The organism is Rathayibacter sp. VKM Ac-2835, assembly GCF_013266705.1.
Lineage (GTDB): Bacteria > Actinomycetota > Actinomycetes > Actinomycetales > Microbacteriaceae > Rathayibacter.
In genome coordinates this window covers 1,471,289-1,584,496 of sequence record NZ_JABSNQ010000001.1, presented here as the reverse complement: position 1 = coordinate 1,584,496, position 113,208 = coordinate 1,471,289, and the positions used below count along the sequence as shown (strand labels likewise).

Below are 113,208 nucleotides of genomic sequence, written 5' to 3'. Positions count from 1 at the left end.
GGGATGGGCATCCTGATCCTGCACTCCGGGCACTACTCGAAGATCTTCCAGGCGCTGATGGGCACGACCTGCTCGCTCAAGTGGCGGAACGACCACGACCGCGAGCTGGTCTGGACGATCGCGCCGACGCATCCGATCGCCGAGGGCGTGCCGAGCCCGATCGTCATCCCCGAGCAGGAGATGTACGGCGAGTACTTCGACATCCCGGTGCCCGAGGAGACGGTGTTCCTCTCGACGTTCTCGGGCGGCGAGGTCTTCCGCTCCGGAGTGACGTACACGCGGGGCCTCGGCAAAGTGTTCTACTTCTCGCCCGGCGACCAGGACTACCCCGTCTACCACCACCCCGACATCAAGCGGGTGCTGGCGAACGCGGTGCAGTGGGCGCGCCCGAAGCGCGAGCGCACCCCGCTGACGGCCGACCACCACCCCCGCGGCTGGTTCGAGTCCTGACCCCTCCCGCGAGATGCCACTTGTGCACGCCTTTCACGGCGCGTCGCGTGCACAAGTGGCATCTCGCGGAGGCGATCAGGCTCGTCGGGCGTGCCAGGCGCGGAGGGCGGCGACGCCGAGGGCGGCGACCACCAGGGCCGTCACGGGGGTTCGGAGCGAGACGGCGGGGAGCATCAGCGCGCTGGTGAAGACGGCCTGCGCGTAGTCGAGCATCTCGAGCGGATGGCGGGCGAGCACCCGCGAGCCGGCGGCGGCCGAGACGGCGGTCACCAGCACCGGCCCGACCCAGAGCACGGCGAGGCTCACGATCCAGGCGATCACCCGGCCGGCGGAGAGGACCCCGCACCAGGCGAGGGCGAGACCGGCCAGGATCCCCGGCAGCCACTGCACCGCGTTCAGCAGCGCGACTCCGGCGGCCGAGCCGTCGCGGCTGAGCGGCGCCACCACTCCGGTCAGCCACCCACCGGCGGCGACCGCAGCGAGCGAGATCGCGACGGCCGCCCCCGCCCTCGGCGCCCGGGCGATCACGAGCAGGAGCAGCGCGCCGACCGCGATCGCGCCGACGGTGCCGCCGACGATCGCCGCGAGGTAGAGGTCGGAGTCGCGGTCCTCCCGCAGCCCGGCGGACACGGTCAGCGCCGACTGCACCAGCGCGACGACCTGCACGCCGACCGCTCCGAGCGCCGCGCCGAGCGGGCCGACGCCGCGGCGCCGACCGACGCGGGCCGCGAGTCCCGCGAGGGCCGACCCGACCACGATCACCGAGACGATCAGCGTCAGGAAGTACTGGCTGAACGGCAGTAGCGCGAGCGGCATCTCCTCGGGCAGGACGTCGGTCGCCCAGAGGTTCTGCAGCGGCAGCCGCAGCCCGGTGAGCAGCCACGGCAGCAGTCCGAGCACGCCCGCTGCGACGCCGACCCCGAGACTCGGGAGCAGGCGCGGGCGAGGGTGGACGGGCGCTGCGGAGGAGGTCACCCGACCATCCTCCCGCGAGTGCTGTCCCGCGGGGGCCCGCTCGTGCGACTGTGAGGAGTCCCCGCTCCACCCCGCATCCACGCCCCACACGAGAGGAGGGCCGCCGTGGCCCTCGACCAGACCGTCCGCTCCTCCGCGGCCGAGCTCGACCGCCTCGACCCGCTCGCCGGCTACCGCTCGCGCTTCGTCGGCGCGGACGACCCGGCGCTGCCCGCCTACGTCGACGGCAACTCGCTCGGCCGTCCGCTGAAGGTCCTGACCGAGCGCTACGCCGCGTTCGTCGAGCAGGAGTGGGGGAACCGCCTCATCCGCGGCTGGGACGACAGCTGGTTCCAGCTGCCGCTGACGCTCGGCGACCGCCTCGGCCGCTCCGTGCTGGGCGCCGCTCCCGGCCAGGTCGTCGTCGGCGACTCCACCACCGTCTCGCTCTACAAGCTGATCCGCACCGCGCTGACCGCCCGGCCCGGCCGCTCCGAGATCGTCATCGACCGCGGCAACTTCCCGACCGACCGCTTCGTGGTCGAGGGCATCGCCGCCGAGACCGGCGCCACGATCCGCTGGATCGAGACCGAGTCCGGCAGCGGGGTCACGCCCGACGACGTCCGCGCGGTCGTCGGGGCCGACACGGCCGTGGTCGTGCTGAGCCAGGTCGCCTACCGCTCCGGCTACGCCGCCGACGTCCCGGCGATCACCGCGATCGTGCACGAGCACGGCGCGCTGGTGCTCTGGGACGTCTGCCACTCCGTCGGCGTGCTGCCGATCGAGCTCGACGCCTGGGGCGTGGACCTGGCGACGGGCTGCACCTACAAGTACCTCAACGGCGGCCCGGGCGCCCCCGCCTTCCTCTACGTGCGCCGCGAGCTGATCGCCGGGGCTCAGCAGCCGATCCAGGGCTGGATGGGCGTCAAGGATTCGTTCCGGATGGGGGACGCCTACGACCCCGCCGACGGCATCCGCCGCTTCCTCAGCGGGACGCCGCCGATCGTCGGGATGCTGGCGATGCAGGCGATGCTCGACCTGATCGAGGAGGCGGGCCTGCCCGCGATCCACACGAAGTCGATCGCGTTGACCGCCTTCGCCGTCGAGCTGTTCGACGAGCACCTCGCCCCGCTCGGCGTCGAGCTGTCGACCACCCGCGAGCCCGCGCGCCGCGGCGGCCACATCACCGTCGACCACCCGGACTTCGCCGCGATGGTGCCCGTGCTCTGGAAGCGCGGGATCATCCCGGACTTCCGCACGCCCAGCGGCATCCGGCTCGGCCTCTCGCCGCTCTCCACCTCCTTCGCGGAGGTCGAGACCGTGGTCCTGGCGGTGCGCGACCTGCTCGTCGAGGGGGCGCGCGAGTCCCGAGAGGTCCACGGCGGAGCGTGAGCGGGGTCCTCGACCTCGTGGCGCGCGAGGCCGACCAGGTGCTCCGCTACGGCGAGGCACCGGAGCAGATCGCCGAGCATTACCGCGGCTCCGGTAAGGGCGTCGTGCTGGTCGTGCACGGCGGCTTCTGGCGCGCGCGCTGGGACCGGAGCCACGCGCGTCCGCTGGCCGCCGCGCTCGCCGACGCCGGCTGGTCGGTGCTGCTGCTCGAGTACCGGCGCGTCGGCGACGAGGGCGGCGGACGGCCGGGCACCTTCGACGACGTCCTCGCGGCCGTCGCGGCGCTCCCGCCTCTGGTCCCCGTCGTGGAGCGCCCGCGCACCGTCCTGGTCGGCCACTCGGCCGGCGGTCACTTGGCCGTGTGGTCGCAGGCCGCGCATCCGTCGCCCCACGTCGACGCCGTCGTCTCGCTGGCAGGAGTGACCGACCTGCGCGCCGCCGCGGACGAACGACTGGGCGACGACGCCGTGGTGGAGCTGCTCGGCCCGGACGGCCCGCTCGACGACCTCGACCCGGCGCGGCTCCCCGCCCCGCCGATGCCGACCGTGCTGCTGCACGGCGCCCTCGACGACGAGGTCCCGATCGCGTACAGCCGCCGCTACTGCGTCGCGCACCCGTCCGCGCGCCTCGTCGAGCTCCCGGACGCCGACCACTACGCCCCGATCGACCCGCGCACCCCCGCGTTCGCCGCCCTCCTGGCCGTCCTCTCAACAGTGCCCCTGCACAACTGAGGCGGGATCTCCCGAATCGATCTGTTCTCCCGCCGATCGGGCTTCCTGGCCATGGTTGTGCACCCGTTCGCGGGTCGACCCTCTCGTCAGAGATCGGGCACGGAGGCGGCGGACATCGCTCGGTGTCTCGGCGAAAGGCAGGGCTCGGCCGTCAGGCGCGCAGTCATGCTGGTCGAGTAGCCCCGCAGGGGCGTATCGAGACCCACCGTCCTCAGTGGGGCGGTCTGCAGACTCGTCCTGCCGGCGGTGGTGGATCTCGATACGCCCGCTTCGCGGGCCACTCGATCAGCATGGACGGGTCCGCGCAAAGGCGGTGAGCGATCCGCGAGGCGGCGGGGGCCGCCGCTACAGGGCGGGCGGGTAGAGGAAGAGGGGGACCTGTGCCGTGGGGAAGGTGCGGGTGACGTAGCTGTGGCGGCCGCCGTAGTTGTACTCCTCGAGGAGGACGGTGCCGTCGTCGTTGACCTGCTGCACGTAGGAGACGTGGTTGTAGGTCCACCAGGCGACGCAGCCGACGATCGGGACGGAGCTCGTGGCCCAGCCCTTCGCGGCCCAGTTGTCCGGCCACTCCCAGGCGCTGCCGCCCATCGGCGTGATGTTGCCCCAGGTGTACGTCCACGGCGCTGCGGTCGCGCCGGCGTCGCGGTTCAGGCGCCAGGCCACGAAGTCGACGCACTCGCGGTAGTAGTAGCCGAGCGGGGAGAGCCCGCCGCCGTTGTCGTCGATCGTCTCGTGCGGCCACGGGTAGTCGTCGCCGACGGCGCGGGTCTGCACGGTGCTGAAGCCGCCGCCGTTCGCGTTCTGCAGGACGGCCGCCTGGCGGCCGGCCTCGTCGAGCTGCGCCTGCGTCGGTGCGGCGAACGCGTCGCGGACGGCGGTCTGGCCGGCCGCCTCCGACGAGACGGTGAGGTTCTGCAGGCCGACCCGGTTCGCGGCTGTGCCGCCCGCGGTGGCCGAGGTGCTGCGGGCGCCGTAGGCGGGGAGCGCGGCGGTGGCGAAGAGGCCGCCGACGATCGAGAAGGTGGCGAAGCCGAGGGTGCGGCGGCTGAGCGAGCCGGTGCGGGCGGGCTGCGGGACCGCGGGAGTGCGCGGGGCGACGGGCGTCCGCGGGGTCGCGGAGGCGGCGGCGGTCCGGACCTCAGCGACGCGGGTCTCAGCGACGCGGGTCTCGACGACGCGGGCCTCGGCGGCCGCCTCGGCGGCGCGGGCCTCTCGGCGGGTGCGATGCACCGGCGCGGAGGGAGAGGTGTCGTGACACTCCAGCGGATCGGGAATGCCAGTGGTCGACACGCGTGCGCTCTCCTCGGGTGGGCGGACGGGGGGTGGTGCAGGAGGGCCTGCGGGGCGGTGCGGGGCGCCGGCAGGGCCCGGCGACTCGTCACTCTAGCCCGCCCCCGCCCGGTAACGGAATGATCACGGGCGAACTCGTCGCGCAGCATCGCCTCCCGGCCGGGCCCCGGTGGGAGGATGGAAGGACCAGGGAAGGAGCCGTCCATGACCGAATCCACCCCCTCCGGACCCGTGCTCGTCGGCGTCGTCGACGGGCAGCGTCCCGAGGTCGTCCGCACCGCCGCGCAGCTCGCCTCCGGGCTCGGCGCCCCGCTGCTGCTGCTCACCGTCGTCGCCGATCCCTACCTCGTCGGCGAGTACGTCGACCCGATGACGGGCGGCATCCCCGTCGGCCTCGTGCCCCGCTCCGGAGCCGCCGACGCCGGTCCGACCGAGCCGCCCGGACTCCGCGCGTCACTCGCGGAGCTCCTCGACGGCACGGGAGTCGCTTGGACGCTGCGCACCGCCCAGGGCGAGCCGGCCCTGGCCCTCACCGACGTGGCCGAGGAGGTCGACGCCCGGATGATCGTGGTCGGCACCCGCGACCCCGGGGTGCTCGCGGGCATCGCCGAGTTCCTCAGCGGCAGCGTCGCGGTGCACCTCGCGCACCGGCAGCAGCGCCCCGTGCTCGTCGTGCCCCGCGCGGGCGCGGACGCCCGGCGCCGCGTCCCCTGGGACACGGGGGAGTGACGCCGCTGCACCTGCGGCCGAGCGCGATCCTCCTGGTCGCGGTCGGCGGCGCCGTCGGCACGGCCGCCCGCTACGGGACGGTGCTCGTCCTGCCCCCGATCGGCGCGGTCCCCGTGGCGACGATCGCGGTCAACCTCGTCGGCGCGTTCCTGCTCGGCCTCCTGCTGGCCGGCCTCGCCCGCCGCGGGCCGGACAGCGGCGGGCGGCGCACCCTCCGCCTGCTGCTCGGCACCGGGGTGCTCGGCGGCTTCACGACCTACAGCACCTTCTCCCTCGACACGGTCGCCCTCCTCGAGGACGGGCGCTGGGCCGAGGTCCTCCTCTACACCGGCGTCACGCTCGTGCTCGGCACCCTCGCGGCGGTGCTCGGCGTCGTGCTCGCGAGCCGGCGGAGCGCGGTGACGGAGTGACGCACGTGCTCCTCTTCCTCGGCGTCGCCCTCGCGGGCGGTGCCGGCGCCGCGGCCCGCCTCGTCCTCGACGGCGTGGCGCGCTCGCTCGTCCCGGTGCGCTGGCCGGTGGGGACGCTCCTGATCAACGTCTCCGGCTCGCTGCTGCTCGGAGTCGTCACCGGCCTGGCGCTCGGCGGCGCTCTGGACGAGTCGTGGCGCCTCGTGCTCGGCACCGGGGTCCTCGGCGGCTTCACCACGTTCAGCACGGCGAGCGTCGAGGCGGCGCGGATGCTGCTGGAGCGGCGCTGGCGCGCGGGACTCGGCTACGGGCTCGGGATGTGGGCGGCGGCGCTCGCCGCGGCGGTCGCCGGGCTGGCGCTCACCGGGGCGCTGCTGCCGCCGGGATGAGACGGGATGTCTCCACGACCGCCCCGCACCTCTCTCCGGGCTCGGAGCGATGCCCCCCTTTGACGGGGTCTGGGCCTCCTGGGCACTCGTGGCGCCGGTCGCGTGCCCGGCGCCGCGTCAAGATATGCGGTGTGACATCGGTGAGCGGTCTGCGGGAGCTGAGGCTCGCCGTCGTCGAGGATCAGCCGCTCTACCGGCAGATGCTCGGCTCGCTACTGCGCTCCGTCCCCGGCGTCCGGAGCGTCGTCGAGGCCTCGTCCGCCGCGGAGGCGCGCGAGCGGCTGCGTCCCGCCGAGCTCGACGTCGCGATCGTCGACATCGAGCTGGGTGACGGCGACGGCATCGAGCTCGGTCGCGAGCTGCGCTCCCGGGACCCCGACCTCGCGATCGTGCTGCTCTCGGCCGTCGACTCGATGCACCGCTTCCTCCGGCTCGGCCGCGCCGAGGTGCGCGGCTGGAGCTACCTCTCGAAGAGCTCGTCCCTCTCGTCCCCCGCGCTGATGACCGCGATCCGGGCGACCCTCGACGGCCGGACCGTGCTCGACCCCGCGCTGGTCGCCGCGCGCACCGCCCGCCGGAGCTCGCCCGTCGACGCCCTCAGCCGCCGCCAGTACGAGGTGCTCACCGCGCTCGCCTCCGGACTCACCAACGCGGCGATCGCGGGGCGGCTGGGCATCGCGGTCCGCTCGGTCGACAACCACGTGAACGCCCTCTACGCGGCGCTCGGTCTGCGCTCCGACGGGTCGCGGAACCCGCGCGTGGAGGCGACGCTGCTGTTCCTGGAGCACACCCGGTGACGCTCCCCGACCACTCCCGCCCGCGACGCGCGGACGACGCGGAGGACAACCGGATCCTGCGCGGGACCGTCGCGATCCTCGGCGGGGTGCTGGCCGTCCTCGCGGCGCTGCAGGCGGTCTTCGCGCTGGGCATGCTGTCGCAGACCGTCCGAGGGGTCGAGGGCGGCCCGGTCGTGGACGTCGTCGTGCGCGTGGTCGTGAACGTCGCGACGATCGGGCTCGCGGTCGCGCTCGTCACCCTGCTCCGCCCCGAGCGCCACCCCCGCGCTCGTCGGCTGCTGGTCACGGTCGGGATCGCGGTCGCCGTCGCGCTCACGCGGGTCGGGCTGCAGCTGATCGTCGGGGTCTACCTGCCGACCGCGCTCGACGCCCTCGTGGTCGAGCTGGTGGTGGGTGCGGTGGTCGTCGGCCTGATCGTCTCATTCGGCTTCCTGCTCGTCGAGGCCACCCGCGGTGTGCGCGAGAAGGAGCGGGAGCGCGCCCGGGTGCTGCTGCAGGCCGTCGACGCCGTGCAGGCGCTCCAGCAGGAGGAGCTGCGGGTGCGCCGCGAGGTCGCACAGGGCCTGCACGGGCGGCTGCAGAACACGCTGGTGGTGCTGGCGGCTGAGCTGCGCGGGCTGGCCGAGGCGTCGTCCTCCGATGCCGCCGACGAGCGCCTGATCGGCATCGCGGCGCGGCTCGACGAGCTGCGCGAGCAGGAGGTCCGCGCGGTCAGCGGGGCGCTCTACCCGGTCGACATCGAGCACGGGCTGGTCGCCGCCGCCCGCGACCTGATCTCGCGACTGCCGCCGGAGATCGCGGTCGACCTCGCCGTCGACGACGACTACCCGGGGATCGAGGAGCACGGGGTCCCGCTCGAGCAGCGCGTGCTGCTGGTGCGCCTGATCGAGGAGGCGCTGACCAATGCGCTCAAGCACGGCGGGGCCCGCGCCGTGCGGCTGCACCTGGACGTCGCCCGCGGCGGGACGGAGCACGCGGTGGTCGTCGGTCTCGACGACGACGGCGGCGGCCTCGCTGCGGCGCCGGTGCTCTCGGGGCTGGAGCGGCTCTCGCGGCAGTTCGCGGTCTACGGCGGATCGATCGAGCTGGCCCCGTCGGCCGCGCTGGGCGGCGCGCGCCTGGCCGGCCGCCTGCCGCTGCGCCCGCCCGCGTGACGCGGAGGAGGGGAGGCGGGACCTGCCCGTCTCCCCTCCGCCGTCACGCGCTCGCCGTCAGCTCTGCGGCGGTGTGTAGTACTGGAGGTCGTTGCCCTCGGAGTCCTTGAAGGGCAGGATGCGACCCCACTCGTGATCGCTGATCTCGCCCTCGATCGACGCGCCGCGGGCCTTCAGCCGCTCCAGCTCGTCCTCGATGCTGCCGTCGGGCTGGAACGAGACGACCGCTCCGCCGCTCTCGGAGACGGAGGCCGATTCGCGGGCGTTCAGCCCGATCATCAGTCCGCCCGCGTCGAGCTCCGACCAGTCGCTCGAGGTGCTCTTCACGTCGAGGCCGAGGGTGTCGCGGTAGAACGCGACCGCCCGCTCCATGTCCTCGACGGGCACCCATACCGTCGCCACTCCTGCTGCTGCCATGATCCGGTCTCCTTCGATCGTCGTTGCCGTCCTCCGACGCTAGGGCGGCGGCCGTGACGAGCGCGGGCGTCCTCACCGTTCGTCCAGCCGGCGACGCGGGAACCGACAGCGGACGACGCGGACATCCACAGCAACGGGGGCGGGAAAGGGGTTGCTTCCCAGGGGTCCTCGACCGCTCACTACGCTGGCGGGAGACCCCGGCGACGCCCGAGGGCCCGCCGCCCGCCGCTCGAAGGGAACCCTGTGACGACGCCCGCACCGACTTCGACCGATCGCCTCCGCGTCGTGGCCGCCACGCCGATCAGCGAGGAGCTGATCGCACGGGTGGTCGAGCTCGAGCCGCGGATCCACTTCGTGGCCGATCAGAGCCTGCTGCCGCCGATGCGGCACCCGGGCGATCACGGCGGCGACCCGGCCTTCGAGCGCACGGCGGAGCAGCAGGCCGCGTTCGAGGAGCTGGTCGACTCCGCCGCGGTGCTCTACGGGATCCCGGGCGAGGACCCGGCGGCGCTCGCGCGGACCGTCGCCGCGAACCCGGCGCTGCGCTGGGTGCAGACGATGCCCGCGGGCGGCGGCGCGCAGGTCAAGAAGGCGGGTCTCGACGAGGAGGCGCTCGCGCGGGTCGCGTTCTCCACCTCCGCGGGCGTGCACTCCGATCCGCTGGCCGAGTTCTCCCTCTTCGGGCTGCTCGCCGGCGCGAAGACGCTGCCGAAGCTGCAGGCACTGCAGGGCGCGCGCGAGTGGGGCTCGCGCTGGACGATGGGGCTGCTGTCGGAGCAGACCGTCCTGATCGTCGGGCTCGGCACCATCGGCCGCGCGACCGCGCAGAAGCTCGCAACGCTCGGTGCCCGGGTGATCGGCACCAGCCGGCACGCCGACGCCGTGGAGCACGTGGACGAGATCGTGCAGCCCTCCGCGATCGCCGAGGTGGCCGGGCGGATCGACGGGGTGGTCGTCACGCTGCCCGGCACGGAGCAGACCGAGAAGCTGGTCGGCGCGGACTTCTTCGCCGCGCTGCGCCCGGGGGCGACGCTGGTCAGCGTCGGCCGCGGCACCGTGATCGACGAGGACGCGCTGCTCGCGGCGCTCGAGGACGGCCGGGTCGGCTTCGCGGCCCTCGACGTGGTCGCGGAGGAGCCGCTCGCCCAGGACAGCCCGCTCTGGAGCCACCCGAGCGTGCTGCTCAGCCCGCACACCGCCGCGCTGAACGCGGCCGAGGACCGCCTCATCGCCGAGCTCTTCGCCCGCAACGCCACCCGCTTCCTCGACGGCGAGGAGCTGATCAACCGGGTCGACACGGTCGAGTTTTACTGAGGCCGGCGCCCGCGAAGCCCCGCGGGAGCCCTCCGAGCCCCCTCCACAGCCGCCGATCCGGGGCGAATGCCCGCTCAGAGGCCGGTTCTGCGCTCGCGCGCGCCTCCGACGGCCTACCGTTGCACTATGGCGTCCACCGATACACCCGAACCCGCCCCCCAGGCCGACGGCGCGACCGCGCCCGCCGCCGACAGCACCGCCCCGGCCGCGCCGGCAGACGAGACCGCCCCCTCGCTGGTCTTCTCGGACCTGGGTCTCAGCGACCCCGTCCTCAAGGCCCTCAAGGAGGTCGGCTACGAGACGCCCTCCGCGATCCAGGCGGCGACGATCCCCTCCCTCCTGTCCGGCCGCGACGTCCTCGGCGTCGCGCAGACCGGCACCGGCAAGACCGCGGCGTTCGCGCTGCCGATCCTCTCCCGCCTCGACGTCTCGCAGAAGACCCCTCAGGCGCTCGTCCTCGCGCCCACGCGCGAGCTCGCGCTGCAGGTCTGCGAGGCGTTCGAGCGCTACGCGTCCGGCCTGCGCGGCGTGCACGTCCTCCCCGTCTACGGCGGTCAGGGCTACGGCACCCAGCTGTCCGCGCTGCGTCGCGGCGTCCACGTCGTCGTCGGCACCCCCGGCCGCATCATGGACCACCTCGAGAAGGGCACGCTCGACCTCACGCACCTGAAGTACCTGGTGCTCGACGAGGCCGACGAGATGCTCAAGATGGGCTTCGCCGAGGACGTCGAGACGATCCTCGCCGACACTCCGGTCGAGAAGCAGATCGCCCTGTTCTCGGCGACCATGCCGTCGCAGATCCGCCGCATCTCGCAGAAGTACCTGAAGGACCCGGAGGAGATCACGGTCAAGGCCAAGACCACGACCTCCGCGAACACCACCCAGCGCTACCTGATGGTGTCGTACCCGCAGAAGGTCGATGCGCTGACCCGCATCCTCGAGGTCGAGAACTTCGAGGGCATGATCGTCTTCGTCCGCACCAAGAGCGAGACCGAGACCCTCGCCGAGAAGCTGCGCGCCCGCGGCTACACGGCCGCCGCGATCAGCGGCGACGTCGCCCAGGCCCAGCGCGAGCGCACCGTCGAGCAGCTGAAGTCGGGCAAGCTCGACATCCTCGTCGCAACCGACGTCGCGGCCCGCGGTCTCGACGTCGACCGGATCAGCCACGTCGTCAACTACGACATCCCGATCGACACCGAGTCGTACGTGCACCGCATCGGCCGCACCGGCCGGGCCGGCCGCAGCGGTGCTGCGATCAGCTTCGTGACCCCGCGCGAGCGCCGCCTGCTCTCCGCCATCGAGAAGGCGACCCGTCAGCCGCTGACCGAGATGCGCCTCCCGAGCGTCGAGGACGTCAACGTCACGCGCCTCTCGCGCTTCGACGACGCCATCACCACGGCGCTGGCCGACCGCGAGCGGCTCGACCGGTTTCGCGACATCATCGGCCACTACGTCGAGCACCACGACGTGGTCGAGTCGGACGTGGCCGCCGCCCTGGCGATCGTCGCCCAGGGCGACGAGCCGCTGCTGCTCTCGCCCGACGACCCCCGCTTCCGCCGCGAGGACAGCCGGGGCGACCGCCCCGAGCGCTCCGACCGGTCCTCGTATGACAACGACCGCGAGCGTCCCGAGCGCCGCCAGCGCTCGTCGAACAGCAACCTCGCGTCGTACCGGATCGAGGTGGGCCGCCGTCAGCGCGTCGAGCCCCGCCAGATCGTCGGCGCGCTCGCGAACGAGGGCGGCCTCAACCGCGGCGACTTCGGGCACATCGACATCCGCCCGGACTTCTCGATCGTGGAGCTGCCGGCCGACCTGCCCCAGGACGTGCTCGACCGCCTCGCCGGAACCCGCATCAGCGGCCAGCTGATCGAGCTCAAGCCCGACCGCCGCCCCAGCCGCGCCGGCGCCGACCGCGGCGGCCGTCCCTCGGGCCCGTCCCGCTCCACCGACCGCCCGGAGCGCAAGCCCCGCTACTGAGCCGTCCTCTCCCCTCCTCCGCGAGATGCCACTTGTGCACGCGACACGCCGTGAAAGGCGTGCACAAGTGGCATCTCGCGGAGGTGGTTAACCGGGGCGCAGAGCGCAGGCGTCAGAGGATGTCGGCGTCGGCCAGGGCCTCGGGGCGCAGGAGCTTCCGCGCACCGAGGATCTCAACGCCGATGAGGTGACCGGCGGCGTCGAAGTCGAGGATGATCTCGCCGAACCCGTGCGGGTCGGCGATGTCGTGCACCTGCTGGACTGACTCGCCGGCCTCGGGCTCACGCCCGACGGGCAGGTAGGCGGCGTTCGCACTCGGGTCGTATCGGATCCTCATGACGCACCACCGTGCCCGCTCTTCCCGCGAGATGCCACTTGTGCACGCGTTCTCCGGCGTGTCGTGTACGCAAGTGGCATCTCGCGGCGGGGGAGGGGCAGGGGGTCAGCGGCGGAGGACGCGGCGGGCCAGGACGTTGCCGAGCAGCTGGACCAGCTGGACGATGACGATGATGACGAGGACGGCCGCCCAGGTGACGACGGGCTCGAACTGGCGGTAGCCGTACTGGATCGCGAAGGTGCCGAGGCCGCCGGCGCCGATGTAGCCGGCGACCGCCGACATGTCGATGATCGCGACGAAGACGAAGGTGTAGCCGAGGATCAGCGGTCCGAGCGCCTCGGGCAGCAGGACCGTGCGCACGATCCGGAAGCGGCTCGCTCCGACCGAGCGCGCGGCCTCGATCACGCCGGGCTGCACGGTCAGCAGGTTCTGCTCGACGATGCGGCCGATGCCGAAGGCGGCGGCGAGCGAGAGCGAGAAGATGATCGCGTCGGTGCCGATGCCGGAGCCGACCACGAGGCGGGCCAGCGGCTGGGCGGCGGCGATGAAGATGATGAACGGGATCGGCCGGAAGATGTTGACGATCACGTTCAGCAGACCGAAGACGACCCGGTTGGCGTAGAGCGCCCCCGCGCGGGTGACGGCCAGGCCGAGCCCGATCAGCAGGCCGCCGAGACCGCCGAAGAGCAGGCTGAACGCCACGATGTAGAGGGTCTGCCCGGTCGCCTCGGCGAGCTTGGGCAGCAGCGGGACGAGCTCGTTCATCGGGGCACCTCCGTGAGGGCGACGCGGGCGCCGAGGCGGGCCAGCAGGGGGTCGACCACGTCGTCGGAGGAGTCGAGCGCGACGGTCAGGTGGCCGAAGGCGCGGCCGCGGACATCGGTGATGCCGCCGTAGACGAGCTCGAGCGGGACGCCGGCCTGCGCGATCTCGGCGAAGACCTCGCCCTGCGAGGCGGAGCCGTCGGAGAAGGACAGCGTGACGAGGCGGCCTGCGTGGCGCGCGCGCAGCACCGCCGCCTCCTCCCGCGAGGGCACCGTGCGCACGACCGTGGAGACGAAGCGGCGGGTGACCGCCTCCTTCGGGGCCGAGAAGACGTCGAAGACGGGGCCGCGCTCGACGATGCGGCCCGCCTCCATCACGGCGACCTTCGTCGCGAGCTGCTGCACCACGTCCATCTCGTGCGTGATGACGACGATGGTGACGCCGAGCTCCTCGTTGATCCGGCGCAGGAGGGCGAGCACCTCGCCGGTGGTGTCCGGGTCGAGGGCGCTGGTGGCCTCGTCGGCGAGGAGGATGCGCGGCGAGGCGGCGAGGGCGCGGGCGATGCCGACGCGCTGCTTCTGGCCGCCGGAGAGCTGCTCCGGGTGGCTGCGGGCCTTGTCCGAGAGTCCGACGAAGCGGAGCATCTCGTCGACTCGGCTGCGCAGCTCGGTCCGCGGCGTGCCGGCGACCTGCAGCGGATAGGCGACGTTCTGCTCGACCGTCTTCGAGCCGAAGAGGTTGAACTGCTGGAAGATCATGCCGATTCCGAGCCGCAGCCGGCGGAGCTCGCGCTCGGGCAGCCCGACGATCTCGCGGCCGTCGATCTCGATGCTGCCGCCGGTGGCGGGCTCGAGCGCGTTGATCAGGCGCGCGAGCGTGCTCTTGCCGGCTCCGGAGTAGCCGATCACGCCGTAGACGTCGCCGGCCTCGATGTCGAGGCTGACGCCGTCCACGGCGGTCAGGGCGGTCGCGCCGCGCGCGAGCGGCGGGTAGACCTTGCTCACGTCGGCGAGGCGGATGAGCGGCACGGCGCTTCCTTCACTGCTGGGATCGGGCACTGCTGGGCCGCGGGATCGCGGCGGGGGCGGGGCGGGTCAGCTCTGGGCGGCGGTGTCGGCCTCGACGGTGGCGAGGGTCGACTGCAGCTCGGCGGCGGGGGTCGTCGCGAAGACGGCCGTGCCGCCCGACTGCTCGGACACTCCGTCGAGCACGTCCTGCGAGGTCTGGTAGACCTCGACGAGCTTCAGGTACGTCTCGTTCTCGGCGTCGTCGGCCCGGGCGGCGAACACGTTGACGTAGGGCACCGCGCTCGGGTCGCTCGGGTCGTCCTGGGCGATCGCGTCGGAGGCCTCGAGGCCCGCGCCCTCGATGTAGTCGTTGTTGATGATCGCCGCGGCGACGTCGGGGAGCGAGGTCGGGACGAGCGCCGCGTCGAGCGCGGTGACGGTCACCTTCGAGGCGCCGGTGTCGATGTCGTCGAGGTCGGAGAAGGCGCTGCCGCCGTCCTTCAGCTCGATCAGGCCGGCCGACTGGAGCACGAGGAGGGCGCGGGCCTGGTTGCTCGTGTCGTTCGGGACGGCGACGCTGTCGCCCTCGGGGATGTCCTCGACGCTGTCGTACTGCGTCGAGTAGAGGCCGAGCGGGTAGATCGCGGTCGCGCCGATCGGCACGAGGTCCGCGTCGGCGGAGGTGTTGTACTGCGCCAGGTAGACCAGGTGCTGGAACTGGTTGAGGTCGATCTCGCCCTCGGTCAGCGCGGGGTTGAGCTGGTTGTAGTCGGTGAAGTCGACGATCTCGACGTCGATGCCGGCGTCCTCCGCGGCCTGCTCGTAGGTCGCCCAGTAGGGGTCGCTCGCGCCGACCACGCCGATGCGGACGGTGTCGTCGCCCTCACCGCCGGCGGCCGAGCAGCCGGCGAGGAAGAGGGCGGAGGCGGTGATCGCGGTGGTCGCGAGGAGCGTGCGGCGCAGGGACATGCGGTGGATCCTTCCGTGGAGAGGATCCGGGCGGCGTCCACGCCGGGCGGTGCTGGTCACCGCCGGCGCTGCGACCGGCCTCCGGTCGCTCGACGCCGCGACTGCGCGGATCCCGGGGACCACCGTACGCAGGGCGACGCCGGGCGCGCGAAACGTGCCCGTAACACGGCGACTTCCGCGCGGGAGGGAGAGCTGGGGAGGAGGGTCAGCCGGCGAGGGCCTGGTCGCCCGACTCCGCCGCCAGGGCCTCGTGCTTGGCCAGGCGCGCGGCGATCGCGTCGCGCTCGGCCCGGAGCGAGGCGATGGTCGGCTGGTCCAGACGCGGGTCGGCCAGATCGGCGAACGGGCTCGAGGTGCCGGTGCGGGCCGAGACGAGCGCCGAGTAGGCCTTCGTCGCGGAGCGGAGCTCGGACGCGGCGCGCGCGACCTTGCTCGGCTTCGCCGACTTGTCGCCGACGAGGGCGGCGTGCTTGTTGAGGGCGGTTACCAGCGCGCGGTGGGCCGCGTCAATCTTCTTGCTCATCCCCGAAGTATGGCGCAGGATCGCCTCACGAGGCGAAACCCCCGGGGCGCCAGGCTGACCCCTCCCGCGAGATGCCTCATGTGCACGGATCCCGCGGCGTGTCGTGCTCATGAGTGGCATCTCGCGGAGCGGGACGGGGCCCGCGGGCGTCAGGGGACCGGGGTGAGGGTCCAGCTGCCGTCGGTGCGGATCGCGACCACGCCGGGCAGGGTGGCGTCGACGACGCGGGCGAAGGCGGTGGTGTCGCCGAAGGTCTGCCGGGTGCCGGCGGTGCCGAGGACGCGGCCGGAGAGCGAGTCCTCGCTGCTCGCCGGGCCGTAGGCGACGTCGAGGCTGTCGACCTCGTCCGAGAAGGCGAGCACCGCGGATCCGCTGCCCGACTGCTCACCGGAGACCTCGGGCAGGTCGTTCCAGCTCCGCAGGGTGAGCGTCCAGTGGCCGGCGGCCTGCACGAGCAGTGACTGGTCGACGGCGTCGGTCGCGACGGTCTCGAGGAGCCACGCCGACTCGGTCCCCGCCGCGGCCTCGCCCACCGGGGTGCTGCGCCCGGGCGCCGACACGGTGACGCTCCCGGAGCAGGCCGAGCAGTCGAGCGCGACGACGACCGCGAAGTCGCCCTGCCGCTGGTAGGAGACGTCGACGGTCCCCGCGGCCGAGACGCTCGCCGCCGTGCCGTCCGCCACCCCGCCGGCACCGACCGCCGCCGGCCCGGACTCGGCCTCGACGCAGCCGCCCAGCAGCAGCGCGACGACCACGACGGCCGCCGCGGAACTCCCTCGCCGGCGCATCGCCCCAGCCTGGCACTCCGTGCGCTGTCGAGGCCCTGCACTCTTCCGGAACCGTCGACACTCTGCTCGCACATCGTGCGAGAGAAGGAAGAGCGCGGAGTATCACTCGATTTCCCAGCAGCCTGCTGGGAAATCTCCTCCGCGGTGGCGGGCGCGGTGCCGCGCGGCGTCAGACCGGGCCGGTGCCGCGCTGGACGGGGGTGGACTCCGAGCGGTTCGCGGCGCTCGTCGAGACGGCGGCGAGGACGCGCTGGACCTCGAGGGCGTCGGCGAAGGTGGGGGTGGCGGGGGTGCCGGCCGCGATCGCCTCGACGAGGTCGACGACCTGGTGGGTGAAGAGGTGCTCGTAGCCGATGCCGTGGCCGGTGGGCCACCAGGCCGACATGTAGGGGTGCGCGGGCTCGGTGACCTGGATGGTGCGGAAGCCCTGGGCGTCCTCGGGGTCGCGGCCGTCGTAGTACTCGAGCTCGTTCATCCGCTCGAAGTCGAAGGCGATGCTGCCGGTCTCGCCGTTGATCTCGATCCGGTTGGCGTTCTTGCGGCCGGTGGCGACGCGGGTCGCCTCGAAGACGCCGAGGGCGCCGCCCGCGAAGGAGGCGGTGAAGGCGGCGGCGTCGTCGACGGTGACCGGTCCGCGCTCGGCGCCCTCCTCCGCGCGACCGCCGAGGCCCGACTGCGAGGAGAGCACGGGGCGCTCGGTGGTGAAGGTGCGCAGGACGGCCGAGACGGAGGTGATCGGCGTGCCGGTCAGCCACTGCGCGCTGTCGATGATGTGCGCGCCGATGTCGCCGAGGGCACCCGAGCCGGCCTTCGCGGCGTCGAGGCGCCAGGTCAGCGGGGCCTCGGAGTCGCTGAGCCAGTCCTGCAGGTACTGGGCCCGGACGTGGCGGATCGCGCCGAGCCGGCCCTCGTCGAGGAAGCGCTTGGCCAGCGCCAGTGCGGGAGTGCGGCGGTAGCTGAAGCCGCACATCGCGACGCGGCCCGACGCGGCGGCCGCGGCGACCATCCGCTCGGCCTCCTCGACGGAGTTGGCGAGCGGCTTCTCGCAGAGCACGTGCTTGCCGGCCTCGAGGGCGGCGATCGCGATCTCGGCGTGGGTGTCGCCGGGGGTGCAGACGTCGACGAGGTCGATGTCGTCGCGGGCGATCACCGCGCGCCAGTCCGCCGACGACTCGCCCCAGCCCAGGGTCTCGGCGCGCTCGGCGGTCCGCTGCGGGTCGGTGCCCACCAGCACGGCCAGCTCGGGCCGCAGCGGCAGCGGGAAGAAGCGGGGGGCGGTGCGCCAGGCGTGCGAGTGGGTGCGGCCCATGAAGGCGGTCCCCACCATCGCGACGCGCAGGGCTCGGTCGTTCGACATCGTCGTCCTTTCGTCGGCGGGTCGACCCTCCCACGCCCGCGCTCGACTTGGCCAGCTCTTTCTGCTGGGCGGGAGGCCGGCCCGAGCGGGTGCGCCGGCCCGGAGGTCACGAGCGGGTCGCGGCCCGACGGCGATTCATAGGCTCGGAGAGCGCTCCATCACGAGACGTCGTGTCCCGAAACCGCCGGAGAAACGCCGCCAGATGTCGCGTAAACCCGCGGATCCCCGGGCTGGCGCGGATGACGGAAGCGTTTCGACGCGCTGGACGAGTGCCCGGATCTCCTTCGAAACGACTCAGAACTTTTGGTTGACCCGCGACTTAAGTCGCTGTAGCTTCGTCCGCATGGTCACCGCAGACCCCGGCAGCATCGCCGCTCAGCCTCTTTCCCGCACTCAGGACACCGCGTCAGAACTGCTTCTGCAGATGCGCGGCATCGTCAAGATCTTCCCCGGAGCACGAGCCCTCGACGGCGTCGACCTCGACGTCCGCCCGGGCGAGGTGCACTGCCTCCTCGGCCAGAACGGGGCCGGCAAGTCGACGCTCATCAAGACGCTCGCCGGCGCCCACCAGCCCACCGAGGGCGAGATCCTCGTGGACGGGAAGGTCGTCACGATCCCGTCGCCGACGGCCGCCCTCGCGCTCGGGATCGCCACGATGTACCAGGAGCTGGACGTCGTCGACGGCCTCTCGGTCGCCGAGAACATCTACCTCGGCCACGAGCTCTCCCGCGGCGGCTTCACCGCCCGCTCCAAGGCCGCGAAGATCACCCGCGAGCTGATGCAGCGCCTCGGCCACCCCGAGATCGCCCCGCACCGCGAGGTCGGCAGCCTCTCCGCCGCCGGCAAGCAGATCGTGCAGATGGCGCGGGCCCTCTCGCACGACGCGCGGGTCATCATCATGGACGAGCCGTCCGCGGTGCTCGACTCGGAGGAGGTGGAGAACCTCTTCCACGTGGTCCGCCAGCTCACCGCCGACGGCGTCGCCATCGTCTACATCTCGCACCGGCTGGAGGAGATCCGCGCCATCGGCGATCGGATCACCGTCATCAAGGACGGCGCGACGGTCGCGAAGAACCTCGCCGTCGCCGACACCCCGACCGCGAAGCTGATCACGCTGATGACCGGCCGCGCCGTGGAGTACGTCTTCCCGGACCGTCCCGAGGTGGCGACCGAGGCCGAGACGCTGCTGAAGGTCGAGAACCTGGGGCTGCGCGGCTCGTTCGCCGACGTCTCCCTCGAGATCCGCGCCGGCGAGGTCGTCGGCCTCGCGGGGCTGGTCGGCTCCGGCCGCTCGGAGATCCTGGAGACCATCTACGGGGCGCGCCGCGCCAGCACCGGCACCGTCAGCGTGGCGGGCACGCGCCTGCGGGCCGGCTCGGTCACCGCGGCGGTCGACGCCGGCATCGGCCTCTGCCCGGAGGAGCGCAAGAGCCAGGGCCTGCTCCTGGACGAGCCGGTCTACCGCAACATCACCCTCTCGACCTTCGACCGCTTCGCCAAGCGCGGCTTCCTCGACGAGCGCTCCGAGCGCGCGGCGGCGGCCGAGCAGGCGGTCGCGCTCGACCTCCGCCCGCACGGCGTCGACCGCGACGCCCGCACCCTCTCCGGCGGCAACCAGCAGAAGGCGCTCCTCGCCCGCTGGCTGGTGCGCGGCTGCCGGGTGCTGCTGCTCGACGAGCCGACCCGCGGGGTCGACGTCGGAGCGCGCGCCGAGATCTACACCCTGATCCGGGACCTCGCGACCAACGGCGCCGCCGTCCTCGTGGTCTCCAGCGAGATCGGCGAGGTCCTCGGGCTCTCGGACCGAGTGCTCGTGATCTCCGACGGCGCCGTGGTCCACGAGGGCCCCGCCGATTCGATCGACGAGCACCGCGTGCTCGATCTCGTCATGGAAGGAAGTGCAGCGTGAGCGGACAGCTCGACACCGCGTCACCGTCGATCGGCGGTCCGCAGGAGGACGCCGGCCGTCACGCCTCGGCCGCGACGGGAGGGCCGAGCGGCGGGACGCCGAAGGACGCCCGCTCCGGGCTCCGCGGGATCATGGGCGGCTCGCTCGGCCGGAACGTCGGTCTGGTGCTCGCGCTGGTCATCCTCTGCATCGTCGGGTTCGCCACCGCGGGGGAGCGCTTCGCCAGCGTCGACAACGTGCTGACGATCCTCCGCCTGGCCGCCGTGATCGGCGTGCTGAGCATCGGCATGACCTTCGTCATCACCTCGGGCGGCATCGACCTCTCGGTCGGCTCGGTGATGGGGCTCGCGACGGTCTGGGCGAGCACTGTGTCGACGCAGTACTACGCGGCGAACACCTCCTGGCTGGTCATCGTGCTCACCGCGGTGCTCGTGGGCCTCGTCTGCGGTCTGATCAACGGGGCGCTGATCGCCTACGGCCGCGTCGTCGCGTTCATGGCGACGCTGGCGATGCTCGTCGCCGCCCGCGGCTTCGCGGAGCTGATCTCGAACCGGCAGACGCAGATCGTCACGGTCACCCCGTTCCTCGACTTCTTCCGCGCCGACGTGCTCGGCATCCCCGTCCTCGTGCTGATCTTCGTGGTCGTCGCGGTGGCCGGCTGGATCCTGCTCAACCGCACCACCTTCGGCCGCCGCACCATCGCGGTCGGCGGCAACCCGGAGGCGGCCCGCCTCGCCGGCATCAAGGTCCGCCGGCACACCATGTACGTCTACGGCCTCGCCGGGCTCACCGCCGGCATCGCCGCGGTGATGATGCTCGCCCGCACCACGGCCGGCACCTCGACCCACGGCCAGCTGTACGAGCTCGACGCCATCGCGGCGGTCGTGGTCGGCGGCACGCTGCTCGCCGGCGGCCGCGGCACCATCGTCGGCACCGTGTTCGGCGTCCTGATCTTCACGACCCTCACCAACGTCTTCACGCAGAACAACATGTCGACCTCGGCCCAGGCCGTCGCGAAGGGCGCGATCATCGTCGCCGCCGTCCTGCTGCAGCAGCGCTTCGCCGCCCGCGGCAAGTCCTGACCCGAGGGGCCGAGAGGCCCCGACCTCTTCCCGGGGCACGCGCCCCCTTTCCCAGCACCGACAGCATCCACCTCGACCACCTCGGTCACCCTCCGCAGGCACCGCTGTGCCCTGCGGCCCCTCATGGATCCATCGAAGGAGATCACTTCCATGTCCGTTCGCCACCCCTCCGGCTCCCGCCTGGACCGCACGACCCGACTGGGCCGCACCGCTCGCCTGGGCACTGCCGGCTTCGCCTTCGGCGCCGTCGCGCTGATGCTCACCGGCTGCATCTCCAACGCCCCCGTCGAGACCGGGAACGCCGCCGGCGGCGGCAGCGCCGCCGCGGTCGCCGCCTCGGACAACGACGCCTCGGGCGACAACGTGGTGATCGGCTTCACCGCCCCCGCCGCCGACCACGGCTGGATGGGCGCGGTCAGCCGCGCCGCGCTCGCCGAGGCGGAGAAGTACGACGACGTCGAGCTCCGCACCGCGGAGGGCACCAACGACGTCAACCTGCAGATCAGCCAGGTCGAGACCTTCATCAACGACGGCGTCGACGCGATCGTGCTGCTGCCGATCGACGGCGCCGCGCTGACCGAGGTCGCGACCCAGGCGATGGAGGCGGGCATCACCGTCATCAATGTCGACCGCGAGTTCTCCAGCCCCTTCGCCGCCCGCTCGACCGTGCTCGGCGACAACTACGGCATGGGCGTCAGCGCCGGCACCTACCTCTGCGAGCAGCTCGGCGACAACCCGGACGCGGTCGTGGCGGAGATCGCCGGCATCGACTCCCTCCCGCTGACGCAGGACCGCAGCCAGGGCTTCGCCGACGCGCTCGAGGGCTGCGGACTCGACGTGGACAACCGCGTCGCCGCCGACTTCACCGTGCAGGGCGGCGAGCAGGCCGCGGCCAACCTCCTCCAGGCCGCGCCCCGGATCGACGCGATCTGGAACCACGACGACGACCAGGGCGTCGGCGTCCTCGCGGCGATCGACAGCGCCGGTCGCGACGAGTTCATCCTCGTCGGCGGCGCCGGCTCGGCGAACATGATGCGCGCGATCGAGGCCGACGACTCCGTCGTCAAGGCCACGGTCGTCTACCCCTCGACCCAGGCCGCGGACGGCATCAAGCTCGCCCGCCTCGTCGAGCAGAACAAGTCGATGAGCGACACCACCTCGCTCGGCGTCCCGCGCCAGATCCAGCTCTTCGCGCCGGTCGTCACCAAGGACAACGTCGCCGAGTACCTGCCCTCGGCCTTCGAGTCCTGAGCCACTGATCTGCCGGCGCGGGGGAGACCCCGCGCCGGCCCGGACCAGCCGGAACCGCTCCCGTATCAAAGGAGCGACCGGCGCCACGACAGCATGCCGCGAGAGGAGGCGACGACGAAGACATCGGCCCACGGGCCGACCAGAGGAGACCGGGTCCGCACGTCGTGCGGACAGAGACGGACCCGGCCTCTGCGATGAACACCTCGTTGAAGGAATCACATCACGCATGAATGGTAAGCGATCCACGAAGAGAAGCATCAGGTCTCTCTTCGCCCTCGGCATCGCCGGGATGGTGACGGTCTCCGGACTCACCGCCCTCGGCCTGCCCGCCTCGGCCCACGACGGAGTGGACCACGGCTCGGAGCCGGGTGCGGAGTCCGCGCTCGACTGGAGCAACTACGAGAAGGTGCTGCTGACGAAGAACGTCGGCGAACCGATCGACCTCGCCGTCCTCCCGGACAAGTCGGTCCTGCACACGGCACGGAACGGCGAGATCCGCCACACCGATCCGCAGACCGGCACCACGCGCGTCGTGGCCACGATCCCCGTCTACCAGAACTCGGAGGACGGACTCCAGGGTGTCGGCGTCGACCCCGACTTCGCCGAGAACCAGTGGGTCTACCTGGTCTACGCGCCCCAGAGCGGCACGCCGACCGGCGCGGCTCCGAACATGCTCCCCGCGGGCGAGGACGAGAGCTACTGGGACCAGTGGAAGGGCGTCAACCGCCTCTCCCGGTTCAAGTGGACCGGCTCCGGACTCGACATGGCGAGCGAGCAGAAGATCATCGAGGTCGAGGCGCAGCGCGGGCAGTGCTGCCACGTGGGCGCCGACTTCGACTGGGACGCCGACGGCAACCTGTACCTCTCGACCGGCGACAACACGCCGGCGAGCGCTCCGGGGGCCGCGGGCTTCGCGCCGAACAACGACGCGCCCGGCATGAACCCAGGCTTCGACTCGCGTCGCGGCGCCGGCAACACGAACGACCTGCGCGGCAAGATCCTCCGGATCACGGTCCAGGAGGACGGCTCGTACACGATCCCCGAGGGCAACCTCTTCCCGGTGGGCACCGAGAAGACCCGTCCCGAGATCTTCGTGATGGGCGTGCGCAACCCGTTCAAGATCGACGTCGACGCCGAGACGAACACCCTCTCCTGGGGCGACTACGGTCCCGACGCGACGAAGGCCGCTGCGGCCGACGGCGTGCGCGGCCCGATGGGTCTCGTGGAGTGGAACGCGACCGGTCTCGACCAGCCGCAGAACTCCGGCTGGCCCTACGTCCACGGCCCGAACCTGCCGTACAACGAGTGGAACTTCGAGACGGCGACGCCCCGCGGCTTCTTCGACCCGCAGAACCTCAAGAACAACTCGCGGTGGAACACCGGCCTCGTCGACATCCCGGCGGCCACGCCGGCGACCGTCTACTACGGCGACAACCCCGGCGACCAGCCGTACGACGAGCTCGTGAACTTCGGGACGAGCTCCGGCCAGGGCCCGATGGGCGGACCGGTCTACCACTTCGACGAGGAGAACCCCTCGACGTCGAAGTTCCCGGCGTACTGGAACGAGAAGACCTTCTTCGGCGAGTTCTCGCAGGACTACATCGCGGCGTTCACGCTCGATGAGGACCGCGCGGTCACGCACATCGAGGACTTCCTGCCCAACACGGCGCTGAGCTCGCGCAACCAGCCGATCCACGACAACCCCATGGACATGGAGTTCGGCCCCGACGGGTCGATGTACGTGCTCGAGTACGGCGACGGCTTCTTCCGCGCCAACCCCGACGCCGGCCTGTACCGGATCGACTACGCCGAGGGCAACAAGGCCCCGCAGGCGCGCTTCACCGCGACGCCGCTGTCCGCCTCCGAGACGCCGCTCGAGGTGACGTTCGACGCCAAGGGATCCTCCGACCCCGAGGGCGACGCGCTCACCTACGACTGGGACTTCGACGGCAACGGGACCTTCGACGCCTCGGGCGTCACCGTGACGAACACCTACACCGAGCTCGGCCAGTTCACGGCCCGCCTGCGCGTCACCGACGCCAAGGGCAAGTTCAGCCTCACCTCCCGGGTGATCTCGGTGGGCAACCAGGCGCCGCAGATCGAGATCACGACGCCCGGCAACGGGTCGTTCTTCGAGTGGGGCGACGCGATCCCCTACCGGGTGACCGGTCGTGACGCGGAGGACGGCGACCAGATCGTCGGCAGCCGCGTGGGCTGGACCTACGGTCTCGGCCACGACGAGCACGCCCACCCCGAGGTCACCGGCACCGGTGCCACGGGAGCGTTCCCGACGTCGAAGGACTCGCCCGAGCACGGCCCCGGCGCGCTGCTCTACGGCACCGTCGTCGTGACCTACACGGACGCCGGCTACAACGGACTGCCGCCGGCCGCGGCCGAGGCGACGCTGCGGCTGAACCCGAAGACGCAGGAGGCGGAGCACGCCGCCCGCGAGGGCGTCCTGCCCTACGCGGACACCGCGGCGAGCGGCGGCAATGCGGTCAGCGGACTCGGTGCGGGATCCTTCCTGCGCTGGGACCCGGTGAACCTCGCGAACCTGACCGGCGTCGTGGTCCGCGCCACCGGTGAGGGCACCGTCGACCTCCGCTGGAACGCCGCCGACGCGGCGCCCTTCGGAACGGCGATCATCCCCGCCGGCGCCGGCTGGCAGGACGTCCTCGTGCCGTTCTCCGGTCAGCCCACCGGTACCGGCTCGCTCTACGTGACCTCGCCCTCCGGTCTGTCGCTCGACTCCCTCACCTTCCAGGGTGCGGGTGCCGGTGACAAGACGGCGCCGACCGTCAGCGCGACCCTCGACCCCGCAGCGCCCACCGGCGTCGGCGGCGTCTACAACCGCGCGGTGAACCTCAACCTGGCGGCGACCGACAACGGCGCGCTCGCCAGCGTGCAGTACTCGGTCGACAACGGGGCGACGTGGACCACGGTCCGCGCCGCGAACGGCGCCTACTCGGTGCCCTTCACCACGAACGGCGCCCGCACGGTGCAGTACCGCGCCACCGACACCGGCGGCAACGTCTCGGCGGTCGGCTCGGTCTCGTTCACCATCGACCTCGCCGCGGGGAACGCGCCGACCGTCGACTCGACCACGACCGTGGCGCTCACCGCGCCCCGCGTGACCTTCGGCGCTCCCGGATCGGCGACGGTCACCGTCTCCGGTCAGGGCGGCACCCCCGGCGGCGAGGTCGTCCTCTACGAGGGCGACACCGAGATCGGCCGCAGCGCCCTCGAGGGCGGGAAGGCGACCATCGCCCTGCCGCAGACCCTCGGGGCCGGGACGCACACCTTCCGCGCGGCGTACGGAGCGGACGGGACCTTCAAGGCCTCGGCCGGCACCGCCCGCCTGATCGTGTCGAAGGCCGACTCCGTGCTCACCGCGACCGTCTCGCCGAACCCGGTCAAGCCGGGCGCCAGCGCGCAGGTCTCGGTCGACGCGACGACGTCGACCGGAGTCGCCGGGACCGGCCAGGTCACCGTGATGGTGAAGAGGAACCTCTCCACCGTCGCGATGCTCACCGGCACCCTCGACGAGAACGGGAAGGTCGTCGTGACCCTGCCGAAGCTCGCGGCGGGCAGCTACAAGCTGACCGTCACCCACACCGCCACGGCGAACACCAACGCCGCGTCGACGCTGCTGAACCTCACCGTCCAGCAGTAGCCGCGGCAGGACCGGCCGGCTCGCGCCGAGAGCACGGGCCGGCCGGTCCTCCCCCCTGATCCATCTGCATGTTCCGTTTCGAAGGAGAGACAATGCACCACCACCACGGATCCATCTCGGCCAAGCCGATGAGCCGACGCGCGCTGATGACGGCGCTCGCCGCCTCGACGGTCGCCGTCGGAGTCGGGGCCGGGGCCCTCGCGTCCCCCGCCCTCGCGGCTCCCGCGCCCTCGTCCGGCGCCAACCGCCTCGTCCCGATCAACCGGATCGGGATCCAGCTCTACAGCGTCCGCGACAAGGTCTCGTCGATCGGCTTCCGCGCCGTCTTCGAGGAGCTGGGCCGCATCGGCTACAGCGAGATCGAGTTCGCCGGCTACACCCAGGGCAACGTCGGCGCGATCACCCCCCAGGAGATCCGCCAGCTGCTCGACGACAACGGCCTGCGGGCCGTCGGCTCGCACGTCGGCACCAACCTGCTCCGCTCGGAGCTGGGGAAGCAGATCGAGATCGCGCAGATCCTCGGCACCCCGCACCTCGGCACCGGCAACGCGCCGACCAACGTCAACACCGTCGCGGGCTACCGCGCGGCCGCCGACGAGTGGAACGCCTGGGGCCAGCAGGTCTCGGCCGCCGGCATGAAGCTCTACCAGCACAACCACGCGGGCGAGTTCGCCTTCGGCTCGGACGACCCGACGACGCGCCTGTACGACGTGTTCTACGACAACACGGACCCGAAGCACGTCTACCTCGAGATGGACGTCTACTGGGCCTACGTGGGCAAGAAGCTCTACCCGGGCTTCGAGCCGCTCGACTACATCAAGCGCAACCCGCGCCGCTACCCGATCCTGCACCTCAAGGACGGCAAGACGAACAACGCCAACACCAACGGCTACGACATCATCGAGTTCGGCGCGGGCAACCTGCCGTACCAGGCGTTCCTGTCGGAGCTGCGCGACCGCGGCCAGCGCTACGGAGTCTGGGAGCAGGACACCGCGCCCACCCAGGCCGTCGCGCCCAACCCGGTGAACTCGCTCGGCAACGCCGCGCGCAGCTACGACGCCATCGAGGCGCTCCGTGGCTGAGTCCTCGCGCCGCGCCGGCGCCTTCCTTCCCCGCACCACCACGCGCACCGGCGCACCGAGGAGAACCCCCATGAAGTGGAAGACGCCCACGGCGGTCCTCGCGGCCGCGTCCCTCGCGATGGTCGCGGCACCGTCGGCCTTCGCGGCGACGACCGAGTGCACGACCGAGCTCGGCAACACGACGATCGCGGGCGACCTGAACGTCGCCGCCGGCGAGACCTGCGTGCTGGGCAACGTCGTCGTGCAGGGCTCGATCACCGTCGGCGACGACGCCTGGCTCGATGCCACCTCGGCGACGATCGAGGGCGACGTCATCGGCACGGACGCCTACGGCATCTCGATCGACGGCACCAGCGTCGGCGGCGACGTCGTGTCGTTCTCCGAGGGCTCGCGCGCCGGCTTCCTCTACCTCCGCGACCTCACCGTCGCGGGCATGGTCGAGGCGGGCGGGATCGACGTCGAGCTCAGCGACGTCTCGGTCGACGGCTCGGTCAGCACCGACGCGGCGAACTACGTCGACGTGGCGCGCACCAGCGTCGGCGGCGACGCGACCTTCGCCGGGAGCGACTTCGGCGTGAGCGTCGGCGGCGCGATCGTCGGCGGCTCGCTCACGGTCAGCGGATCCTCGCGCGGCGTGCTCCTCGGCGCGAACGAGGACGGCTCCGCGGCTGCGCTCGGCAACACCGTCGGCGGGAACCTCGTGCTCTCGGGCAACTCCGGCAACGTCCAGCTCGCGGGCTCGACGGTCGGCGGGCGCATCTCCCTGGCCGAGAACGCTCCGGCGGTGAACTTCGGCGCGGGCAACACCGCGGCCGGGGTCGACGGGGACTTCACCGGCACGGCCGCGGGCGCCGCGGCGGAGGGCGACCAGGCGGTCGCCGTCATCGTGCCGGACGCGCGCGAGGGCGAGCTGACCTGGAGCCTCGAGGGCACCAGCAACCTGGTGAACCTCGGTGTCGCCGAGGAGCAGGGCGACCACTTCGCCGCGTCGGGCGAGCTCGTGCCGGTCCGCGTGACCGACTCGCGCCTGTCCGGACCGGAATGGTCGGTGACCGCTCAGATCAGCGACTTCCGTGCCGGCGACCAGACGGTCTCGGGCAAGTACCTCGGCTGGACCCCGAAGGTCCTGGAGAACGAGGGCGGTGCCGTCGCCGGTGCCCCCGTCGTCTCCGGGTTCGTCTCGGGCGAGGGCCTGTCCACCGCTCGCGTCCTCGGCTCCGCCGCGGCCGGGCACCCGACCGGATCCTCGGTCCTCGGCGCCGACCTCGACCTGCAGCTCCCGCTGTCGGTCGGAACCGGCACCTACACGGCCACGCTGACGCTCACGGCGCTCGGCTAGCCACCCCGGGCGACCGGCCTCCTCGCGGGGGCCGGTCGCCCCCTCCCTCTCTCCTCCTCCGCGAGATGCCACTTGTGCACGCTCTCCACGGCGTGTCGCGTGCACAACTGGCATCTCGCGGAGGCCACCTCCCCTCGAAAGGCTGGACGATGATGTTCCGCTCCACACTCCGCTCGCTCGGTGTCCTGCTCGTCGTCGGGATCGGGGCCGCTGTTCTGCCGGCGCAGGCCCTCGCGGAGACGGCGAGCTCGCCGGTGACCTGGGGGGTGCGGCCCGCCGACACCGAGCAGGGCAGCGACCGGCCGAACTACGCCTACGCGCTCGAGCCGGGCGGGCAGCTGAGCGACGCGCTGATCGTCTCCAACTACGACGACGAGGACCAGACCTTCCGCGTCTACGGCTCCGACGGCTTCCTCACCGAGGCGGGGCAGCTCGACCTGCTGCCGGCCGCCGAGCCGTCCACCCAGCTGGGCAGCTGGATCTCGTTCGAGGCCCCGGACGTCGTCGTCCCCGCGGGTGAGAGCGTGCAGATCCCGTTCCAGCTCGAGGTGCCGGCCGACGCCGTGCCGGGCGACTACGCCGCCGGCGTCGTCTCCTCGATCCTCGTCCAGGGCGAGACCGGGGTCTCGGTCGACCGCCGCCTCGGCTCGCGGATGTACCTCCGCGTCGGCGGCGACCTCGCCCCGCGTCTCTCGGTCGACGGCCTCGCCGTCTCGTACCAGGGCGAGTGGAACCCCTTCGCCCCCGGCACGACCACCATCGACTACACCGTCACCAACGCGGGCAACACCCGCCTCGCCCCGGGAGCCGAGCTCGCGGTCTCCGGCCTCTTCGGTCTCGCCGGCGTCGCCGCGACCGATCCGGAGCCGCTGCCCGAGCTGCTGCCGGGCAGCTCGACCAGCCGGAGCGTCACCGTCGCCGGGGTCTGGCCGCTGTTCGTCGCGACCGCGCGCATCGCCCTGACCGGCTCCGTCGTCACCGCCGACGTCGCGGGCCAGGCCGCCGACCCGGCCGCCGTGCCCGAGGTCGCCGCCGTCTCGTCCGAGGCCTCGACCGCGGCCGTGCCGTGGAGCGCGCTGGTGCTGCTGGCGCTGCTGATCGGGCTGATCGTCCTGGCGGTCGTGCGCCGCCGCCGCCGCGCCGCGGGCGAGCAGCGGCGGATCGACGCCGCCGTCGCCGCCGCAGTGGCGGGCGCCTCGACGACCGGCGCCTCCGAGACTCGGCGAGATGCCACTTCTGACGAGGATGCGCGGCGTGTCGAGCTCACAAGTGGCATCTCGCGGGAAGCGACCGACCCGGCAGCGACGGACCCGTCCGCGACCGACCCGTCCGCGACCGACCGTGCGGGGGTGCGCTCCTGACCTCCGTCGTCGCCGGGGCGTCAGTGCTCGGCGGGGCGTCAGTCGCCGGCGAGGCTCTGCTCGCGGAGCTGCTCGAGGAACGCGTCGACGTTGCTCGGGCCGAGGAGGTGCTGCCGCAGCATCAGCGCCGCGCCGCGGACGCCGCCGCTGCCGCCGAGCTCCGCGGTCACGACGTGCAGGCGCTGTGTCGCCAGCGGGAGGGAGCGCCGGTCGACGACCTCGCGCACCCCGGCCAGGATCTCCGGAGCGGCGAGCGCGACGCTGCCGCCGAGCACGATGACCGACGGGTTCAGCAGGCTCACGCAGGTGGCCAGGACCTCGCCGATCTGGAGGCCCGCGATGCGCGCCGCCTCGATCGCCTCGGGGTCGCGGTCGCGCAGGAGCGCCAGCAGATCGCGGACCGAGTGCACGTCGCGCCCCGCCTCGGCCAGCGCGCGCACCAGGGCGCCGCCGCTCGCCAGTGCTTCGAGGTCGCCGTCGCGGCCGTCCGCCGCCTCCGGAGCGGTGCGCGGCATCTGCACGTGACCGAGATCGCCGGCCGCGCCGAGCGCGCCGCGCTGCAGGACGCCGCCCGAGACGATGCCCGAGCCGATGCCGGTGCTGATCTTCACGAAGATCAGGTCCTGCGCGTGCGGGAAGCGCGAGGCGCGCTCGCCCAGGGCCAGCAGGTTCACGTCGTTGTCGACGAGCACCGTGGTGTCGACGCGGCGGCGGATGTAGCCGGGGATGTCGAAGCCGTCCCAGCCGGGCATGATCGGCGGGCGCACCGGGCGGCCGCTCGCGTGCTCGACGGGTCCGGGGACGCCGAGGCCGAAGCCGGCCAGCGCCTCGGGCGCCAGGTGCGCGTCGGCGAGGATCTCGTCGCAGACGTCGAGCGCGTGGTCGAGCACCCGGATCGGGCCCTGCGCGATGTCGAGCTCCTCGCGCCGCTCGACGACGATGCGGCCGTCGAAGTCGGTCAGCGCGATCGTCGAGTGCGTCGCGCCGAGGTCGATGGTCAGGAACGCGCGGACCGACGGGTCGAAGACCAGCCGTGCCGACGGGCGGCCGCCGGTCGACGGCGCCCGGTCGAGGTGCGTGATCAGCCCGAGCTCGAAGAACAGGTCGAGCCGCGTCATCACGGCCGTGCGGGCGAGGCCCGTCTCCTCGACCAGCTCCGCCCGGGTGCGCGGACGGCCGTCGGCGAAGAGCCGCAGCAGGTCGCCGGTCTGCGAGCCGGCCCGCACGCCCACGCTCAGCGCCCGCCGTCGGTGCACGCGCCGTCCGGGCGACGGCGCGCGGCGGCTCGGGGGGACGGGTCGCGGCTCGGCACACCTGAGGAAAGCAGTCGCCGCGAGGTGACGCAATCTCGACGCGCGAGGAGACCCCGAATGACACACCCACGAACGACCTCCCCACGAACGACACCCACCGACAGGAGAGAACGATGACCTCGTCCGACAGCACCACCGGCACCACCCGCACCACCACCGCCGACCGCGCCCCGCAGCAGGAGCGCATCGGCCTCTGGCTGATCGGAGCCCGCGGCAGCGTCGCCACCACGGCCGCCGTCGGCCTGCACGCGATCGCCTCGGGCGCCGCGCCCAGCAACGGCTGCGCCACCGCGACCCCCGCCTTCGAGGACGTCCCGCTCGCCGGCTTCGACGCGATCGTGATCGGCGGGCACGACGTCTCGTCGACCCCGCTGCTCGAGAAGGCGATGGGCCTGGCGGCCGGCGGGATGTTCCCGACCTCCGTCGTCGCCGAGGTCGCCGACCGGCTCGACGCGACCGACGGCGAGATCCGCCGCTCCTTCGGCGTCGAGGGCGGCTCGCAGCAGGACGAGATCGACCGCCAGGCGGCCGACATCGTCGAGTTCCGCGAGCGGCACGCGCTGGCCCGGGTCGTCGTGATCGACGTCGCCTCGACCGAGGTGCTGCCGAAGGACCGCCCCGAGTTCCACGACCTCGCCGCCCTGCGCGCGGCCCTCGCCCGCCCCGGCGAGACGGTGCTGCCGCCGAGCTCGATCAGCGCGCTCGCCGCGATGACCGCCGGCTCGCCCTACGTCTGCTTCACCCCCTCCACGGCGCTGGCGCTGCCCGCGCTCGAGGAGTGGGCCGCGGAGGCGGGGATCCCGATCGCGGGTCAGGACGGCAAGACCGGGGAGACCCTGCTCCGCAGCGTGCTCGCGCCGATGTTCACGGCGCGCGGGATGCGCGTGCTGTCCTGGGCGGGCGCGAACCTGCTCGGCGGCGGCGACGGCCAGACCCTCGCCGACCCGGAGGCGGTGCGCTCGAAGCTGGTCTCGAAGAACCGGGGCCTCCGGAGCCTGCTCGGCGACGAGGTCGTCACTCCGCTGCACATCGACAACGTGCCGGACCTCGGCGACGTGAAGACGGCGTGGGACCACGTGCACGCCGAGGGCTTCCTCGGCTCGCGGATCACGGTGCAGACCATCTGGTCGGCCTACGACTCGGCGCTCGCCGCGCCGCTGATCCTGGACCTGGCGCGGCTGATGTCGCTCGCCGACGCGGCCGGGATCTCGGGCCCCGTCGCCGAGCTGGGCTTTTTCTTCAAGGACCCGTGGGGGAGCGACGTGCACGGCTTCGCGGAGCAGACCGCCGAGCTGGTCGCCTGGTCGGCGCGCACCGGGGCGGCCGTCGCCCAGCGCTCGCTCGTGGCGGTCGGACCGATCCGCCATGGCTGAGCTGCGCGACTGGCTCGAGCTCGTGCGCGCCAAGGCGGCGCTCTCGGTGCTCGGCGACACGGTGGCCGGAGCGGCGTGGGCGGGCCGGGAGACCGGCGCGCGCACGGTCGCGCTGCCGCTCGCGTCCGCGCTCCTCTACTCCGCGGGCATGGCGCTCAATGACTACGCGGACGCCGAGCTCGACGCGGTGGAGCGGCCGGAGCGGCCGATCCCGTCGGGGCGGATCCGGCGCGGCGCCGCGCTCGGGCTGGCGGCCGGGCTGACCGGGGCGGCGATCGCGGTCGCGGCGCTGGTCGACGGGCGCCGCTCGCTCCTGCTGAGCGTGCCGCTCGCGGCGAGCATCTGGTCGTACGACCTGCTGGCCAAGCCGACTCCGCTCGGGCCCGTCGTGATGGCGGCCTGCCGCGGGCTCGACGTGCTGCTCGGCGCGGGAGCGTCCGGCGTGCGCGCGGCGGCGCCGGCCTCGGCAGCGGTCGCGGCGCACACCCTCGGCGTCACCGTGCTCTCGCGCGGCGAGGTGCACGGCACCCGGCCGGCGATCGCGGGAGCGGCGGCCACCGGCACGGCCGCGCTCGCGCTCGCGCTGGGGGTCGGGGCGGTCCGGGCGAAGGGCGGCCCGGCGATCGGGGCGGTGGTCGGAGTCGCGATCGCCCGCTGGCTCGCGCTCGTGCTGGTGCCGCAGCTGCGGGCCGTGCGGACGCCCGACGCGGCCTCGGCCCGGACGGCCACCCGCTCGGGCATCGCGGGGATGGTCCCGCTGCAGGCGGCGCTCGCCGGGCTGCGGCGGCCGGAGCTCGGCGCGGTCCTGCTCGGTCTGGACGTGCTCGGCGCGGTCGCGCTGCGGCGCCCGAGGGTCTCGGCGGACATCACATGAGCGGGCAGGAGCAGAGCAAGCAGGACAGCACTGGTCCCGTCCTCGGCTACGGCACCAACGGCTTCGCCGACCACACCCTCCACGACGCCCTGACGGTGCTGCACGCCGCCGGCTACCGGGCGGTGGCGCTGACCCTCGGGACCCCGCACCTCGATCCGTTCGCCGACGACGTCCGCGAGCGCACCCTCGCCCTGCGCGCACGGCTCGACGAGCTGGGCTTCCGCGTGGTGATCGAGACCGGGGCGCGCTACCTCCTCGATCCGTTCGCGAAGCACCGGCCGACCCTGGTCGACGAGGAGGCCGGGCCGCGCCTGGCGTTCCTGCACCGCGCGATCGAGATCGCCGCGCTGCTCGGCGCCGACGCCGTCTCGCTCTGGTCGGGGGTGCTGCCCGAGGGCGTCGACCGCGCCCGCGGCTGGCGGCTCCTGGTCGAGCGGATGCGCGGCGTCGTCGCCGAGGCCGAGCGCTGCGGCGTGCGGCTCGGCTTCGAGCCGGAGCCCGGCATGCTCGTCGAGACCGTCGCCGACGCGCTGCTGCTGCGGCGCGAGCTCGGCGACCCGGAGGCGTTCGGCCTCACCGTCGACCTCGGCCACTGCGTGGTGGTCGAGCCGGACGGCGTCGTCGGTGCCCTCCGCAGCGCCGCCGGCCTGCTGGTGAACGTGCAGGTCGACGACATGCTGCCCGAGCGGCACGAGCACCTCGAGCTCGGGACCGGCGTGCTCGATCTCGCGGCCGCCTTCGCGACGCTCGAGGAGATCGGCTACCGCGGGATCGCCGCGGTGGAGCTGCCGCGGCACTCGCACGACGCGCCGCGCCTCGCGGTCGCGAGTCTCGCGGCGATGCGGGCGGCGATCCGGGCGGCGATCCGGACCCGGGGGACAGGGGCGGAGTCGCCGCAGCACCCGTGGACCGCCGACGCCTGCGCCGTCCTGCGCGAGCAGCCGCGGCGCATCGAGCGCTGCTTCCCGGCCGCGGGTCGGGAGGCGGGACGCGCGCCGCTGCGCCCGGACGCGGATCCGCAGGGCCTCGTGCACGGCACCCAGGACGACGCGGCGCGCTCGGCGCTGATCGCGGCCGCCGCCTCCGCGCTCGACGACGAGGACCTGGCCGCCCTGCTGCTCCGCCTCTACCGGCGCGGCGACGACGCGGAGCGCCGCGGCGTGCTGGTCGGGCTGCACGCGCTGACCGCCGCCGGCCGTGCGGGGGAGCCGGTCGCCGCGGCAGGGCGCGAGCTGGTCGCGGACGCCCTGCGCGCCAACGACACCCGCCTGGTCGCCGCGGCGATGGGCCGCTTCACCGAGGAGCATCTCGACGCCCACGCCTGGCGGCACGGCGTGCTCAAGCTCGTCTTCTGCGGCATCCCGCTCGCGGCCGTCTCCGGTCTCGAGCGGCGGAGCGACCCCGAGCTCGCCGCGATGGCCGGCCGCTTCGCCGACGAGCGCCGCGCCGCCGGCCGCGCCGTCCCGGACGATCTGGCGGTGCTCCTGCCGAGCTGAGCCGTCCCGCACCGACCACCACGACCCCTCACGAGAAAGGCGCGACGATGCGCATCTTCGACCCGCACATCCACATGACCTCCCGCACCACCGACGACTACCAGGCGATGCACGACGCCGGGGTCCGCGCCGTGGTCGAGCCGTCGTTCTGGCTCGGCCAGCCGCGCACCAGCGTCGGCTCCTTCACCGACTACTTCGACGCCCTGATCGGCTGGGAGCGCTTCCGCGCCGCGCAGTACGGGATCCGGCACCACTGCACGATCGGGCTGAATCCCAAGGAGGCGAACGACCCGCGCTGCCGCGAGGTGCTGCCCGAGCTCGACCGCTACCTCGCCAAGGACGGCGTCGTCGCGGTCGGCGAGACCGGCTACGACTCGCTCACGGCGGAGGAGGACGCGGTGTTCCGCCACCAGCTGGAGCTCGCGAAGGATCACGGCCTGCCCGTGCTCGTGCACACCCCGCACCGCGACAAGGCGGCGGGCACGCAGCAGACGCTCGACGTCGTCGCCGAGTCCGGGATCGACGCCGGCCTCGTCGTCGTCGACCATCTCAACGAGACCACCGTCGACCTCGTCCTCGGCTCCGGCTGCTGGCTGGGCTTCTCCATCTACCCGGACACCAAGATGGACGAGACCCGCCTGGTGACGCTCGTCGAGCGGATCGGCCTGGACCGCGTGCTGGTCAACTCCGCCGCCGACTGGGGCCGCTCGGATCCGCTGACCACCGCGAAGACCGGGCACCTGCTGCTCGTCGCCGGCTTCAGCGCCGACGAGGTCGACCGGCTGCTCTGGCAGAACCCGATCGACTTCTACGGGCAGAGCGGACGGCTGAACCTCGACCCCATCCCGGGCTTCGACGCGGTCGACGCGATGGGCCGCAGCTTCGAGGGCAACTCGATCCTCCGGGGCGCGCCGCGCGTGGCGGAGGTCGTCTGATGCACCTCTCCTACTGCACCAACGTCCACCCGGCCGAGGACCTCGAGGGTGTCGTCCGCCAGCTCGACGTCTACGCCGGACCGGCCCGCGCCGCCGCGGGGCTCGAGACCGTGGGAGTGGGGCTGTGGATCCCGCGCGATCTCGCCGCCCGGCTCGTCGCCAGCCGCGAGGACTGCGCCGTGCTGCGTGCCGCGCTCGAGCGCAACGGCCTCGAGGTGCGGACGCTGAACGCGTTCCCCTACGCCGCGTTCCACGCCGAGGTGGTCAAGCTCGACGTCTACCGGCCCGACTGGACCACGCCCGAGCGCCTCGCCTACACGATCGACTGCGCGCGGATCCTCGCGGATCTGCTGCCCGCGGGCGCCGACGGCAGCATCTCGACCCTGCCGCTGGGCTGGCGCGAGGGCTGGGGCGCGGAGCAGGACGCGGCCGCGGTCCGGCAGCTCGCGCTGCTGGTCGCCGAGCTGCGCGAGCTGCGCCGCTCGACCGGCCACGCGATCCGCCTGGCGATCGAGCCCGAGCCCGGCTGCATCCTCGACACGGTCGACGACGTCGTGGACTGGCTGCACCCGCGCATCGGTCTCGTCGATCCGGCCTACGTCGGCGTCTGCCTCGACACCTGCCACCTCGCGGTGTCGTTCGCCGACCCCGCCGCGGCGGTCCGGCGGATCCGCGACGCGGGACTGCGCGTGGTCAAGGTCCAGGCCTCGGCCGCGCTGCACGTCGCGGACCCGGCGGACCCGGCCGCCCGCGCCGCCGTCGGGGCCTTCGTGGAGAAGCGCTACCTGCACCAGACCCGCGAGAACGGCGCGGGCGGGGTGCTCCGCGTCGACGACCTGCCCGAGGCGCTCGACACGCTGCCCGGCGCGGGGCCCTGGCGCGTGCACTTCCACGTGCCGCTGCACCATCGGCCGGCCGCGCCGCTGTCGGCGACCACCGCGGTGCTGGCCGAGGCGGTCTCCGCGGTCGACGCCGCCTGGCCGTACGACGAGATCCACCTCGACGTCGAGACCTACACCTGGGCGGTGCTGGCCGACGCGCCGAGCGACCTCTCGGTCGGCATCGGCGCCGAGCTGGCCTGGGCGGCGGAGCACCTGCTGACGCCCGTCGCGCGCGCCGCGGTGCTGGAGGCGGGCGCCGCTCCTGTCGCGGTCGCCGCTGTCCCGGTCGCTGCCCTCCTCGCCGAGGAGGTCGCGCTGTGACGCCGGTGCTGCTGCTCGACGTGGTCGGCCTGACCGCGACGGCGCTCGCCGACATGCCGCGACTGTCCCGGCTCGCCCGGGCCGGCAGGCAGCTGCCGCTCGACACGATCCTCCCGGCCGTCACCTGCAGCGTGCAGTCGTCGATGCTCACCGGCACGCTGCCGGCGCAGCACGGGATCGTCGGCAACGGCTGGTACTTCCGCGACCTCGGCGAGGTGCACCTCTGGCGCCAGCACAACCGCCTGGTGACGGGGGAGAAGGTCTGGGAGACGGCCCGCCGGCTGTCCGACGGCGACCCGTACCGCGCCGCCAACATCGGCTGGTGGTACGCGATGGGGGCGACGACCGACGTCACCGTGACGCCGCGGCCGATCTACCACGCCGACGGCCGCAAGTCGCCGGACGCCTACGTCCGCCCGCCGGCGCTGCACGACGAGCTGGTCGGGAAGCTGGGCGCCTTCCCGCTGTTCCAGTACTGGGGGCCGACCGCGTCGCTGCGCTCCACGCAGTGGATGGTGGACGCGACCCGTCACGTGCTCGCCGGCGACGGCTCCGGCCCGCCGCAGCTCACCACGGCCTACCTGCCGCACCTCGACTACGACCTGCAGCGCTTCGGGCCGGACTCGCCCGAGGCGCGGCGGGCGGCGTCCGAGCTCGACGTGGTGCTCGCGCCGCTGCTCGACGACGCGGAGGCGCTCGGCGCGTCGGTCGTGGTCGTGGCGGAGTACGGGATCGCGGCGGCGGACACCCCCGTCGACGTCAACCGGGCGCTGCGGCGCGCGGGCCTGCTCGAGGTGTACGTGCAGGACGGCCGCGAGCAGCTGGACCCGTGGACCTCGCGCGCCTTCGCGGTCGCGGACCACCAGATCGCGCACGTCTACGTGCCGGATGCGGCGGATCTGCCGCGGGTGCGCGCGCTGCTCGAGGCGCTGGCCGGGGTGGACGAGGTGCTGGACCGGGAGGCGCAGGCCCGGTACGGTCTCGACCACGAGCGCTCGGGCGAGCTGGTGCTGGTGGCGCGGCCGGGGGCGTGGTTCACCTACTACTACTGGCTCGACGACGATCGCGCGCCGGACTTCGCGCGCGGCGTCGACATCCACCGCAAGCCCGGCTACGACCCGGCGGAGCTGTTCTTCGACCCCGCCGACAGGCTGGTGAAGGCGAAGGCGGCCGGCAATCTCGCGAAGAAGGCCCTGGGCCTGCGCTACGCGATGAACCTCGTGCCGCTGGACGCGTCGCTGGTGCGCGGCACGCACGGGCGGTTGCCGGTGTCGGCGGCGGACACCCCGCTGGTGCTGACCTCGGACGCCGACCTGCTGCCGTCCGGCGCCGCGTCGCTGCCGGTGACGGCGGTGCGCGACCTGGTGCTGGCGGCGCACGGCCCGGCGCTGGCGCGCGCGGCAGCGACGGCCCGGGCCTGAGCGGGGCCGGGCTCGGGGCGGCTCCGAGTGGACGCGAAGCGGGCTCAGCCGCGCCGGCAGCGCCCGTCCCGCGTCCACTCGCGCGGCTCGCGCGACGCGAGTGGACGCGCGATGGGATCTGCGGAAGCGACAGGCCCGCTCCGACGCGGGCCCCGTGCTCGGCGATCGCGGCCGTGGCCTCCTCGACGCTCAGCCGCACCGCCGCCGACGGCTCGAGGCCGACGGTGCGCACGAGCTGCGTCATCAGCGAGAGCGGGAGGCCGCCGGACGGGTGAGCCGCGGGGCCACCCCGATCCGGCAGGACGCCGTGCTGCACGCAGGCCCAGAAGACGGGCGACTCGACCCAGAGCTGACTGCGCAGGATCTCGGCCCAGATGCTCGCGCCGTAGGTGGTGCGGTTCACCGGCTTCGAGATCCGGGTCCGGAGGATGCGCCCGTCGTGCAACGGCAGCTCGAAGGTCTTGTGGTGGCGGACGGGCTTTCCGGGCGCGCCGCGCACGAGCGTCAACTCCTCGGTGAGGCAGTAGTCGTCGTGATGCTCGCGCGTCGGCGCGGAATGCCTGCTCACGGTGCCTACTCGTCCGTGCCGAGGAGCCACGCGGTCAGCTGTGCGTCGTCCGACAGCTCCACGAGCTGGACGAGCCCCCAGTTCTCCGCGTGGTTCGGCGCGGTCAGCAGGTGGTCCTGCCAGTCCTCCGCGTACTCGCGGAGGGCGAGCACCATGTCGGCGACGAGTGCCTCGTAGTCCTCGTCCTCCACGGCGATCGCCGGGTCGGCCATGATCATCGCGAAGACGCCGTCCTCCTCGAGCACGCGGACCTCGGCGGCGACCGTCCGGGCGAGGAACCTGCGGTAGCGCGTCGCGTCGACGACGGCCACCGAGTCGCCGTCGCGGCGCACGGAGGAGAGTCATCGTCCGATCATCGAGCGGGCCATCGAGTACGTCGAGTACGCGAGGTACTCGGCGCGGTGTGTCGCGGAGAAGACGCGCGCTGCGCGGTGGGGTGCTCGAGGACATCCGTCGATCTCCGAGGGCCGGGTCTCCCGCCTCAAGAAGACGGCGCTCCGAGGCGGCTTCGGCGTACCGCGGTCAGTCTGCTGGGCCGGGATCGGCGCCGTCGAGGTCCGCGAGGTCGAGGACGAAGCGGTAGCGGACGTCGTTCGCGGCGAGGCGGTCGAGCGCCGTCTGCACCTGCGCGGAGGGCAGCACCTCGACGTCCGCGGTGATGCCGTGCTCGCCGCAGAAGGCGAGGAGCTCGCGGGTGCTGCGGGTGCCGCCGCTGCCGCCGGAGGTCAGGCTCTTGCGGCCGATCAGCAGGTCGGTCGCGTCGACGGTGACCGGCGCGAGCATCCCGAGGACGCTCAGCGCGCCGTCGAGGGCGAGGACGTCCAGGTACGGCGCGAGGTCGTGCGGGGCCGAGACCGTGTCGAGGACGAGGTCGAGGAGCCCGCGCTGCGCGGCCATCGCCTCCTCGTCGCGGGAGACGACGACCCGGGTGGCACCGAGCGCGAGGGCGTCGGCGGTCTTCGACGCGGAGGTCGTGAAGACCGTCACCTCGGCGCCGAGCGCCCGGGCGAGCTTCACCGCGAGGTGACCGAGTCCGCCCAGTCCGACGACGCCGACCCGCGAGCCGGGGCCGACGGAGTGCGCGCGCAGCGGCTCCCAGACGGTGACGCCCGCGCAGAGCAGGGGAGCGACGGCCGCCGGGTCGAGGCCGGCCGGCAGCGGGTGGGCGAAGCGGTCGCGGACGACGTACTCGCGCGAGAACGCGCCGAGCGTGGTGCTGCCGTCCTGCCGGTCCGTGCCGCCGTAGGTCAGGGTCGGGAACTCGCGGCAGAAGTTCTCCTGCTCGGCCGCGCACATGTCGCAGGTGCCGCAGGAATCGACGATGTTCCCGACCGCGACGGGGTCGCCGACCGAGAAGGCCGTGACGGTGGAGCCGACGGCGAGCACCGTGCCGACGAACTCGTGACCCGGGACGAGCGGTCCGGCGGAGTGGGCGGGGTGGGCGGAGTGGGCCCTGAGGGCGTGCAGATCGCTGTGGCAGACGCCGCAGTAGTCGACGCGGACCGAGACGTCGTCGGGGCGGAGGGCGCGTCGCTCGATGACGGCCGGGGCGAGGCCGCCTTCGGCGGTGGCCGCGTAGGCGGGGGTGCTGGTCATCGACTGCTCTTCTCTACTAACCGGTTTGTTTATTCGACGCTAGCACTCGCGGGCGGCGGAGAACAGACCTGTCGGTAGTCTCGAGGCATGGGAGCGACACCGGCCACCGGCAAGGGCGAGGCGACGCGCGCGCGGATCATGACGGCGGCGACCGCCGAGTTCGCCCGCTACGGCATCGCCGGTGCGCGGGTGGACCGCATCGCGGCCGAGGCCCGCAGCAACAAAGCGCAGCTGTACTCCTACTTCACCAGCAAGGAGCTGCTCTTCGACGCGGTCTTCGAGGCGTCGCTCGACCGGATCGTCGACGTCGTGCCCATCGACCCGACCGATCTCGGCGACTGGGCCGTCCGCCTCTACGACGAGTACCTGCGCCGCCCCGACCTCATCCGGCTCGCCACCTGGGCGCGCCTCGAGCGCCGCCCGGCCGGCCACCTCGTCGCCGACGACGAGGCGCGCGTGCGCGAGGAGGGCAAGCTCGAGGCGATCCGGGCCGCTCAGGCCGACGGCACGGTGGGCGTCGCGGCCGACCCGTTCGACGTGATGGCGCTGGTCATCGCGATGTCGATGGCCTGGTCGCCGGTGAGCAACGTCTACGCCGCCTCGGCGGAGGAGGCCGCGTCGGAGCACGAGCGCCGGCGCGCGCTGCTCCGTGAGGCGGTCGGGCGCGCGTTCCCGCCCGCCTGAGCGGCGCGGGCGGCGTCAGACGGTGGCGACGCGCGCGGTGCCGGTGCGACGGGCGGCGGTGAGGCGGAGCAGGAGCGTCGCCACGAGAACGACGGCCGCGGCGATCAGCGCGGCGGTCCCGGCGGGGACGGAGACGAGCTCGCCCGAGAAGCGCCCGACCGCGACCCAGACGAGCCCCCAGCAGAGCGACAGCATCGGAGCGATCCGGCCGCGGCCGGTGACCGCGATCAGCACGCCGATCAGTGCGGCGACGATCAGGACGACGACCGCCCACGGTGCGGCGCCGGGTCCGTCGGCGCTGCCGATGCCGGCACCGACGAGGCCGGCCGTGACGTTGGCGACCGTCGCGACGCAGACCCAGCCGAGGTAGAGGCCGAAGGTGCCGTCGGTGAGGACCGCGTCGACGACGCCGCCGGTGCGGGTGCTGCGCAGGAGCACGAAGATCCGCGCGAGCACGGCGAGCAGCAGGGCGATCACCACGACGCTGAGCGCGAGCAGTCCGGCCTGCACGACCAGGATCCACGCCGCGTTCAGCAGGAGGCTCGCGGCGGCCCAGTAGCCGAGCCGGCGGTGGCGGGTGCGCGTGGTCTGCGAGGGCAGGAACTGCCAGATCGCGTAGCCGATGAGACCGGCGTAGATGACGCTCCAGATCGCGAACGCGGGACCGTCGGGGGCGACCGGCGTCGAGGAGGCGGACAGCGCGCCGCCGGCGGCGTCCTGGATCTGCGTGCCGCCCGCGGCTCCCGAGCCGAGGAAGGAGCCGACGATCGCGAGCACGGCGCTGACGGCGACGACCGACTGCCGGACGCGGTCCGCGCGGGTGGGGGATGTCGTGGCGGTCATGTCGCTCCTCGATTAGTCAGCTGGCTGAGTAATGAGCGTAGCGTGCCGGGCGGTACCGGCGCACGCGGCTTCCGGGCGCCGACCGGGCCGCTCGAGCAGCGCGCGCAGCGACTCCATCGAGCGGAGGGGGCGCCTTCAGCGCCGGCGCAGGGCGGGGAAGAGGCAGACGTCTTCGGGTGGGCGGGTCTCGACACGCCCCGTCGGGGCTGTTCGACCAGCAGGGTCTGCGGGTGTCCCTTCGAAGAGGATCCAGGTTCTGCCGGGGCAGGGTCTCGATACGCGCTGCGCGCTACTCGACCAGCATGGAGGGGCGCACGCCGAGAAGCGCTGCGTGCGCTGCGTGCGCCGCGTGCGCTGCGTGCGCTGCTGGCGCTGCATGCTGATCGAGTAGCCCGCGGAGCGGGCGTATCGAGATCCACCGGTCAGAACGGTGCCGGCGCGTCGACGAAGTGCGGCCGCGGCGGCGGCTCGGGCGGCCGCCCGGGCAGTGGGGGCGGCCGGTTGCTGATCCGCCGGCCGGTGGGGCTCGTCCACACGATCGTCCCGTCGTCGACCTGGTCGTAGGTCCACTGGTCGCCGTGCCGCAGATGGTGGTGCGAGGTGCAGAGCGAGACGAGGTTCTCGAGGGAGGTCTCGCCGCCGTTGCGCCACTCGAAGGTGTGGTCGGCCTCGCTGGTGCTGGCGGGCCGGGTGCAGCCGGCGAAGCGGCAGGTCTGATCCCGAAGCTGCAGGTGCAGGCGCATCTGCGGCGGCGGGACCCGGTGGGTGCGGCCCACGGAGACGACCGCGCCGGTCTCCGGATCGGTGAGGACGCGGGTGAAGGAGGCGGCGGTGCGGATCAGCTCGCGGGCGATCTCGGCGGACACGGGTCCGTAGCCGTCGAGGTCCGCGGGCGCGTCGTCGAGACCGACCGCGGTGGAGGCGGCGAGGGTCAATCGGACCTCGGCGCGGATACCGGGGACGAACGTCGGGTCGGGCCGGTGCTCTTCGTTCGGCGTGGTTCCGGCGATGTCGCCGTCGCAGAGCAGGTCGACGGCGGCGTCGGCGCTGAGCTGCTGGAGGGTGCGGGGGTCGCCGTCGTCGCGGAGCGTGCGCGCGATGCGGCGGAGGCGGTCGTACGCGCCCGTCACCGCCGGCGCGGGAGCGTGGACGCAGAGGGTCGCCATCCCGTCGACGTCCGCGGTGACCCAGACGGCGCGGTCCAGCGCGGCGCGGGCGTGGCGCTCGGCGAGGGGCTGCTCGTGCAGCTCCTCGCGCCAGCGGCTGAGGGCGCGGCGCAGCTGCGTGGTCGTCATCGTGAGCGCGGCGTCGGCGGCGCGCTCGTCGAGTGCCGCGCGGGAGGCTTCCGGGAGGCTGCTCGCGGTTCTGCAGATCGCCTCGCCGACCTCCCAGAGAATCCGTGCGTCCCGCAGCAGGGCGCGCGTGAGGGGTAGGTGCTCCATCAGCATCTGCGCGGTCTCGAGGCGGCGGCAGACGTCTCGCTCGGACACGCCGAGCGTCACCGCGAGCTCGGCGCGGATGGAGCGCTCGACGAGGTCACGGGTCTCGCTCCGGGTCGCACCGCGGGCGAATGATTCCGGAACGGTGAGCGCGACGCGGTAGCCGCGGTGGATGCGTTCCGCGGCTCTCAGGCGCGTCGGGGATGCGGCGCGCTCGTCGGCCGCGGCGTCTGTGAAGCAGTCGCGCACCTCCGCGAGTGCTGCCGCATTGTCATCTTCTGACATACGCGTATTGAAGCAGGGACCACCGACAGCCGGGTCGGAACCATGGGCTGATCGGGGACAACGCCGTCAGATCGCGAGTGTGGAGGAGGCTTGTTCCCGAACCTGTCAGTGATGGTGGGTCTCTATACGCCGCCGGAGGCGGCTACTCGACCAGCATGCATGGGCCGCCGCAGGCGGCTGCTCGACCCGCACGAAGCTCACGACCCGCATCGCGGCTGCGGACGGCGACCCCCTGCTGATCGAGTAGCCCGCGCAGCGGGCGTATCGAGATCCACCCCGTCAGAACGGGAGTCTGCAGACGAGACCCGCTGACGACAGCGGGTCTCGATACGCCGCCGGAGGCGGCTACTCGACCAGCATGGGTGGGCCGCCGGAGGCGGCTACTCGGCCGGCATGGAGGGGCCGCTGCTCGACCGGCGTGAACGCGGCGTGTCGAGCACTCGAGCAGCACCACGCGCCGAGCCTCTAGCGTTGCCGTGTGCCCCTCCGTCCGCTGCCGCGCCCCCGCCCGTGAGCGCGCTCGTCGCGCGGCTCGAGCGGCGGCAGATCGGCGTCTACCTCGGCGCGATCGCCGCCGGCGCGGCGCTCGGGCTGCTGCTGCCCGCCGCGCGGCACCTGGAGGGCGCGATCGAGCCGGTGCTCGGGCTGCTGCTGTTCGCGACGTTCCTCGGCGTGCCCTTCGCGGCGCTCGGCCGCTCGCTGCGCGACGTCCGCTTCCTCGCCGCAGTCGGGGTCCTGAACTTCGTCGTCGTCCCGGTCGTCGCGTACGGCCTGTCGCGCGTCGTCGCCGAGAGCCCGGCGCTGCTCTTCGGCGTGCTGCTGGTGCTGCTGACGCCCTGCATCGACTACGTGATCGTCTTCGCCGGTCTCGCGGGCGGCGCCGCCGACCGGCTGCTCGCCGCGGCGCCGCTGCTGATGCTCGCGCAGCTCCTGCTCCTTCCCCTCTCCTTGCTGCTCTTCCTCGGTCCGGAGGGCGTCGCCGTCGTCGAGATCGCCCCGTTCGCGCGCGCGTTCCTGCTGCTGATCGTCCTGCCGCTCGCCGCCGCCGCGCTCGTGCAGGCGCTCGGCCGCCGGCACCGCGCGGGGCGGGTCGTCGAGTCGACGATGCTCGGACTGATGGTCCCGCTGATGGCGGCGACCCTGCTCGTCGTCGTCGCCTCGCAGATCGGGGCGGTCGGGGCCGCCGCCGGGAGGCTGCTCGTCCTCGTCCCCCTCTACACGGCGTTCCTCGCGCTGATGGTCGCGGCCGGTCTCGGCGTCGCCCGGCTCTTCCGGCTGGACGTCCCCGTGACCCGGGCGCTCGTGTTCAGCGGGGCGACGCGCAACTCCCTCGTGGTGCTGCCGCTCGCGCTCGCGCTCCCCGCGCCGCTCGCGCTCGCGCCCGTCGTCGTCGTGACGCAGACCCTGGTCGAGCTGATCGGCATGGTCGTGCTCGTGCGGCTGCTCCCGCGCCTCGTCCCACCCGCGCCCGCCCCGTGCGCGCCCACGCCTCCCGCGCCCGCGCCGCGCGCGCCCACCCCCGAGTAGGGCCCGGCGCCCGGATCCGCTTCCCCGGGCGCACGGCGCCGAACTACGCTCGGCGGCGCCCCCCTCGAGAGGATCCCGTCGTGCCCGACTCCGCCCCGCCCTGCTCCGCCGCGCCCCTCGCGCGCCGCACCCTCGTCGGAGCGGCGTGGGCCGCTCCGGTCGTCGCGCTCGCCGTCTCCGCACCGACCGCCGCGGCCAGCGGGATGCTGCCGCCGCTCGGCGCCCGCGCCGACGGCCCCGTGGAGTACGCGCCGTCGTCCTCGACCGAGTACCGCGTCTTCGTGACCAACACCGGCTCCACCCCGCTCCCGGGCGGGTCCGTGATCGCCGTCCTCCAGGATCCGGGCGACGGCTACGCGTTCGACGGCTACAACGGTCAGCAGTGGAGCTACGCGTACGGGTTCCCCGAGGGGCGGGTCGCCCTCCGCTACGATCCGGCGCTCGCGCCCGGCGAGGAGTCCGTCGTCCTCTTCCTGCTCATCGCCAACGCCGATCGCACGCAGAGCCCGGTCCCCGTGGCGGACCTGGTCATCACCGCGCCGGGCTTCGACGCCACGGTGCTGCCGCTGACGGTCCCGTACTGATCGGCCGCCGCGCGTCCGCCGGACGGGCGGCGCCCCGCCGCGGCGAGTGCCGTCGATCGCACAAGATCAGGATTCTCCAGTCGGGCCGCTCCGATCAGCAAGGGTCTGGTCTCCTCGCCCGAGCACGGTCAGATCGCGTTCACCGTCCCCGGCATGGCGGGCTGCGTCGAAGGGAACCGGGAGGAGCTCGACGACGCCCGCAGGCCCGGCGTCCGACGCGTCAGCCGGCCGAGCAGATGCTCACGCTCTGCTCGACCGACGCCGAGTTCTTGGATCCGGTGCCGACGGTGCCGTCGATGAGCTCGACCATCGCGGCCAGCCCGTACCGGACGGTGGAGGAGAGCGTGGTGATCAGCGACACGGTCGCGCCCGCGGTCAGCGGGCTGGTGAGAACCGCCACCCGCGCGGTGCCGCTGAGGACCTCGATCGAGGCGATCTCGGGGGTCGCGCGGAAGGTGCCGATGTTCGCGACCCCTCTGCCGGTGATGACGATCCTCGTGCCGGCGGGCAGATCGCCGCTGCCTGCGGTGAGAGTGAAGCCGGGGCCGCGGATGCCGGGGACGGCGCAGCGGCCGGCCAGCACGAAGGCTCCGACATCCCCGGCGGAGGCGGCGGCGGCCGGGGTGCCGACTGCGACTGCGACGACGGGAACGGTCCAGGCCGCGGCGGTGACGGAGCGGCGCGAGAGGCCGCGCGAAGCGGTGACGGGTGCGGAATCGGTGTCGGTCAAGGCGGCCCTCTCGGTCGGTGGCGGGACGGGAGGCGCCGCGTCGATCATCGCAGCGTCCGCGGGCGGAGCGCGGCTCGCCGCTGGCCCCCGAGTAGGGCGAGTGTGCGAGGCTGCCCGGATGGCATCGGAGCAGGACGGCCCCCCGCGGTTCGCCGACCCGCGCCGGCTGGGCGCGGTCGTCGGCCTGGCCGGCGCGGTCGTCTTCGCCTTCTCCTCCTCGCCCGCGGAGCCGGTCGCGCTCATCGCCCGTGTCCTCGTCGCCGCGACCGTCGCTGCCGCGCTCTGGTTCGTCTTCGTCCGGCCGCGCCCGCTCGGGCCCTTCGTGCCGCCGAAGCCCTCGCGGCTCGCCGTCTACGGCGCCTGCGTCGTCGCCGAGTTCGCGCTCATCGCCGTCGGCAGCCGCGCTCTCGAGGCGGCGGGTCGCGGCGAGCTGCGGCCCGCGCTCATCGCGCTCGTCGTCGGGCTCCACTTCCTGCCGTTCGCGTGGGCGTTCTCCGAGCGGATGTTCGCGCTGCTCGGCGGTGCGCTGGTCGTGCTCGGCGGCCTCGGCCTGCTCGTCGGCGGCAACGACGCGGCTGTGCTGGCCGCGGTCGCGTCGGGAGTCGCGATGGCGCTGATCCTGCTCGCGTACGCCCTCGGCGCCTTCGCCCCGAGGCACTGACCGCCGCTCGTCTCCTCACCGTCTGAGATCTCTCTCATAGACTCGAGCGCAGTGCCCGGATGAACGTCTCGCTCCTCCGGTTCGTACCCCCTGCGACGGGCCGCTCGGCCGGTCGGGACAGGAGGCGCCGATGGCACTCGCGGCGCTGACGATGCCGGCGGCCACCAGGCCGGCGGCCACCAGGCGACGAGGGGACCGCACCGCGATGACGCAGCCCGACCCGCGGCCGACGCCCCGGCCCGCCGCCCCGCTCGACCTGGTCGCGGCGTTCGACGAGCACGGGTCCGCCCTGCTCGGCTTCGCCGTCAACGCGCTGCGCGACCGCGGTCTCGCGGAGGACTGCGTGCAGGAGACGTTCCTGCGCGCCTGGCGCTCGCGCGAGCGCTACGCCGCGGAGCGCGCGAGCCCGCGCACCTGGCTGTTCGCGATCGCCCGCAACGTGATCGTCGACGCGCACCGCTCCGTCCAGCGGCTGCCGCGGATCGTGCCGGCCGAGGTGCTCGAGGACGTCGCCGGCGAGGACGTCGATCCGCTCGAGCCGCTGATGATGGTCGAGGCGCTCGCCCGCCTCTCGCCCGAGCACCGCCAGGTGGTCGTCGCGATCCACCTCCGCGGCGAGAGCTACGCCGAGGTGTCCGCGGCGACCGGAGTCGCGGTCGCGACGCTCCGGACCCGCACGTTCTACGCTCTCAAGGCGCTCCGCACGCATCTCGCGGGGCCCGATTCGACCCCGGAGGACCGATCGTGACTGGTGCTGACGGACGCGGTGCTGACGGACGCGGTGCTGACGGACGCGGTGCCGACGGACGCGGTGCCGACGGACGCGGTGCCGACGGCGAGGGCGGGCGCCGCGAGGAGCTGATCGCCGCGGCCCTCGCCGGCGAGCTGTCGGACGGGGAGGCCGCCGAGCTCGACCGGCTGCGGGCGGCGGACCCGAGCGTGGACGAGGAGCTGGCCTCCTTCGGCGCCGTGCTCTCCGGGCTGGGCGGGGTCGGCCGTTGGGAGGAGCCCGAGCCCTCGGCGGACCTGCGCGCGCGGGTGGCGGCGCTCGCCGGACCGGCGCTGGTGGCGGTCCCGAGGGCCCGGGGCGAGGAGCCGCGGAGTGCGCCGGCCCGGCCCGCGCGCGGTCGCCGGATCGCGCTCGGGGTGACGGCGGCCGCCGCCTGCGTCGCGATCGGGGCGTTCGGCGGTCTTGCCCTGCAGTCGCTCGGCGACCGTCCCCCCGAGGGCGGGCCGGGCACGCTCGGCGCCGTCGAGCCGATCGCCTTCGCCGAGGACTCGGCCCTCGAGATCGACGCCGAGCTCGTCGCGCACACCTGGGGCACCGAGACGATCCTGCGCGGCAGCGGCTTCGCCGTCGGCGAGAGCTACGAGGTCGTCCTCGTCACCGAGACCGGCGTGCGGCTGCCCTCCGGCTCGTTCCTCGGGAGCGAGGCCTCCCTCGACTGCGCGATGAACGCGGCCGTGCTGCGCGCCTCCGTCGCCTCGATCGAGATCACCGACGAGAGCGGCGGCGCCGTCGCGGTCGCCGAGCTGCCGGTCGTCGAGAGCTGACGGGCCAGGCGGCGATCGGTCCGCCGGCTCAGCGCCGCGGCGCCGGCACCAGCCGGGTCAGCCGGCCGATCAGCCACTCCACGGGGCCGCGGCCGACGAAGCGCCACCACAGCACCGCGACCGCCCAGACCCCCAGCACCAGGAGGAGGGCGGCGCCGGGGGTGTCGACGACGTAGCCGAGGCCCCGGGCCGCGAAGGCGGCCACGACCGCGACCTGCAGCAGGTACACCGAGAGCGCGAGCGAGCCGACGGCGCGGAACGGCGTGAGCACCGCCGCGATCACCGCGCTCGCCGGCCGCCGCCGGACGGTCGCGAGCAGCACGACGGCGACGTCCGCGGCGAGAACCAGGCCGAGGTCGTGCAGCGTGTCCGGGTAGCTGCCGGACACGGAGTCGAGGCCGACCAGCCGCTCGAGCACCGGCCGCACCGGGTACGCGAGCACGGCGACGACGGCGAGCACTGCGAGCAGGCGGTCGCGCCGGAAGCCGTGCCGCAGCAGCAGCGCGCCGAGCAGGAAGAAGGGGAGCAGATTCGTCAGCCGGTAGTGCGGATCGACGAAGCTCCACTGCAGCACGAGGCCCACCGGCGTCCGCGCGTAGAGGACCGTCGGATCCGCGCCCGCCGCGACCGCCGCGTTCAGCGGGGCGCCCGCCACCAGCACGACGGCCGCGGCGAGCGCGACGAGGCGGCTGCGCAGGAGCAGGATCGGCGTCCCGAGCGCGAGGGTGAGCCCGAGGTGCGGCAGCACGATCGCGATCCAGCTGCCCCAGCCGCCCAGCCAGACGCCGAGCGCGACGAGCACCGCCCCGCGGATCAGGTTCTGCACGACCACGCGCCCACCGGACGCGCCGGGCCGCGCGAGCACCAGCGCGGCGGACATCCCCATCACCAGCGCGAACAGGGGCGACGCGAGGTCGTTGACGTTCGCCGCCGCGAAGCCGATCGCCCCGCCGCGCAGGCTCGGCACGAGCGGCAGCGCGTGCGCGATCAGCATCGCCACGATCGCGATCCCGCGCAGGACGTCGGGCACGAGGACCCGGTCCGGCTGCAGCCGCGGGGCGGTCGGGGCGGCGCGCGAGACGGTCGTGGTCGCATCCATGGGGGAGAGGCTACGGCGTGGCCGCCCGCGCCCGCGCGCCGTCGCGCGCCGGGTCGCCCCCCACCTCGCGCCGCGCGACGCTCGCGGCGCGTCCGTGCCCGCGTCCGTCGCCTCTCCGGCTCGTGGAACGCGGCCGGGCTCGCGGGATCCGGCGGCTTCCGCGTGCCGGGGCGGTTCCTGCGAGCCCGGACCGATCGCGCGCGACGAGCGGGTGCGGGCGGCATGCTGGAGGGATGACCGACGCCATCACGCCCGCCGCGCCGTCCGAGCGCCGCGCCCGCCCGCCCCGCCCGCAGCTCGTCCTGACCGTCCTGCGCACCGAGCGGCTCACCGAGCACTTCGTGCGCGTGCACCTCGGCGGCGAGGGCTTCGACGCCTTCGTCGCGGCGGCGGATCCCGACCGGCTCGCCGCGACCGACCGCTACGTCAAGCTGCTGCTCGCCCCGCCCGGCGTCGCCCTCGAGCCGCCGCACGACCTCGACGCCCTGCGCGCCCGCCTCGCCCCCGAGGAGCTCCCGGTGCGCCGGACCTACACGATCCGCTCCGTCGACCTCGACGCGCGCAGCCTCGCCATCGACTTCGTCCTGCACGGCGACGAGGGAGTGGCCGGACCGTGGGCCGCTTCCGCGCGCCCCGGCGATCGGCTCGAGATGTCGGCGCCCGGCGGCGCCTGGGCGCCTCGCGCCGACGCCGCGAACCTGCTGCTCGGCGACGAGTCGGCGCTGCCGGCGATCGCCGCGGCGCTGGAGTCCATGCCCGCCGGCGCCCGCGGCACCGCCCTGATCGAGGTGCACGGCGCCGAGGACGAGCTGCCGCTGACCGTCCCCGCGGGCGTCGAGGTGCGCTGGCTGCACCGCGGCGACGCGGAGGCCGGGCACACCCTGACGGCGGCGGTCGGCGAGCTGCCCCGCCCGGACGGCGCCGTCGAGGTCTTCGCCCACGGCGAGCGGACCGCGATGAAGCGGCTCCGCGCGATCCTCCAGGACGACTGGGGTGTCGAGCGCGCGGCGCTCTCGCTCTCGGCCTACTGGGCGCTCGGCCGTGCCGAGGACCGCTTCCAGGCCGAGAAGCGCGAGCCGGTCGGCGCGATCTTCGCCGACTGACGGCGGTCGGGAGAACGACGGAGGGCCCCTGCACTGCGCAGGGGCCCTCCGTCGTCCAGGCGGTGATCACTCCGGGCGTCAGACCCGCTTCAGGACGATCGCGGCGCTCGTCGTGGCGTTGCCCGCCGCGTCGACGGCCTTCGCCGTCACCGAGTAGCTGCCCTTCGGGAACACCGCGGTGTTCACCGTGAGGTACCAGTTGCCGTCCGACGCCTGCACGGCGTCGCCCAGCTTCGTGGTGCCGACCCAGTAGGTGACTCCGGTCACGGCGGTGTCGTCGGAGGCGGTCGCCATCAGGCTGACGACTCCGGTGACCGACGAGCCGGAGCCCGGCGAGACGATCGCGACGGTCGGCGCCGTGCGGTCGACCGGCGCCGGCACGGCCGTCGGGGTCGGAGTCGCGGTGGGCGTCGGCGTGGCGGTGGGCGTCGCGGTCGGGATGGCGGTCGGGGTGGCGGTCGGCGTGGGCGTGGCCGTCGGCGTCGCGGTGGCCGTCGGCGTGGCGGTGGGGGTCGCCGTCGGGGTGGCGGTCGGCGTCGGAGTCGCGGTGGGCGTCGCGGTCGGCGTCGCGGTCGGCGACGGAGCGGTCACCGCGCCGAACTGGTCGGCGCCGGCGGTGCGGGAGCCCATCGTCTGGCCGTCGATGTCGGTGCGGGCCGACGTGGTCGACCCCCAGCCGGCGATCTGGGTCCCGGTCGCGGACAGCACGTGCAGGTCGCCGGTGGCCACCGAGGCGAGCGCCGGAGCGCCCTGGACGTTGCCCTGCTGGTTGAGCAGCGACGGCGTCCTGCAGAGCTTGGTGTTCCAGTTCTCGACGATGGTGTTCGTCATCGGGCTGGTGCAGGAGGAGAGGTAGCTGACGATGTTGCGGTCGAAGACCGTGTTCTTCGCCCCGCCGACCCGCAGCGCGCCCGACTCGAAGGTGTTGTTGCGGATGTAGATGCCGTCGGCCGAGGCCTCGCGGAAGTCCGCCGCCGAGCCGCCGCGGCAGTCGGCCGTGATGACGATGCAGCCGGAGACGAAGTTCGACTCCACGGTGATGTCGGTCATGCCGTCGCCCGCACCGGGGGAGAAGATGATGCCCGCGTTGTAGCAGTTCATCAGCGTGTTCGCGCGGAGGGTGACGTGGTTGCTCTCGAACACCTGGATGCAGTCGGCGTGCAGGCCGTTGTCGATGTTCTGGTCGAAGTTCCGGACCAGGTTGTTCTCGATCAGCCCGTTGTCGGTGCCGCCGACCTGGATGCCGTCCATCGACGAGCCGTTCTCGAAGAGCGAGTCGCGGACGACGACGTTCGCGCTGCGCACGAAGATGCCGGCGCCGTCGATGTGCATCCGGTTGACCGTGATGCCCGACCCGTAGGTGTAGAAGGTGCTCTTCGAGAAGATGTCGTTCCACACCGTGTTGGGCGTGTAGACCTTCGTCGAGCCGAGGACCGGCGAGGCGCCGGGGGCCGGCTGGACGACGACGGGAGCGGCGACGGTCGCCTTCCCGCCCTTGAGGGTCGTCGTCGGGTACGTGCCGGAGGTGAGCAGCACGGTGTCGCCGGCGGCGGCGCTCTGGACGGCGGTGGTCAGGGCGCAGGGAGCGGCTGCGGAGCAGACCGTTCCCGTGCCGGCGGGCGAGGCGTAGCGGTTCGCCGCCGCGAAGCTGGGCGCGGCCGCGAAGAACGCGGCGATCACGACCAGCAGGGCGGCGAGAGTCGCGCTGAGCGTTCGAGTCATGGGCGTGGTGTCCAATCGGGGAAGGTGTGAGCGGGGACTCGGGGCTGGGAAAGGGGAGGAGTGAAGTCGAGGGGAGGCCGCACCGGGCCTCGGCGGTGCGCGCCGGGCGAACGGGGGACGACTCCGTACACTGGGCGCGGCGGGAGCGTCCCCGGCGGCCGGGCAGCACCGCTGCCTCTGCCGCCGAGATCCCGCCCGGACGGACGGACGCGGCGACGGGCCGCCTCCGCCATCGATGAGCACGGCTCCGCGACGGGGCCGGGAACGGGATCGCTGTGAGCGGAGCAAGTTCGCGAGTCCGGACGGTGCTGGGCGGGCTGCGCAAGCGCACCGCCCCGCTGCTGAAGAGCCCGGCGGTGCTCTCCCTCGGAGCGCGCGGCGTCTTCCTCGACGCGCCGCGCCTGCGCAGCGCCCGCCGCGGCGGCGGTGCTCAGGGTCGCGCGATCCTCATCGCGCCCCCCGGCGCCGGCAACATCGGCGACGCCGCGCTGGTCGGCGCGTTCCTGGAGAACGTGGCCGGGCCGATCACCGTGATCACCCGCTACAAGGGCGACTTCCGTATCCCGGCCGAGCAGGCCGACCGCGTCGAGATCGTCTCGCTGGGCACCCTGCTCTACGGCGGACTGCCGAGCTTCGTGCGCGACCTGCGCCGCTTCCGGGCCATGCTGCCCGGCGCCGCGTCGGTCTCGATCGTCGGCGCCGACATCATGGACGGCGCCTACAACTTCCGCGCCTCGACCAGCCGCGCGCTCGTCGCCCGCAGCGCCGCGTCGGCGGGCGTGGACACCCGCGTCCTCGGCTTCAGCTGGAACGGCAAGGCGCACCCCGGTGCCCTCGCGCAGCTCCGCGACGCCGACCGCGCCGGCACGACCCTCTTCCTCCGCGACCCGCTCTCGGTCGAGCGCGCCCGCCGCGACGGCCTCGACGCGAAGGCCTCGGCGGACATCGTCTTCTCGGCGCGCTCCGTGGACCAGGGCCGCGCGAGCACCGAGCTCGCCGCGCTGGACACGACCGGCGGGATCGCGATCGTCAACGTCTCGGGTCTGATCGACACCGACCAGACCGGTGCCTACGTGGAGATCATCGGCGGCCTGCGCGCCCGCGGCCTCGCCGTCGTGCTGCTCCCGCACGTGATCAAGCACGGACCGGACGACCTCGCGGCCTGCCGCAAGGTCTTCGCGGCCCTGCCGGACACCGCGGGCGTCGCCTTCGTGGAGGACGTCCTCACTCCGGCGGAGGTGCGCGGCTTCACCGAGCGCGCGACCGTCACCGTCACCGGCCGGATGCACCTGGCGATCATGTCCCTGATGAAGGGCGTCCCCGCGATCACGCTCGCCACCCAGGGCAAGGTCGAGGGCCTGATGGCGATGTTCGAGCTGCCCTACCTCTGCGTCGAGCCGGGCACCGGTCTCGCCGGCCGCGTGGGCGACGCCCTCGAGCGCGTCCTCTCGGACCGCGAGAGCGTCTCGGCCGCCATCCTCGCGAAGCTGCCCGCCGTCCAGGAGCTCAGCGCCGCGAACTTCGCCGGCCTGCCCCGCGCCTGAGCGGCGGGCAGCGGCGGTCGCGGGGGTCGTCGGCACGGGCGTCCTTCCGGGCGTCGAGGTCGGAGGAGCGGCTCCCTCCAGGACCGCGGCACTGCGGGGAGGGGAGTCGCTCAGAGGTCGGCCGGGAGACTCCGGCGCTTCTGCTGCGACCCTAGGCGGGGCGTTCGAACGCCCGTTCGCAATGAACCTTCCTCCGGTGGGGGGTTCCCGTTCAGGGGGCGCCCTCCGGCTCGACGCGCCGCAGGTCCGCCCGATCCCGCCCCGAACGGGTGCCGCGGGCCTCCCGCGCCGTCGGACCCCCGCCCTCAGACCAGGCGCCGGCCGCTGAAGCGGTCGATCGGGGCGTCGTGGCGCATCGCCCGCTCGTACATCCGGCGGAACGGCTCGGTCAGCACGCCGTTGGAGCGGTCGAGCGCGTCCTGCCACGCGACGATCTCGCCGAGCTGCGCCGCCAGGTCGGCCCGCAGCGCCGACTCGTCCACCGTCGTCGATTCGCCGCCGGCGACGACGATCCGGCCGGCCACGATCACGGTGTCGATCGACGAGCCGTTCTCGGAGTAGACCAGCTGGTTCTCCAGGCGCTGGCGCGGCGTGAAGGCGAGCGTCTCCAGGTCGAAGAGCACGAGGTCGGCCTGCTTGCCCACCTCGATGCTGCCGGTGACGTCGCCGAGCACGGCGCTGCGCGCGCCGCCGATCGTGCCCGCCGTGAGCACCTCCGCCACCGTCGGCCAGGACGAGAGCTCCGGATCGGTCACCTTGTGCAGCAGCGCCGCGGCCTTGATCACGTCGAGCATCCGCGGGGAGTCGCTGCTCGAGCAGCCGTCGGTGCCGAGTCCGAGGTTCACACCGGCCTCGTGCAGTGCGCGCCACGGCGCGATGCCCGAGCCGAGCTTGAGGTTCGAGATCGGGTTGTGCGAGACGGAGGTGCCGGCCGCGGCGATCGCCGCCATGTCGGAGTCGGTCAGCCAGATCCCGTGCGCGAAGGTGGTGTTCGCCGAGAGGGCGCCGATCCCGGCCATGTACTCGACCAGGGTCGAGCCGTGGAACTCCTCGCCGGTGACCAGCTGCGTCTTGGTCTCGAGGACGTGGATGTGGCACTCCGCGTCGTGCTCGAGCGCCAGCTCCGTCGCCCCGACCAGCAGATCGGCGCCCACCCGCTGCGGGGCCGACGGCGCGACCATGTAGCGCAGCCGTCCGCCGCCGCGCCCGTGCTGGGTGGCGAAGGCCGTGCGGCTGAAGTCGAGGTAGCCCCCGGTGGTCGGCCGCGCCGCCCCGCGGACCGAGTCGAGCAGCTCGGCCGGCAGGTACTCCTCGAGGAAGGGCATCGTCTCGAAGAACGGCTTGCTGATCACGTGCCCGGAGATGTTCGCGCGGATGCCGATCTCGTCGTAGGCGTCGAACACCGCCGCCAGCTGCGCCGCGTCCTGGTCCGGGTTCTCGAGCACGTCGTCGACGAGCGTCGTGACGCCCGCCTTCAGCGACTCGAGCGCGAACAGCGACGAGCGGAGCCGGATCAGATCCGGGGCGACGCGGCTGTCGCCGAGGATCGGGTACGACAGCAGCATCCACAGCTCGAGCGGGAGATTGTCGTAGCGCCCCTTGTAGAGGTACTCCCACGAGTGGGTGTGCGCGTTGACGAAGCCCGGTGTGACGAGGCGGTCGCGGCCGTCGATCACCTCGTCACCCGGCTCGGGAACCAGTCCCGGGCCGATCGCCGTGATCACGTCGTCGACGATCCGGATGCTCGCCGTGATCGGGACGGCGCCCGAGACGGGGTCCATGGTGATGACGGCGGCGTCGGTGATGAGGAGGGGCATGGCGGTTCCGTTCGTGGTGCGGTGGTGCAGGAGCAGAGGAGCGAGGAGCGCAGCGGAGTGACGGGGCCGGCTACCCGAGGACGGGCTCGGCGGCACGCGCCGCCGGCTCCAGGGACTCGCGCTTCCGCACCCACGCCGCGGCGTCGCCCCGGCCGAGCAGCAGGTAGGCGAGCCCCGCCGAGACGCCGCCGGCGAGCCAGGACACGTCGACCCCGCCGAGCGCGGTCGCGGCCGGGCCCTGCAGCGCGGGCACGGAGCCGTTCATGAACAGCCAGGTCAGGGTCGCGCCGATCGCGAAGGAGAGCAGCGCGCGCCAGCGCACGTCCGGCAGCAGCGGCGAGCCGACCGGCGCGAAGAGGTGCCCGAACGAGCGCACGCGCGGCTCGAACACCGTGTAGTGCACCAGCACGATCGCGCCCCACGGAGCGACCCAGCCGACCAGGCCGACGAGCCAGGCGTCGAGGGTGGTCGCCAGGTCGTCCTGGAAGACGAAGAAGACGGACGCGGCGAAGGCGAGCACGCCGACGATCAGGCTGAGCGCGCGGCGGCCGAGGCGGATGTCCAGGGCCTGGGTCGCCATCCCGAACGAGTAGATGTTGAGCACGTTGGTCGCGATCGGCCCGTGCACCACGAGCAGCAGCACCGGGATCGCGAGGGCACCGAAGTTCTCCACGATCAGCTGGCCGGGGTCGACCGAGCCGTTCTTCGTGGCGAGCGTCGCGCCGAGCACGCCCAGCCAGACGACGGGGACGAACTGGCCGAGCACGCTGGCGAAGTAGAGCTTCTTGCGGGAGGCGCGGGGGCTGACGAAGCGGGAGTAGTCGCCCGCGTAGGCGAGCCAGGTGAGGCCCCAGCCGATGCCGATCGCGGTCATCACGATCGACATGGCCGCGATCCGGTCGCCACCGGTGAGGGCGCCCTCGGGCGGGCCGGCGTAGGACCAGTCGATGTCGAGGAAGAACCAGGCGACGATCGACATCACGGCGAGCACCAGCAGGGTCGGCGGCACGGTCCAGCGCTCGAAGGCGGCGATGGCCTTGTAGCCGAGGAACGAGATCGCGACCTGGATCGCCATGATCACCGCGGCGACCGCGACCTTCCAGCCGATGTTGGCCGCCTCCGGATCGACGAGCCCGACGGAGCCGAGCAGGGCGATGACGAGGTCGAGCACGATCCAGGTGTTGATCGCGCACCAGCCGATCACGACGACGGCCTGGATCACGGCGGGCGCGTAGTTGCCGCGCCGCCCGAAGACGGCCCGGCCGACGAGCATGCCGGTCGCGCCGGTGCGCTGGCCGAGCAGCACGAAGAAGCCGAAGACGGCCATGCCGACGACGTTGCCGAGCACGAGGACGGTGATCGTGTCCCAGAGGCCGAGGCCCATGTTCACGCCCAGCGCGCCGAGGACCCAGTTGATCGGGGCGATGTTCGCGCCTGCCCAGATCCAGAACTGGCCGTCGAGGCGCGCGTTGCGGCGGCTCTCGGGGAGCGGGGTCAGCGCGTCCTCGGTGTCGGTCGTGCCGTGCAGGGTGTCGGAGCTCATGGGTGGATCCTCTCGAAGCGTGAGGTGGAGCGGGGAGTCGGAGCGGGGAACGGTGGACGGCGCCGCAGCCGAGCGGGGTGTGGAGGAGCGGGAGAGACTGGGCTCCACCCTCCCGGCGGACGGTTTCGGCGGCCGCGTCGCCGTGTAAATTCGCCGTGACGCGAGAGGACGTTCTGCATGGTGATCCCGCTGTCCGAGGCGCTCCTCGACCCGCTGCTAGCGGCCGCCGGACCGGTCGTGGTCGCCGGCGGGGAGGCCGCCGCGCGGGTGCCGATCCGCTGGGCGCACGCCAGCGAGCAGCTCGACGTCGCGCCGCTGCTCCTGGGCGGCGAGCTGCTGCTGATGGAGGGCGTGAACCTCTCCTCGGACCAGGATCCCGAGGAGTGCCGCCGCTACGTGGAATCCCTGGTCACGGCGGGGATCGGTGCTCTGGCCGTCGAGCTGTCCGAGCGGCTGCCGAGTGTCCCGGCTCCGCTCGTCGCCGCGGCCGACGACCTCGGGCTCACCGTGCTCGCGCTGCCCCGGCGGGTGCCGTTCGTGCAGGTCTGCGAGAGCATCAACACCCGGCTCACCGAGCAGAAGTTCCGGAGCCTGCGGGTGGCGGACAGAGTGTCCGGTCTTCTCGGCGAGGCGGCGGCCGCGGACGCCGGGATCGACGAGCTGCTGCGGGTCGTCGCGAGCGCGACCGGCGCCTCGGCCGCGCTCGTCTCGCCGGCGGGCGAGGAGATCGTGCGCGCCCACCCCGGCCGCGGCGTCGACACGTCGCGCACCGCCGGTGCCTCCTCCGGCGTGCTGCGCGCCGGTGACTCCCTGCTGGGCACGCTCTACCTCCGCGCCCACGACGAGGCCGACCTGCACGGCGTGGCCGTCGCGCTCGACCGCGCGCCGGACGTGCTCGCGATCGCCCTGCTCCGGCGGCGGCCGCCGACCGCGCGCGAGCGGCTCACCGCCCAGCTCTTCGCGGTCGCGACGGCGCCGTCCGCGCGGCCCGACCCGAGCGCGGAGCTGCAGATCGACGCGCTCCTCGGCCGGCTCGGCGTCGGCGGCCGGGAGTGCTTCCTCGGTGTCTGGGCGGACGTCGGCGACGACGAGCGCACCCTCCGCGCGGTCCGCGCCGCGCTCGACCGCTCGGTGCGGGGGTCCGCGGACTCCGCGAGCGTGATCTGCGTCGCGGGCGGCGAGCTGCTCGCGCTGCTGGCCTTCGCGGACTCCGCCGTGCGGGAGCGGGCGAGGGCGCTGCTGCTCGGCGAGTGGCCGCCCGCTGCCGGGGCGTCCGCGCTGGTCTGCGTCGGCAGCGGCGCCGACGCGGTGGCGCGGGTGCCGCACGAGCTCGCGGAGGTGCGCGGGGTGCGGGAGTGGACCCGCGCCGAGAGCGGCGTCGTCGACGCGCGGCTGCACCGGCTCGAGCGCTTCGCCAGCACGCTCCGCGACGACGCCGAGGCGGATGCTCTGGTGGAGGAGGTGCTCGGCCCGCTGCGCCGCGGCCGGCCGGAGCTGCTCGCGACCCTCGAGACGTTCGCGTCGCACTGGGGGAGCAAGACCGCCACCGCGTCCGCCCTCGGCATCGGCCGGCAGACCCTCTACGACCGCCTCGCCCGCATCGAGTCCCTGATCGGCCCACTCGACGCCTCCCCGGCCCGCACCCGCGTGCTGCTCACCGCCGTCTCCCTGCACCGCGCCCGCGCGGCCCTGCCCCCGGCCGCCCCGCGCTCGACCCGCCCGTTCCCGCCGCCCTCGGACCGCTGACGAAGCGCCCGGTCGAGCCGCTCGCAGAGCCCCAAAGTCGCAGGATCTGGTGATCGAGTAGACCGCCGCATCGGAGTATCGAGAACCGCGGACTCCGTGGGAACATCTCGATGTGCGAACGAGTGCGAGGCCGACGGTGGGGAATAATGACCGCAGCGGAGAAAGGAAAGAGAGACAATGAAGACTCACCTAGTAGATCCTCGCAACGTCGACGGCGAAGTGGATAACCCGGTCTATCGCGTCTACTTCACAGAGGCCGAGACGATCGAGGAGGAGATCCGTATCATCGAAGCGCGAGATGTCCTGGAGGTGATTGAATGGGCGGAGCGAGATGCTCGTGGTCTTCCGTTCCGACTGTACCTCGAGCACCCGAGCGCCTTCAATTCCGGAAAGGCAACACTCGAGCTTCTCTTCTCGCGGTAAGGGTCGCTTCTACTTACTTCTGACGTAGAGAAAAGTCGACTGGCCCGATCCTGAGATCTCTGTACTCGATGGTGGCGCTCCTGCGACCGAATGGCTGGCACGAAAGTAGGCGTCTCCGCTTATCCTTGGTGCTCCTTCGGCGGGGACATACCATGTCCGTGGCTGGCCGAGTGCACCCACCGGGATGTTCTGGACGTAGTTCGACTCGGCGACGATCTGCAGGCTTGCCACGCTGTTCTGGCTGGTCTTGCCAAGAAGCGAGAGGACCCTGACAGCGATGTTGCCGTTGGGTCCGGAGCAGGTGACAACAGTTTTAGCGATAACACCGCCCGTGCCGCGAGACCAGTGTGGATTGTTCGTCTTCCCGACGCAGCTGTATTTCGCTTCATCGGCGATCATGGCGCTCGACAATGCGACGATCGCAGCCATTTTCCTTGCGCTGTAGAACCACATTTCTTACCTCCGTGGGTTTGCTTGTTGCGGATTGTTCTTGACGGAGACTTTTGTAGCCACGTACGTGCTGGCGCAATGCTGACGGCAATCAATATGTGGATCACTGTTTACTGCGAATCGGGAGAGCGCTCCCATTGCTGTAGATCTGCGGAGTGGAGGGGTGCCGAACTCGTGGGCTGTCGTTTGGTGAACGGACGTTGCGCGTTTCAGCCGAACGTCGCGCGCCATCGTTCTACCTTCGGTGGTCACCTCTTCGTGGAGCGCGGCAATCACGTAACGTGTGCCCTGACGCCGCGCTCGACTCGTCGTTCCCGACCATGCGGCCCGTTTACGGGGCGTCCCGACCAGTAGGCGAGGTCTCAGCGCGGCGGCAGCGCGGCGCCCGCGACGGCAGAGCTGCCGAGGTCGCTCTGAGGGAGGGGCTCGCCGGAGGTGAGGGCGTCGGTCCAGGTCTCGGTGTCGGCGACGGCCGCGAAGTTCGAGTTCAGCAGGGCGAGCAGGGTGGTGTGCACCGTCTCGGCGTCGACGGAGCCCGCCGCGTTCGAGATCGCGATGGCACCGGTCGCGTCCGAGAGCACCTCCGCCGTCAGCCCGTGCGTCTCGGCCTCGGCCGCCGAGGCGAGGATGCAGTTGTTGGTCATGTAGCCGACGAGGGTGATCGTGTCGACGTCGCGCTCGCGCAGCCGGGCGAGCAGGTCGGTGCCGGCGAACACTGTGCCGAAGCGCTTGGTGATCGACGTCCAGTCGTCGCTCCGGCGGCGCTCGATCTCGGGGTGCAGCTCGAAGCCGGGGGTGCCCGGTGCGAAGACGGGTGCTCCCTCGCCGCTGCTGTGCTGGACGGCGGCGATCGGCAGACCGGCGGCCGTGGCGGCGTCGAGCGCGGTGGTGATGGCGGGCAGGGACGACGCGTGCGGCGGGTAGCGGATCTCGAGCGGCCCGGCGAAGTACTCCTGCTGGACGTCGACGAGGATCAGGGCGCGGCGGGGTGCGGTCATGGTGTCTCTCCTGGATCGGGGTGGTGCTCACCAGACTGCCGTCTTCCGGGAGTCGAGGGACTCGCGGATCGACGGCGCGGTCGTCGGTCCGGCCCAGGCCCGGCATCACCGCGCAGGCGAAGGCGTAGAAGAAGCCCGCCGCCAGGCCGCTGGTGACGAGCGCGGCGAGCAGGAGCGGCACGAGGAGAGCGTCGGGCACGGCTGCCTTTCCGAAGGGTGGCTCAGGCGGACGGGACATCGGTCCATGCGAGCGCATGCTCACGAGAGGGAGACACCGCGGGCATCCGCTGCCCGGTCGGCGCGCACTGCGTCCATGCTCGCCGAGCAGCCCGCAGCGGGGAATCAATGCTGATCGAGTAGCCCGCGGAGCGGGCGTATCGAGCGGAGGGGGCGCCTCCGGCGCCAGCGCAGGGCGGGGAGGAGACCGACGTCCTTGGGGTGGGCGGGTCTGGATGCGCCCCTGCAGGGCTACTCGACCAGCATGTGTGCGGGCATCTCTTCCAAGTAGATCCCCCACCGTCAGAACGGTGCGGGAGCATCGTCGAAGCGGGGCCCCGGGGGCGGGTCGGGTGGCCGCCCGGGCAGGGGTGGCGGGCGGTTGCTGATCCGTCGGCCGGTCGGGCTCGTCCACTCGATCGTCCCGTGGTCGTCGACCCGGTCGTAGCTCCACTGCTCTCCGTGCCGCACGTGGTGGTGGGACGTGCAGAGCATGACGAGGTTCTCGAGCGAGGTCTCGCCGCCGTTGCGCCACTCGATCGTGTGGTCGGCCTCGCTGGTGGCGGCGGTCCGGGTGCAGCCGGGGAAGCGGCAGGTCTGGTCCCGCAGCTGCAGGTGCAGGCGCATCTGGGGCGGTGGAGTGCGCCAGGTCCGGCCGGCGGAGACGACGGCTCCGGTGTCCGGATCGGTGAGGACGCGGGTGAAGGACGCAGCGGTGCGAATGAGCTCACGGGCGATCGGGGCGGGGACGGGGCCGTAGCCGTCGAGCTCCGCGGGCGCATCGTCGAGACCCACGGCGGTGGACGCCGCGAGCGTGAGCCGCACTTCGGTGCGCACGCCGGGGACGAAGGTCGGGTCGGACCGATGCTCGGCGTTGGGCGTGGTTCCGATGATGTCGCCGTCGCAGAGCAGATCGACCGCCGCATCGGCGCTGAGCTGCTGCAGGCTGCGCGGGTCGCCCTCGTCGCGGAGGGTGCGGGAGATGCGGCGCAGCCGGTCGTACGCGCCCGTCACTGCCGGTGCGGGAGCGTGGACGCAGAGCGTCGCCATCCCGTCGACGTCCGGCGTGACCCAGACCGCGCGGTCCTCCTTCGCGCGCGCGTGGCGCTCGGCGAGTGGCTGCTCGTGCAGCTCCTCCCGCCAGCGTCCGAGGGCGCGGCGCAGCTGCGTGGTGGTCATCCTGACGGCGGCGTCGGCGGCGCGCTCGTCGAGTGCGGAGCGGGAGGTGTCGGGAAGGCTGCTCGCGGTCCTGCAGATCGCCTCGCCCAGCTCCCAGAGGATCAGGCCGCCGCGCAGCAGCGCGCGGGTGAGCGGCAGGTGCTCCATCAGAAGCTGCGCGGTCTCGAGGCGGCGGGAGACCTCCCGCTCGGACACCCCGAACGCCACCGCCAGTTCGGCACGGACGGAGCGCTCGACGAGGTCGCGTGTCTCGCTGCGAGTCGCGCCGCGGGCGAAGGCCTCCGGGACGGTGAGCGCGATCCGGTAGCCGCGGTGCATCCGCTCCGCCGCTCTGAGGCGCGTCGGGGACGCAGCGCGCTCGGCGGCGGCGGAGTCGTCGAAGCAGTCGCGCACCTCCCCGAGTGCTGCCGCATTCTCGTCTTCTGACATACGGGTATTGAATCAGGCACCACCGACACCGGAGTGGGGTGGCGGGCCGATCGGGGACAGTGCTGTCAGATCGGGGGTTGGGGAGGAGGCTCGCTCCCGGATGTCTCGGCGGTGGTGGGTCTCGATGCGCCCTTCGGGCTGCTCGACCAGCATGCAAGGGCCGCCTGCGGCGGCTGCTCGAGAGGCGGGCGGCATCATGCTGATCGAGTAGCCCGCGGAGCGGGCGTATCGAGATCCACCAGCGTCAGAACAGGGGTCTGCAGACCCGCCGAGCTGGTGACGGCGGGTCTCGATACGCCGCCTGCGGGGCTGCTCGACCAGCATGCGCGGGCTGCTCGACCGGCGGCGCTACTCCGTCTCGGTGCGGGTCTCCGTCTCGTCGGAGGAGGTGATCTCGGTGTCGGTCTCGTCGGCGCGGTCGCGCAGCGCATCGGCCATGGCGCCCGCGCCCTCGTCGCCGTGGTCGTGGTCGACCTGCTCGATCAGACCGCTCAGCTTGTCGTCGTTGCTCGCGTCCTCGGCGCCGTCCATGACGGGGCCGTTCTGGGTGTCGCTCATGGCTGCCTCTCCGCGCGGGCGGAGGTCGACCGCGCGCCTCCGACGCTACGGACCGCGCCACTGTAGCGCCCGCCCTTGACGCCGCGACCGCCCCGTGGGAGACGCGAACGGCCCGGCCCCTCCGAGGAGGGAGCCGGGCCGTTCAGGCGGAGCGGGTCAGTTCTTGATCACCAGCGTGATCGACGTGCTGGTACCCACGTTGCCGGCGGCGTCGGTGGCCTTGGCGACCACGACGTAGGTCGCGTTCGGCCAGTTCCTGCTGTTCGCGGTGAGCGCCCAGGTGCCGTCGGTCTGCTTGACGCCGTCGCCGAGCTTGGTCGAGCCCGACCAGAAGGCGACGCCCGTCACGGCGACGTTGTCGCTCGCGTTGGCGACGAGGGTCACGGTGCCGGTCACGGTCGTCTGGCTGGCGGGCGAGACGATCTTGGCCTGCGGCTTCGTGATGTCGGCGCCGGAGGTCGGGGTCGGGGTGGCGGTCGCGGTCGGCGTGGCCGTCGGCGTCGCGGTCGCGGTGGGCGTCGGGGTCGGGGTCGGCGTCGCGGTCGGAGTGGCCGTCGGCTTCGGCGTGGCGGTCGCCGTGGGCGTCGCGGTCGGCGTCGGCGTGGCGGTGGGCGTCGCGGTCGCGGTCGGCGTCGCGGTCGGCGTCGGCGTCGGCGTGACGACCGTGCCCACCGGGATCGTGCTCACGCCGTAGCCGTAGTAGCGGCCGGAGACGGGGCGGGTCGGGTCGCCGGCGAAGGTGCGGCCGCGGTCGACGGTGGCCGACTTGGCCTGGGCGATCACCTGGGCGATGACCTGCGCGGGGGTCTTGCCCACGCAGGATCCGCCGGCCGCGAGGCAGTCGAGGACGACACCGGAGGCGGCGGCCGTCGACATGCTGGTGCCGGTCTGGATGTACGCGTAGGTGTTGCCCTTCTTCGTCGTGTAGGGGCAGGTGCCGGGCGCGGCGATGGTGTGACCGGCGTCGGCGGTGCTCGCGAAGTTGCTGTTCAGCGTGTAGTTGTCGTCCTTGGTGGTCACGTTCGAGCACGGGACGGCCGCGAGCGAGCCCGGCTTGCCGTCGTAGTTCGCGAAGTTCGTGACGGCGAGGACCTCGTCGTACGCGGCCGGGATGTACTTCGACAGATCGGCGGAGGAGTTGCCGGCGGCCGAGACCACGGTCACGCCCTTCGCGACGAGGTCGCAGACCGCCTGGTGGATCGTGTCGCCGTCGGTGCGCCCGCAATTGCGGTCGTCCGCACCATTGGTCGCGAGCGACATGTTGACGACCTTGATGTTGTAGGTCGCGGCGTTCTGCGACACCCAGTCGAGCGCGCACATCAGGGTCGAGATGGTGCCCTTGTTGTTCGCGTCGAGTGCGCGGACCGAGTAGACCGGTGCACCGGGGGCGACGCCGACGGTGCCGGAGCCGTTGTCGAGCGCGGTCATGTAGCCGGAGACGCCGGTGCCGTGGCCGTTGGCGTCGTCGGCGGTGCCGGAGCCGAAGCAGTTGACCTGCTTGGCCAGGTTGTAGTCGGGGTGCGCGCTGACGCCGGAGTCGATGACCGCGACGGCGGGGCCGTTCCAGTTGGTGACGCCGTCGCCGGCGCTGACCGGGGCCTTGTCGGCCTCCGCGGTCAGGACGTGGGAGGGCATCGTCTGCGCCTGGCCCTCGACCACCTGGTCGGCGGGCGAGAGGCCGACGACGCGGCTGTCGGCGGCGAGGATCGCGTGCTGACGGGCGGTCAGGGTCGCGGTGAAGCCGGAGAGGCCTCCGCCGTAGGTCGCATCGAGCGAGAGGCCGAGGGCGCTCGCGAGCGTCGTCGAGACGGCCTTCGAGTCGACGGTGACGACGTAGCGGCCGGCACCCGTCTGGGCGGAGTCGGCGGCCTGCGCGGGGAGCGCGGCGGCGCCGACGAGACCGGCGGTGACGACGGCCGCGGCGGCGGTCGCGGCCAGGAAGCGGCGGAGACGACCGGCGGGGCGGCGCGACGAGGTGGAGCGAGGGATCACGAAGGTCCTGTGTTTCTGTGCGGCGGGCGGGGCGGGGTGACCGTGCGGGCTCGGCGGGCAGGGGTGACCGACGACCGTCGGACGCGGGGGAGCATCCGGCGGAGGAGTGCAAAGGGGATCAGGAGCCAAAGCTAGCCGCCCCGGGTTTCCGGCGCACTACTCTTCGAGATTTTTCAGCAGGCGGGTTCTGCGGGTGGGGGTTCCGACCACGGTGGATCTCGATGCGCCCGCTGCGCGGGCTACTCGATCGAGACCCGCCCCCCACAGCAGGGAGTGGGCGCGGCTCAGCTGGGGCGCGGGGCCCGCAGCACGCGGCGGTAGACGTCGATGGTCGCGCGGGCGATCGCGTCCCACTCCAGCGCCGAGAGGTCGGCCGAGGCGTCGTCCGCCACCGTCCGCTCGTCGAGCCAGGCGAGGGCGCCGTCGAGCGCCGCGGTGTCGAACGCGCCGTCGTAGAGCCGCACCCAGTCCGGGCCGACCAGCGCCGCCAGCTCGTGCATCGCGCCGAGATCGGGCACCAGCACCGGTCGGTCGGCCGAGACCGCGAGGATCGCGGATCCGGAGTTCTGGATCGCCGAGTACGGCAGCACGACCAGGTCGCTCGCGCGCAGCCAGAGCGCCATCCGCTCGTCGCTGAGGAAGGACAGCTCGAGCCGGATGCGCGCATCGCCCGCCGCCGCCTCCTCGATCACGCCGCGCAGCGGACCACGTGCCGGGTTGCCGGCGACCGCGAGCAGCGTGCCGTCGTCCTCGCGGTCGCGGAAGCGCTCGATCAGAGTCGGCACGTTCTTGTACGGCCGGATCTGGCCGACCGACACGACGAGCCGCGCGTCCGGGTCCAGACCGAGCTCCGCGCGCGCCTCGGCGCGACTCGCGGAGAAGTCGTAGTCGTAGCGGTAGTGCCCGTGCGGGGTGACGAACGCGGGCACCGCGGCCAGCTCCGGGTAGGAGCGCCGCATCGCGGTCACGCCCTCCTCCGAGAGGCAGACGATCGCGTCGAGGTTCTCGGTCAGCAGCCGCCGGTACCAGTTGCGCAGGAACGGGGTGCCGCGCTCCTCGTGCGAGGTGACGTTGTGCGCGGTCCAGATCAGCCGGGTGCCGCGCAGGCGCGCGACGCGCAGGAAGGCGAAGAAGAAGACCAGCCGCGCGACGATCCGGTAGCGGCGGACGCCGCTGAGGAAGGTCAGGTCCGGCCAGTGCAGGTGCACGACGTCGACCTTCGCGAGCAGCAGGCGCACCCAGGACAGGTCGCGCACGAGCACGCCCTCGGCGGTCATCGCCGTGTAGAGCCGCGCGTTGTAGGGGTTGGCGTAGCGGGTGCGGAAGGCCGGCTCGGCCTCGACCCGCAGCCGGCGGCTCCTGGCGTCCTCGCCCGAGAGCAGTCCGCGCAGGCGCGTGCGCAGGCGACCGCGCAGCGTGCGGCTGCCGCCGGCGATCATCGGGCGACCTCCGCCGCGCCGGTGCCGGGCACCCGGCCGAACAGGGTGCGCTCGGCCTCCGGGTAGCCCACCCGCCAGTCGGCCCGGCGCTGCCAGACCTCGGTCCAGGCGCGGCGCTTGCGCCGGGTCGCGGTCTCGAGCACGGTGCGCACGAGCGCGCCGGCCTGGAGCAGCGCGATGCCGATCCGCGCGGGCAGCGGCTTCCAGGAGAGGCGGATCATCGTGGCCTTGCCGGCCATCACCATGCACATCTTGCGGCCGGAGTTGCCCGCGGTCGCGGCGTCGCGGGTGGAGGCGCCGACGTCGTGCACGATCACGGCGGTCGGCACGATCACCGGACGCAGACCCGCGCGGCGGGCGCGGATGGAGAACTCGGCGTCCTCGCCGTAGAGGAAGAAGCGCTCGTCGAGCCGGCCGACCCGCTCGTACTCCTCGCGCGGCATCAGCAGCAGGCAGCCGGTGATGATGGGCACCTCGCGCACGCTGTCGCGCTGCCAGCCGCCGAGCGACTCCGGGTCGAGCAGCGGGTTGCCGCGGAACGCGGTGGAGAGCATCGTCGCGTAGGTCAGCAGCGACCACAGGCTGGGCGCGCCCCAGCAGGACGAGGGGTCGACCGAGCCGTCGGGGCGGAGGGTGCGCCCGCCGTACACGCCGTAGCGCGGGTTCGCGACGGCGAACTCGAGCAGCGCGCGGAACGAGCCCTCGAGCACGAGCGTGTCCGGGTTGAGCAGCAGCACGAAGCGCTCGGTCGCCGCTGCGACGCCGCGGTTGACGCCGCGGGCGAAGCCGAGGTTGTCGCCCGCCTCGATCACGGTCGCCTCGGGGTGCGCGGCGCGGATCGCCTCCGCGCTGCCGTCCTCGGAGCCGTTGTCGACCACGATGACGTGCGGGGGAGTCGGCGCGTCGCCGAGCGGGATCGACGCGAGGCAGGCCAGCGTCTTCTCCCGGGTGTTGTAGCTGACGACGACGATCGCCAGGCTGGTGTCCACGGCGTCAGGCACGATCGGCCTCCGGTCGCTGGCCGATGACCTTGGCGGGCACGCCGCCGGCGATGCAGTTCGCCGGCAGGTCCTTGGTGACCACGGCCCCCGCGCCGACGATCGCGCCGTCGCCGATGGTGACGCCCGCGACGACGACCACGTTCGCGCCGAGCCAGACGTCCCGGCCGATCACGATGTCCTTCTCGATCTTCGGCTGGTCCATCACGGGCGTGCCCTGGACGATGCCGTAGTTCGACGCGGTGATCGTGACGTTCGGCGCCAGCAGGCACTTCGCGCCGAGGGTGATCCGGCCGCTGCTGTTGCCGGCCCAGAGGAGCGAGTTCTCGCCGATGTGGGTGCCGGCGCCGAGCGTGATCCGCTCGGCGTTCCGGAACGACACGTTCGGCGCGAACGAGACGTCGGCCCCGCGGCTGAGGCGCGGCACCTGGTCCGCGTGGCTGTACGCGTGGAAGTGAAGCAGGCGCACGGCCTGCAGGTACGTGCGCACCTTCGTGAGGGTGCGCAGCGGTCCGCCGCCCTGGCTCATCGGCCGGCTCCGTTCGGTTCGTGGTCGTCCGGCGATCCGGCGGGGGTCTGCTCGGCGAGCGGATCGATCACCGGCGCGCCGATCTCGGTCAGCGAGGCGGCGATCGAGTCGATGAAGAGGTCGGCGTCGAGGTCCGAGCGCACCGAGATCGCGATGTCGAGCCGCTTGGTGAAGGAGCTCGCGAAGACCGCGGCCTCGTCGTCCGGCTCGGTCACGGGCCAAAGGGTCATCGAGGCCAGCTCGGCCTTCCCGAACCAGCGCGGGCGCAGGAAGACGGGGAGATAGGACGCGTAGCCCTGCCAGTCCTTCCGGCCCCGGGTGATCCCGCTCTCGCCGGTCTCGACGGCGAGCTGCACCTGCTCGCGCACGCTCGCCACCGTCTCCGCGAGACCGAGCGACACCGGCACGGCGACCCGCACCATCGACACGTGGTTGCGCTTGACCTCGTTCCTGTCGCGGCGCGGCGACACGGGCACGAGGGTCGCGATCTCCTCGCGCTCGGGGTGCAGCGCGGCGAAGGCGTGCAGGGCGAGCGCGACGGTCAGGTCGGCGACCGAGCCGCCGGCCGCGCGGGCCGCCGCCTTCGCGGTCTTGAGGTCGGCGGTGAGGATCGCCGCGTCGCGCGGCTTGATGCTGCGCTCGAGCAGTCCCGAGCGGCGGATCCACCAGTCGCGGGCGGCGCGGATGTTGCGGCCGCCGACGCGGGTGATCCGCTTCTTCAGCGGCTTGCGCTTCCACTCCGTCCACTCGTCCGACAGCGACGCGTGCGTCGACGCGATCTGCCGGCGCGCGGCGAGGGTGAGCGCGATCGGGCCGCGCGGCGGCCGCGGGTCCTCCGGGAAGTGCATCGGCGCGCGGCTGTAGGGCGCGAACTCGATCGGCTCGCCCGAGGAGAAGGCCTGGATCAGCACGAGGCCGAACATGCCGTCGCCGAGCGCGTGGTGGATCCGCACGGCGAAGCCCAGCTGCCCGGTCGAGAGCTCGACCACGAGGATGTCCCAGAGCGGGCCCTTCGGGTCCATCGGCCCGTTGAAGGCGCCGGTGAGCAGCTCGACGTGGCGCGGGTCCCACTCGACCACGCCCGGGTGGAAGCGCACGTGGTCGCGGACGTCGATCTCGTCGACCGACACCCAGGAGGGCGTGAACAGCCCGAGCGGCGCGCGGGCGAGCCGCTGCCGCACCGAGGGGGAGGTGCGGATGAACGCCTCCCAGGCGGAGTAGACGAGGTCGCGGTCGAGCGAGCCGTCCGCGCGGCGGAACGGGGCGCCGTCGACGATCATCGAGCCGGTCGGCCGGGCGACCTCGTAGACGACGGCGTTCGAGACGAACTTCTCGTCGAGGGTGCGCAGCGGCTCGGCGTGCGGTCGCCCGGTGCGGCGAGGGGGTCGGGTCATGGCGGTGCTCCCTGGTCGGAGGCGGCGGAGGGGAGCGGTCAGCTCGGGGTGCCGGCGGGGGCCGGGTCGGCCTGCGCCGGGGCGGCGGGCAGCCGGATCGGCGTCGGCGGGTACTCGTCGACGAAGGTCGAGCCGGAGAGGCGGAGGTGGCGCGAGCGCAGGTAGCCGCGGAGGATCCCCTCGACCATCGCGAGCTCGTCCTTCGCGCCGCGGCCGCGCCGCTTCGCCGAGCGCACCAGGCGCCGGCCGCTGCGGACGGCGAGGGTCGCGGTGAGCCGCGCGCCGACCTTGGGCGACAGGCGCCACCACTTGCCGACGAGCGCGCCGAGCCCGAGCCCGTAGCCGCGCATCAGGCGGCGGTAGGCGACGGGGTTGCGCGTGTTGACGTGCAGCACGACGCTGTCCGGCACGAAGACGGCGGTGCCGCCCGCGGCGAGGGCGCGGCAGAAGATGTCGAGGTCCTCGGCGCCGGCGAGGTAGCGGCCGGCCCCCAGGGTGTCGTCGAAGCCGCCCAGTGTCTGCAGCACGTCGCGGCGGAAGGCCATCACGGCGCCGTGACCCGCGTCGAGGCCGCGGACGGCGGAGCGGTAGACGATGCGGTCGGTCGGCGGCACGTCGGTGTCGACCAGGGTGTGGTCGAGCATCCGCCCGGTCGCCACGGTGACCCGCTCCTCCTCGAAGGCGCGCAGCAGCGCCTCGATCCAGCCGGGCGTCGGCGAGCAGTCGTCGTCCGTGTAGACCACGATCGGCCGGTCGCTCGAGTCGAGCCCGAGGTTCCGCGCGATCGAGAGGCCCTTGGTGTCGGTGCGGACGTAGCGCACGCCCGCGGCGAGGGCGACCTCGCGGGTGCGGGAGTCGGTCGACGCGGAGTCGACGACGATCACCTCGACCTCGGGGTCGGTGCCGGCGGCGATCGCCGCGAGCGCCTCCCGGAGCATGTCGGGCCGCTCGCGGGTGCAGAGGATGATCGAGACGTCGCGGGGGTGGAGCGCTGGGGGGTTCACGGCTGGTCGTTCCTCGGCTGGTCTGCTCGGTCGTCGGGATCGGAGTCGGGAGCAGCGGTGCCCGCCAGGTCCTCGCGCACGAGTGCCATCGCGGCACGGTAGGCGGCGACCAGGTCGACGCTCGCGCGCTCCCAGGTCAGGTTGCCGCGGTTGTCGAGCGCGGCCCGGCGCATCCGTGTGAGCAGGGCACGGTCCGAGGACACCACGTCGATCTGCGCGGTCAGCGTCTCGACGTCGCGCGGCTCGTGCACGAGCCCCTGCACGCCGTCCTCGAGGTTGGCCCCGGCGGCGGAGGAGACCAGCGGCACGCAGCCGGCGGCCTGCGCCTCCGAGGTGACCAGGGCGCTGCCCTCCTCGATGGTCGGCAGGATCAGCACGTCGGCGTTCGCGAAGACCTCCGCGACGTCGGCCGTGAAGCCGCGCAGCTCGACGCTCGGCTGCTCCAGGAGCCCGGCGAGGCGCTCCTGGTAGCCCGGGGTGAAGTCGCCGTAGACCAGGAAGCGGCCGGTGCTGCTCGCCTTCGACTGCTGCCAGGCCTGCAGCGCGTAGAGCAGGCCCTTGCGCGGCTCGATCCGGCCGACGAAGACCGCGGTGAAGACGTGGTCGGGAGCGTCGCGCGGGTCCGGATCGAAGCTGCGGGTCGTGTCGACCAGGGCGCCGTAGCGGTGGCGGAGGAGCTTGCGCGGGGAGAAGCCCTTCTCGAGGAAGGTCTGCTCGACGGACGCGGACGGCACCAGGATCGCGGTCGCCGACGCCCACTCGCGCTCCTCGCGGCGCAGCCGCACCGCGTTGTAGGTGTGCGGCGAGCCGACCGGCGGCGTGATGCCCAGGCGCTCGTACTCCTCCGCGACGACCTCGAAGGCGTGCGCGGTGTGGGTGTTCGGGGCCTCGCGCACCGAGGGCACGCCCTGGCGGGCGGCCTCGTCGAAGGTGCGGGCCGAGCCCCACGGCCAGCCGTGCACGACGTCGTAGTCGCCCTCGGCGAGGATCCGCGCGGTGACGCGGTCGTGGTGGGCGATCGAGCGGCTGCGGCCGAAGAGGCGGTGCGGGAGGCGGACGCCGCCGACCGTGAGGGTCGTCACGGCGCGGGCGACCGGTCCGAGCGGCTCGGTGATCGAGGCGGCGACGACGGTCACGCGGTGGCCGGCGGCCACGAGCGAGCGGACCTGGTGCAGGGCGGTCCAGCCGATCCCCGGCGAGCCGATGCCGTGCGGGAAGGAGTACAGGATCGACAGAGGAGCGCCGGTGGGCACGGCGGACGGGACGGTCGTCAGAGGACGGGCGTCGAGGTCGCGGTCAGTGCTGTCGGTGCGGTCGGGTGGGTCTGCGGCAGTGGTGGAGCACTGGTGCTCATCATCCATGCGTCTCCTGTCGTGAGGGCGGCGCGCTCAGGAATGAACAATAGCCACCATCCTCGACCACCTGAGAGGAACGCAAGTCCACTCCCGGCTCGGCGAGTCGTCGCTCCCGCAGACTTAACACAGCCGCAATACTTCCGGCATCCGCATGCCGTGGGTTATGGTCACAATGAGTGTGTCGGGGCACCGCACTCCTGGGGTCCCGGTTCTGTGCTCGTTCCGGCCCCTTCGAGGCATGCCCGAAGACCGGTGCGAACGCAGCACCGCACCGCTCCGAAACCGCCCTTCGCACCAGGCTCCGTCGACACCTCGACAGCCGCAAACCCCGTTCCGCCATCACCGCCGTGATGGACGGAGGCGTTGCTCCAACGATTGCAGCAGCAGTGCAACCTCCGAGCACGCGGCGCGTCGCCCCGAGGTCCTACACCTCGCCGTCTGGAAGTCGAGACCGAGATGTCCGTCCCCCTTTACCTTCGAGTGCTCTGGAGCTACAAATGGCTCCTCGCGGTCGGCCTCGTGGTCGCCGTGCTGGCCGCCATGGTCGCCGGCTACACCGTCAAGGACGGTGAGATCGTCTCGCGCGCCGAGTCGGCCTACCGCTCCGACACGACCATCCTGCTCGGCGGCGGCTCGCGCAACCCGCTCCAGGCCGTCGAGCCCGGTCAGGCGCTGCAGGAGGGCACCTCCGAGGCCCAGCAAAACGACCTCACCAACACCGCGGTCATCTACGCGTACCTCGTCAGCGGCTCCGAGATCCGCACCCAGGTCGAGGCCGCCATCGGCGGGTTCTCGCCCACCGAGGCCCTCAGCGCCGTGCGCCGCACGACCCAGCCGGCCGGATCCGAGCAGAACCCGGGCCGCTTCAGCCTCCCGATCCTCTCGATCGTCGGCGAGTCGACCGACCCGGCCCGCGCCGTCCTGATCTCGCAGACCGCGACCCAGATCTTCCAGGGCTACATCACCGCTCAGCAGGAGGCCCAGGGCGTCGCCCCCGAGCTCCGCGTCACCCTCCAGGTCACCGACCAGGGTGCGGCTGTCGAGCAGGAGGGGTCGAACCCGATCATCCCGATCGCGATCACCGGTCTCGGCGTCTTCCTCGCCTTCATCGCCCTCGCGTTCATCCTCTACAACATCCGCATCTCGCGGGAGCGCGTCACCGCGAACCGCGGCAACCAGCGCCGCGGCGAGTCCTTCCGCCGCGGCCCGGCCCTGACCGGCTCCGCCTCGGAGAACGGCCAGCGCCCCGCCGCGATCGGCACCGCCCCCGAGAACACCGCCGGGTCGGGTGAGCTGGCCTCCTCCGGGAAGCGCAGCGCCACCTGAGGCGGTCGCAGCAGATGAGCACGCAGACGCTGAAGGGGACCCCGCTCGGGGTCCCCGGGAACGACGACCCGTACGCGGGTGAGATCCTCGTCCGCCGGACCTTCACGGTCCGCGCGGTCCTGTCGACCGTCCTGCTGGCGGCCGTGGCCGTGGCAGCGGTCTACTACCTCAACCCGCTGTACGCGGGGGCGATCCTCTTCGGGATCTCGTTCCTGTACCTGACGCGCAAGCTCGTCTTCAACTGGACCGGGGCGTTCATCGTCCTGCTCGGCGTGATCATGTTCATCCCGGTGCGCTACTACGCGCTGCCGATCCCGCTGGGCTTCGCGCTGGAGCCGTACCGGCTCGTCATCGTGATGATGGTCGTCGCGGCGATCGTCGCGCTGATGATCGATCCGACCTTCGTCTGGCGCCCGGCCGCGTTCGGCTGGCCGCTGGGCATCTGGGTCGCCTCGAGCCTGCTCTCGATCGCCGCGAACGTGCAGTTCATCTCCGAGGGCGGCCTCGGCAGCGGCGTCGTCGGCGCGATCGTCAACGACCTGCTGATGCTCTCGGTCTACTTCGTCGCCCGGCTCGTGATGCGCAACGAGAAGCTCGTCGAGGCCTTCCTGACCTTCCTGGTCTGGTCGGCCGTCGTCGTCGCCTTCTTCGCGGTCATCGAGCGCGCGACGCAGCAGAACGTCTTCACCATGCTCGACAAGTTCCTTCCGCTCGAGCGCCTCGGCGCCGAGCAGGAGGCCTACCGCGCCGGCGGCTACCGCTCGTTCGGCTCGTCGCAGCACCCGATCGCGCTGGCCGTCATGTTCACCATGATGATCCCGATCGCCGTCTACCTCTCGAAGTACGCCCGCTGGCCCTTCAACGAGATCAACCGCCGGATCATCTACTACGGCACCATCCTCGCCCTGCTCCTCGGCGTCGTCACCGCGGTCTCGCGCACGGCGATCGTGACCCTCGGCGTGATGTTCCTGCTCACGGTCATCCTGCGCCCGAAGGTCGGCGGCTACCTGCTCCTGGGCATGGTGCCGGTGCTCGGCCTCGGCTTCGTCTTCATCCCGAAGATCCTCACGGACATGATCGGGTCCTTCCTCGACCCGGACGCGCTCATCGCCTCGCAGTACACCTCCGCGGGCATGGCGGGCGCCGGGCGCCTGGCCGACCTCGAGCCGGCCATGGCGATCGTGCGCGAGCACCCCTTCTTCGGAACGGGAGTCGGCAGCCGCATCGTGGTGGGCGAGGACAAGAACGCGTTCATCCTCGACAACCAGTGGCTGGGCACGCTGCTCGACGGCGGCGCCGTGGGCGTCATCGGCCTGGCCGTGCTGTTCCTCGTCCCGATCGTGATGCTGCTGCGCTACTCGTTCAAGACCACCACCACGCCGCAGTACGCGAGCCTCGCGTTCGCCGTCGCGGTCCTGCTGCTCGGCTACACGATCGCCGCGTACTTCTACGACGCCTTCGGTTTCTTCCAGTCCTTCATGCTCTTCTGGATCCTCCTGGCCGTCGGGGCCTGGGTGATCACGGAGGCACCGCGGAAGTCGACCCGCCGGCGCCTGTCGCCGGAGGAGGCGGGGCACGTCTCCGCCTTCACCCGCGGGGGCCCCCACATCCCGGTGGGTCAGCCCGCCCTCGGCTCGCACGTCGGCGCTCACGTCGTCCGCAAGCCGGCCCCGATCGAGTCGTGAGCGCACGCGTCAGCGTCGTCATCCCCGCGCACGACGAGGGGGCGGTGATCGCCCGGCTCCTCCGCGCCCTCGTGGACGGGGACCCGGAGGGCCGGCTCGAGATCGTGGTCGGCGCGAACGGCTGCACCGACGACACCGCGGCTGTCGCCCGGGCCGTCGATCCCCGGATCCTGGTGGCGGAGACGCCCCGGGCCTCGAAGATCGCCGGCCTCAACGCGGCGGACGAGCTCGCCACGGTCCTCCCCAGGATCTACGTGGACGCCGACGTGTCGGTCTCGGCCGAGACGCTCCTGGCGCTCGGCGACGAGCTGGCCCGCCCCGGCGGCCCGCTCGCGGCCGCGCCGGAGTTCCGCGTCGACACCGGCGGGGCGTCCTGGCCCGTCCGGGCGCACTACTCGATCTGGGAGCTGTCCGACTACAGGGCCCCCGGGCTGGTCGGCTCCGGGATCTACGGCCTCTCGGCCGAGGGGCGCAGCCGCTTCGGCGCGTTCCCCGAGATCATCGCGGACGACCGCTTCGTCCAGCAGCTCTTCACCCCCGAGGAGCGGCTGACGCTCCCCGGCCGGTCCTTCTCCGTGAAGGCTCCGCGCCGGATGCGCAACCAGATCAAGCGCACCGTCCGCATCGCGATCGGCAACGCCCAGCTGGCGGCCTCCGGGCTCGTGCCCGAGCAGGCCGGTTCCGGCGGCGGCGGCCCGGTCGCGCTGCTGAAGCGCGTCCTGCGCCGGCCCGCCCTGTGGCCGGCCTTCCCGATCTACTGCTACGGCTATCTGCGACCCCGCCTCGAGGCGCGGTCGATCATCGCTCGAGGAGGCGTACCCGAATGGAACCGCGACGAGACGACGCGCGCGTGACGGGGTCGACCCCCGCGGGCGGCTCCTCCGCCCGCCACGGCACCACGGCGAGCGACGCCCAGATCGAGGCGGCGATCGACGACACCGCGCACACCACCGAGACGCTGGCGACCGACGCGATCGCGCAGTCGCCGACCGTGGGGGACGGGCCGAACCTGCCGCCCGCCTCGCCCAAGTCCGACCTCGGGCACAAGGCGAGCCGCGGAGTCATCCAGACCCTGGGCGGCCTGTGGGGCAAGACCGCGATCCAGCTGATCTCGACGATCGTGCTGGCCCGCCTGCTCTCGCCGAGCGACTTCGGTCTGCTCGCGGCCGTCACGGCCATCGTCGGTGTCGCGGACCTGGTCCGCGACTTCGGTCTGACCGGCGCGATCATCCAGGCCAAGAAGATGAGCGAGACCGTGTGGCGGTCCGTGCTCTGGCTGTCGGTCGCGCTGGGTGTGGTCGGCACGATCGTGATCGGCGCCTCCGCCTGGCTCATCGCCGGCATCTACAACGAGCAGGCGCTGGTCGTCCTGACGCTCGCCGTCGCGCCGACCCTCTTCATCAACAGCCTCTGCATGCCGCTCCAGGCGCGCGTGCAGAAGGAGATGAAGTTCGGCCTGATGGCGCAGATCGACGTCGTCTCGATGCTCGTCGGCGTGATCGGCTCGATCGTCGCCGCGTTCCTCGGTTGGGGCGTCTGGTCGCTCGTCGTGCTGCAGGGCGGCGCGCTGATCTACCGGTTCATCGCGCTCTGGGTCGCGGCCCGGCCCACCTTCGGCCGGCCGCAGATCTCGCGCGAGGTCATCCCGCTGGTCACCACCGGCGGCAGCATCTTCGGCGTCCAGCTGCTCAACTACTTCGCCCGCAACGTCGACAACGTGCTGATCGGCGCGCAGCTCGGCACAGGCGTGCTGGGTCAGTACACCCGCGCCTACTCGCTCTTCCTCCTGCCGCTGCAGCAGCTCAACGGCCCGCTCGGCCGCGTCGCGCTGCCGGTGCTGTCCTCGCTCCAGGACGACGGCGAGCGCTACCGCCGCTACGTCCGCGGCGCGCTGCTCGTCATCGGGTACCTCACGCTGCCCACCTTCGGCGTCCTCGCGGCACTCGCCGGGCCGCTGGTCGAGCTCCTCCTGGGATCGCAGTGGTCGTCGTCGGCCACGATCCTGTCGCTGCTGTCCATCGCGGGCATCGCGCAGGGCATCGGCAACGTGCAGGGCTGGATCTACATCTCGCTCGGCCGCGTGCACCGCCAACTGGTGTACTACGTGGTCACCCGCCCGCTCGTCATCGGCTCGTTCTTCGTGGGCCTGTGGTGGAACGGCGTCGAGGGCCTCGCGTTGCTCTACGGCCTCACCACCCTGGCGCTGCTCGTCCCCGGATTCTGGCTGGCGATCCGCGGCACCTTCGTGCGCGGCTCCGACGTGATCGTGCCCGTCCTGCGTCCGGCGCTCGTCGTGCCGTTCATGTTCGGCGCGGCCTGGGCCGTCGGCGCGTACACCGACCTGCCCGCGATCCTCCACCTGCTCGTCGGCGGACTCGCCTCGCTGGTGCCGCTGGCGCTCGCGATGGCGATCCCGGCCTACCGCCGCGACATGAACCAGATCCTCGCGTTCGTGAAGCAGGTCCGGAAGCCCAAGCCCAAGGGCCCGGCGACCCCTGCCGCGCCTGCTGCCCAGACCACCCCGGCCGATGGAGGCACTGCATGAACCGCGCGAGCCGATCCCGTCGCGCCGGCGTCCTGGCCGTCGTGGCCGTCGCCGCCGCGCTGCTGGCCGGCTGCACCTCCGCGCCGGCTCCGGCCGAGACCACCGAGCCCGCCGCCTCCGGCGAGCTGCCCTTCGCGGCCGGCTCGATCGCCGCGATGGGCGACTCGATCTCGGTCGGCGTCGCCGCCTGCGGGCAGAACAAGCCCTGCCCCAGCGCGTCCTGGACGACGGGCGAGGACGAGACGGTCGACTCGGTCGCCCGCCGCGCCGGCGAGTCGGTCGGCGCCGTGCCCGAGATCGAGAACGTCGCCTCCAAGGGCGCGACCTCGGCCGAGCTGCCGCGCCAGGCCGAGAAGGCGGTCGCCGCGGCCCCGGATCTCGTCACGATCCTGATCGGCGCGAACGACGTCTGCCGCAAGAACAGCGCCGACATCACCACGCCGGACGCCTTCCGCGCCAACGTCAGGACCGCGCTGACGACGCTCTCCACCGGCGCTCCGGAGGCGACGGTCTTCGTCTCCTCCGTGCCGAACCTGCTCGACTTCTTCGAGACCGAGCGCGGCGACGCCGAGGCGGTCTCGCGCTGGGCCGGCAGCTCCAACTGCAACTCGCTGCTCTACGAGCCCACCTCGGACGACGCGGAGGCGCAGGCCCGCCGCGACAACGTCTCGACGACGATCGACGCCTACAACGACGTCCTCGCCGACGTCTGCGGTGCGACCGCGAACTGCGTCTACGACCAGGGCGCCCTGCACGACTTCGACGTGACCTCCGACGACATCTCCGACGTCGACCACTTCCACCCGTCGCTGGCGGGCCAGGCGAGGCTCGCGGACATCGCCTGGACGGCGCTGCTCGCCAACGCCTCCTGAGGCGCTGAGCGGGCCGCCTGAGGGCGCCTGCGGGACGACCGCGAGGGCGGGGGAGCTGCGGCTCCTCCGCCCTTCTGCGTGTGCGGAGGGCGCTGCGCGCCGCCCGCGGCTCGCTCCGGCCCGGTTCGGCACGTGGAAGCAGCTCCGGCTCGCGGAATCCCGGGGATTCGGCGAGCCGGAGGTGGTTCGGCGTGCCGGAGGCGATCCCGCGCGGGGAGGGCCCAGTGGCCCCCGCGTCAGACGGCCTCGAAGCGGGTGTCGCCGCGCTCGGGGCGCCAGGACGGCACCGTGGCGGACGCGCGGCGCCGCGAGCGCGCACGGGACGGGCTGAATCGGAACGGCGGCACGGTCGGGGCCAGCGCGGCGGTGCGGCTCGCGGCGCGCAGCAGCAGCTCCTCGGTCAGCTCCTCCGGAGCGGCGGCGATCGCGAGGCCGCGCTGGTCGAGCTCGCGGGCGATCTGGATCTGGTGGTCGTCGATGTGCTCGCCGCGCGCGACGAGGCGCGGGACCAGGATCGGGACCTTGCCGTTCTCAATGGCCGTGATGGCGGCGCCGGTGCCCGCGTGGGCGATGACGACGTCCGCCTCCTTCACGGCCTCCTGGAGCTCGTGGTGCGGCACGCTCGCGCGGCCCTCGATGCCGTAGGGCGAGACGTCGGCGAGACCGGTCTGCCAGAGCACCTCGGCGTCCTTCAGCAGCGGCACCGACGCGGCGATCAGCCGGTCGAAGGGGTAGAGGTCCTGGGTGCCGACGGAGATCACCGCGCGACGGATCGCGGAGACGGGCTCATCGGGGCCGGTCGTGTAGGCGTCGAAGATCGAGCCGCCGAAGAGCCAGCGCTCGTCGGCCCAGACCGGGTACTGCGTGTAGGTGTTGACGCCGGGCAGGCGCGACATGATCTTGCCGGTGATCGAGGGGCCGTCGGCGCGCGCGGCGCTCTCGACGTAGTGGCACTCGATGCCGCGCAGCGACGCCTCGGGCATGAACGACACGGCCGGGCTCGAGCCGGTGCTGAAGACGGCGGAGTAGTCGCCCTTGGCCAGGATGCGGTGCGCGATCAGCGCGTTCTCGGCGATCGGCCGGGCGTCGCGCGGGGCGGCGAAGCGGCTGTAGGTGACCTTCCGGCCCTCGAGGAGGGAGCGGCTGAGGCCGTTGTCGAAGGTGACCCAGTGCTGGTCGGCGGGATCGATCCCGAAGCGGGAGGACAGCGTGAACAGCTGCTTCAGATGCCCTCCACCGGAGCAGACGAACAGGAACTGTGACATGGCGACCCTTCTTGCGTCCGGGGGAGCTTTCGGGCTCGTCCTCCGGCGGAAGCTGACTGAGGCGGTAGTGCAGGGCTGGGTGTGGTGGGGGTGGGTGGTGCGGGGGCGGCGTGGAGCCGGGCGCGAGCCCCGCTCTCTGCAGGAGCGGCCCCGTGGGGGGAGATCGGGCGGCGTCGTGACCGCGCTCTCCCCGGAGTGCGTCAGGACGTGGGGGCGTCCTGGGCATCGGCGGGTCGACGCTCAGGGGGACGCGCGCGGGGTGGGGCGGGGAGCCTGCGCTGCATCGTCGTCCTGGTCGGTCGGGTGGTTCTCGGGCGGGTGAGGATCGTGACGTCGGGTGCGACGCGGGGCCGGCACGGCGGGATCCGCTCCTGCGCCTGGGCGTGTGCTCGCCGTCCGAGGACGAGGGCACAGCGGAACGGGCCGCGGTGCCACCCCCACGATAGTGAGGCACCCGTTCCCTGGCTACTTCGGAGTCGGACCCCTGGGTGGATTGACCTAGCCCGCGTGGAGCGCCGACGGGGCGGAGCCGCCCGAGCGGGCGCGGCCGCCGTTGCGGTCGAGCAGGATGTCGAGGACCGTCTCGTGCCGGGCGGCCCAGGAGTTCGCGTGGATCCAGCCGAGGCGCTCGTCCTCGGTGGCCGGGCCGTCGGCGAGCGCGTCGTCGACGACCGCGGCGAACTCCGCCATGGTCGGCACGATGCGGATCCGGTCGCTGATGCCGTGGATCGGCGGCAGATCGACGGAGATCACCGGGCAGCCGCTCGCCACGTACTCGTAGAGCTTCAGCGGGCTCATCGCCTCGGTCAGCGGGGTGCGGCGGTGCGCGAGGAGGCAGAGCTCGACGTTGCGCATCGTCGCCACCAGCTCGCGGCGGCCGACGGAGTGGTGCAGGTGCACGTTCGCGAACGGGGCGAGCGGAGCCAGGTAGCCGGGGTCGGGCTGCGGGCCCATCAGCACGATCTGCAGCTCGGGGTGCGCTGTCGCGACCGCGACGATCCCCTCGACGTCCAGCCGGTCGTCGAGGGTGCCGACGTGCAGGGCGCGCGGGCCGGGGATGCGGCTGAGCCACTCGGGGGCGTCGGGCACGGGGCCGGTCCACTCCTCCGGGCTGACGCCGTTCGGGACGACGGCGTGCGGACCGGTCGGCGCGATGCGGTCGATGATCTCCTGCGAGACGGCGGTGACGGAGCGGCCGCTGGTCGCGACGCGGCGGTAGGCCTCCTGGAACGCGGGCCAGTGGCCCTTCCAGCGGGTCGACGTCGTCCAGTCGTCGCGGGCGAAGAACATCACGTGCTCGGCCCACTCGAACGGCGAGAAGCCGGCGACCACGGGGCTGGTCGTGACGACGACGGGGCGCACGAGCTCCATCTCGTCGGCCAGCTTCGCGATCCCGCGGTCGTAGGCGCGGTACTCCTTCTCCAGGCCGGCGATGTCGGTCGGGTCGGAGCGGCGCAGGCGCAGCGGGGTGTGCAGGACGCGCTGCGGCGTCGACGGGAACTCGACCTCGCGGCCCAGGGCCCCGCGCACGAGCGTGGTCGGCAGGAAGCGGTACGGGTTCGCCACGATGAGGCGCCCGACCTGCGGGCTCTCCATCAGCGAGTGCAGGATGCGGTCCGGCGGGCGCATCATGCCGCGGCGGGCCGCGTCGGTGTACGTCTCGTAGGAGAAGGTGAAGACGACGTCGCGGACGAGGCCGTCCGCGGTCGGCTCGGGCGCGGTGGATCCGGGCGCTGTCGGTTCGGGCACGGCGTTCCTCACGCGAAGGTCCGGATGACGCGCGCGGGCACGCCGACGGCGACGGAGTAGTCGGGGACGTCCTCGCGGACGACGGCGTTCGCGCCGATCACGGCGCCGCGGCCCACCGTCACGCCGGGCATGATCACGGCGTTCTCGCCGAGCCAGGCGCCGCGGCCGATGCGGACCGGGGCGATCCGGTCGACGCCCTGATCGCGGATGAACCGCGTCGGGTCCTTGAAGCCGTGCGAGTGGTCCGAGATGTAGACGCCGCGGGCGATGCCGACGCCCTCCTCGATGACCACGCTCTGCACGGCGCTGATCGCGGTCATGTTCATCCGCACGCGGTCGCCGATGATCAGGGCAGGCGTGGGCGCGTCGTCGGTCGGGACCATCAGCATGCAGTTCGCGCTGATCAGCACGTTCTCGCCGATCGAGATCCGCTTGCCCTGGCCGGGTCCGATCCGGAAGGGCAGGCAGATCCGGGAACCCTTGCCGAAGCGGTGGAAACCGCCGGCGACCAGCTTGCTGAAGGCCAGATCGCGTGCTCGCTGCGCGAGGATCGCGAGATCCAGTCCGTTCAAGGCATCAACTCCAGGGATGTGCGGCGGGTGGGACGCCGGGGGTGGACGTCCTGAGCCTGGGGGGGTGTGGTGATCGCGCCCGGGGGTGAGGCGCGCGGGTGTGACCCACGATAGCGAGCGCCTCCTGTGCGCCACGAGTCCGTGCGGCTCGGATCCGCGGTGTTTACCCCGCGGAAACACGCTGTGGTCCCGAGCGGCGTGCTCGGAACGGGGGTGCTCACCTGCACGGTGGCCGAGCATCCCGGTGCCGGGAGGGCCCTCCGGCGCCGGGAGCGCCCGGGGGAGCGTAAAATCGCAGGGTCCGCGGAGGCGGCCGCCTGTCACCGGGCCGGCGCGTCCTCCGGATCGTGCGGGACACCGCACCGACGGACCCGGCGACGCCGCTCGGTCCCCGCCCTCGCGCGACCCCGACCCGCCCGCACCACCAGAGAGGCTCGACCGTGGCCGAAGCCGACACCGCCAGCCGGCTGTGGACCCTGCACCTCGCCCGCGCCGCCGTCGCGGCCGTCGCCGGGGTGGTGATCACCTTCTCGCCCGACCACGGACCGGCCTTCGGCTTCGCCGTCTTCGCCGGATTCGCGATCCTGAGCGGAGCCGTCGCGCTCGCGATCGGCCTGCGCACCCTCGCCGGACGCGGCCGCACCCTCGCCCTCGCCTCCGCCGGGGTCACCCTCGCCGCCGGGGTGCTCGCGCTCGTCGCGCTGCCGGTCGCTGCGCTGCTGCCGTTCATCGCGCTGGTCGCCGGCTGGGCGCTCGTCTCCGGCTCGCTCGAGTTCTCCAGCGGCCGGCGCGGCACCGGCCTCGCCGCCCGCGACGCCGTGATCGTCGGCCTCGGCACGGCCCTCCTCGGAGCGGTCTTCGCCCTGCTGCCGCCGCACCCCGTCGTCTCGGTCGGGCTCCTCGGCGCCTACGCCGTGATGCTCGCCGTGTTCCTCGCGATCGCCGCGTTCTCGCTCAAGTGGGCCGCCGGCGCCGATGCCGCCGCACCCTCCACCCCCACCACCGGAGGAGACCGATGACCGCCCCCGACCCCGCCTCCTCCGAGCCGTCGCCCTCCGACGACGACTTCGCGCCGCGCACCTTCCGCCCCACCCGCAAGGACCGCCTGCGCCCGCTCGAGCTGATCGGCCTCTCCGCCGTGATGGCCGCCTTCGTCGGCCTCGTCGTCCTGATGTCGACCCGCGAGTTCGTCGTCGCCCTCATCGGCTTCGGCGTCGCGTTCATCGTCGTGCTCGTCGCCATCGCGATGTTCTCGCTGACCTTCAAGCCCGACGAGGCCGAGATCGCCGACCTCGACGAGCAGGACGGTGCTCATTAGGTCGGAGCGACTGCGTCGCTCCTCCCCGCGGTCGGCTTCCTGAGGGGGCCGGGTTCCGCGGAGCGTCCCGAGCCCGCTGGCGGAATCGCTCGGGCTGTGCTTCTGGGGTCGGTGCGACTGCGTCGCTCCTCCCCGCGGTCGGCTTCCTGAGCGGGTCGGGTTTCGCAGAGCGTCCTGGGTTCGCTGCGCGGAATCGCTCGGCACGCGATTCCGCGGTGCGCTCGCACCTGCGGTGGAGCACTGCTGCCGCGATCCGGCTTCGCCGTCCGCTCCCTCCAGGAATGCCACCGGCTCAGGAGATCCGTGCTGGTCGAGCAGCCCCGCAGGGGCGTATCGAGACCCGCCGTCGTCAGCGGTGCGGCAGCACGCTCGCCTCGTCACCAGGCCGATCTACCGGGTGGCGTCGTCGCCGTCGGTCTCGCCGAGTGCGTACGCCAGGCTGCGGGCGTAGATCTCCTCGAGGCGGGACGCCACGATGCGGTACTGGACCGAGCGGCCGCGGCGCTGCTCCCGCGGGAGGTTGCCGAGGACCACTCCGGCGTCCTCCAGCTCGATGAGGTGCCGGTAGAGGCTGGTCGTCGTGGCGCGGCCCGTCGGCAGCTCCGGACCGATGGCCGCCACGAGCTCGCCGAAGAGCAGGCCCTGCTCGGGACGCGCCGCCCTGGAGAGCGATCGCAGGATCCCCCTGTTGATCTCGCTGCCGACCACCCGGACGGCGATGTCGGCCTCCTCCGGGGTCGCTCGGCTCCTCGTGGACGGCGCAGACGCTGGCATGCCCTCATCCTCCCGCACGGGTCCGCGGCAGGAGGCCGCAGGCGCGTATTACCATACCGCCCTGGGTGGCGATGATTCGCGCCACCGGTGTCATGATCCCATCGGATGGTTACCTTGGTGTCCGTCGGCAGGCCTCCCGCAGGTCGGCACGCGACCGCATCCGGCGGACGCGTGAGGCGTGGGCCTCGACGGACGCAGAGGAGAGAACGGCATGAATCGAGTGCGACGGGCTGGGGAGCCCTCCCGAGGCGGCGAGGGTGCGCCCGGTGCCCGGACGCGGCCGGTGGTGGCACCTGGTGCGGCCCACCGGGGCCGGATGACGCTCGGGCGACGGCTGGCTGCCGGCCTGCTGGCTGCGGGGCTGGTCGGGGGAGCGGGAACGTCGCTGGCGCTGACCTCGTCGTTCCTCGCACCCCTGTCGGCGTCCGCGGCCACGCACGGCGCGGGATTCGACGTGGGGAAGGGCTTCCTCGGCGCCTATCGGCACCCGGACGGGACCCTGGCCTACTGCCTGCAGATCAGGGCGTCGATCCCGTACAGCCCGACGTCGGGGCCGTCGTTGAACGGCGACTGGAACTCCCTGTCGCCGGATCAGCTCGCGCGCCTGAGCTACGTCATGGACGTCCACGGGAACACGGAGGACGCGAACACCGCGGCGGCGGTCGCCCTGTACGTGTGGGACGTGGCCGACAACGCGGCCTACAACGGCAACGGGATGCCCGGTGACGTCTACTACAGCGCTCGCGCCGGCGGGAATCGGGACGCCGTGCTCGGGCTGCTGCAGCAGTACCGGGCGGAGGCCGCCGGCGTGACGGCCGTGAAGCCGGGGCGGACGGCCGGGTCGGCGTCGCTGAGCCTCGACATGGACTCGAGCGCCGCTACCGGCAGGGTCACGGCCCTGACCGACCCGCCGGGCCAGGCGGGGACGGTGCATCTGACGAACGCGGTGTTCGAGGACACCGGGGCGGGCGAGTCGACGATGACGGGCGGGGAGTCGCGGACGTTCCGCGTCGTCCCGAGCGCCGGTTCGACCTTCGCCGTCGAGGCGCGCTCGGACGAGATCCGGGTGCCGGGCGCCTCCGGCTACGTCGGGAACATCACGACCTGGGCGCCGGGCGCGACGGCGGAGCAGTGGACGGCGTCGAAGGGGCAGAGGATCGACGGCTCGTTCACGATCGCCGCCGCGACGGCGGCGTCCGCGCCGATCCCGACCGCGTTCTCGCCGATCGGGTCGACGCAGGTCTCGACGCGGCGCGTGGAGGCCGGGACGCAGGCGACCGACACGGTGACGGCGCGAGTCGCGCCGGGGTCGGGGGAGTGGCGCACGCTCGACGGCGCGCCGGTCCCGGTGGTCTACCGGGGCACGCTCCACGGCCCGTACGACGAGCAGCCCGCGCCGTCCGGAACCGCGCCGGCGGGTGCGCCCGTCGCCGGGAGCGTCGAGCTGACCGCGACCGGTCCGGGGACGCACACGTCGCCGGGCGTCACCGTCCCCTCGGCCGGGTTCTACACGTGGGTCTGGCGGGTCGAGGAGGCGTCGCAGCCGGACCGCGTGAAGCCGTTCCTGCCCGACGGCTACGCCTGGTCGGACGGGTTCGGCCTGGTCGCGGAGACGCACCTCTCGCCGACGATCGTCTCCGCCGCGACACAGGTCGCGGACGAGGAGATCCCGGTCACCGCGACCTCCACGGACACCCTCACGGTGCAGGACACCGGGGCGTGGCTGAAGAAGGACGGCAGGAGCGTCCCCGTCACCTTCACCGGCACCGCCTACTGGGTGCCCGGCACGGGGGAGGTCCCGGCGACCAGACCGGAGGACGCGACGGTGCTGACGACCACGAGCATCGTCGCGACCGGACCCGGAACCTACACCTCCGACGCGGCGACCGCGCCGGCGGGCTCCGCCGGTCACATCGTCTGGGTGTGGTCCGCAGCCGAGACGCTCTTCACCAGGGGCTGGGCGGACGGATGGAACACGAGGGGCGAGGTGGTGCGGGTGACGACGCCGGAGGTCCGCACGAGGGCGACGCCCTCCGTGCCGCTGTCGGACACCGCGAGGGACGAGGCGGTCGTCGACGGCGAGGTGCCGGAGGGCGCCGTGATCACCTTCGAGGCGTACCGGCTGACGGGGGACAGGGCCTCGTGCACCGTCGAGTCCCGCGTGCACGACGGCTCGGCGAGCCCCGTCCCGGTCGCCGCGGGCAGCAACCGGAAGACGTCCTACTGGTCGAGCGAGGTCCGCTTCACCGAGCCCGGCGTCTACCACTGGGTCGAGACGCTGCGCGCGAAGGGCGGGAAGGTCCTGCACCGCGGGGAGTGCGGAGTGCCGGGGGAGACCACGACGGTGACCGTGCCCGACGTGTCGTCGAGAGCGCAGACCGACAGCGCGGTCCACGAGGGTGCGACCGACGACGCGATCGTCACCGGAGTCACTCCGAAGGGCGCCTTCCTCACGTGGAAGGCCTACCGTGCCGCTCCCGGCACCGGCTCCTCCACCGCTGTCGAGCAGCCGGTCTGCGATGCGTCGACCCTGGTGGCCGACACCGCCGACCGTCCGGTCCTCGTCGAGAAGGCCGGCACGTACACCTCGCCCGCGATCGTCTTCACCGCCCCCGGCGCCGTCCACTGGGTGGAGGAGCTGCACTCCTACGACGGCAGGATGCTCGCCCAGGGCGAGTGCGGAGCGCCCGGCGAGACGACGACGGTGCACAGGCCGGACGTGCACACGAAGGCCACCGCGGCAGTGCTGGTGGGCGACCCGGTGAGGGACGAGGCGGTCGTGGACGGCCACGTCCCGGCCGGCGCGGTGATCACGTTCGAGGCGTTCAGGAAGAGCGGCGACCAGGCCGTGTGCACGGTGGCGAACCGTGCCTACGACGGCTCGGCCGGTCCGGTCGCCACGACCGCCGGTCTGAACGAGAACGTCTCGTACTGGTCCGCGGAGACCCGCTTCACCGAGCCCGGCAGCTACTACTGGGTCGAGACGCTCACCGCGGCGGACGGGACGGTCCTGCACCGGGGGGAGTGCGGCGCGCCGGGGGAGACGACAGTGGTCTCGCCGAAGCCGGTCGTCCCGACGGTGAGCACGAGCCTGGCCGACACCGGCGGCGATCCCGGCCCGTGGCTCGGCGGCGGCCTCGCCGCCCTCGTCCTCGGTCTCGGCGCCGCCCTGCTCGCCCGGCGGCGACGCGCCTCGCCGGTCGACTAGCCCCGCAGAGGCGTCCGACACCGGCGGACCTCGATGCGCCCGCTCCGCGTGCTCCTCGATCGGCATGACTGCGCGAGCGGGCGAACAACGGGCCTCGTGTCCGAAGCAGAGCCCGGCCCGCGTCCACTCGTCCGCCCCTGCCCGCTGGTCGAGCACGGTCGTCTCTCCTCCTCGCTGGTCGAGTAGCCCCGCAGGGGCGTATCGAGACCCGCCGTCGTCAGGAGGGTGGGCGTGCAGACGCTTCTTCTCGCCGGCGGATCTCGATCCGCCTGATCCGCGGGCTCCTCGATCGGCGGACAGGCCGGCGACGTCGGTGGTCCGGGTTAGCGTGCGGGGGTGGCGGAGGCGATCGGGCGGTGGTGGGAGCGGCGGCGGTTCTCGCGAGGGGTCGACGTCCCGTATCCGGTGGGGACGTACCGGGAGGCGTGGGCGTCGTTCCCGGTGCTCGTGCTGCAGTACCGGCCCGAGTACAACGGGGGGATCGTCCTCAGCCAGATCCCGCCGGCGGCCGACGTGTACCTGTGCTGGCTGTGCGATGCCGGGCACGTCTTCGTCGCGACGCCCGAGGAGCAGCGGCACCGGCCGGGGCGGGAGCGGCGGCGCTCGTCCTGGTGCCCGGACTGCGCGGCGCTCGCGAAGCCCCGGACACCGAGGCCCGCGATCGAGACGGTGGTCGACCGCGCGTCGGCCCCGCTGCCCGCGCCCGCTCCTGAGCGCCCGCCCCGTCCCGCCCGCACCCCGTCGAAGGCGCGCACGCCTCGGATCTGCGCGAAGACCCCGCCGCTGCCGCCGGGAGAGCCCTTCGTCAGCGCCTGCGCGCCGCCGCCCGCGTCGGCGGTCGAGGCGCGCCTCCGGGCTCTGCTCGCCGAGCGGCTCGAGTTCGAGCCGGGCTTCACCGCCGTGCGGCTCAGCAGGCCGTTCTTCGAGCACCTGGAGGCGTGGCCGGACATCCTGCTGAGCGAGCTGCGGGTGGCGATCGAGTACGACTCCACCGGGCGGCACGGGCTCGAGCACGTGGGACACCGCGAGGAGGCGGACCGGCGGAAGGACCGCGCCCTCCGGGCGGTCGGCTGGGAGGTGGTGCGCGTGCGGTCCGGTCGTCTTCCTCCGCTCGGCCCGTACGACGTCAGCGCGTCGGGCGTCTCGGCGGGACTCGTCGACCGGCTGCTCGATCAGCTGCGCGAGATCCGCGGGCCGCTGCTCGTCGACGCCTGGGCGCGCTGAGTCCGCTCTCCCGCGATCACCGCGTCACGACGTCCGCAGGGCGAGTGCCTCACTGCACCAGCGCCGGTGCAGGGCCCACGGGTCGGGCTCGCCCGCGCGCACCGTCTCGATGTGCCGATCGAGGGCGGGACTGCGGGCGAACCACTCCGTCCGCTCCAGCCGCTCGGCGGCGAACTGCGCGTGGCGGTGCTGCTCGAGCGGCCGCCCCCCGCGCTCGAAGGCCAGCAGCTCCTCGTGCCGCAGCCGGTGCAGGCGCTGCCGGGGGTTGCCGCTGGTGCCGATCTTGATCCGCCCGGCGAAGCGGATGTAGTAGACGACGTCGACCCGCGGGGGCGGCAGCTCGCCGTCGGGCGCGTCGCCGACCCGCCACTCGCACGCGGCGCAGAGCCGACCCGACGGGTACCGGACGCCCAGCCGCGAGCCGCAGACGAGGCACGGCGAGGCGAGGGCGTCGACGACGCCGTCCTCGCGCGCCACCCAGTCGTGCGCGAGCCCGAGGTGCGCGCTGCAGAGCGCGACGGGTGCGCCCGGCTCGGCGGCCGAGCGGCAGCCGTCGAGAGCGCAGACCGGGGCGGGGGCCGGGGCGCGGCCCGGGGCGGAGGACATCCTCCGACCGTAGGCACGACCCCCGACATCCGCGGTCGGTCCCCCTGCGGCTCAGCTCAGCCGGTCGACCAGCTCCGAGGCCAGCCCGGTGTAGCCGGCGGGGGTCAGCGCGAGCAGTCGTGCCTTCGCCGCGTCGCCGATGTCGAGGCCGTCGACGAACCCAGCGAGGTCCTCGGCGCCGAGGCGCTTGCCGCGGGTCAGGTCCTTCAGCATCGCGTAGGGGTCGGCGATCGAGGAGCGGCCGGCGACCACTTCCGCGCGGATGACGGTCTGGATCGCCTCGGCGAGCACCTCCCAGTTGGTGTCGAGGTCGGCGGCGAGGGCGCGCGGGTCGAGGTCGATCTCGAGCAGGCCGCGCGCGATGTTGTCGAGCGCGAGCAGGGAGTGGCCGAAGGCGACGCCGATGTTGCGCTGGGTCGTGGAGTCGGTGAGGTCCCGCTGCAGCCGCGAGGTGACCAGGGTCTGCGCGAGCGAGTCGAGCAGCGCGCTCGAGAGCTCGAGGTTGGCCTCCGCGTTCTCGAACCGGATCGGGTTGATCTTGTGCGGCATGGTCGACGAGCCGGTCGCGCCGGCCTGCGGGATCTGGCGGAAGTAGCCGAGCGAGATGTAGGTCCAGACATCGGTGCAGATGTTGTGCAGGATGCGGTTCGCGTGCGCGGCCTTCCCGTACAGCTCGGCCTGCCAGTCGTGCGACTCGATCTGGGTGGTCAGCGGGTTGAAGACGAGACCGAGGGAGCCGACGAACTCCGCCGCGAGGGCGGCCCAGTCGGTGTCGGGGTCGGCGGCGAGGTGCGCGGCGAAGGTGCCGGTCGCACCGCTGAACTTGCCGAGGTACTCGGTCGCCTCGAGCTGCACGACGACCCGCTCGAGGCGGAAGGCGTAGACGGCGAACTCCTTGCCCATGGTGGTCGGCGTCGCGGGCTGGCCGTGGGTGCGGCTGAGCATCGACTCGTCGCGGTAGCGGACGGCGAGCTCGCGCAGGGAGGCGACGACGGAGCGCAGCTTCGGCAGCCAGACGTCCTCGACCGCGCGGCGGACGACGAGCGCGTAGGAGAGGTTGTTGATGTCCTCGCTGGTCGCCGCGAAGTGGGTGAGCTCGGCGATGCGGTCCAGGCCCAGCTCGGCCAGCCACTGGCGGACGAGGTACTCCACGGCCTTCACGTCGTGGCGGGTGACGGCCTCGAGCTCGGCCAGCCGGTCGATCTCGGGCTGCCCGAAGTCGCGGGCGCGGCGGCGCAGCTCCTCGGCGGCCGCGGCCTCGACCGGCTCGGAGCCGAAGAGACGGCGATCGGTGAGGGCGAGCAGCCACTCCACCTCCACGTGCACGCGGGCGCGGTTCAGCCCGGCCTCCGACAGGTGCTCGCCGAGGGCGGAGACGGCGGCGCTGTAGCGGCCGTCGAGCGGGCTGAGCGGCTGGGGAGGGAGCGAGGTCATGCGGTGGTGCCTTCCGGTTCTCGGGGGTCCCGCGCACTCTGGAGGCTCGAGCGCGGGTCGGTGCGGACCGTGCGGTTGCCGCGCAGTCCCGGTTCGATCTGGGCGAAGAGCGCCCGGCACGCGCGCTCGATGAGCGCGAGCACCGAGTCGAACGCCGCCGCATCGGAATAGTAGGGGTCGGGGACGTCGCCCTGCGGGGAGAGGCCCGGCTCGAAGGCGAGCAGGCGCCGGATCTTCTGCCGGTCGACCTCGGTGCGGGCCCAGGAGCGCAGCGCCCGCTCGTGGCCGTGGTCGAGGGCGACGACGAGGTCGAACTCCTCGAAGAGCGCCGGGTCGAAGAGCCGGGCGCGGTGCGGAGCGCCGTCGAGTCCGCGGCGCTCGAGGGCGTCGAGGGCGCGGTGATCGGCGTGCTCGCCGAGGTGCCACTCGCCGGTGCCCGCCGACGTGATCTCGATGACCGAGCCGAGGCCGGCCTGCTCGGCGAGGGAGCGCAGCACCACCTCCGCCATCGGCGATCGGCAGATGTTGCCGGTGCAGACGAAGCACACGGCGAACGCCGACGGCGCGGGGGAGCGGGGGGTCACCCGCCCATCATGGCGCACCGGGGGTCCTCCACAGAGGGTCGATTCCCGGCCTCTCCACCGATCGGGCGGCGGCCGGACCGGCGGCGTCCGCTGTGCCCGAGGCTGGCCGCGGGCGACGAGAGGAAGGAGGTGGCGGATGGGCGTCGAGGTGGGTGCGGCGGGCGTGGCGGGTGCTTCCGCGCCGTGGCCGGGTGCGGAGGCGGCGGCGCTCGCCGAGCGCATCGGGGTGCTGCGCGGGGAGGCGGCCGGCCTCCTCCCCGACGCCGGCTGGGAGGGGCCGGCGGCGCGGCGCTACGCCGACCACGCGGCCGCGCTGCTCGCCGGGCTCGCGACGGCGGAGGGAGCCGCGCAGGGACTCGCGGCGGGGGTGGGCGGATGAGGGCGTCCACGCCGGTGCGGGTCGAGACGGAGGAGCTCGACGAGCGGCGCCGGGTGCTCGAGCGGCTCGCGGCGGAGCTGGGGGAGTGCGCGGCGCTCGGAGACGGGCTCGTCCCGGCGGTGCTGGTCGCGGCGCCGGGACGGGCGGGCGAGCCGACGGTGCTGGCCGACCGGCTCCGCGCCCTCGAGGCCGACGCGGTGGCGCTCCGCGACGCGCTCGAGGAGGCGGCGGCGGGATACGAGCGGGCGGAGGAGGCCGCGGCGCCGGAGGCCTCCGCGGTTCTCGGCCCGGACGGGGCCGTCGACGTCCTCACCCGCAGGGCGGGCGAGTCTCTCGCGCGGCGGCTCCCCGGCGCGGTCGAGGACGCGGCGGTGCTGGTCCGGGCGGTCGCGGACGCCGCGTTCGGATCGGTCTCGGCGGCGGTGCGGGCCCTCGCGGGGGACGAGGGCGCCGGGGCGGACCTGGCGGAGGAGGGGGAGGACCTGGTCCGCGCGCTGCTGGGCGACCCGCTGGTGATCGAGGGGCTGCGCGGGCTGATCTCCTGGATCGGCCTCGGCACCGAGATCGGGGTGCTGCTGCTCCCGCCGCCGCTCGCCGAGGCGGTGGGGCGGCCGACGTCCGAGCAGGTGATCGGCAGCGGGGTGCAGTCGGCGGCGGGGGCGCTCGTCGTGCTCGGGACGCTGTTCGGTGTGCTGCCGGCGCCGAGGGAGCGGGAGCTCCGGCTGGAGAGGGTGGCGCCGCCGGCCGGCCCGGTCGCTGCGCCGACGGGCTGGGGCGAGCTCGCGGCGCGGATCCCGCCGAGCGATCCCGACGGCCCGCAGGTGGTGGTCGAGCGCTACGGCGAGGAGTGGCTGGTCACCGTCACCGGCACCACCGACTGGAGCACCGACCCGGAGCAGGCGTTCGGGGCCGTCTCCAACCTGCAGGTGATGGGCGGGCGGCGGGCGGCCTCGGTCGACGGCGTGCTCGCGGCGATGGCGGCGGCGGGGGTGCCGCCCGGCGCGCCCGTGACGATGGCGGCTCACTCGCAGGGCGGCATGGTCGCGCTCCGGGTGGCGCAGACCGGGCGCTACGACGTGCACGACGTGGTCACCTTCGGCAGTCCGGTGCGCGGGCTCGACCTGCCGGACGGGACCCGTTCGCTCTCGATCGAGCACTCCGACGACCTGGTGCCGGCGCTCGGCGGATTCGGCAGGACGGCGGCGGAGGAGCCGGGGGTCGTCGTGGTCCAGCGCGACTCCCCGGCGGGCACACCGCGGGACAGCCCCGTCCCCGCGCACGCCCTCGACGCCTACGTCGCCACCGGGCGCGCCCTCGATGCGGCGGCCGATCCCCGGCTCGCGGCGGCGGGGGCAGCGCTCTTCCCGCTCTGGCGAGGAGCGCCGGACGCGCGCGTCGCCGCCCGGCTGACGACCGTGCCGGTCAGTCCCGGCGGCGATCGCGAGCGAAGGGCCGCAGCAGCAGCCCGATGAACCAGTTGACGATCGCGAGCACCAGGGCGCCGAGGACGCCCCACCAGAAGCCGTCCACGACCAGGCCGAAGCCGAAGAGGCCGCTGATCCAGGCCGTCAGCAGCAGGAGCAGGCCGTTCACCAGGAAGGAGACGAGACCGAGCGTGAGCACGTACAGCGGGAAGGCCACCACGCGGACGACCCCGCCGACCACGGCGTTCACGACGCCGAAGATCACGGCGACGAGGAGGTACGTGAGCACCGCCGCGGTCGGCCCCTCCTCGTACGGATCGACGCGGACGCCCGCGACGACGAGCGTGGTCAGCCAGAGGGCGACGGCGTTGGTGACGAGGCCGAGCAGGAGTCTGCGCATGCCTCCACTCTGGCGCACCGGTGGCCGCACCGGGTGCGGTCGCGGGTGCCTGCCGCGGCGGGTCCGGCCGCCGCCGGAATACCATGGGCCGGGTGACCGACCAGCAGGAGCCACCCGTCCGCCTCCGCCCCGAGATCCTCGCTCTGCCGGCCTACCGCCAGGGCCGCGCGGCCTCCGCCGATGCGTTCAAGCTCTCCTCCAACGAGAACCCGTTCGATCCGCTGCCCTCGGTGCTCGAGCGGGTGCAGGCGATCACCGACTTCAACCGCTACCCGGACGCCGCGGCCACGGCGCTGCGGACGGCGCTCGCCGAGAGCTACGGCGTCGGGATCGACGAGGTGATCGTCGGAGCGGGGTCCGTCGCCGTCATCGCCCAGCTGATCTCGGCCGCCGCGGGGCCCGGTGACGAGGTCGTGCACGCCTGGCGCTCCTTCGAGGCGTACCCCTCCCTCATCACCACCGCCGGCGCCACCGGCGTGCGCATCCCCCTGCGCGCGGACGACACGCACGACCTCGACGCGATGGCGCAGGCGATCACGGAGCGCACCCGCCTGGTGATCGTCTGCAGCCCGAACAACCCCACCGGGACCGTCGCCACCGCGGACGACGTCGCCGCCTTCCTCGAGCAGGTGCCGGCCGACGTGCTCGTCCTGCTCGACGAGGCCTACGCCGAGTTCGTCGGCGACGAGCGCGCGGTCGACGGCGCGACCCTCCTCGGCCGCCACCCCAACCTCGTCGTCGCCCGCACCTTCTCGAAGGCCTACGGGCTCGCGGGCCTGCGCGTCGGCTACGCGATCGGACACCCGCGGATCCTCGACGCCGCCCGCTCGACCGCCATCCCCCTCTCGGTCACCCGCTTCGCGGAGACCGCGGCGGTCGCCTCGCTCGAGCACCGCGAGGAGCTGCTCGAGCGCGTGGGCCGCATCGCCCAGCTGCGCGACCACCTCTGGCAGGCGCTGCTCGACCAGGGCTGGACCATCCCGAAGTCCGAGGCGAACTTCCTCTGGTTCGACACCCGCGAGGAGACGGAGGCGGCCGCGGCCGTCTTCGAGCGGGCCGGCGTGGTCGTCCGGGCCTTCCCGCCCGAGGGCATCCGGGTGTCCGTCGGCGAGGCGAGTTCTGTCGACAAGCTCCTCACTGCAGCGGCGGAGATTGTGGGGACCCTCCCGAAGGGGCATCCCGCGAGGCGGATAGGTTAGTCGGGTGGCAGCCACCAGCGAGACGCCGACGGTCCAGTTCCTCACCGCGGACGGCCGGTTCGCGCCGACCCCCGCGGCCGAGCAGTACGCCCCCCTCCTCGACGGGATCGACGAGGCGCAGCACCGCTCCTTCTACCGCGAGATGGCGGTCGTCCGCCGGTTCGACATCGAGGCGGCGAACCTGCAGCGCCAGGGCCAGCTCGGTCTGTGGGTGCCCAGCCACGGGCAGGAGGCGGCGCAGGTCGGCTCCGCGTTCGCACTGCGCCCGCAGGACCACGTCTTCCCCTCCTACCGCGAGCACGTCGTCGCCAAGGTCCGCGGCGTCGACCTGCTCCGCGTCCTCGCGCTCCTGCGCGGCGTGACGCACGGCGGCTGGGACCCGGCCGACCCCGCCCACGGCAACTTCCACCTCTACACGCTGGTCCTCGGCTCGCAGGCGCTGCACGCGACCGGCTACGCCATGGGCCTCACCTTCGACGGCGCGACCGGCACGGGCGACCCCGAGAAGGACGCGGCGGTCATCGTCTACTTCGGCGACGGCGCCTCCAGCCAGGGCGACGTCAGCGAGGCGATGGTGTTCGCCGCGAGCTACCAGACGCCCGAGGTCTTCTTCCTGCAGAACAACCACTACGCGATCTCGGTGCCCGTCGCCACGCAGTCGCGCAGCCCGCTCTACCTCCGCTCCTCCGGCTTCGGCATCCCGGGCGTGCAGATCGACGGCAACGACGTGCTCGCGAGCTACGCCGTCACCGCGAAGCACCTCGCCGACGCCCGCTCCGGCGGCGGACCCCAGTTCATCGAGGCGCTCACCTACCGCATCGGCGCGCACACCTCGAGCGACGACCCGACGAAGTACCGGACCGACGACGAGCTCGCCTCGTGGGTCGCGAAGGACCCGATCACCCGCTTCGCCGCGTACCTGCGCGGCCTCGGCGCCCCGCAGTCGTTCTTCGACGAGGTCGACGAGGAGGCGAAGGACTTCGCGGCCGACATCCGCCGCCGCCTGCTCGAGCTCGAGGCGCCGCCCGTCGACGTGATGTTCGACCACGTGTACTCGGAGCCGCACCAGCCGGTGGCGGAGCAGAAGGCGTGGCTCCAGGGCTACGAGGAATCGCTGGGAGGCGACCCGCGATGACGATCGACACGAGCACCACCACCGTCCAGCCGCCGCTGAGCGCGACGCAGCTGGAGTCCATGTCGATGGCGAAGGCGCTCAACGCCGGGCTCCGCCGCGCGATGACCGAGAACGACCGCGTCCTGCTGATGGGCGAGGACATCGGCCCGCTCGGCGGCGTCTTCCGCATCACCGAGGGCCTGCACGCGGAGTTCGGGCCGAAGCGCGTCCTGGACACCCCGCTCGCCGAGTCCGGCATCGTCGGCACCGCGATCGGCCTCGCGATGCGCGGCTTCCGGCCGGTCTGCGAGATCCAGTTCGACGGCTTCATCTACCCGGCCTTCGACCAGATCACGTCGCAGCTCGCCAAGATGACCAACCGGCACGAGGGCTCGCTCACGATGCCCGTCGTCATCCGGGTGCCCTACGGCGGGCACATCGGCGCGGTCGAGCACCACCAGGAGAGCAACGAGGCCTACTTCGCGCACACCCCGGGCCTCCGCGCGGTCAGCCCGTCGACCCCGAACGACGCCTACTGGATGATCCAGGAGGCCATCGCCTCTGACGACCCGGTGATGTTCTTCGAGCCCAAGAGCCGCTACTGGCCCAAGGGCGACGTCGACCTCCGCGCCTCCGCCGCCCCCCTGCACGCGACCCGCGTCGTGCGGCAGGGCGACGAGGTCACCGTCGTGGGCTGGGGGCCGATGGTCTCCGTGCTGCTCCAGGCCGCCGAGCTCGCCGGCGAGGAGGGCACCAGCGTCGAGGTCGTCGACCTGCGCTCGATCTCGCCGATCGACTGGGAGCCGCTGCTCGCCTCGGTCCGGAAGACCGGCCGGCTCGTGGTGGCCCAGGAGGCCTCCGCGAACGTCAGCCTCGGCTCCGAGATCGCCGCGACCGTCACCGAGAAGGCGTTCTACTCGCTCGAGGCGCCGGTGCTCCGGGTCGCGGGCTTCGACACGCCCTTCCCGCCCGCCAAGGTCGAGAAGCTCTTCCTCCCCGACGTCGACCGCGTGCTCGAGGCCGTCGACCGCTCGCTCGCGTACTGACGCACCGGGGCGACGCCCCCTCCGCGTTCCGACGCGCCCCCCTTCCTCACGAACGACCGGCACAGCCAGGAGTCCCGACGATGACAGAGCACTTCCTCCTCCCCGACGTCGGCGAGGGCCTCACCGAGGCCGAGATCGTCGCCTGGCGGGTCAAGGTCGGCGACGAGGTGACCGTCAACCAGGTCCTCGTCGAGATCGAGACCGCCAAGTCGCTCGTCGAGCTGCCCTCGCCGTTCAGCGGCACCGTCGTCGACGTCCTCGTCGACGAGGGCCAGACCGTCGACGTCGGCACGCCGATCATCACCGTGCAGGGCGCCGGCTCGGCCGGATCCGAGATCCCGGCGATGCCCGCGCAGCCGGCGACCACCGCGCCGCCCGCCCCCTCCACCACCGAGCCCGGCGAGGGCTCCGGCGCCGCGCTCGTCGGCTACGGCACCGCGGGCGGCCACGTCGCCACCCGCCGCCGCCGCTCGAGTGCGGGCGCCGCTCCGGAGAAGCCGGCCCGCCCGGCCGCGCCGCCGCGCCCGACCTCCGTCCCCGCCTCCTCGGCGCTGCCCGTCATCGCGAAGCCGCCGATCCGCAAGCTCGCGAAGGACCTCGACGTCGACCTCCTCGAGGTGCAGGCCACCGGCCTCGCCGGCGAGGTCACCCGCGACGACGTGATCCGCCACGCCTCCCAGGCCAGCGTCTTCCGCAACATCCAGACCCCCGCCTGGGGCGACTCCCGCGAGGACCGCATCCCCGTCCGCGGCGTCCGCAAGGCCATCGCCTCGGCGATGTCGCGCAGCGCCTTCACCGCGCCGCACGTCAGCGTCTTCGTCGACGTCGACGCGACCCGCACGATGGAGTTCGTCAAGCGCCTCAAGAACTCGCCCGACTTCGCCGGCGTGAAGGTCTCGCCGCTGCTGATCATGGCCAAGGCCATCATCTGGGCGGTGCGGAGGAACCCCACCGTCAACTCCGCCTGGACCGACACCGACATCCTGGTCCGCCACTACGTGAACCTCGGCATCGCCGCGGCGACCCCGCGCGGCCTGCTCGTCCCGAACGTCAAGGACGCCCAGTCGATGAGCCTCCTCGAGCTCGCCCAGGCCCTCGAGAAGCTCACCCTCGACGCCCGCGACGGCAAGACCTCCGCCGCCGACATGCAGAACGGCACCATCACCATCACCAACATCGGCGTGTTCGGCATGGACACCGGCACCCCGATCCTCAACCCCGGCGAGGTCGCGATCATCGCCCTCGGCACGATCAAGCAGAAGCCGTGGGTCGTCGACGGCGAGGTCCGCCCCCGCTTCGTCACCACCGTCGGCGGCTCCTTCGACCACCGCGTCGTCGACGGCGACGTCGTCAGCCGCTTCGTCGCCGACGTCGCGAGCGTGCTGGAGGAGCCTGCGCTGTTGCTCGATTAGAGCGGATTCCTCCTTCGTCGTCATCCGCTCCGCGGTCGGCTGGGGAGGGCGGTCGCGTTCCATGGAGCGTCCTGCGTACCGGTACGACGAATCGCTCGCACGCGATTCGCCGCGGTGCTTGATCGAGCGGATTCCTCCTTCGTCGTCATCCGCTCCGCGGTCGGCCCTTCGAGGTCGTCGCGTTCGCAGGGCGTCCCGCGTACCGGTACGACGAATCGCTGGCACGCGATTCGCCGGTGACCTCGGCCTTGCTCGGGGGGTGACGTGCTCGCTCCTGTGGGCTCCGCTGCGCGGTCGCAGTCCTGGCCGAGCGTCCGCCCATGCTGGTCGAGTAGCCGCGGAGCGGCCCTTGTACGCTGGTCGAGTAGCCGCGGAGCGGCGTATCGAGACCCACGCGATCTGCGCTGGCGGATCCCGACATGCGCTCTGCGGGCGCTCATCGATCAGCGTCAGCGCGGGGTCGGGTCGAAGGAGTGCAGGGCGAGGGCGGCGGACAGGAGGGTGCTCGCGGCGGCGCCGCGGACGCTGGTGCCCTGGGAGTCGAGGGGCGGGCTGATGACGGCGGCGCCGAGGCGGCCGGGGGCGGAGAGGACGAGGGCGCCGGAGACGCTCGACTTGGCGGGGACGCCGACGGCGCGCATCCAGCGGCCGGAGCCGTCGTAGACGCCGCAGGTCGCCATCACGGAGACGACGTCGCGGGCGACGCGGGCGGGCACGACGCGCTCGCCGGTCACGGGGTTCACGCCGCCGAGTGCGAGGGTCGCGCCCATCACCGCGAGGGCCTCCGCGTCGACGAGGACGGCGCAGGCGCGGGCGTAGGCGGCGACCGCGTCGTCGGCACCGAGCGTCAGCGTCCCCTCCGCGCGCATCAGGTGCGCGAGGGCGTGGTTGCGGTCGCCGAGCAGGTGCTCGTTCGAGGCGACGCTCTCGTCGACGTCGAGCGGCCGGCCGGCGAAGACCGAGAGGCCGCGGAGGATGCGGGCGCTCCGTCCGCTCGCGTCGCCGCCGTCGACGAGAGCGGCGGTCAGCAGGGCGCCGGCGTTGACCATCGGGTTCGGCGGGCGTCCGGTGCCGCTCTCGAGCTTGAGGGCGTCGAAGGCCTCGCCGGTCGGCTCGATGCCGACGCGGTCGAGCGCGTCGCCGTCGGTGTCGAGGAGCGCGAGCGCGAAGAGGAACGGCTTCACCGCCGACTGGATGCTGAACGGCACGCCGGCCTGCGCACTCGAGCGCACGCTCCCGTCGGGCAGCGCCAACGCGATCCCGCACAGCCCCGGATCGGCCGCCGCGAGCTCCGGGATGCTGTCGTCCACCTCCCCGCCGCGTTCCTCCAGGACGCGCGCCCGCAGCTCGTCGAGGTCGTAGTCCTGGGGAGAAGCCATCCCTCCACCCTGCCACCCCCGCCTGACCCCTCCGCGAGATGCCACTTGTGAGCGCGACACGCCGAGGGAAGCGTGCACAAGTGGCATCTCGCGGAAGGGGGAGGGGCGCGCGGGTCAGCCGAGGATGCGGCGGACGGCCTCGCGGACGACGGCGTCGTCGGCGGGCTCCTCGTCGAGGGCGCGGTGGATGGTGAGGCCCTCCATCAGCGCGTCGAGCATGCGGGCGGTCGTCGGGTCGACGTGGCGCTCGAGGGCGGCGCGGGAGCGGGCCATCCAGCTGTGCGTGATGCTGCGGTACTCGGGGCGCCGGGCGGCGAGCGTGTAGAGCTCGTGGGTGATCACGAGCTCGCGGCGGCTGCCGAAGATGTCGTGCAGGACCACGTCGACGACGGCCTCGCGCGCCTCGTCGGGGGTGCGCGCCTCGGTCATCCGCCGCAGGGTCTGCTCGGCCACGGAGTCGGCGAAGCGGGTGAAGGCCTCGTGCAGCAGCTCGTCCATCCCGGCGAAGTGGTAGCTCATCGAGCCCAGCGGCACGTCGGCGGCGGCGGCCACCCGGCGGTGGGAGGTGCCGGCGACGCCCTCCTCCGCGATCACGTCGAGGCAGGCGTCGATGATGCGGTCGCGGCGGTGCGGGTCGGTGCGGCGCGCGGCTCGCGCGGCGGGAGCGCTCACTCCACGCTCCGGATCACGCGGGCCGGGTTGCCCACCGCGACGACGCCGGCCGGGATGTCGCGGGTGACCACGGCGCCCGCGCCGATCACGCTGTCGTCGCCGATGCTCACGCCGGGGCAGACGATCACGCCGCCGCCGAGCCAGACGTTGTCGCCGATGGTGATCGGCCGTGCGGCCTCGAGCTTGTCGCGGCGCGGACCGGGCTCGACCGGGTGGGTCGGCGTCAGCAGCTGCACGTTCGGGCCGATCTGGCAGTCGGCGCCGATCGTGATCGCCGCGACGTCGAGCGCGGTGAGGTGGTAGTTGACGAAGGTGCGCGGGCCGATCGTGATGTTCTCGCCGTAGTCGACGAACAGCGGCGGCTTCACGAACGCGTCCTCGCCGAGTGAGCCGAGTAGCTCCTCGAGCAGCGGGCGCGCAGCCGTCTCGTCGGCGATCGCGGCGCGGTGGTAGGCGTCGGCGAGCCGCACCGCGCGCTGGGCGAGCCGGATGCTCTCGGGGTCGTCGGCGATGTAGAGGTCTCCGGCGAGCATCCGCTCGCGGTTGCTGCGGTCGTCGCCGGCGACGTGGTCGACGGCGAGGCGGTCCTCGGCGATGTGGTCCTCGGCGACGTGGTCCTCGGCGACGTGATCGGTGCTCTCCATGCGGACGATCGTACACACCGCGTGTACGGTCGTACGCATGTCCACCGCACTCGCGCCGCCGTCCTCCGAGTCGCGCCGCGCCCGCACCGCCGTCGCCGCGCTCTTCCTCACCAACGGCGCGCTCTTCGCCAACCTCGTGCCGCGCTTCCCCGAGATCAAGGCCGACCTGGCCCTCGACAACGCGGCGTACGGAGTCTCGATCGCCGCGTTCCCCGCCGGCGCGATCGCCGCCGGGCTCGCCGCCGCCGTCGTGATCCGCCGCCTCGGCAGCGGCCGGGCCGCCGTGCTGGGCACGATCCTCACGGCGATCGGGACGGTGCTCGCCGGATTCTCGCCGTCGCTGCTGGTCTTCGCCGGTGCGCTCGCCTTCGCGGGCGCGACCGACGCGATCACCGACGTGGCGCAGAACACCCACGGCCTGCGGGTGCAGCGCCGCTACGGCCGCTCGATCATCAACTCCTTCCACGCGATCTGGTCGATCGGCGCGGTCCTGGGCGGCTCGATGGCGGCCGGGGCGATCGCGCTCGGCCTGCCCCGCGCGGTGCACCTGAGCATCTCGGGGGTGCTCTTCGCGGCCGTCGCGCTGACCGCGCTGCGCTTCCTCCTGCCCGGGTGCGACGACGAGACGGCCGTGGAGCCGGGAGCCGCCCCGACGGCGGTGCGGCCGCGGGTCCGACCGCGGGTGGTGCTGCTGCTCGCAGCCCTGGTCGCGGTGGCGATCGCGGGCACCCTCGTCGAGGACGCGGCGTCGACCTGGGCCGCCGTCTACCTGGGCGGCTCGCTCGGGGCGACCGCTGCGGTGGCGGCCTACGGGTTCGTCGCACTGGTCGGCGCGCAGTTCGTCGGGCGGATCCTCGGCGACCGGCTGGTCGACCGCTTCGGCCAGCGCGCGGTGGTGCGGGTCGGCGGACTGATCGCGGCGCTCGGGATGGGCGCGGCGCTGGCGTTCCCGTCCGTCCCCGGCACGATCGCCGGCTTCGCGGCCGCCGGCCTCGGGCTCGCGACCACGGTCCCCGCGGCGATGCACGAGGCCGACGAGATCCGGGGGCTGCGCGCGGGCACCGGAGTGACGATCGTCTCCTGGCTGATGCGGCTCGGCTTCCTGCTCTCGCCGCCGATCGTCGGGCTCGTGGCCGACGGCGCGGGGCTGCGCGTCGGGCTGCTCGTGGTGCCGATCGCCGGAGTCGTGGCGGTGCTGCTCGCGGGGGTCCTCGGTCGCCGGCGCACGGCGGGAGCCGCGTCGTGACCGGGCTCGAGGGAGTGCGCGGGCTCGAGGCGGTGCTCTGGGACATGGACGGCACGATCGTCGACTCGGAGCCCGCGTGGGTGCGAGCGCAGGAGGTGCTCGCCGCGCGCTGCGGTCGCGCGTGGACGCACGCCGATGCGCTGGCGCTGATCGGGAGCACGATGGAGCAGACGGTGCGGGCGCTGCAGGCCGCCGGGGTCGAGCTCCCGGCCGCCGAGGTGGAGGCGGCGCTCGAGCGCGACGTCCTCGCGGAGATGCGGCGCGGACTGGTCTGGCGGCCGGGCGCGCGGGAGCTGCTGTGCGACGTGCACCGGGCGGGCGTGCGGCAGGCGATCGTGACCACGTCGTCGCGCGTGATGGCGCAGGTGGTGGTCGACGCGCTCGCGGCGGAGGTGCCGCTCGCGGCGCTCGTCACCGGCGACGACGTGAGGCGGGGCAAGCCGGATCCGGAGCCGTACCTGCTGGCCGCCGCGACGCTCGGCGTCGACATTTCGCGGTGCGTCGCGATCGAGGACTCGCCGACGGGGCTCGCGGCGGCCGTCGCCTCTGGGGCGTGCGCGGTGGGAGTGCCGCACGACGCGGAGCTCGCGCCCGGCGCGGACCGCACGCTGTGGCCGACGCTCGCCGGGCGCGGCGTCGCGGACCTCGAGGCGCTGCTGCGCTGAGGTGCTCGCGGTGGGGGGATCTCGATACGCCCGCTGCGCGGGCTGCTCGATCAGCAGGAGAGGGAGTGCCTCCTCCATGCTGGTCGAGTAGCGGGCCGCAGGACCGCGTATCGAGACCCGCGCGGGCCGCAGGGACGCGCGCTACGCCGTCAGGGCGACCGCCGTCCAGGAGACGGGGGGCAGGGTCAGCGTCAGCACGCCGTCGGCCAGGGTCGCGTCGACGCGCTTGAGGCCGACGCGGTTCTGGTCGTCCTTGGTGTTCTTGGCGTAGACGTCCTCGTCGAAGATCCCGAGCGCTTCGGCGACGGTCGAGACGCCGAGCCCGCTCACGTCGACAGTCACCTCGAGGGCGTCGGTCGTCGAGCGGTTCACGAGGAAGACCGCGGCGCGGCCGTCGTCGAGCGTCGCCACGGCGTCGACCAGCGGCGCGTCGCCGTGCCGCGCGGTCGAGTACGTGCCGACCTCGATGCGCGGCTTCAGCACCGAGCCCGAGGCGAGGCGCGCGGTCGTCGAGAACGGGAAGAACGTGGTCTGCCGCCACGCCGCTCCGCCCGGCTCGGTCATGATCGGCGCGATCACGTTGACCAGCTGCGCGAGCGAGGCCGAGGTGACCCGGTCGGAGTTCTTCAGCAGCGTGATCATCAGGTTGCCGAGCACGACCGCGTCGGCCACCGAGTAGACGTCCTCGAGCAGGCGGGGGGCGTAGGCCCACTCGCGGGTGCTCTGGTCGCCCTCGGCGTCGGCCTTCTCCTTCTCGGTCCACTCCTGGAGGTACCAGACGTTCCACTCGTCGAAGGAGAGCTTGATGTCCTTGGTCTTGCGCAGCTTGTGCTTGACGTGGTCGACGGTCGCCGAGACGGTCGCGATGAAGAACTCCATCTCGACGGAGGAGGCGAGGAACGAGCCGAGGTCGCCGTCGTACTCCTGGTAGTAGGCGTGGCAGGAGACGTACTCGACGTCGTCGTAGGCGTGCTCGAGGACGACGCGCTCCCACTCGCCGAAGGTCGGCATCGACGAGCCGGAGGAGCCGCAGACCACGAGCTCGAGCGACGGGTCGGCGATCTTGAGCGCCTTGGCGGTGCGCGAGGCGAGCTTGCCGTAGTCGTCCGCGTTCATGTGGCCGACCTGCCAGGGGCCGTCCATCTCGTTGCCGAGGCACCACATGCGGATGTCGTGCGGCTCGGGCGAGCCGTTGGCGATCCGCTGGTCGGCGAGGAAGGTGCCCGCCTTGCCGTTCGCGTACTCGAGCACGTCGAGTGCCTCGAGGACCCCGCGGGTGCCGAGGTTGACGGCGTACATGATCTCGCTGCCGGTGAGCTTCGCCCACTTCGCGAAGTCGTCGAGGCCGACCTCGTTGGTCTCCAGCGAGTGCCAGGCCAGGTCGCGGCGGCGCGGGCGGTCCTCGCGCGGGCCGACGCCGTCCTCCCAGCGGTAGCCCGAGACGAAGTTGCCGCCGGGGTAGCGGACGGTGGTCGAGCCGAGCTCCTTGACCAGCTCGACGACGTCCAGGCGGAAGCCGTCCTCGTTCGCGGTGGGGTGGCCGGGCTCGTAGATCCCGTCGTAGACGCAGCGGCCGAGGTGCTCGACGAACGAGCCGAAGAGCCGGGGGTTCACGGGAGCGACGACCGCGGCCGGGTCGAGGGAGATGCGCGCGGTCGCGGCGGCGGAGGTGGTCGTGGCGGCGGAGGTGGCGGAGGCGTCGGTCATGCGGGGCCCTTCCCAGGCGTCGGCGGGCTCCGGGCCGGGCCGGAGAGGGCGATCGTCGGCGATCGCCGCCCGTTGTTTCTAACGTTGTAGAAACGATGGTGCGGGCCCGCGCGGCCGGTGTCAAGACCGCCCCTCCCCGCCCTCGCTCAGTCGTGCTGTGCTCGACTGGGCGGGTGAACGCCACCGACGCCTGCTCCGCGCTCGCCGACCGCGTCGACGCCCTCGCCGCCGCCTCGCCGCGGCCACGCGCCCTCCTCGCCGCCGTCGCGCGAGAGGTCGCCGGGATCCGCCCGTGGCCGCTGGGGCTCCTCGATCTCGCCTCGGGCGGCAGCAATCGGATCCGCGGCCGCGGCTTCGCGCAGCCCTACGACGACGGCACCCGCGGCCAGGCGCGGCACTTCGCGGGCGTGGCCGGCGCGACCCTGCACCTCGGCGGCCCGCTCGCGCACCTGCTGATGCGGACGGCCGGTGGCGACCACCGCGGCACCGCGGACGACCGCCTCACTGCTCGCGCGGTCGAGTGGAGCCGGCTGCTGCGCCGCGGCGAGCTGCCGGTGGCGGAGGCCGGCGACTGGATCCGCCGCGAGGTCTGCGCCTGCTGACCCCGGGCCTGCTGACGCGGCGCCTGCCGACACACGGCCTGCCGACGCGCGGCCTGCTGGCACGCGGCCTGCTGGCACACCGCCTCAGCCCCCGGTCGACTCCCGGGCGATCAGCGCGAACGCCGCCTCGCGCAGCTCCGGCGGCCCCGCCCGCGTGCCGTCGATCCTGGCCTGCAGCAGCTCCACCGCCGTCCGGGCGATCTCGTCGCGGCCCGAGTCGATGCTGCTGAGGCTCGGCGACGCGTAGCGCGCCTCGTCGATGTCGTCGAAGCCGATCACCGCGACGTCCTCCGGCACCCGGACGCCGGCGTCCTGCAGCGCCCGCAGCGCGCCGAGGGCGAGGGTGTCGTTCAGCGCGAAGACCGCGTCGAAGGCGAGGCCGGAGTCGAGCAGGCGCCGCATCGCCTCCGCGCCGCCCGAGCGCCGCCAGGGTCCGGCGCCCCCGGTCAAGCGAGGGTCGAAGGGGATCCCCGCGTCCGCGAGCGCCGCCCGGTAGCCCTCGAGGCGCAGCGACGCCGAGCTGACCCCGCCGCCGTCGTGGGCGCCGAGCGCGAGGATGCGCCGCCGGCCGGCCGCGATCAGGTGCGCGGTCGCGGCGCGGGCGGCGGCGACGTTCTGCATCGTGACGTGGTCGACCCGGCCGGTGAAGATCCGCTCGCCGAGCAGGACGAGGGGGAAGTCGACGGCGAGCGCGTCCTCGTCGCCCTCGCCGAGCCCGAGCGGGCTGAAGAGCAGGCCGTCGGTGAGCCGGCGCCGCGCCCCGGTCAGCACGCTGCGCTCGCGCTCGGCGTCGCCGCCCGTCTGCTCGATCAGGACGGTCAGCCCGAGCGGATCGGCGGCGCGCATCACGCTGTCGGCGAGCTCGGCGAAGTAGGGGAGGCTCAGCTCGGGCAGCGCGAGGCCGATCACGCCGGTGCGGCCGCGGCGGAGGCTCCGCGCGGCGAGATTCGGGCGGTAGCCGAGGGCGGTGATCGCCGCCTGCACGCGCTCCCGGGTCGCGGGCCGCACGTGCGGGTAGTCGTTGATGACGTTGGAGACCGTCTTGATCGAGACGTCGGCGGCGCGGGCGACGTCGTGCAGCGTGACCGCCATGTCCCCTCCTCCGCTCGGCTGCCTCACCGTACAACGGGCCCGGGAGTCGCGACCCGCGCCCCGTGCCAGGCTGATCCGGACGAGAGGGGACGCGATGGACGCGCGCGAGCACGAGGTCCGCCGGCGGATGGACGCCCACGAGCTGTACGTCGACGCCGGCGACGGCCTGGCGGCGCTCGAGGAGGAGCGGATCCGCGGCAAGGAGCTCGCGCACGCCTACAACGCGACCGGCCCCCGCGAGGTCGACGAGCGCCGGCGCCTGCTGCACGAGCTGTTCGAGGCGGTCGGCGAGGGCGCCTGGGTCGAGCCGCCGCTGCACGTCGCCTACGGCAGCCGGGTCCGCCTGGGCGCGAACGTCTACGTGAACTTCGGGCTGACGCTGGTCGACGACGTCGAGGTGGTCATCGGCGACCGGGTGATGATCGCGCCGAACGTCACGATCAGCACGACCGGGCACCCCGTGCATCCGGAGCTGCGCCGCGACGGCACGCAGTTCTCGGCGCCGGTCGTGATCGAGGACGACGTCTGGATCGGTGCGGGCGCGATCCTGCTGCCGGGCGTGGTGATCGGTGCGGGCTCCGTGGTGGCCGCCGGCGCGGTCGTCACCGCGAGCGTGCCGCCGCTGGTCGTCGCGGGCGGCGTGCCGGCGCGGGTGCTGCGGCCGATCGGCGAGGAGGACCGCTCCTGGGAGTGGCGCTCGCCGCGCACGCTCGGCCGAGCCCGGGACGCCGCGGTGGGCGGCGAGGACGTCGGACGCGGCCGGTAGGCTCCGCCGGGTGACACGCACCCGACTGGTCCTGCTCGACGTCGACGGCACGCTCCTGGACGAGGGCGTGATCGCCCCGTCGGTGCCGGAGGCGATCAGCGGCGCCCGGCGCAACGGCCACCTCGTCCTCGTGGCGACCGGCCGCTCCCGCCCCGAGATCCCGCAGCAGGTGCTCGACCTCGGCTTCGACGGGGTCGTCTCGGCGGCCGGCGGCTTCGTCGAGCTCGACGGCGTCCTGCTCGAGTCGCGCACGATGGCGCCCGAGGACGTCGAGGCGATCGCCGGCTTCTTCGAGGCGCACCGCATCGCCTACTCGCTGCAGTCGTACGACGACGTCTACACGAGCGGCGGGGTGGGTGGCGGCTACGGCACCGTCCCGACCGAGGGCATCGCCAAGGCGACGTTCTTCGGCGAGGACGGCACCGCCTTCGCCCTCGTGCGCGACGGCCTCGGCGAGCGCTTCCACGTGATCACCGGGACGATCCCGTCCCTGGGCGACGCGGGCGGCGAGGTCAGCGTCCGCGGCGTGGACAAGGGCAGCGCGCTCGTGCGTCTGGCCGAGCGGCTCGGGCACCCGCTGGCCGACACGATCGCGATCGGCGACAGCTCGAACGACGTCGAGATGCTGGCCGCGGCGGGGCTGGGCATCGCGATGGGCAACGCCTCCGCCGCTGCCCTCGCCGCCGCCGACGAGGTCACGACCTCCGTCCGCGAGGACGGCGTCCGGGCGGCGTTCCGGCGGCACGGCCTGATCTGACCCCAGCCGGGTGCGCCAGTGACTTTGACAATCGTTATCAATAGTCGCTACCGTGTGTGCATCCCGACCTCCCGGCTCCAGACCCAGATCGGCTCACCCGTGAAGACCCGCTCCCTCGCCCTCGTCGCGCTGCTCGGCAGCACCGCGCTCGCCCTCTCGGCCTGCTCCGGCACCGCCTCCTCGACCGGCGCCTCCGCCGACAGCGGGACGGTCGCCGTCGTCGCGTCGACCGACGTCTACGGCGACCTGGTCCGGAGCATCGGCGGCGACCTGGTCGACGTCACGAGCATCATCGACAGCCCGGACAAGGACCCGCACGAGTACGAGGCGACCGCCCGCGACCAGCTCGCTCTCTCGAACGCCGCGCTCGTGATCGAGAACGGCGGCGGCTACGACGCCTTCGTCGACACCATGATCGACGCCTCCGGCTCGACCGCCCCCGTGATCACCGCCACCGTCGTCGCCGGGCTCGAAGAGGAGCACGACCACGAGGACGAGGCCGCCGAGTCCGAGGACGCCGGCCACGACGAGGCGGGTCACGAGCACGCCGAGTACAACGAGCACGTCTGGTACGACCTGTCCGCGGTCCGCCAGATGGTCACGTCGATCGCCGACGAGCTGTCCGCGATCGACGCCGGCAACGCGTCCACCTACGCGGCGAACGCCGAGACCCTCGGCGGCTCCCTCGACGCCCTGATCGACCGCGAGGCCGAGTTGAAGGGCACGCTCGGCGGCCGCTCGATCGCGATCACCGAGCCCGTCCCGCTCTACCTGACCGATGCACTCGGACTGGTGAACGCGACTCCGGAGGCGTTCAGCGAGGCCGTCGAGGAGGGCACCGACGTCCCCGCGACCACGCTGCAGGAGACGCTCGCCCTCTTCTCCGACGGCACCGTCGACGCGCTCGTCTTCAACGAGCAGACCGAGAGCTCGCAGACCCAGGCCGTGCTCGACGCGGCGGAGTCGGCCGGCGTCGCGACCGTCGGCGTCACCGAGACGCTGCCCGAGGGCGACGATTACGTCACCTGGATGACCGCCAACCTCGACGCCCTCGAGGGAGCTCTCGCGTCGTGACGCCACCCTCCTCGACCGCGCCCGGTCCGTCGTCAGCGCCCGCCTCCTCGGAGGCGGGCCTTTCGGCGTCCGTGCTGCAGCTGCGCGGCGCCGGTCTGCGCTTCGGCGACCGCGAGCTCTGGGGCGGCGTCGACCTCGACGTCCAGGCCGGCGAGTTCGTCGCGGTGCTCGGCGCCAACGGCTCCGGCAAGACCAGCCTGCTCCGCGCCGTCCTCGGCCAGCAGCCGCTCAGCAGCGGCGAGCTGCGCGTCCTCGGCGAGCCCGTGCACCGCGGCAACCGCCGCATCGGCTACATCCCGCAGCAGAAGCTCGCCGACGAGGGCACTCCGCTGCGCGCCCGCGACCTGATCGGCCTCGGCATCGACGGCCACCGCTTCGGCCTGCCGCTGCCCTCGCGCTCCCGCCGCGCCCAGGTCGACGCCCTGCTCGCCTCCGTCGGCGCCACCGACTACGCGGACGCGCCGATCGGCAGCCTCTCCGGCGGCGAGCAGCAGCGCGTCCGGGTCGGCCAGGCGCTGGCCGGCGACCCGGCGCTGCTGCTCTGCGACGAGCCGCTGATCGCCCTCGACCTCGCGCATCAGCGCGCCGTGAGCGAGCTGATCGACCGGCACCGGCGCGAGCGGAACCTCGGCGTCCTCTTCGTCACCCACGACGTGAATCCGGTGCTCGGGATGGTCGACCGGGTGCTCTACCTGGCCGGCGGCCGCTTCCGGATCGGCACCCCCGACGAGGTGCTGCGCTCCGAGGTGCTCAGCGAGCTGTACGACGCGCCGGTCGACGTGATCCGCGCGCGCGGCCGCGTCATCGTGGTCGGCGCCCCCGACCACTCGCACGTGCACGAGCACGAGGAGGAGCGCGCATGAGCGACGACGTCTGGTCGCAGATCTTCGACTTCTCGGACTACGGCGCGCTGCTCGCGCTGCTGCTCAACTCCGTCATCGCGGGCGCCGTCCTCGGCGTCGTCGGCGGGCTGATCGGCGTCTTCGTGATGTCGCGCGACATGGCGTTCGCCGTGCACGGGATCAGCGAGCTGTCCTTCGCGGGCGCCTCGGCCGGGCTGCTGCTCGGCGTGGGCGTCGTGCAGGGCTCGATCGTCGGCTCGCTCGTCGCGGCCCTCCTGATCGGGCTGCTCGGCTCGCGCGCCCGCGACCGCAACTCGATCATCGCCGTGCTGATGCCGTTCGGCCTCGGCCTCGGGATCCTCTGCCTCGCGCTGTATCCCGGCCGCAGCGCGAACAAGTTCGGCCTGCTCACCGGGCAGATCGTCGCCGTGGACGACCCGCAGCTCGGCTGGCTGATCGCCATCTCGGTCGTCGTCGTGATCGGGCTCGCCCTGATCTGGCGCCCGCTGACCTTCGCGAGCGTCGACGCCGACGTGGCGGCCGCGCGCGGCATCCCGACCCGGGCGCTCTCGATCGCGTTCATGCTGCTGCTCGGCCTCGCGGTGGCGGTGTCGGTGCAGATCGTCGGCTCGCTGCTGGTGCTCGCGATCCTGGTGACGCCGGCGGCCGCGGCGCTGCGGATCTCGGCGTCGCCGGTGCTCGTGCCGCTGCTCAGCGTGCTCTTCGCGGTCGGCGCGCTGGTCGGCGGGATCCTGCTCGCCCTCGGCGGCTCGGTGCCGATCAGCCCCTACGTGACGACGATCTCGTTCACGATCTACGTCGTCTGCCGGATCATCGGCCGCAAGGGCGTGCGGCGGCCCTCGCGCCGGCGCTCACCGGCCGCGGTCGGGGCGGGGGTATAGCGTGGCGCGGGTCGTGAAACGGGAAGGCGGACCGGTGGTCAAGCGGAACACGTGGCAGCGCGAGGCCGTGCGCGAGGCGCTCACCCGGCGCGAGGACTTCGTCAGCGCGCAGGGGCTGCACAGCGCCCTGCACGCCTCGGGCTCGCCGATCGGCCTGGCGACGGTCTACCGCGCCCTGTCCGACCTCGCGGTCGAGGGCGAGGCCGACTCGCTGCAGTCGCCCGAGGGCGAGAGCCTCTACCGTGCCTGCACGCCGGGCACGCACCACCACCACCTGATCTGCCGCCGCTGCGGGCTGACGGTAGAGATCGCGGCGGACGCGGTCGAGACCTGGGCGCGCACGGTCGCGGCGCAGAACGGCTTCACCGATGCGCACCACGTGGTGGACGTCTTCGGGCTCTGCGCGGAGTGCACCCGGGCGGTCGCCGCGGCGGAGTGACGCGGGCTCCCGCGCCGCGGGTTCAGGCCGGCAGGAAGATCCCGGCCGCCCTGTCCTTCACGACGGCGCCGGCCGGCAGCACCCGCCCGCTCATCGCGAGGTAGACGCCCGGCGGCAGCAGCTGCACCGCCGCGACGGCCGCGCCGAGGTTGAAGGCGGCGTCGCTGTCGCGCATCCGCGCGGGCTGCATCGCGCCGGTCAGCACGACGACCCGGTCGCGGACGGCGCCGAGCGCCTCGGCCGTGAGCGTCATCGTGTCGGTGCCGTGGGTGAGGACGATCCGGTCCTCCTCGGCCGAGAGCACGCGCTCGCGGATCAGCGCGCGATCCGCGTCGTCGAGGTCGAGGCTGTCCTTGCGCAGGACCTCCTCGACGCGGAACTCGAGCGTCGAGAGCACGGGCTCGAGCAGGCGCGGGATCGTCGGCGCCCCGATCTCGAGCTCGCCCGCGAGCGAGTACTCCTTGTCGATGGTTCCGCCGGTGGTGAGGACGAGGATGCGGTCTGACACCCGATCAGACTAGGCCGGGCCTCCGACACGGCACATCCGTGCGGTTCGGGCGCTGCCCGGCACTCCGGCGCGCTCGATCGGGAACGATGGAGGCATGGCCTCCTCCTCCCCGTCCCTGATCCGCACCGGCGCCAAGGTCCTCCTCGGCTCCGCCCTCGTCTTCGCCGGCGTCAGCCACTTGACCCGCGCGCGCGAGGAGTTCCAGGCGCAGGTGCCGGAGTGGGTGCCGCTGGACAAGGACACCGTCGTGCTCGCCTCGGGCGTCGTCGAGATCGGCCTCGGGGCGTCGCTGGTGCTCGCGCGCCACCGGGCACCGCTGGTGGGCGCGGCCGCCGCCGCCTTCTTCACCGCGATCTTCCCGGGCAACGTCTCGCAGTACCTGACGAAGACCAGCGCCTTCGGCCTCGACACCGACCGCAAGCGCGCCGTCCGGCTGGTCTTCCAGCCGCTGCTCGTGGCCTGGGCGCTCTGGTCGACGCGCCGGCCGGAGCGCTAGGCCGCGCCGGGGCCGGTCTCCGGCTCCAGCAGCGGCGCCAGCAGCTCCTCGATCGCTCGCCGGGCCCCGGCCGCGTCGCCCGCGGCGATCGACTCGACCAGCAGGGCGTGCTCGCGCGCGTGCCGGTCCTCCTCGCCGACGACGTCGTCCTGCAGCACCGTCTCGAACAGCCCGGTCAGGCCGTCGTAGAGCTCCAGGAAGAGCGCGTTGTGCGTCGCCGCGACCACCGCGCGGTGCAGCGCGGTGTCGGTCGCGGTCCGCTCGGCGAGGTCGCCGCCGGTCCACGAGCGGCCACGCGCGGCGAGCAGCGCCCGCAGCGTCTCGACGTCCTCCGGCGTCCGCCGCTCGGCGGCCAGCGCCGCGGTCGCGCCGTCGATCGCGAAGCGCAGCTCGAGGCCGTCGCGCCGCTCGGCGGTCGGCAGCCGGCGCCGGAGCGACGTGGTGAGCTGTGAGCGCGCGGTCACGAAGGTGCCGCGCCCCTGCTCCCGCCGCACCAGCCCCGACTGCACGAGCGTCTGCACGGCCTCGCGGACGGAGTTCCGCCCCGCGCCGCTCCAGCGCACGAGTTCCGGCTCCGTCGGGATCCGCGCGCCGAGCGCCCAGCGGCCGGAGCGGATCTCCTCGTGGAAGAGGGCGGTGACGTGGTCGATCACGCTCTCGCGGCGGAAGGGCGCGGGGGCCTCGGGCTCGGACGGGCCGGGTGCGCTCGAATCCGATGCGCCCGCGTCGGCATCGGTCGCGCTAGGCTCGGCTGGATTCATCCCATCATCCTACCGAGGGCAGACCGTCATGACCGCCACCGTCGTCACCCCGCAGAGGACCGCGCTCCTCGCACTCGCCGCGATCGTGATGACGGCGCTCAACCTCCGCACCGCCGTCACCGGCTTCAGCCCGCTGCTCGACACGATCGGCGCCGACCTCGACTTCGGCCCGTCGCTCTACGGCGCCTTCGGCACGATCGTCACCGCGTCCTTCGCCGTCTTCGGAGTAGTCGCCGCCGGGGCCGCGCGCCGCTTCGGTCTCGAGCGCACCCTCGCCGCGGCGACGCTGGTGACCACCGCGGGGCTGCTGCTCCGTGCCGTCAGCCCGAGCCCGCTCGCGCTGGTGCTCTCCTCGGTCGTGGCGTTCGCGGGGGTGGGCACCTCGAACGTCCTGATCGTGCCGATCGTGAAGCGCTGCTTCGCCGACCGGCTGAAGGCGATCAGCTCGCT

The 113,208-nt window shown here is 73.3% G+C and carries 105 protein-coding genes (2 of these 105 only partly in view); 59 read left to right on the top strand and 46 right to left on the bottom strand.

Going from position 1 to position 113,208, the window contains the following annotated elements; translation table 11 throughout:
• Nucleotides 1-450 carry the 3' portion of a ThuA domain-containing protein gene (locus HRK28_RS07520; protein ID WP_173250871.1) on the top strand. The gene continues 291 nt to the left of window position 1, outside the view, so the window shows 450 of its 741 coding nt (coding positions 292-741); its start codon lies beyond the left edge, outside the window; its stop codon occupies nt 448-450.
• A gap of 75 nt (nt 451-525) precedes the next feature.
• Here HRK28_RS07520 and HRK28_RS07515 read toward each other — a convergent pair whose 3' ends face one another.
• Nucleotides 526-1,425 (bottom strand): hypothetical protein, encoded by a 900-nt coding sequence (locus tag HRK28_RS07515; RefSeq protein ID WP_173250870.1) that lies wholly within the window; start codon nt 1,423-1,425, stop codon nt 526-528.
• Between the two features lie 105 nt (nt 1,426-1,530).
• On the opposite strand from HRK28_RS07515, the gene HRK28_RS07510 reads away from it, so the two are divergent.
• The gene (locus HRK28_RS07510) at nt 1,531-2,796 is read left to right on the top strand and encodes an aminotransferase class V-fold PLP-dependent enzyme (protein WP_173250869.1); all 1,266 of its coding nucleotides are present in this window, start codon (nt 1,531-1,533) and stop codon (nt 2,794-2,796) included.
• Complete coding sequence (locus tag HRK28_RS20065) at nt 2,793-3,527, top strand: alpha/beta fold hydrolase (RefSeq protein WP_173250868.1); 735 nt, start codon at nt 2,793-2,795, stop codon at nt 3,525-3,527. Before HRK28_RS07510 ends, HRK28_RS20065 begins: the two co-directional genes overlap by 4 nt.
• Nucleotides 3,528-3,872: 345 nt before the next feature.
• Here the strand turns inward: HRK28_RS20065 and HRK28_RS20755 are convergent, their stop codons facing one another.
• Nucleotides 3,873-4,757: a CHAP domain-containing protein gene (locus tag HRK28_RS20755; protein ID WP_173250867.1), complete on the bottom strand. Its 885-nt coding sequence runs from the start codon at nt 4,755-4,757 to the stop codon at nt 3,873-3,875.
• 264 nt (nt 4,758-5,021) lie between these two features.
• Between HRK28_RS20755 and HRK28_RS07495 the strand changes: the two genes are divergently transcribed.
• The 5 genes from HRK28_RS07495 (at nt 5,022) to HRK28_RS07475 (ending at nt 8,296) form a co-directional block, all read left to right on the top strand.
• Complete coding sequence (locus HRK28_RS07495; protein WP_160086878.1) at nt 5,022-5,546, top strand: universal stress protein; 525 nt, start codon at nt 5,022-5,024, stop codon at nt 5,544-5,546.
• Nucleotides 5,543-5,956 carry a fluoride efflux transporter CrcB gene (gene crcB, locus HRK28_RS07490; protein ID WP_244231749.1) on the top strand — a complete coding sequence of 138 codons (414 nt, stop codon included), beginning with the start codon at nt 5,543-5,545 and terminating at the stop codon, nt 5,954-5,956. The genes HRK28_RS07495 and crcB overlap by 4 nt, the downstream gene beginning before the upstream one ends.
• Nucleotides 5,953-6,345 (top strand): CrcB family protein, encoded by a 393-nt coding sequence (locus HRK28_RS07485; RefSeq protein WP_173250866.1) that lies wholly within the window; start codon nt 5,953-5,955, stop codon nt 6,343-6,345. Before crcB ends, HRK28_RS07485 begins: the two co-directional genes overlap by 4 nt.
• Nucleotides 6,346-6,476: 131 nt before the next feature.
• On the top strand, nt 6,477-7,142 hold the full coding sequence (locus HRK28_RS07480; RefSeq protein ID WP_244231750.1) for a response regulator transcription factor: 666 nt from the start codon (nt 6,477-6,479) through the stop codon (nt 7,140-7,142).
• The gene (locus HRK28_RS07475; RefSeq protein WP_160086884.1) at nt 7,139-8,296 is read left to right on the top strand and encodes a sensor histidine kinase; all 1,158 of its coding nucleotides are present in this window, start codon (nt 7,139-7,141) and stop codon (nt 8,294-8,296) included. The genes HRK28_RS07480 and HRK28_RS07475 overlap by 4 nt, the downstream gene beginning before the upstream one ends.
• Before the next feature lie 57 nt (nt 8,297-8,353).
• Here HRK28_RS07475 and HRK28_RS07470 read toward each other — a convergent pair whose 3' ends face one another.
• On the bottom strand, nt 8,354-8,713 hold the full coding sequence (locus HRK28_RS07470; protein WP_160086886.1) for a VOC family protein: 360 nt from the start codon (nt 8,711-8,713) through the stop codon (nt 8,354-8,356).
• A gap of 285 nt (nt 8,714-8,998) precedes the next feature.
• Between HRK28_RS07470 and HRK28_RS07465 the strand changes: the two genes are divergently transcribed.
• Together HRK28_RS07465 and HRK28_RS07460 are read left to right on the top strand one after the other, a co-directional pair.
• A complete protein-coding gene (locus HRK28_RS07465; protein ID WP_367948355.1) occupies nt 8,999-10,027 on the top strand; it encodes a D-2-hydroxyacid dehydrogenase in 1,029 nt (342 codons plus the stop codon).
• 126 nt (nt 10,028-10,153) lie between these two features.
• Nucleotides 10,154-12,004 carry a DEAD/DEAH box helicase gene (locus HRK28_RS07460; protein ID WP_123444609.1) on the top strand — a complete coding sequence of 617 codons (1,851 nt, stop codon included), beginning with the start codon at nt 10,154-10,156 and terminating at the stop codon, nt 12,002-12,004.
• Nucleotides 12,005-12,116: 112 nt separating this feature from the next.
• Here HRK28_RS07460 and HRK28_RS07455 read toward each other — a convergent pair whose 3' ends face one another.
• From HRK28_RS07455 to HRK28_RS07425, 7 genes are all read right to left on the bottom strand, one after another.
• Nucleotides 12,117-12,341, bottom strand: a complete 225-nt coding sequence (locus tag HRK28_RS07455) for a DUF2283 domain-containing protein (RefSeq protein WP_173250865.1) — start codon at nt 12,339-12,341, stop codon at nt 12,117-12,119.
• 105 nt (nt 12,342-12,446) lie between these two features.
• Nucleotides 12,447-13,106: a methionine ABC transporter permease gene (locus HRK28_RS07450; RefSeq protein ID WP_160086890.1), complete on the bottom strand. Its 660-nt coding sequence runs from the start codon at nt 13,104-13,106 to the stop codon at nt 12,447-12,449.
• Nucleotides 13,103-14,134, bottom strand: coding sequence for a methionine ABC transporter ATP-binding protein (locus tag HRK28_RS07445; RefSeq protein WP_173250864.1), 1,032 nt, complete (start codon nt 14,132-14,134; stop codon nt 13,103-13,105). Before HRK28_RS07445 ends, HRK28_RS07450 begins: the two co-directional genes overlap by 4 nt.
• A gap of 66 nt (nt 14,135-14,200) precedes the next feature.
• On the bottom strand, nt 14,201-15,082 hold the full coding sequence (locus tag HRK28_RS07440; RefSeq protein ID WP_173250863.1) for a MetQ/NlpA family ABC transporter substrate-binding protein: 882 nt from the start codon (nt 15,080-15,082) through the stop codon (nt 14,201-14,203).
• A 205-nt stretch (nt 15,083-15,287) separates the two neighbouring features.
• The gene (locus HRK28_RS07435) at nt 15,288-15,605 is read right to left on the bottom strand and encodes a hypothetical protein (protein ID WP_173250862.1); all 318 of its coding nucleotides are present in this window, start codon (nt 15,603-15,605) and stop codon (nt 15,288-15,290) included.
• A 149-nt stretch (nt 15,606-15,754) separates the two neighbouring features.
• The gene (locus HRK28_RS07430) at nt 15,755-16,393 is read right to left on the bottom strand and encodes a hypothetical protein (protein WP_173250861.1); all 639 of its coding nucleotides are present in this window, start codon (nt 16,391-16,393) and stop codon (nt 15,755-15,757) included.
• A 169-nt stretch (nt 16,394-16,562) separates the two neighbouring features.
• Complete coding sequence (locus HRK28_RS07425) at nt 16,563-17,750, bottom strand: Gfo/Idh/MocA family protein (RefSeq protein WP_173250860.1); 1,188 nt, start codon at nt 17,748-17,750, stop codon at nt 16,563-16,565.
• A gap of 424 nt (nt 17,751-18,174) precedes the next feature.
• On the opposite strand from HRK28_RS07425, the gene HRK28_RS07420 reads away from it, so the two are divergent.
• The 7 genes from HRK28_RS07420 to HRK28_RS07390 all read left to right on the top strand — a co-directional run bounded on the left by HRK28_RS07420 (nt 18,175) and on the right by HRK28_RS07390 (nt 29,447).
• A complete protein-coding gene (locus HRK28_RS07420; RefSeq protein WP_173251015.1) occupies nt 18,175-19,659 on the top strand; it encodes a sugar ABC transporter ATP-binding protein in 1,485 nt (494 codons plus the stop codon).
• 131 nt (nt 19,660-19,790) lie between these two features.
• On the top strand, nt 19,791-20,741 hold the full coding sequence (locus HRK28_RS07415; protein ID WP_160091194.1) for an ABC transporter permease: 951 nt from the start codon (nt 19,791-19,793) through the stop codon (nt 20,739-20,741).
• A gap of 255 nt (nt 20,742-20,996) precedes the next feature.
• Entirely contained in the window at nt 20,997-21,992 is a 996-nt protein-coding gene (locus HRK28_RS07410; RefSeq protein ID WP_173251014.1) for a substrate-binding domain-containing protein, read from the top strand.
• A gap of 226 nt (nt 21,993-22,218) precedes the next feature.
• The gene (locus tag HRK28_RS07405) at nt 22,219-25,665 is read left to right on the top strand and encodes a PQQ-dependent sugar dehydrogenase (RefSeq protein ID WP_173250859.1); all 3,447 of its coding nucleotides are present in this window, start codon (nt 22,219-22,221) and stop codon (nt 25,663-25,665) included.
• A gap of 92 nt (nt 25,666-25,757) precedes the next feature.
• Nucleotides 25,758-26,747 (top strand): sugar phosphate isomerase/epimerase, encoded by a 990-nt coding sequence (locus HRK28_RS07400; protein WP_244231751.1) that lies wholly within the window; start codon nt 25,758-25,760, stop codon nt 26,745-26,747.
• A gap of 70 nt (nt 26,748-26,817) precedes the next feature.
• Nucleotides 26,818-28,086 carry a hypothetical protein gene (locus HRK28_RS07395; protein WP_173250858.1) on the top strand — a complete coding sequence of 423 codons (1,269 nt, stop codon included), beginning with the start codon at nt 26,818-26,820 and terminating at the stop codon, nt 28,084-28,086.
• A gap of 152 nt (nt 28,087-28,238) precedes the next feature.
• Entirely contained in the window at nt 28,239-29,447 is a 1,209-nt protein-coding gene (locus HRK28_RS07390; protein WP_173250857.1) for a hypothetical protein, read from the top strand.
• 38 nt (nt 29,448-29,485) lie between these two features.
• On the opposite strand, the gene HRK28_RS07385 is transcribed toward HRK28_RS07390, so the two are convergent.
• The gene (locus tag HRK28_RS07385; RefSeq protein ID WP_244231752.1) at nt 29,486-30,703 is read right to left on the bottom strand and encodes an ROK family protein; all 1,218 of its coding nucleotides are present in this window, start codon (nt 30,701-30,703) and stop codon (nt 29,486-29,488) included.
• 170 nt (nt 30,704-30,873) lie between these two features.
• Between HRK28_RS07385 and HRK28_RS07380 the strand changes: the two genes are divergently transcribed.
• Genes HRK28_RS07380 through HRK28_RS07355 form a run of 6 tightly spaced genes read left to right on the top strand, consistent with a single transcriptional unit; the run spans nt 30,874 to nt 38,061 of the window.
• Entirely contained in the window at nt 30,874-32,133 is a 1,260-nt protein-coding gene (locus HRK28_RS07380; RefSeq protein WP_173250856.1) for an inositol-3-phosphate synthase, read from the top strand.
• Nucleotides 32,126-33,007, top strand: coding sequence for an SCO3242 family prenyltransferase (locus HRK28_RS07375; protein ID WP_173250855.1), 882 nt, complete (start codon nt 32,126-32,128; stop codon nt 33,005-33,007). The genes HRK28_RS07380 and HRK28_RS07375 overlap by 8 nt, the downstream gene beginning before the upstream one ends.
• A complete protein-coding gene (locus HRK28_RS20055; RefSeq protein WP_173250854.1) occupies nt 33,004-34,503 on the top strand; it encodes an EboA domain-containing protein in 1,500 nt (499 codons plus the stop codon). Before HRK28_RS07375 ends, HRK28_RS20055 begins: the two co-directional genes overlap by 4 nt.
• 47 nt (nt 34,504-34,550) lie before the next feature.
• Nucleotides 34,551-35,438: a TatD family hydrolase gene (locus tag HRK28_RS07365; RefSeq protein WP_160086912.1), complete on the top strand. Its 888-nt coding sequence runs from the start codon at nt 34,551-34,553 to the stop codon at nt 35,436-35,438.
• Entirely contained in the window at nt 35,438-36,640 is a 1,203-nt protein-coding gene (gene eboE, locus HRK28_RS07360) for a metabolite traffic protein EboE (RefSeq protein ID WP_173250853.1), read from the top strand. Before HRK28_RS07365 ends, eboE begins: the two co-directional genes overlap by 1 nt.
• Nucleotides 36,637-38,061: a nucleotide pyrophosphatase/phosphodiesterase family protein gene (locus tag HRK28_RS07355; protein ID WP_173250852.1), complete on the top strand. Its 1,425-nt coding sequence runs from the start codon at nt 36,637-36,639 to the stop codon at nt 38,059-38,061. The genes eboE and HRK28_RS07355 overlap by 4 nt, the downstream gene beginning before the upstream one ends.
• Nucleotides 38,062-38,634: 573 nt before the next feature.
• On the opposite strand, the gene HRK28_RS07350 is transcribed toward HRK28_RS07355, so the two are convergent.
• Both HRK28_RS07350 and HRK28_RS07345 read right to left on the bottom strand, forming a co-directional pair.
• Nucleotides 38,635-38,961 (bottom strand): prevent-host-death protein, encoded by a 327-nt coding sequence (locus HRK28_RS07350; protein ID WP_173250851.1) that lies wholly within the window; start codon nt 38,959-38,961, stop codon nt 38,635-38,637.
• A 190-nt stretch (nt 38,962-39,151) separates the two neighbouring features.
• Nucleotides 39,152-40,225, bottom strand: a complete 1,074-nt coding sequence (locus tag HRK28_RS07345) for an NAD(P)-dependent alcohol dehydrogenase (protein ID WP_173250850.1) — start codon at nt 40,223-40,225, stop codon at nt 39,152-39,154.
• Between the two features lie 87 nt (nt 40,226-40,312).
• On the opposite strand from HRK28_RS07345, the gene HRK28_RS07340 reads away from it, so the two are divergent.
• Nucleotides 40,313-40,909 carry a TetR family transcriptional regulator gene (locus HRK28_RS07340; RefSeq protein WP_160086924.1) on the top strand — a complete coding sequence of 199 codons (597 nt, stop codon included), beginning with the start codon at nt 40,313-40,315 and terminating at the stop codon, nt 40,907-40,909.
• Nucleotides 40,910-40,924: 15 nt separating this feature from the next.
• Here the strand turns inward: HRK28_RS07340 and HRK28_RS07335 are convergent, their stop codons facing one another.
• Nucleotides 40,925-41,752: a tryptophan-rich sensory protein gene (locus HRK28_RS07335; RefSeq protein ID WP_173250849.1), complete on the bottom strand. Its 828-nt coding sequence runs from the start codon at nt 41,750-41,752 to the stop codon at nt 40,925-40,927.
• 422 nt (nt 41,753-42,174) lie between these two features.
• Complete coding sequence (locus HRK28_RS07330) at nt 42,175-43,476, bottom strand: HNH endonuclease signature motif containing protein (protein ID WP_173250848.1); 1,302 nt, start codon at nt 43,474-43,476, stop codon at nt 42,175-42,177.
• 510 nt (nt 43,477-43,986) lie between these two features.
• On the opposite strand from HRK28_RS07330, the gene HRK28_RS07325 reads away from it, so the two are divergent.
• The gene (locus HRK28_RS07325) at nt 43,987-45,003 is read left to right on the top strand and encodes a bile acid:sodium symporter (RefSeq protein WP_367948354.1); all 1,017 of its coding nucleotides are present in this window, start codon (nt 43,987-43,989) and stop codon (nt 45,001-45,003) included.
• An 80-nt stretch (nt 45,004-45,083) separates the two neighbouring features.
• Nucleotides 45,084-45,587 (top strand): hypothetical protein, encoded by a 504-nt coding sequence (locus tag HRK28_RS07320; protein ID WP_173250846.1) that lies wholly within the window; start codon nt 45,084-45,086, stop codon nt 45,585-45,587.
• A gap of 220 nt (nt 45,588-45,807) precedes the next feature.
• Here HRK28_RS07320 and HRK28_RS07315 read toward each other — a convergent pair whose 3' ends face one another.
• The gene (locus HRK28_RS07315; protein WP_173250845.1) at nt 45,808-46,317 is read right to left on the bottom strand and encodes a hypothetical protein; all 510 of its coding nucleotides are present in this window, start codon (nt 46,315-46,317) and stop codon (nt 45,808-45,810) included.
• A 118-nt stretch (nt 46,318-46,435) separates the two neighbouring features.
• On the opposite strand from HRK28_RS07315, the gene HRK28_RS07310 reads away from it, so the two are divergent.
• From HRK28_RS07310 to HRK28_RS07300, 3 genes are all read left to right on the top strand, one after another.
• The gene (locus tag HRK28_RS07310) at nt 46,436-46,978 is read left to right on the top strand and encodes a hypothetical protein (protein ID WP_173250844.1); all 543 of its coding nucleotides are present in this window, start codon (nt 46,436-46,438) and stop codon (nt 46,976-46,978) included.
• Between the two features lie 205 nt (nt 46,979-47,183).
• A complete protein-coding gene (locus HRK28_RS07305; protein ID WP_160086938.1) occupies nt 47,184-47,726 on the top strand; it encodes a sigma-70 family RNA polymerase sigma factor in 543 nt (180 codons plus the stop codon).
• Nucleotides 47,723-48,532 carry a hypothetical protein gene (locus HRK28_RS07300; protein ID WP_173250843.1) on the top strand — a complete coding sequence of 270 codons (810 nt, stop codon included), beginning with the start codon at nt 47,723-47,725 and terminating at the stop codon, nt 48,530-48,532. The genes HRK28_RS07305 and HRK28_RS07300 overlap by 4 nt, the downstream gene beginning before the upstream one ends.
• 28 nt (nt 48,533-48,560) lie before the next feature.
• Here HRK28_RS07300 and HRK28_RS07295 read toward each other — a convergent pair whose 3' ends face one another.
• A complete protein-coding gene (locus HRK28_RS07295) occupies nt 48,561-49,631 on the bottom strand; it encodes a DUF418 domain-containing protein (protein WP_160086942.1) in 1,071 nt (356 codons plus the stop codon).
• Nucleotides 49,632-49,864: 233 nt separating this feature from the next.
• Between HRK28_RS07295 and HRK28_RS07290 the strand changes: the two genes are divergently transcribed.
• On the top strand, nt 49,865-50,734 hold the full coding sequence (locus tag HRK28_RS07290; protein WP_173250842.1) for a siderophore-interacting protein: 870 nt from the start codon (nt 49,865-49,867) through the stop codon (nt 50,732-50,734).
• Nucleotides 50,735-50,812: 78 nt separating this feature from the next.
• On the opposite strand, the gene HRK28_RS07285 is transcribed toward HRK28_RS07290, so the two are convergent.
• Nucleotides 50,813-52,456 carry an Ig-like domain-containing protein gene (locus tag HRK28_RS07285; protein ID WP_160086946.1) on the bottom strand — a complete coding sequence of 548 codons (1,644 nt, stop codon included), beginning with the start codon at nt 52,454-52,456 and terminating at the stop codon, nt 50,813-50,815.
• A gap of 275 nt (nt 52,457-52,731) precedes the next feature.
• Here HRK28_RS07285 and HRK28_RS07280 point away from each other — a divergent pair, with 275 nt between their 5' ends.
• Nucleotides 52,732-54,000 carry a polysaccharide pyruvyl transferase family protein gene (locus HRK28_RS07280; RefSeq protein ID WP_173250841.1) on the top strand — a complete coding sequence of 423 codons (1,269 nt, stop codon included), beginning with the start codon at nt 52,732-52,734 and terminating at the stop codon, nt 53,998-54,000.
• A gap of 305 nt (nt 54,001-54,305) precedes the next feature.
• Here HRK28_RS07280 and HRK28_RS07275 read toward each other — a convergent pair whose 3' ends face one another.
• Together HRK28_RS07275 and HRK28_RS07270 are read right to left on the bottom strand one after the other, a co-directional pair.
• The gene (locus HRK28_RS07275) at nt 54,306-55,817 is read right to left on the bottom strand and encodes an amidohydrolase family protein (RefSeq protein ID WP_173250840.1); all 1,512 of its coding nucleotides are present in this window, start codon (nt 55,815-55,817) and stop codon (nt 54,306-54,308) included.
• Between the two features lie 70 nt (nt 55,818-55,887).
• Nucleotides 55,888-57,360 carry a cytosine permease gene (locus HRK28_RS07270; protein WP_173250839.1) on the bottom strand — a complete coding sequence of 491 codons (1,473 nt, stop codon included), beginning with the start codon at nt 57,358-57,360 and terminating at the stop codon, nt 55,888-55,890.
• A 177-nt stretch (nt 57,361-57,537) separates the two neighbouring features.
• On the opposite strand from HRK28_RS07270, the gene HRK28_RS07265 reads away from it, so the two are divergent.
• Nucleotides 57,538-59,106: a PucR family transcriptional regulator gene (locus HRK28_RS07265; RefSeq protein WP_173250838.1), complete on the top strand. Its 1,569-nt coding sequence runs from the start codon at nt 57,538-57,540 to the stop codon at nt 59,104-59,106.
• A 177-nt stretch (nt 59,107-59,283) separates the two neighbouring features.
• On the top strand, nt 59,284-59,529 hold the full coding sequence (locus HRK28_RS07260; protein ID WP_173250837.1) for a hypothetical protein: 246 nt from the start codon (nt 59,284-59,286) through the stop codon (nt 59,527-59,529).
• 9 nt (nt 59,530-59,538) lie between these two features.
• On the opposite strand, the gene HRK28_RS07255 is transcribed toward HRK28_RS07260, so the two are convergent.
• From HRK28_RS07255 to HRK28_RS07205, 11 genes are all read right to left on the bottom strand, one after another.
• Nucleotides 59,539-59,982 carry a hypothetical protein gene (locus HRK28_RS07255; protein WP_173250836.1) on the bottom strand — a complete coding sequence of 148 codons (444 nt, stop codon included), beginning with the start codon at nt 59,980-59,982 and terminating at the stop codon, nt 59,539-59,541.
• 359 nt (nt 59,983-60,341) lie between these two features.
• Nucleotides 60,342-60,977: an isochorismatase family protein gene (locus tag HRK28_RS07250; RefSeq protein ID WP_173250835.1), complete on the bottom strand. Its 636-nt coding sequence runs from the start codon at nt 60,975-60,977 to the stop codon at nt 60,342-60,344.
• A gap of 519 nt (nt 60,978-61,496) precedes the next feature.
• Complete coding sequence (locus tag HRK28_RS07245) at nt 61,497-62,801, bottom strand: HNH endonuclease signature motif containing protein (protein ID WP_173250834.1); 1,305 nt, start codon at nt 62,799-62,801, stop codon at nt 61,497-61,499.
• A gap of 348 nt (nt 62,802-63,149) precedes the next feature.
• Nucleotides 63,150-63,359 carry a hypothetical protein gene (locus tag HRK28_RS07240; RefSeq protein WP_123444647.1) on the bottom strand — a complete coding sequence of 70 codons (210 nt, stop codon included), beginning with the start codon at nt 63,357-63,359 and terminating at the stop codon, nt 63,150-63,152.
• Between the two features lie 156 nt (nt 63,360-63,515).
• Nucleotides 63,516-65,351: an Ig-like domain-containing protein gene (locus HRK28_RS20750; RefSeq protein ID WP_173250833.1), complete on the bottom strand. Its 1,836-nt coding sequence runs from the start codon at nt 65,349-65,351 to the stop codon at nt 63,516-63,518.
• Between the two features lie 284 nt (nt 65,352-65,635).
• Entirely contained in the window at nt 65,636-66,790 is a 1,155-nt protein-coding gene (locus tag HRK28_RS07230; RefSeq protein ID WP_160086964.1) for a glycosyltransferase family 4 protein, read from the bottom strand.
• Entirely contained in the window at nt 66,787-67,791 is a 1,005-nt protein-coding gene (locus HRK28_RS07225) for a glycosyltransferase family 2 protein (RefSeq protein ID WP_160086967.1), read from the bottom strand. Before HRK28_RS07225 ends, HRK28_RS07230 begins: the two co-directional genes overlap by 4 nt.
• Nucleotides 67,784-68,317 carry a DapH/DapD/GlmU-related protein gene (locus HRK28_RS07220; RefSeq protein ID WP_160086969.1) on the bottom strand — a complete coding sequence of 178 codons (534 nt, stop codon included), beginning with the start codon at nt 68,315-68,317 and terminating at the stop codon, nt 67,784-67,786. The genes HRK28_RS07225 and HRK28_RS07220 overlap by 8 nt, the downstream gene beginning before the upstream one ends.
• Nucleotides 68,314-69,711 (bottom strand): wax ester/triacylglycerol synthase domain-containing protein, encoded by a 1,398-nt coding sequence (locus tag HRK28_RS07215; protein WP_160086971.1) that lies wholly within the window; start codon nt 69,709-69,711, stop codon nt 68,314-68,316. The genes HRK28_RS07220 and HRK28_RS07215 overlap by 4 nt, the downstream gene beginning before the upstream one ends.
• A 38-nt stretch (nt 69,712-69,749) precedes the next feature.
• Entirely contained in the window at nt 69,750-70,715 is a 966-nt protein-coding gene (locus tag HRK28_RS07210) for a glycosyltransferase family A protein (RefSeq protein WP_173250832.1), read from the bottom strand.
• Entirely contained in the window at nt 70,712-72,076 is a 1,365-nt protein-coding gene (locus tag HRK28_RS07205) for a glycosyltransferase family 4 protein (RefSeq protein ID WP_173250831.1), read from the bottom strand. Before HRK28_RS07205 ends, HRK28_RS07210 begins: the two co-directional genes overlap by 4 nt.
• Before the next feature lie 450 nt (nt 72,077-72,526).
• Between HRK28_RS07205 and HRK28_RS07200 the strand changes: the two genes are divergently transcribed.
• From HRK28_RS07200 to HRK28_RS07180, 5 genes are read left to right on the top strand one after another with little or no spacing between them, the layout of a single operon-like run.
• Complete coding sequence (locus HRK28_RS07200) at nt 72,527-73,396, top strand: hypothetical protein (RefSeq protein WP_160086977.1); 870 nt, start codon at nt 72,527-72,529, stop codon at nt 73,394-73,396.
• 14 nt (nt 73,397-73,410) lie between these two features.
• The gene (locus HRK28_RS07195; protein ID WP_173250830.1) at nt 73,411-75,081 is read left to right on the top strand and encodes an O-antigen ligase; all 1,671 of its coding nucleotides are present in this window, start codon (nt 73,411-73,413) and stop codon (nt 75,079-75,081) included.
• The gene (locus tag HRK28_RS07190) at nt 75,078-75,935 is read left to right on the top strand and encodes a glycosyltransferase family 2 protein (protein ID WP_160086981.1); all 858 of its coding nucleotides are present in this window, start codon (nt 75,078-75,080) and stop codon (nt 75,933-75,935) included. The genes HRK28_RS07195 and HRK28_RS07190 overlap by 4 nt, the downstream gene beginning before the upstream one ends.
• Nucleotides 75,905-77,626, top strand: coding sequence for a lipopolysaccharide biosynthesis protein (locus HRK28_RS07185; protein WP_217274411.1), 1,722 nt, complete (start codon nt 75,905-75,907; stop codon nt 77,624-77,626). Before HRK28_RS07190 ends, HRK28_RS07185 begins: the two co-directional genes overlap by 31 nt.
• Entirely contained in the window at nt 77,623-78,498 is an 876-nt protein-coding gene (locus tag HRK28_RS07180; RefSeq protein ID WP_173250828.1) for a GDSL-type esterase/lipase family protein, read from the top strand. Before HRK28_RS07185 ends, HRK28_RS07180 begins: the two co-directional genes overlap by 4 nt.
• 236 nt (nt 78,499-78,734) lie before the next feature.
• Here HRK28_RS07180 and HRK28_RS07175 read toward each other — a convergent pair whose 3' ends face one another.
• The 3 genes from HRK28_RS07175 to HRK28_RS20485 all read right to left on the bottom strand — a co-directional run bounded on the left by HRK28_RS07175 (nt 78,735) and on the right by HRK28_RS20485 (nt 82,084).
• Nucleotides 78,735-79,763 carry a glycosyltransferase gene (locus HRK28_RS07175; protein ID WP_160086987.1) on the bottom strand — a complete coding sequence of 343 codons (1,029 nt, stop codon included), beginning with the start codon at nt 79,761-79,763 and terminating at the stop codon, nt 78,735-78,737.
• Nucleotides 79,764-80,261: 498 nt separating this feature from the next.
• Entirely contained in the window at nt 80,262-81,512 is a 1,251-nt protein-coding gene (locus tag HRK28_RS07170; RefSeq protein WP_173250827.1) for a hypothetical protein, read from the bottom strand.
• Nucleotides 81,513-81,520: 8 nt separating this feature from the next.
• Nucleotides 81,521-82,084: a DapH/DapD/GlmU-related protein gene (locus HRK28_RS20485; RefSeq protein WP_123734729.1), complete on the bottom strand. Its 564-nt coding sequence runs from the start codon at nt 82,082-82,084 to the stop codon at nt 81,521-81,523.
• A gap of 440 nt (nt 82,085-82,524) precedes the next feature.
• Between HRK28_RS20485 and HRK28_RS07160 the strand changes: the two genes are divergently transcribed.
• Together HRK28_RS07160 and HRK28_RS07155 are read left to right on the top strand one after the other, a co-directional pair.
• Nucleotides 82,525-83,103: a hypothetical protein gene (locus HRK28_RS07160; RefSeq protein ID WP_160086991.1), complete on the top strand. Its 579-nt coding sequence runs from the start codon at nt 82,525-82,527 to the stop codon at nt 83,101-83,103.
• Nucleotides 83,100-83,402, top strand: a complete 303-nt coding sequence (locus tag HRK28_RS07155) for a hypothetical protein (protein WP_244231755.1) — start codon at nt 83,100-83,102, stop codon at nt 83,400-83,402. Before HRK28_RS07160 ends, HRK28_RS07155 begins: the two co-directional genes overlap by 4 nt.
• 390 nt (nt 83,403-83,792) lie before the next feature.
• Here HRK28_RS07155 and HRK28_RS07150 read toward each other — a convergent pair whose 3' ends face one another.
• Complete coding sequence (locus HRK28_RS07150) at nt 83,793-84,176, bottom strand: hypothetical protein (RefSeq protein ID WP_173250826.1); 384 nt, start codon at nt 84,174-84,176, stop codon at nt 83,793-83,795.
• A 316-nt stretch (nt 84,177-84,492) separates the two neighbouring features.
• Here HRK28_RS07150 and HRK28_RS07145 point away from each other — a divergent pair, with 316 nt between their 5' ends.
• Together HRK28_RS07145 and HRK28_RS07140 are read left to right on the top strand one after the other, a co-directional pair.
• Nucleotides 84,493-87,384 (top strand): hypothetical protein, encoded by a 2,892-nt coding sequence (locus tag HRK28_RS07145; protein ID WP_173250825.1) that lies wholly within the window; start codon nt 84,493-84,495, stop codon nt 87,382-87,384.
• 336 nt (nt 87,385-87,720) lie between these two features.
• Nucleotides 87,721-88,608, top strand: a complete 888-nt coding sequence (locus tag HRK28_RS07140; RefSeq protein ID WP_367948353.1) for a hypothetical protein — start codon at nt 87,721-87,723, stop codon at nt 88,606-88,608.
• 24 nt (nt 88,609-88,632) lie between these two features.
• On the opposite strand, the gene HRK28_RS07135 is transcribed toward HRK28_RS07140, so the two are convergent.
• The 3 genes from HRK28_RS07135 to HRK28_RS20040 are packed head-to-tail and all read right to left on the bottom strand — an operon-like array spanning nt 88,633 to nt 91,232.
• On the bottom strand, nt 88,633-89,214 hold the full coding sequence (locus HRK28_RS07135) for a GIY-YIG nuclease family protein (protein ID WP_160086997.1): 582 nt from the start codon (nt 89,212-89,214) through the stop codon (nt 88,633-88,635).
• 51 nt (nt 89,215-89,265) lie between these two features.
• The gene (gene purB, locus HRK28_RS07130) at nt 89,266-90,648 is read right to left on the bottom strand and encodes an adenylosuccinate lyase (RefSeq protein WP_173250824.1); all 1,383 of its coding nucleotides are present in this window, start codon (nt 90,646-90,648) and stop codon (nt 89,266-89,268) included.
• Nucleotides 90,645-91,232: a low molecular weight protein-tyrosine-phosphatase gene (locus tag HRK28_RS20040; RefSeq protein ID WP_244231757.1), complete on the bottom strand. Its 588-nt coding sequence runs from the start codon at nt 91,230-91,232 to the stop codon at nt 90,645-90,647. The genes purB and HRK28_RS20040 overlap by 4 nt, the downstream gene beginning before the upstream one ends.
• 136 nt (nt 91,233-91,368) lie before the next feature.
• On the opposite strand from HRK28_RS20040, the gene HRK28_RS07120 reads away from it, so the two are divergent.
• Nucleotides 91,369-91,611, top strand: coding sequence for a hypothetical protein (locus HRK28_RS07120; protein ID WP_173249926.1), 243 nt, complete (start codon nt 91,369-91,371; stop codon nt 91,609-91,611).
• Nucleotides 91,608-93,083, top strand: a complete 1,476-nt coding sequence (locus HRK28_RS07115) for a hypothetical protein (RefSeq protein WP_173250822.1) — start codon at nt 91,608-91,610, stop codon at nt 93,081-93,083. Before HRK28_RS07120 ends, HRK28_RS07115 begins: the two co-directional genes overlap by 4 nt.
• Here HRK28_RS07115 and HRK28_RS07110 read toward each other — a convergent pair.
• Nucleotides 93,034-93,435, bottom strand: coding sequence for a phage holin family protein (locus HRK28_RS07110; RefSeq protein WP_160087007.1), 402 nt, complete (start codon nt 93,433-93,435; stop codon nt 93,034-93,036). The two genes, HRK28_RS07115 and HRK28_RS07110, sit on opposite strands and share 50 nt — an antisense overlap.
• Before the next feature lie 92 nt (nt 93,436-93,527).
• Here HRK28_RS07110 and hisC point away from each other — a divergent pair, with 92 nt between their 5' ends.
• The 4 genes from hisC (at nt 93,528) to HRK28_RS07090 (ending at nt 98,206) form a co-directional block, all read left to right on the top strand.
• Nucleotides 93,528-94,634, top strand: coding sequence for a histidinol-phosphate transaminase (hisC, locus tag HRK28_RS07105; RefSeq protein WP_367948352.1), 1,107 nt, complete (start codon nt 93,528-93,530; stop codon nt 94,632-94,634).
• Between the two features lie 4 nt (nt 94,635-94,638).
• On the top strand, nt 94,639-95,769 hold the full coding sequence (locus HRK28_RS07100) for a thiamine pyrophosphate-dependent dehydrogenase E1 component subunit alpha (protein WP_173250820.1): 1,131 nt from the start codon (nt 94,639-94,641) through the stop codon (nt 95,767-95,769).
• Nucleotides 95,766-96,794: an alpha-ketoacid dehydrogenase subunit beta gene (locus HRK28_RS07095; protein WP_160087013.1), complete on the top strand. Its 1,029-nt coding sequence runs from the start codon at nt 95,766-95,768 to the stop codon at nt 96,792-96,794. Before HRK28_RS07100 ends, HRK28_RS07095 begins: the two co-directional genes overlap by 4 nt.
• Before the next feature lie 80 nt (nt 96,795-96,874).
• The gene (locus HRK28_RS07090; protein WP_173250819.1) at nt 96,875-98,206 is read left to right on the top strand and encodes a dihydrolipoamide acetyltransferase family protein; all 1,332 of its coding nucleotides are present in this window, start codon (nt 96,875-96,877) and stop codon (nt 98,204-98,206) included.
• 449 nt (nt 98,207-98,655) lie between these two features.
• On the opposite strand, the gene glsA is transcribed toward HRK28_RS07090, so the two are convergent.
• From glsA to HRK28_RS07075, 3 genes are all read right to left on the bottom strand, one after another.
• The gene (glsA, locus tag HRK28_RS07085) at nt 98,656-99,585 is read right to left on the bottom strand and encodes a glutaminase A (protein WP_173250818.1); all 930 of its coding nucleotides are present in this window, start codon (nt 99,583-99,585) and stop codon (nt 98,656-98,658) included.
• Between the two features lie 114 nt (nt 99,586-99,699).
• Entirely contained in the window at nt 99,700-100,257 is a 558-nt protein-coding gene (locus HRK28_RS07080; RefSeq protein WP_160087019.1) for a TetR/AcrR family transcriptional regulator, read from the bottom strand.
• Nucleotides 100,254-100,790, bottom strand: coding sequence for a sugar O-acetyltransferase (locus HRK28_RS07075; RefSeq protein WP_173251012.1), 537 nt, complete (start codon nt 100,788-100,790; stop codon nt 100,254-100,256). Before HRK28_RS07075 ends, HRK28_RS07080 begins: the two co-directional genes overlap by 4 nt.
• Before the next feature lie 148 nt (nt 100,791-100,938).
• Between HRK28_RS07075 and HRK28_RS07070 the strand changes: the two genes are divergently transcribed.
• Nucleotides 100,939-102,147, top strand: coding sequence for an MFS transporter (locus HRK28_RS07070; protein WP_173250817.1), 1,209 nt, complete (start codon nt 100,939-100,941; stop codon nt 102,145-102,147).
• Nucleotides 102,144-102,812 (top strand): HAD family hydrolase, encoded by a 669-nt coding sequence (locus HRK28_RS07065; protein ID WP_367948351.1) that lies wholly within the window; start codon nt 102,144-102,146, stop codon nt 102,810-102,812. Before HRK28_RS07070 ends, HRK28_RS07065 begins: the two co-directional genes overlap by 4 nt.
• A 141-nt stretch (nt 102,813-102,953) precedes the next feature.
• Here HRK28_RS07065 and HRK28_RS07060 read toward each other — a convergent pair whose 3' ends face one another.
• The gene (locus tag HRK28_RS07060; protein ID WP_173250816.1) at nt 102,954-104,519 is read right to left on the bottom strand and encodes an alpha-N-arabinofuranosidase; all 1,566 of its coding nucleotides are present in this window, start codon (nt 104,517-104,519) and stop codon (nt 102,954-102,956) included.
• Between the two features lie 173 nt (nt 104,520-104,692).
• Here HRK28_RS07060 and HRK28_RS07055 point away from each other — a divergent pair, with 173 nt between their 5' ends.
• Nucleotides 104,693-105,121: a hypothetical protein gene (locus HRK28_RS07055; protein WP_160087027.1), complete on the top strand. Its 429-nt coding sequence runs from the start codon at nt 104,693-104,695 to the stop codon at nt 105,119-105,121.
• A gap of 84 nt (nt 105,122-105,205) precedes the next feature.
• Here HRK28_RS07055 and HRK28_RS07050 read toward each other — a convergent pair whose 3' ends face one another.
• Complete coding sequence (locus HRK28_RS07050) at nt 105,206-106,213, bottom strand: LacI family DNA-binding transcriptional regulator (RefSeq protein ID WP_173250815.1); 1,008 nt, start codon at nt 106,211-106,213, stop codon at nt 105,206-105,208.
• Nucleotides 106,214-106,307: 94 nt separating this feature from the next.
• Here HRK28_RS07050 and HRK28_RS07045 point away from each other — a divergent pair, with 94 nt between their 5' ends.
• The 6 genes from HRK28_RS07045 to HRK28_RS07020 all read left to right on the top strand — a co-directional run bounded on the left by HRK28_RS07045 (nt 106,308) and on the right by HRK28_RS07020 (nt 110,993).
• Entirely contained in the window at nt 106,308-106,979 is a 672-nt protein-coding gene (locus HRK28_RS07045) for a DapH/DapD/GlmU-related protein (protein ID WP_173250814.1), read from the top strand.
• A 10-nt stretch (nt 106,980-106,989) separates the two neighbouring features.
• A complete protein-coding gene (locus tag HRK28_RS07040) occupies nt 106,990-107,736 on the top strand; it encodes an HAD family hydrolase (RefSeq protein WP_173250813.1) in 747 nt (248 codons plus the stop codon).
• Nucleotides 107,737-107,835: 99 nt separating this feature from the next.
• Nucleotides 107,836-108,810, top strand: a complete 975-nt coding sequence (locus HRK28_RS07035; RefSeq protein ID WP_208543732.1) for a metal ABC transporter substrate-binding protein — start codon at nt 107,836-107,838, stop codon at nt 108,808-108,810.
• Nucleotides 108,811-108,881: 71 nt separating this feature from the next.
• Nucleotides 108,882-109,673, top strand: a complete 792-nt coding sequence (locus HRK28_RS07030; RefSeq protein ID WP_367948368.1) for a metal ABC transporter ATP-binding protein — start codon at nt 108,882-108,884, stop codon at nt 109,671-109,673.
• A complete protein-coding gene (locus HRK28_RS07025) occupies nt 109,670-110,554 on the top strand; it encodes a metal ABC transporter permease (RefSeq protein WP_160087037.1) in 885 nt (294 codons plus the stop codon). The genes HRK28_RS07030 and HRK28_RS07025 overlap by 4 nt, the downstream gene beginning before the upstream one ends.
• A gap of 34 nt (nt 110,555-110,588) precedes the next feature.
• On the top strand, nt 110,589-110,993 hold the full coding sequence (locus tag HRK28_RS07020) for a Fur family transcriptional regulator (RefSeq protein ID WP_173250811.1): 405 nt from the start codon (nt 110,589-110,591) through the stop codon (nt 110,991-110,993).
• Nucleotides 110,994-111,015: 22 nt separating this feature from the next.
• Here the strand turns inward: HRK28_RS07020 and HRK28_RS07015 are convergent, their stop codons facing one another.
• Nucleotides 111,016-111,501: an asparaginase domain-containing protein gene (locus HRK28_RS07015; RefSeq protein ID WP_123444686.1), complete on the bottom strand. Its 486-nt coding sequence runs from the start codon at nt 111,499-111,501 to the stop codon at nt 111,016-111,018.
• 94 nt (nt 111,502-111,595) lie between these two features.
• On the opposite strand from HRK28_RS07015, the gene HRK28_RS07010 reads away from it, so the two are divergent.
• Entirely contained in the window at nt 111,596-111,997 is a 402-nt protein-coding gene (locus HRK28_RS07010; protein ID WP_173250810.1) for a hypothetical protein, read from the top strand.
• Here HRK28_RS07010 and HRK28_RS07005 read toward each other — a convergent pair.
• Entirely contained in the window at nt 111,994-112,758 is a 765-nt protein-coding gene (locus HRK28_RS07005) for a FadR/GntR family transcriptional regulator (RefSeq protein ID WP_173250809.1), read from the bottom strand. The two genes, HRK28_RS07010 and HRK28_RS07005, sit on opposite strands and share 4 nt — an antisense overlap.
• A 28-nt stretch (nt 112,759-112,786) precedes the next feature.
• Here HRK28_RS07005 and HRK28_RS07000 point away from each other — a divergent pair, with 28 nt between their 5' ends.
• Nucleotides 112,787-113,208 carry the 5' end (the start) of an MFS transporter gene (locus HRK28_RS07000; RefSeq protein WP_173250808.1) on the top strand. 778 nt of this gene lie beyond the right edge of the window, so the window shows 422 of its 1,200 coding nt (coding positions 1-422); it begins with the start codon at nt 112,787-112,789; its stop codon lies beyond the right edge, outside the window.

Bases quoted from the DNA above. Each gene is read 5' to 3' on its own strand.
- HRK28_RS07145 (WP_173250825.1), top strand. From the start codon at position 84,493: ATGACGCTCGGGCGACGGCTGGCTGCCGGCCTGCTGGCTGCGGGGCTG.
- HRK28_RS07245 (WP_173250834.1), bottom strand. From the start codon at position 62,801: ATGTCAGAAGACGAGAATGCGGCAGCACTCGGGGAGGTGCGCGACTGC.
- HRK28_RS07090 (WP_173250819.1), top strand. From the start codon at position 96,875: ATGACAGAGCACTTCCTCCTCCCCGACGTCGGCGAGGGCCTCACCGAG.
- HRK28_RS07495 (WP_160086878.1), top strand. From the start codon at position 5,022: ATGACCGAATCCACCCCCTCCGGACCCGTGCTCGTCGGCGTCGTCGAC.
- HRK28_RS07180 (WP_173250828.1), top strand. From the start codon at position 77,623: ATGAACCGCGCGAGCCGATCCCGTCGCGCCGGCGTCCTGGCCGTCGTG.
- HRK28_RS07430 (WP_173250861.1), bottom strand. From the start codon at position 16,393: ATGCGCCGGCGAGGGAGTTCCGCGGCGGCCGTCGTGGTCGTCGCGCTG.
- HRK28_RS07075 (WP_173251012.1), bottom strand. From the start codon at position 100,790: ATGCTCGCCGGAGACCTCTACATCGCCGACGACCCCGAGAGCATCCGG.
- HRK28_RS07045 (WP_173250814.1), top strand. From the start codon at position 106,308: ATGGACGCGCGCGAGCACGAGGTCCGCCGGCGGATGGACGCCCACGAG.
- HRK28_RS07415 (WP_160091194.1), top strand. From the start codon at position 19,791: ATGGGCGGCTCGCTCGGCCGGAACGTCGGTCTGGTGCTCGCGCTGGTC.
- HRK28_RS07195 (WP_173250830.1), top strand. From the start codon at position 73,411: ATGAGCACGCAGACGCTGAAGGGGACCCCGCTCGGGGTCCCCGGGAAC.
- HRK28_RS07310 (WP_173250844.1), top strand. From the start codon at position 46,436: ATGGCATCGGAGCAGGACGGCCCCCCGCGGTTCGCCGACCCGCGCCGG.
- HRK28_RS07390 (WP_173250857.1), top strand. From the start codon at position 28,239: ATGTTCCGCTCCACACTCCGCTCGCTCGGTGTCCTGCTCGTCGTCGGG.
- HRK28_RS07275 (WP_173250840.1), bottom strand. From the start codon at position 55,817: ATGCCCCTCCTCATCACCGACGCCGCCGTCATCACCATGGACCCCGTC.
- HRK28_RS07175 (WP_160086987.1), bottom strand. From the start codon at position 79,763: ATGTCACAGTTCCTGTTCGTCTGCTCCGGTGGAGGGCATCTGAAGCAG.
- HRK28_RS07025 (WP_160087037.1), top strand. From the start codon at position 109,670: ATGAGCGACGACGTCTGGTCGCAGATCTTCGACTTCTCGGACTACGGC.
- HRK28_RS07400 (WP_244231751.1), top strand. From the start codon at position 25,758: ATGCACCACCACCACGGATCCATCTCGGCCAAGCCGATGAGCCGACGC.
- HRK28_RS07290 (WP_173250842.1), top strand. From the start codon at position 49,865: ATGACCGACGCCATCACGCCCGCCGCGCCGTCCGAGCGCCGCGCCCGC.
- HRK28_RS07215 (WP_160086971.1), bottom strand. From the start codon at position 69,711: ATGACCCGACCCCCTCGCCGCACCGGGCGACCGCACGCCGAGCCGCTG.
- HRK28_RS07070 (WP_173250817.1), top strand. From the start codon at position 100,939: ATGTCCACCGCACTCGCGCCGCCGTCCTCCGAGTCGCGCCGCGCCCGC.
- HRK28_RS07420 (WP_173251015.1), top strand. From the start codon at position 18,175: ATGCGCGGCATCGTCAAGATCTTCCCCGGAGCACGAGCCCTCGACGGC.
- HRK28_RS07230 (WP_160086964.1), bottom strand. From the start codon at position 66,790: ATGATCGCCGGCGGCAGCCGCACGCTGCGCGGTCGCCTGCGCACGCGC.
- HRK28_RS07330 (WP_173250848.1), bottom strand. From the start codon at position 43,476: ATGTCAGAAGATGACAATGCGGCAGCACTCGCGGAGGTGCGCGACTGC.
- HRK28_RS07120 (WP_173249926.1), top strand. From the start codon at position 91,369: ATGGGCGTCGAGGTGGGTGCGGCGGGCGTGGCGGGTGCTTCCGCGCCG.
- HRK28_RS07200 (WP_160086977.1), top strand. From the start codon at position 72,527: ATGTCCGTCCCCCTTTACCTTCGAGTGCTCTGGAGCTACAAATGGCTC.
- HRK28_RS07395 (WP_173250858.1), top strand. From the start codon at position 26,818: ATGAAGTGGAAGACGCCCACGGCGGTCCTCGCGGCCGCGTCCCTCGCG.
- HRK28_RS07410 (WP_173251014.1), top strand. From the start codon at position 20,997: ATGCTCACCGGCTGCATCTCCAACGCCCCCGTCGAGACCGGGAACGCC.
- HRK28_RS07060 (WP_173250816.1), bottom strand. From the start codon at position 104,519: ATGACCGACGCCTCCGCCACCTCCGCCGCCACGACCACCTCCGCCGCC.
- HRK28_RS07005 (WP_173250809.1), bottom strand. From the start codon at position 112,758: ATGAATCCAGCCGAGCCTAGCGCGACCGATGCCGACGCGGGCGCATCG.
- HRK28_RS07425 (WP_173250860.1), bottom strand. From the start codon at position 17,750: ATGTCGAACGACCGAGCCCTGCGCGTCGCGATGGTGGGGACCGCCTTC.
- HRK28_RS07295 (WP_160086942.1), bottom strand. From the start codon at position 49,631: ATGGATGCGACCACGACCGTCTCGCGCGCCGCCCCGACCGCCCCGCGG.
- HRK28_RS07150 (WP_173250826.1), bottom strand. From the start codon at position 84,176: ATGCCAGCGTCTGCGCCGTCCACGAGGAGCCGAGCGACCCCGGAGGAG.
- HRK28_RS07365 (WP_160086912.1), top strand. From the start codon at position 34,551: ATGCGCATCTTCGACCCGCACATCCACATGACCTCCCGCACCACCGAC.
- HRK28_RS07455 (WP_173250865.1), bottom strand. From the start codon at position 12,341: ATGAGGATCCGATACGACCCGAGTGCGAACGCCGCCTACCTGCCCGTC.
- HRK28_RS07270 (WP_173250839.1), bottom strand. From the start codon at position 57,360: ATGAGCTCCGACACCCTGCACGGCACGACCGACACCGAGGACGCGCTG.
- HRK28_RS20055 (WP_173250854.1), top strand. From the start codon at position 33,004: ATGAGCGGGCAGGAGCAGAGCAAGCAGGACAGCACTGGTCCCGTCCTC.
- eboE (WP_173250853.1), top strand. From the start codon at position 35,438: ATGCACCTCTCCTACTGCACCAACGTCCACCCGGCCGAGGACCTCGAG.
- HRK28_RS07470 (WP_160086886.1), bottom strand. From the start codon at position 8,713: ATGGCAGCAGCAGGAGTGGCGACGGTATGGGTGCCCGTCGAGGACATG.
- HRK28_RS07345 (WP_173250850.1), bottom strand. From the start codon at position 40,225: ATGACCAGCACCCCCGCCTACGCGGCCACCGCCGAAGGCGGCCTCGCC.
- HRK28_RS07405 (WP_173250859.1), top strand. From the start codon at position 22,219: ATGAATGGTAAGCGATCCACGAAGAGAAGCATCAGGTCTCTCTTCGCC.
- HRK28_RS07095 (WP_160087013.1), top strand. From the start codon at position 95,766: ATGACGATCGACACGAGCACCACCACCGTCCAGCCGCCGCTGAGCGCG.
- HRK28_RS07340 (WP_160086924.1), top strand. From the start codon at position 40,313: ATGGGAGCGACACCGGCCACCGGCAAGGGCGAGGCGACGCGCGCGCGG.
- HRK28_RS07380 (WP_173250856.1), top strand. From the start codon at position 30,874: ATGACCTCGTCCGACAGCACCACCGGCACCACCCGCACCACCACCGCC.
- HRK28_RS07255 (WP_173250836.1), bottom strand. From the start codon at position 59,982: ATGTGGTTCTACAGCGCAAGGAAAATGGCTGCGATCGTCGCATTGTCG.
- HRK28_RS07110 (WP_160087007.1), bottom strand. From the start codon at position 93,435: ATGCGCAGACTCCTGCTCGGCCTCGTCACCAACGCCGTCGCCCTCTGG.
- HRK28_RS07220 (WP_160086969.1), bottom strand. From the start codon at position 68,317: ATGAGCCAGGGCGGCGGACCGCTGCGCACCCTCACGAAGGTGCGCACG.
- HRK28_RS07435 (WP_173250862.1), bottom strand. From the start codon at position 15,605: ATGAGCAAGAAGATTGACGCGGCCCACCGCGCGCTGGTAACCGCCCTC.
- HRK28_RS07155 (WP_244231755.1), top strand. From the start codon at position 83,100: ATGACCGCCCCCGACCCCGCCTCCTCCGAGCCGTCGCCCTCCGACGAC.
- HRK28_RS07185 (WP_217274411.1), top strand. From the start codon at position 75,905: ATGGAACCGCGACGAGACGACGCGCGCGTGACGGGGTCGACCCCCGCG.
- HRK28_RS07335 (WP_173250849.1), bottom strand. From the start codon at position 41,752: ATGACCGCCACGACATCCCCCACCCGCGCGGACCGCGTCCGGCAGTCG.
- HRK28_RS07050 (WP_173250815.1), bottom strand. From the start codon at position 106,213: ATGGCGGTCACGCTGCACGACGTCGCCCGCGCCGCCGACGTCTCGATC.
- purB (WP_173250824.1), bottom strand. From the start codon at position 90,648: ATGACCTCGCTCCCTCCCCAGCCGCTCAGCCCGCTCGACGGCCGCTAC.
- HRK28_RS07265 (WP_173250838.1), top strand. From the start codon at position 57,538: ATGGTGATCCCGCTGTCCGAGGCGCTCCTCGACCCGCTGCTAGCGGCC.
- glsA (WP_173250818.1), bottom strand. From the start codon at position 99,585: ATGGCTTCTCCCCAGGACTACGACCTCGACGAGCTGCGGGCGCGCGTC.
- HRK28_RS07240 (WP_123444647.1), bottom strand. From the start codon at position 63,359: ATGAGCGACACCCAGAACGGCCCCGTCATGGACGGCGCCGAGGACGCG.
- HRK28_RS07375 (WP_173250855.1), top strand. From the start codon at position 32,126: ATGGCTGAGCTGCGCGACTGGCTCGAGCTCGTGCGCGCCAAGGCGGCG.
- HRK28_RS07260 (WP_173250837.1), top strand. From the start codon at position 59,284: ATGAAGACTCACCTAGTAGATCCTCGCAACGTCGACGGCGAAGTGGAT.
- HRK28_RS07450 (WP_160086890.1), bottom strand. From the start codon at position 13,106: ATGAACGAGCTCGTCCCGCTGCTGCCCAAGCTCGCCGAGGCGACCGGG.
- HRK28_RS07205 (WP_173250831.1), bottom strand. From the start codon at position 72,076: ATGGATGATGAGCACCAGTGCTCCACCACTGCCGCAGACCCACCCGAC.
- HRK28_RS07460 (WP_123444609.1), top strand. From the start codon at position 10,154: ATGGCGTCCACCGATACACCCGAACCCGCCCCCCAGGCCGACGGCGCG.
- HRK28_RS07010 (WP_173250810.1), top strand. From the start codon at position 111,596: ATGGCCTCCTCCTCCCCGTCCCTGATCCGCACCGGCGCCAAGGTCCTC.
- HRK28_RS07250 (WP_173250835.1), bottom strand. From the start codon at position 60,977: ATGACCGCACCCCGCCGCGCCCTGATCCTCGTCGACGTCCAGCAGGAG.
- HRK28_RS07305 (WP_160086938.1), top strand. From the start codon at position 47,184: ATGACGCAGCCCGACCCGCGGCCGACGCCCCGGCCCGCCGCCCCGCTC.
- HRK28_RS07115 (WP_173250822.1), top strand. From the start codon at position 91,608: ATGAGGGCGTCCACGCCGGTGCGGGTCGAGACGGAGGAGCTCGACGAG.
- HRK28_RS07440 (WP_173250863.1), bottom strand. From the start codon at position 15,082: ATGTCCCTGCGCCGCACGCTCCTCGCGACCACCGCGATCACCGCCTCC.
- HRK28_RS07135 (WP_160086997.1), bottom strand. From the start codon at position 89,214: ATGTCCTCCGCCCCGGGCCGCGCCCCGGCCCCCGCCCCGGTCTGCGCT.
- HRK28_RS07285 (WP_160086946.1), bottom strand. From the start codon at position 52,456: ATGACTCGAACGCTCAGCGCGACTCTCGCCGCCCTGCTGGTCGTGATC.